At 71.4% G+C, this 110,118-nt stretch carries 109 protein-coding genes and 1 pseudogene (1 of these 110 cut by a window edge); 42 read left to right on the plus strand and 68 right to left on the minus strand.

What is annotated here, in order from left to right; all coding sequences use genetic code 11:
- The 4 genes from B0675_RS38435 to B0675_RS38450 all read right to left on the minus strand — a co-directional run.
- Positions 1-1,452, minus strand: the 5' portion of a protein-coding gene (locus B0675_RS38435; protein WP_107482979.1) for a discoidin domain-containing protein. The gene continues 1,674 nt to the left of window position 1, outside the view; 1,452 of the gene's 3,126 nt are visible here — the first part of the coding sequence; it begins with the start codon at positions 1,450-1,452; the stop codon falls past the left edge of the window.
- Between the two features lie 231 nt (positions 1,453-1,683).
- The gene (locus tag B0675_RS38440; RefSeq protein WP_241540176.1) at positions 1,684-2,814 is read right to left on the minus strand and encodes a hypothetical protein; all 1,131 of its coding nucleotides are present in this window, start codon (positions 2,812-2,814) and stop codon (positions 1,684-1,686) included.
- Between the two features lie 217 nt (positions 2,815-3,031).
- Positions 3,032-3,751: a cysteine hydrolase family protein gene (locus B0675_RS38445; RefSeq protein WP_081224404.1), complete on the minus strand. Its 720-nt coding sequence runs from the start codon at positions 3,749-3,751 to the stop codon at positions 3,032-3,034.
- Positions 3,751-4,335 (minus strand): isochorismatase family protein, encoded by a 585-nt coding sequence (locus tag B0675_RS38450; protein ID WP_081224405.1) that lies wholly within the window; start codon positions 4,333-4,335, stop codon positions 3,751-3,753. Before B0675_RS38450 ends, B0675_RS38445 begins: the two co-directional genes overlap by 1 nt.
- A 159-nt stretch (positions 4,336-4,494) precedes the next feature.
- On the opposite strand from B0675_RS38450, the gene B0675_RS38455 reads away from it, so the two are divergent.
- Positions 4,495-5,496, plus strand: a complete 1,002-nt coding sequence (locus B0675_RS38455; RefSeq protein WP_241540177.1) for a helix-turn-helix domain-containing protein — start codon at positions 4,495-4,497, stop codon at positions 5,494-5,496.
- Positions 5,497-5,549: 53 nt separating this feature from the next.
- On the opposite strand, the gene B0675_RS38460 is transcribed toward B0675_RS38455, so the two are convergent.
- The 5 genes from B0675_RS38460 to B0675_RS38480 all read right to left on the minus strand — a co-directional run bounded on the left by B0675_RS38460 (position 5,550) and on the right by B0675_RS38480 (position 13,413).
- Positions 5,550-6,968, minus strand: coding sequence for a nitrate/nitrite transporter (locus B0675_RS38460; protein WP_081224407.1), 1,419 nt, complete (start codon positions 6,966-6,968; stop codon positions 5,550-5,552).
- Between the two features lie 97 nt (positions 6,969-7,065).
- Complete coding sequence (gene nirD / locus B0675_RS38465) at positions 7,066-7,458, minus strand: nitrite reductase small subunit NirD (protein ID WP_081224408.1); 393 nt, start codon at positions 7,456-7,458, stop codon at positions 7,066-7,068.
- Positions 7,455-10,061 (minus strand): nitrite reductase large subunit NirB, encoded by a 2,607-nt coding sequence (gene nirB, locus B0675_RS38470; RefSeq protein ID WP_081224409.1) that lies wholly within the window; start codon positions 10,059-10,061, stop codon positions 7,455-7,457. The genes nirD and nirB overlap by 4 nt, the downstream gene beginning before the upstream one ends.
- A complete protein-coding gene (locus B0675_RS38475; RefSeq protein WP_081224410.1) occupies positions 10,058-11,299 on the minus strand; it encodes an FAD-dependent oxidoreductase in 1,242 nt (413 codons plus the stop codon). The genes nirB and B0675_RS38475 overlap by 4 nt, the downstream gene beginning before the upstream one ends.
- Entirely contained in the window at positions 11,296-13,413 is a 2,118-nt protein-coding gene (locus B0675_RS38480) for a molybdopterin oxidoreductase family protein (RefSeq protein WP_081224600.1), read from the minus strand. Before B0675_RS38480 ends, B0675_RS38475 begins: the two co-directional genes overlap by 4 nt.
- Positions 13,414-13,604: 191 nt before the next feature.
- On the opposite strand from B0675_RS38480, the gene B0675_RS38485 reads away from it, so the two are divergent.
- From B0675_RS38485 to B0675_RS38495, 3 genes are all read left to right on the plus strand, one after another.
- Positions 13,605-14,744: a uroporphyrinogen-III synthase gene (locus B0675_RS38485; protein WP_081224411.1), complete on the plus strand. Its 1,140-nt coding sequence runs from the start codon at positions 13,605-13,607 to the stop codon at positions 14,742-14,744.
- 2 nt (positions 14,745-14,746) lie between these two features.
- Entirely contained in the window at positions 14,747-15,505 is a 759-nt protein-coding gene (locus B0675_RS38490; protein ID WP_081224412.1) for a sirohydrochlorin chelatase, read from the plus strand.
- Positions 15,506-15,569: 64 nt separating this feature from the next.
- On the plus strand, positions 15,570-16,199 hold the full coding sequence (locus tag B0675_RS38495) for a hypothetical protein (protein WP_081224413.1): 630 nt from the start codon (positions 15,570-15,572) through the stop codon (positions 16,197-16,199).
- A 49-nt stretch (positions 16,200-16,248) separates the two neighbouring features.
- Here B0675_RS38495 and B0675_RS38500 read toward each other — a convergent pair whose 3' ends face one another.
- Together B0675_RS38500 and B0675_RS38505 are read right to left on the minus strand one after the other, a co-directional pair.
- Entirely contained in the window at positions 16,249-16,872 is a 624-nt protein-coding gene (locus B0675_RS38500; RefSeq protein WP_081224414.1) for a histidine phosphatase family protein, read from the minus strand.
- Positions 16,873-16,964: 92 nt separating this feature from the next.
- The gene (locus B0675_RS38505) at positions 16,965-17,651 is read right to left on the minus strand and encodes a maleylpyruvate isomerase N-terminal domain-containing protein (protein WP_081224415.1); all 687 of its coding nucleotides are present in this window, start codon (positions 17,649-17,651) and stop codon (positions 16,965-16,967) included.
- A 203-nt stretch (positions 17,652-17,854) separates the two neighbouring features.
- Between B0675_RS38505 and B0675_RS38510 the strand changes: the two genes are divergently transcribed.
- On the plus strand, positions 17,855-18,598 hold the full coding sequence (locus B0675_RS38510) for a methyltransferase domain-containing protein (protein WP_081224416.1): 744 nt from the start codon (positions 17,855-17,857) through the stop codon (positions 18,596-18,598).
- Positions 18,599-18,750: 152 nt separating this feature from the next.
- Entirely contained in the window at positions 18,751-19,695 is a 945-nt protein-coding gene (locus tag B0675_RS38515) for a hypothetical protein (RefSeq protein ID WP_081224417.1), read from the plus strand.
- Between the two features lie 46 nt (positions 19,696-19,741).
- Here B0675_RS38515 and B0675_RS38520 read toward each other — a convergent pair whose 3' ends face one another.
- On the minus strand, positions 19,742-20,035 hold the full coding sequence (locus B0675_RS38520) for a hypothetical protein (protein ID WP_081224418.1): 294 nt from the start codon (positions 20,033-20,035) through the stop codon (positions 19,742-19,744).
- A 203-nt stretch (positions 20,036-20,238) separates the two neighbouring features.
- Here B0675_RS38520 and B0675_RS38525 point away from each other — a divergent pair, with 203 nt between their 5' ends.
- Positions 20,239-21,219 carry a DUF1731 domain-containing protein gene (locus B0675_RS38525; RefSeq protein WP_081224419.1) on the plus strand — a complete coding sequence of 327 codons (981 nt, stop codon included), beginning with the start codon at positions 20,239-20,241 and terminating at the stop codon, positions 21,217-21,219.
- Positions 21,220-21,255: 36 nt separating this feature from the next.
- Here the strand turns inward: B0675_RS38525 and B0675_RS38530 are convergent, their stop codons facing one another.
- Together B0675_RS38530 and B0675_RS38535 are read right to left on the minus strand one after the other, a co-directional pair.
- On the minus strand, positions 21,256-22,827 hold the full coding sequence (locus B0675_RS38530) for an oleate hydratase (protein ID WP_081224420.1): 1,572 nt from the start codon (positions 22,825-22,827) through the stop codon (positions 21,256-21,258).
- Positions 22,828-23,276: 449 nt separating this feature from the next.
- Positions 23,277-23,855, minus strand: a complete 579-nt coding sequence (locus B0675_RS38535; protein ID WP_081224421.1) for a fasciclin domain-containing protein — start codon at positions 23,853-23,855, stop codon at positions 23,277-23,279.
- Between the two features lie 265 nt (positions 23,856-24,120).
- On the opposite strand from B0675_RS38535, the gene B0675_RS38540 reads away from it, so the two are divergent.
- Entirely contained in the window at positions 24,121-24,435 is a 315-nt protein-coding gene (locus B0675_RS38540) for a hypothetical protein (RefSeq protein ID WP_081224422.1), read from the plus strand.
- 103 nt (positions 24,436-24,538) lie between these two features.
- On the opposite strand, the gene B0675_RS38545 is transcribed toward B0675_RS38540, so the two are convergent.
- A complete protein-coding gene (locus tag B0675_RS38545; RefSeq protein WP_081224423.1) occupies positions 24,539-25,738 on the minus strand; it encodes an amidohydrolase in 1,200 nt (399 codons plus the stop codon).
- Between the two features lie 21 nt (positions 25,739-25,759).
- On the minus strand, positions 25,760-27,202 hold the full coding sequence (locus B0675_RS38550) for an MFS transporter (protein ID WP_081224424.1): 1,443 nt from the start codon (positions 27,200-27,202) through the stop codon (positions 25,760-25,762).
- Between the two features lie 156 nt (positions 27,203-27,358).
- On the opposite strand from B0675_RS38550, the gene B0675_RS38555 reads away from it, so the two are divergent.
- Positions 27,359-28,399 (plus strand): Lrp/AsnC family transcriptional regulator, encoded by a 1,041-nt coding sequence (locus B0675_RS38555; RefSeq protein ID WP_081224425.1) that lies wholly within the window; start codon positions 27,359-27,361, stop codon positions 28,397-28,399.
- Between the two features lie 7 nt (positions 28,400-28,406).
- Here the strand turns inward: B0675_RS38555 and B0675_RS38560 are convergent, their stop codons facing one another.
- Together B0675_RS38560 and B0675_RS38565 are read right to left on the minus strand one after the other, a co-directional pair.
- Positions 28,407-28,907 (minus strand): GNAT family N-acetyltransferase, encoded by a 501-nt coding sequence (locus tag B0675_RS38560; RefSeq protein WP_241540178.1) that lies wholly within the window; start codon positions 28,905-28,907, stop codon positions 28,407-28,409.
- A gap of 171 nt (positions 28,908-29,078) precedes the next feature.
- Positions 29,079-29,663: a DUF1062 domain-containing protein gene (locus tag B0675_RS38565; protein ID WP_081224427.1), complete on the minus strand. Its 585-nt coding sequence runs from the start codon at positions 29,661-29,663 to the stop codon at positions 29,079-29,081.
- Positions 29,664-30,069: 406 nt separating this feature from the next.
- Here B0675_RS38565 and B0675_RS38570 point away from each other — a divergent pair, with 406 nt between their 5' ends.
- Complete coding sequence (locus B0675_RS38570; RefSeq protein WP_143661157.1) at positions 30,070-30,447, plus strand: PASTA domain-containing protein; 378 nt, start codon at positions 30,070-30,072, stop codon at positions 30,445-30,447.
- A gap of 840 nt (positions 30,448-31,287) precedes the next feature.
- Here B0675_RS38570 and B0675_RS38580 read toward each other — a convergent pair.
- A complete protein-coding gene (locus B0675_RS38580; protein ID WP_081224429.1) occupies positions 31,288-33,699 on the minus strand; it encodes an RICIN domain-containing protein in 2,412 nt (803 codons plus the stop codon).
- Positions 33,700-33,969: 270 nt separating this feature from the next.
- Entirely contained in the window at positions 33,970-34,977 is a 1,008-nt protein-coding gene (gene denD, locus B0675_RS38585; protein ID WP_081224430.1) for a D-erythronate dehydrogenase, read from the minus strand.
- A gap of 228 nt (positions 34,978-35,205) precedes the next feature.
- On the opposite strand from denD, the gene B0675_RS38590 reads away from it, so the two are divergent.
- The 3 genes from B0675_RS38590 (at position 35,206) to B0675_RS38600 (ending at position 37,006) form a co-directional block, all read left to right on the plus strand.
- Positions 35,206-35,559: a VOC family protein gene (locus tag B0675_RS38590; RefSeq protein ID WP_081224431.1), complete on the plus strand. Its 354-nt coding sequence runs from the start codon at positions 35,206-35,208 to the stop codon at positions 35,557-35,559.
- A 155-nt stretch (positions 35,560-35,714) separates the two neighbouring features.
- Positions 35,715-36,497: a maleylpyruvate isomerase family mycothiol-dependent enzyme gene (locus B0675_RS38595; RefSeq protein ID WP_107482982.1), complete on the plus strand. Its 783-nt coding sequence runs from the start codon at positions 35,715-35,717 to the stop codon at positions 36,495-36,497.
- Between the two features lie 125 nt (positions 36,498-36,622).
- Positions 36,623-37,006, plus strand: a complete 384-nt coding sequence (locus B0675_RS38600) for a VOC family protein (protein WP_081224433.1) — start codon at positions 36,623-36,625, stop codon at positions 37,004-37,006.
- Positions 37,007-37,073: 67 nt separating this feature from the next.
- Here the strand turns inward: B0675_RS38600 and B0675_RS38605 are convergent, their stop codons facing one another.
- Together B0675_RS38605 and B0675_RS38610 are read right to left on the minus strand one after the other, a co-directional pair.
- The gene (locus tag B0675_RS38605; protein ID WP_081224434.1) at positions 37,074-38,774 is read right to left on the minus strand and encodes an alpha-amylase family protein; all 1,701 of its coding nucleotides are present in this window, start codon (positions 38,772-38,774) and stop codon (positions 37,074-37,076) included.
- Positions 38,765-39,769 (minus strand): TIGR03885 family FMN-dependent LLM class oxidoreductase, encoded by a 1,005-nt coding sequence (locus B0675_RS38610; RefSeq protein ID WP_081224435.1) that lies wholly within the window; start codon positions 39,767-39,769, stop codon positions 38,765-38,767. The genes B0675_RS38605 and B0675_RS38610 overlap by 10 nt, the downstream gene beginning before the upstream one ends.
- A 477-nt stretch (positions 39,770-40,246) precedes the next feature.
- Between B0675_RS38610 and B0675_RS38615 the strand changes: the two genes are divergently transcribed.
- Positions 40,247-40,651: an STAS domain-containing protein gene (locus B0675_RS38615; RefSeq protein WP_081224436.1), complete on the plus strand. Its 405-nt coding sequence runs from the start codon at positions 40,247-40,249 to the stop codon at positions 40,649-40,651.
- Positions 40,652-40,918: 267 nt separating this feature from the next.
- Here the strand turns inward: B0675_RS38615 and B0675_RS38620 are convergent, their stop codons facing one another.
- Positions 40,919-42,526 carry a sensor histidine kinase gene (locus B0675_RS38620; RefSeq protein ID WP_081224437.1) on the minus strand — a complete coding sequence of 536 codons (1,608 nt, stop codon included), beginning with the start codon at positions 42,524-42,526 and terminating at the stop codon, positions 40,919-40,921.
- Between the two features lie 113 nt (positions 42,527-42,639).
- On the opposite strand from B0675_RS38620, the gene B0675_RS38625 reads away from it, so the two are divergent.
- From B0675_RS38625 to B0675_RS41665, 7 genes are all read left to right on the plus strand, one after another.
- Positions 42,640-43,422, plus strand: a complete 783-nt coding sequence (locus tag B0675_RS38625) for a response regulator (RefSeq protein ID WP_081224438.1) — start codon at positions 42,640-42,642, stop codon at positions 43,420-43,422.
- Between the two features lie 165 nt (positions 43,423-43,587).
- Positions 43,588-44,427: an RNA polymerase sigma factor SigF gene (locus B0675_RS38630; protein WP_081224439.1), complete on the plus strand. Its 840-nt coding sequence runs from the start codon at positions 43,588-43,590 to the stop codon at positions 44,425-44,427.
- 222 nt (positions 44,428-44,649) lie between these two features.
- Positions 44,650-45,117, plus strand: a complete 468-nt coding sequence (locus B0675_RS38635) for an ATP-binding protein (protein ID WP_081224440.1) — start codon at positions 44,650-44,652, stop codon at positions 45,115-45,117.
- 64 nt (positions 45,118-45,181) lie between these two features.
- On the plus strand, positions 45,182-46,009 hold the full coding sequence (locus tag B0675_RS38640; RefSeq protein ID WP_081224441.1) for an alpha/beta hydrolase: 828 nt from the start codon (positions 45,182-45,184) through the stop codon (positions 46,007-46,009).
- On the plus strand, positions 45,993-47,249 hold the full coding sequence (locus tag B0675_RS38645) for a SpoIIE family protein phosphatase (protein ID WP_081224442.1): 1,257 nt from the start codon (positions 45,993-45,995) through the stop codon (positions 47,247-47,249). The genes B0675_RS38640 and B0675_RS38645 overlap by 17 nt, the downstream gene beginning before the upstream one ends.
- A complete protein-coding gene (locus B0675_RS38650) occupies positions 47,246-47,602 on the plus strand; it encodes an STAS domain-containing protein (protein WP_081224443.1) in 357 nt (118 codons plus the stop codon). Before B0675_RS38645 ends, B0675_RS38650 begins: the two co-directional genes overlap by 4 nt.
- 132 nt (positions 47,603-47,734) lie before the next feature.
- Positions 47,735-47,890, plus strand: coding sequence for a DUF6131 family protein (locus B0675_RS41665; RefSeq protein ID WP_179165558.1), 156 nt, complete (start codon positions 47,735-47,737; stop codon positions 47,888-47,890).
- On the opposite strand, the gene B0675_RS38655 is transcribed toward B0675_RS41665, so the two are convergent.
- From B0675_RS38655 to B0675_RS38665, 3 genes are all read right to left on the minus strand, one after another.
- Positions 47,881-49,098 (minus strand): DUF6596 domain-containing protein, encoded by a 1,218-nt coding sequence (locus B0675_RS38655; protein WP_081224444.1) that lies wholly within the window; start codon positions 49,096-49,098, stop codon positions 47,881-47,883. The two genes, B0675_RS41665 and B0675_RS38655, sit on opposite strands and share 10 nt — an antisense overlap.
- A gap of 8 nt (positions 49,099-49,106) precedes the next feature.
- The gene (locus B0675_RS38660; protein ID WP_107482984.1) at positions 49,107-49,514 is read right to left on the minus strand and encodes a YciI family protein; all 408 of its coding nucleotides are present in this window, start codon (positions 49,512-49,514) and stop codon (positions 49,107-49,109) included.
- 176 nt (positions 49,515-49,690) lie between these two features.
- Positions 49,691-49,876, minus strand: coding sequence for a CsbD family protein (locus B0675_RS38665; protein ID WP_081224446.1), 186 nt, complete (start codon positions 49,874-49,876; stop codon positions 49,691-49,693).
- A 315-nt stretch (positions 49,877-50,191) separates the two neighbouring features.
- Between B0675_RS38665 and B0675_RS38670 the strand changes: the two genes are divergently transcribed.
- Positions 50,192-50,956, plus strand: a complete 765-nt coding sequence (locus B0675_RS38670) for an SDR family oxidoreductase (RefSeq protein ID WP_081224601.1) — start codon at positions 50,192-50,194, stop codon at positions 50,954-50,956.
- Positions 50,957-51,020: 64 nt separating this feature from the next.
- Here the strand turns inward: B0675_RS38670 and B0675_RS38675 are convergent, their stop codons facing one another.
- Both B0675_RS38675 and B0675_RS38680 read right to left on the minus strand, forming a co-directional pair.
- Positions 51,021-51,629 carry a TetR/AcrR family transcriptional regulator gene (locus tag B0675_RS38675; RefSeq protein WP_081224447.1) on the minus strand — a complete coding sequence of 203 codons (609 nt, stop codon included), beginning with the start codon at positions 51,627-51,629 and terminating at the stop codon, positions 51,021-51,023.
- Positions 51,630-51,760: 131 nt separating this feature from the next.
- Positions 51,761-52,192 (minus strand): ATP-binding protein, encoded by a 432-nt coding sequence (locus tag B0675_RS38680; RefSeq protein ID WP_081224448.1) that lies wholly within the window; start codon positions 52,190-52,192, stop codon positions 51,761-51,763.
- A gap of 213 nt (positions 52,193-52,405) precedes the next feature.
- On the opposite strand from B0675_RS38680, the gene B0675_RS42335 reads away from it, so the two are divergent.
- Complete coding sequence (locus B0675_RS42335) at positions 52,406-52,798, plus strand: STAS domain-containing protein (protein ID WP_241540179.1); 393 nt, start codon at positions 52,406-52,408, stop codon at positions 52,796-52,798.
- A 33-nt stretch (positions 52,799-52,831) separates the two neighbouring features.
- On the opposite strand, the gene B0675_RS38690 is transcribed toward B0675_RS42335, so the two are convergent.
- The 6 genes from B0675_RS38690 to B0675_RS38715 form a co-directional block, all read right to left on the minus strand.
- Positions 52,832-53,449 (minus strand): TOPRIM nucleotidyl transferase/hydrolase domain-containing protein, encoded by a 618-nt coding sequence (locus tag B0675_RS38690; RefSeq protein WP_081224450.1) that lies wholly within the window; start codon positions 53,447-53,449, stop codon positions 52,832-52,834.
- 133 nt (positions 53,450-53,582) lie between these two features.
- The gene (locus B0675_RS38695; protein ID WP_241540180.1) at positions 53,583-54,545 is read right to left on the minus strand and encodes a hypothetical protein; all 963 of its coding nucleotides are present in this window, start codon (positions 54,543-54,545) and stop codon (positions 53,583-53,585) included.
- A 237-nt stretch (positions 54,546-54,782) separates the two neighbouring features.
- On the minus strand, positions 54,783-56,294 hold the full coding sequence (locus B0675_RS38700; protein WP_081224451.1) for an MFS transporter: 1,512 nt from the start codon (positions 56,292-56,294) through the stop codon (positions 54,783-54,785).
- A 444-nt stretch (positions 56,295-56,738) separates the two neighbouring features.
- Complete coding sequence (locus B0675_RS38705; protein WP_081224603.1) at positions 56,739-57,059, minus strand: NIPSNAP family protein; 321 nt, start codon at positions 57,057-57,059, stop codon at positions 56,739-56,741.
- Between the two features lie 176 nt (positions 57,060-57,235).
- The gene (locus B0675_RS38710) at positions 57,236-58,156 is read right to left on the minus strand and encodes an SGNH/GDSL hydrolase family protein (RefSeq protein WP_107482991.1); all 921 of its coding nucleotides are present in this window, start codon (positions 58,154-58,156) and stop codon (positions 57,236-57,238) included.
- Between the two features lie 255 nt (positions 58,157-58,411).
- The gene (locus B0675_RS38715) at positions 58,412-58,627 is read right to left on the minus strand and encodes a hypothetical protein (protein WP_081224452.1); all 216 of its coding nucleotides are present in this window, start codon (positions 58,625-58,627) and stop codon (positions 58,412-58,414) included.
- Between the two features lie 158 nt (positions 58,628-58,785).
- On the opposite strand from B0675_RS38715, the gene B0675_RS38720 reads away from it, so the two are divergent.
- Positions 58,786-59,343 (plus strand): pyridoxamine 5'-phosphate oxidase family protein, encoded by a 558-nt coding sequence (locus B0675_RS38720; RefSeq protein WP_081224453.1) that lies wholly within the window; start codon positions 58,786-58,788, stop codon positions 59,341-59,343.
- A gap of 141 nt (positions 59,344-59,484) precedes the next feature.
- Here B0675_RS38720 and B0675_RS38725 read toward each other — a convergent pair whose 3' ends face one another.
- The 10 genes from B0675_RS38725 to mgrA all read right to left on the minus strand — a co-directional run bounded on the left by B0675_RS38725 (position 59,485) and on the right by mgrA (position 68,879).
- A complete protein-coding gene (locus B0675_RS38725; RefSeq protein ID WP_081224454.1) occupies positions 59,485-59,760 on the minus strand; it encodes a hypothetical protein in 276 nt (91 codons plus the stop codon).
- 3 nt (positions 59,761-59,763) lie between these two features.
- Entirely contained in the window at positions 59,764-59,979 is a 216-nt protein-coding gene (locus B0675_RS38730; RefSeq protein ID WP_081224455.1) for a hypothetical protein, read from the minus strand.
- Positions 59,980-60,279: 300 nt separating this feature from the next.
- The gene (locus B0675_RS38735; RefSeq protein ID WP_081224456.1) at positions 60,280-60,888 is read right to left on the minus strand and encodes a sigma-70 family RNA polymerase sigma factor; all 609 of its coding nucleotides are present in this window, start codon (positions 60,886-60,888) and stop codon (positions 60,280-60,282) included.
- A gap of 221 nt (positions 60,889-61,109) precedes the next feature.
- Entirely contained in the window at positions 61,110-61,787 is a 678-nt protein-coding gene (locus B0675_RS38740; RefSeq protein ID WP_081224457.1) for a hypothetical protein, read from the minus strand.
- A gap of 132 nt (positions 61,788-61,919) precedes the next feature.
- A complete protein-coding gene (locus B0675_RS38745) occupies positions 61,920-62,450 on the minus strand; it encodes a copper chaperone PCu(A)C (RefSeq protein WP_241540181.1) in 531 nt (176 codons plus the stop codon).
- Between the two features lie 8 nt (positions 62,451-62,458).
- On the minus strand, positions 62,459-64,777 hold the full coding sequence (locus B0675_RS38750; RefSeq protein WP_081224605.1) for a heavy metal translocating P-type ATPase: 2,319 nt from the start codon (positions 64,775-64,777) through the stop codon (positions 62,459-62,461).
- The gene (locus B0675_RS38755) at positions 64,777-65,043 is read right to left on the minus strand and encodes a hypothetical protein (RefSeq protein ID WP_081224459.1); all 267 of its coding nucleotides are present in this window, start codon (positions 65,041-65,043) and stop codon (positions 64,777-64,779) included. The genes B0675_RS38750 and B0675_RS38755 overlap by 1 nt, the downstream gene beginning before the upstream one ends.
- Before the next feature lie 301 nt (positions 65,044-65,344).
- The gene (locus B0675_RS38760; protein ID WP_081224460.1) at positions 65,345-66,004 is read right to left on the minus strand and encodes a DUF5134 domain-containing protein; all 660 of its coding nucleotides are present in this window, start codon (positions 66,002-66,004) and stop codon (positions 65,345-65,347) included.
- A 58-nt stretch (positions 66,005-66,062) separates the two neighbouring features.
- On the minus strand, positions 66,063-67,532 hold the full coding sequence (locus B0675_RS38765; RefSeq protein WP_081224461.1) for a PepSY domain-containing protein: 1,470 nt from the start codon (positions 67,530-67,532) through the stop codon (positions 66,063-66,065).
- 297 nt (positions 67,533-67,829) lie between these two features.
- Positions 67,830-68,879 (minus strand): L-glyceraldehyde 3-phosphate reductase, encoded by a 1,050-nt coding sequence (gene mgrA, locus B0675_RS38770; protein WP_081224462.1) that lies wholly within the window; start codon positions 68,877-68,879, stop codon positions 67,830-67,832.
- Positions 68,880-69,120: 241 nt separating this feature from the next.
- Between mgrA and B0675_RS38775 the strand changes: the two genes are divergently transcribed.
- From B0675_RS38775 to B0675_RS38790, 4 genes are all read left to right on the plus strand, one after another.
- Entirely contained in the window at positions 69,121-69,840 is a 720-nt protein-coding gene (locus B0675_RS38775; protein ID WP_081224463.1) for a DinB family protein, read from the plus strand.
- Between the two features lie 208 nt (positions 69,841-70,048).
- Positions 70,049-70,507 carry a hypothetical protein gene (locus B0675_RS38780; RefSeq protein ID WP_241540183.1) on the plus strand — a complete coding sequence of 153 codons (459 nt, stop codon included), beginning with the start codon at positions 70,049-70,051 and terminating at the stop codon, positions 70,505-70,507.
- Positions 70,508-70,719: 212 nt separating this feature from the next.
- On the plus strand, positions 70,720-71,721 hold the full coding sequence (locus tag B0675_RS38785) for a helix-turn-helix domain-containing protein (protein WP_179165559.1): 1,002 nt from the start codon (positions 70,720-70,722) through the stop codon (positions 71,719-71,721).
- A gap of 198 nt (positions 71,722-71,919) precedes the next feature.
- Positions 71,920-72,339, plus strand: coding sequence for a CBS domain-containing protein (locus tag B0675_RS38790; RefSeq protein ID WP_081224466.1), 420 nt, complete (start codon positions 71,920-71,922; stop codon positions 72,337-72,339).
- Between the two features lie 46 nt (positions 72,340-72,385).
- Here B0675_RS38790 and B0675_RS38795 read toward each other — a convergent pair whose 3' ends face one another.
- Positions 72,386-73,012, minus strand: a complete 627-nt coding sequence (locus tag B0675_RS38795; protein WP_081224606.1) for a sugar O-acetyltransferase — start codon at positions 73,010-73,012, stop codon at positions 72,386-72,388.
- A gap of 224 nt (positions 73,013-73,236) precedes the next feature.
- Here B0675_RS38795 and B0675_RS38800 point away from each other — a divergent pair, with 224 nt between their 5' ends.
- Positions 73,237-73,452: a hypothetical protein gene (locus B0675_RS38800; protein WP_081224467.1), complete on the plus strand. Its 216-nt coding sequence runs from the start codon at positions 73,237-73,239 to the stop codon at positions 73,450-73,452.
- Positions 73,453-73,512: 60 nt separating this feature from the next.
- On the opposite strand, the gene B0675_RS38805 is transcribed toward B0675_RS38800, so the two are convergent.
- On the minus strand, positions 73,513-74,790 hold the full coding sequence (locus B0675_RS38805; protein WP_081224468.1) for an MFS transporter: 1,278 nt from the start codon (positions 74,788-74,790) through the stop codon (positions 73,513-73,515).
- A 78-nt stretch (positions 74,791-74,868) separates the two neighbouring features.
- Here B0675_RS38805 and B0675_RS38810 point away from each other — a divergent pair, with 78 nt between their 5' ends.
- The 3 genes from B0675_RS38810 to B0675_RS38820 all read left to right on the plus strand — a co-directional run bounded on the left by B0675_RS38810 (position 74,869) and on the right by B0675_RS38820 (position 76,903).
- Positions 74,869-75,426 carry a TetR/AcrR family transcriptional regulator gene (locus B0675_RS38810; RefSeq protein WP_081224469.1) on the plus strand — a complete coding sequence of 186 codons (558 nt, stop codon included), beginning with the start codon at positions 74,869-74,871 and terminating at the stop codon, positions 75,424-75,426.
- Between the two features lie 173 nt (positions 75,427-75,599).
- Positions 75,600-75,971: a BlaI/MecI/CopY family transcriptional regulator gene (locus tag B0675_RS38815; RefSeq protein WP_081224470.1), complete on the plus strand. Its 372-nt coding sequence runs from the start codon at positions 75,600-75,602 to the stop codon at positions 75,969-75,971.
- Complete coding sequence (locus tag B0675_RS38820) at positions 75,968-76,903, plus strand: M48 family metalloprotease (RefSeq protein WP_081224471.1); 936 nt, start codon at positions 75,968-75,970, stop codon at positions 76,901-76,903. The genes B0675_RS38815 and B0675_RS38820 overlap by 4 nt, the downstream gene beginning before the upstream one ends.
- A gap of 57 nt (positions 76,904-76,960) precedes the next feature.
- On the opposite strand, the gene B0675_RS38825 is transcribed toward B0675_RS38820, so the two are convergent.
- From B0675_RS38825 to B0675_RS38850, 6 genes are all read right to left on the minus strand, one after another.
- Positions 76,961-77,869, minus strand: coding sequence for a TauD/TfdA family dioxygenase (locus B0675_RS38825; RefSeq protein WP_081224472.1), 909 nt, complete (start codon positions 77,867-77,869; stop codon positions 76,961-76,963).
- Positions 77,870-78,316: 447 nt separating this feature from the next.
- A complete protein-coding gene (locus B0675_RS38830) occupies positions 78,317-78,688 on the minus strand; it encodes a DUF2255 family protein (protein WP_081224473.1) in 372 nt (123 codons plus the stop codon).
- Between the two features lie 211 nt (positions 78,689-78,899).
- Positions 78,900-80,435: a CYTH and CHAD domain-containing protein gene (locus B0675_RS38835; RefSeq protein WP_081224474.1), complete on the minus strand. Its 1,536-nt coding sequence runs from the start codon at positions 80,433-80,435 to the stop codon at positions 78,900-78,902.
- 113 nt (positions 80,436-80,548) lie between these two features.
- Complete coding sequence (locus tag B0675_RS38840) at positions 80,549-81,346, minus strand: SDR family oxidoreductase (protein ID WP_081224607.1); 798 nt, start codon at positions 81,344-81,346, stop codon at positions 80,549-80,551.
- A 101-nt stretch (positions 81,347-81,447) separates the two neighbouring features.
- Positions 81,448-81,984 carry a VOC family protein gene (locus B0675_RS38845; protein ID WP_081224475.1) on the minus strand — a complete coding sequence of 179 codons (537 nt, stop codon included), beginning with the start codon at positions 81,982-81,984 and terminating at the stop codon, positions 81,448-81,450.
- A gap of 56 nt (positions 81,985-82,040) precedes the next feature.
- Positions 82,041-83,057 carry a phosphotransferase gene (locus B0675_RS38850; RefSeq protein ID WP_179165560.1) on the minus strand — a complete coding sequence of 339 codons (1,017 nt, stop codon included), beginning with the start codon at positions 83,055-83,057 and terminating at the stop codon, positions 82,041-82,043.
- Between the two features lie 501 nt (positions 83,058-83,558).
- On the opposite strand from B0675_RS38850, the gene B0675_RS38855 reads away from it, so the two are divergent.
- Positions 83,559-84,164, plus strand: a complete 606-nt coding sequence (locus B0675_RS38855; protein ID WP_081224476.1) for a hypothetical protein — start codon at positions 83,559-83,561, stop codon at positions 84,162-84,164.
- 111 nt (positions 84,165-84,275) lie between these two features.
- On the opposite strand, the gene B0675_RS38860 is transcribed toward B0675_RS38855, so the two are convergent.
- The 3 genes from B0675_RS38860 to B0675_RS38870 all read right to left on the minus strand — a co-directional run bounded on the left by B0675_RS38860 (position 84,276) and on the right by B0675_RS38870 (position 87,312).
- Entirely contained in the window at positions 84,276-85,127 is an 852-nt protein-coding gene (locus tag B0675_RS38860; protein WP_081224477.1) for an aldo/keto reductase, read from the minus strand.
- A gap of 95 nt (positions 85,128-85,222) precedes the next feature.
- Entirely contained in the window at positions 85,223-86,257 is a 1,035-nt protein-coding gene (locus B0675_RS38865; RefSeq protein ID WP_179165561.1) for an alcohol dehydrogenase catalytic domain-containing protein, read from the minus strand.
- A 77-nt stretch (positions 86,258-86,334) separates the two neighbouring features.
- The gene (locus B0675_RS38870) at positions 86,335-87,312 is read right to left on the minus strand and encodes an aldo/keto reductase (RefSeq protein ID WP_081224479.1); all 978 of its coding nucleotides are present in this window, start codon (positions 87,310-87,312) and stop codon (positions 86,335-86,337) included.
- A 205-nt stretch (positions 87,313-87,517) separates the two neighbouring features.
- On the opposite strand from B0675_RS38870, the gene B0675_RS38875 reads away from it, so the two are divergent.
- The gene (locus tag B0675_RS38875) at positions 87,518-88,450 is read left to right on the plus strand and encodes a helix-turn-helix transcriptional regulator (protein WP_081224480.1); all 933 of its coding nucleotides are present in this window, start codon (positions 87,518-87,520) and stop codon (positions 88,448-88,450) included.
- A gap of 85 nt (positions 88,451-88,535) precedes the next feature.
- Here B0675_RS38875 and B0675_RS38880 read toward each other — a convergent pair whose 3' ends face one another.
- Entirely contained in the window at positions 88,536-89,405 is an 870-nt protein-coding gene (locus tag B0675_RS38880) for a DUF427 domain-containing protein (protein WP_081224481.1), read from the minus strand.
- 178 nt (positions 89,406-89,583) lie between these two features.
- Here B0675_RS38880 and B0675_RS38885 point away from each other — a divergent pair.
- A pseudogene (locus tag B0675_RS38885) lies at positions 89,584-90,380 on the plus strand (class I SAM-dependent methyltransferase).
- Between the two features lie 57 nt (positions 90,381-90,437).
- Here the strand turns inward: B0675_RS38885 and B0675_RS38890 are convergent.
- The 4 genes from B0675_RS38890 to B0675_RS38905 all read right to left on the minus strand — a co-directional run bounded on the left by B0675_RS38890 (position 90,438) and on the right by B0675_RS38905 (position 94,919).
- Positions 90,438-91,370: a hypothetical protein gene (locus B0675_RS38890; protein ID WP_081224482.1), complete on the minus strand. Its 933-nt coding sequence runs from the start codon at positions 91,368-91,370 to the stop codon at positions 90,438-90,440.
- A 218-nt stretch (positions 91,371-91,588) separates the two neighbouring features.
- Positions 91,589-92,038: a response regulator gene (locus tag B0675_RS38895; protein ID WP_081224483.1), complete on the minus strand. Its 450-nt coding sequence runs from the start codon at positions 92,036-92,038 to the stop codon at positions 91,589-91,591.
- Entirely contained in the window at positions 92,035-93,654 is a 1,620-nt protein-coding gene (locus B0675_RS38900) for a sensor histidine kinase (protein WP_241540184.1), read from the minus strand. Before B0675_RS38900 ends, B0675_RS38895 begins: the two co-directional genes overlap by 4 nt.
- A gap of 44 nt (positions 93,655-93,698) precedes the next feature.
- Positions 93,699-94,919: a fused response regulator/phosphatase gene (locus tag B0675_RS38905; RefSeq protein WP_081224484.1), complete on the minus strand. Its 1,221-nt coding sequence runs from the start codon at positions 94,917-94,919 to the stop codon at positions 93,699-93,701.
- Positions 94,920-95,151: 232 nt separating this feature from the next.
- Here B0675_RS38905 and B0675_RS38910 point away from each other — a divergent pair, with 232 nt between their 5' ends.
- On the plus strand, positions 95,152-95,826 hold the full coding sequence (locus B0675_RS38910) for an alpha/beta fold hydrolase (protein WP_107482986.1): 675 nt from the start codon (positions 95,152-95,154) through the stop codon (positions 95,824-95,826).
- Positions 95,827-96,266: 440 nt separating this feature from the next.
- Complete coding sequence (locus tag B0675_RS38915) at positions 96,267-97,157, plus strand: glycoside hydrolase family 19 protein (RefSeq protein ID WP_081224486.1); 891 nt, start codon at positions 96,267-96,269, stop codon at positions 97,155-97,157.
- Between the two features lie 121 nt (positions 97,158-97,278).
- Here the strand turns inward: B0675_RS38915 and B0675_RS38920 are convergent, their stop codons facing one another.
- Complete coding sequence (locus tag B0675_RS38920; RefSeq protein ID WP_081224487.1) at positions 97,279-97,827, minus strand: HAD domain-containing protein; 549 nt, start codon at positions 97,825-97,827, stop codon at positions 97,279-97,281.
- Between the two features lie 177 nt (positions 97,828-98,004).
- Positions 98,005-98,574 (minus strand): hypothetical protein, encoded by a 570-nt coding sequence (locus tag B0675_RS38925; RefSeq protein ID WP_081224488.1) that lies wholly within the window; start codon positions 98,572-98,574, stop codon positions 98,005-98,007.
- 361 nt (positions 98,575-98,935) lie between these two features.
- Between B0675_RS38925 and B0675_RS38930 the strand changes: the two genes are divergently transcribed.
- Positions 98,936-99,355, plus strand: a complete 420-nt coding sequence (locus tag B0675_RS38930; RefSeq protein ID WP_081224489.1) for a VOC family protein — start codon at positions 98,936-98,938, stop codon at positions 99,353-99,355.
- Positions 99,356-99,446: 91 nt separating this feature from the next.
- Here the strand turns inward: B0675_RS38930 and B0675_RS38935 are convergent, their stop codons facing one another.
- The 5 genes from B0675_RS38935 to B0675_RS38955 form a co-directional block, all read right to left on the minus strand.
- Positions 99,447-101,366 carry a cellulase family glycosylhydrolase gene (locus B0675_RS38935; protein ID WP_081224490.1) on the minus strand — a complete coding sequence of 640 codons (1,920 nt, stop codon included), beginning with the start codon at positions 101,364-101,366 and terminating at the stop codon, positions 99,447-99,449.
- A 132-nt stretch (positions 101,367-101,498) separates the two neighbouring features.
- The gene (locus tag B0675_RS38940) at positions 101,499-102,080 is read right to left on the minus strand and encodes a sugar O-acetyltransferase (protein WP_081224491.1); all 582 of its coding nucleotides are present in this window, start codon (positions 102,078-102,080) and stop codon (positions 101,499-101,501) included.
- A 261-nt stretch (positions 102,081-102,341) separates the two neighbouring features.
- Positions 102,342-102,776 carry a hypothetical protein gene (locus B0675_RS38945; RefSeq protein ID WP_081224492.1) on the minus strand — a complete coding sequence of 145 codons (435 nt, stop codon included), beginning with the start codon at positions 102,774-102,776 and terminating at the stop codon, positions 102,342-102,344.
- Positions 102,777-102,892: 116 nt separating this feature from the next.
- Positions 102,893-103,186, minus strand: coding sequence for a DUF5133 domain-containing protein (locus B0675_RS38950; protein WP_081224493.1), 294 nt, complete (start codon positions 103,184-103,186; stop codon positions 102,893-102,895).
- A 31-nt stretch (positions 103,187-103,217) separates the two neighbouring features.
- Entirely contained in the window at positions 103,218-104,060 is an 843-nt protein-coding gene (locus B0675_RS38955; protein WP_081224494.1) for a SigB/SigF/SigG family RNA polymerase sigma factor, read from the minus strand.
- A 395-nt stretch (positions 104,061-104,455) separates the two neighbouring features.
- Between B0675_RS38955 and B0675_RS38960 the strand changes: the two genes are divergently transcribed.
- From B0675_RS38960 to B0675_RS38975, 4 genes are all read left to right on the plus strand, one after another.
- Complete coding sequence (locus tag B0675_RS38960; protein ID WP_081224495.1) at positions 104,456-105,073, plus strand: DNA polymerase ligase N-terminal domain-containing protein; 618 nt, start codon at positions 104,456-104,458, stop codon at positions 105,071-105,073.
- A gap of 191 nt (positions 105,074-105,264) precedes the next feature.
- Complete coding sequence (locus B0675_RS38965) at positions 105,265-105,825, plus strand: 2Fe-2S iron-sulfur cluster-binding protein (protein ID WP_081224496.1); 561 nt, start codon at positions 105,265-105,267, stop codon at positions 105,823-105,825.
- A complete protein-coding gene (locus B0675_RS38970) occupies positions 105,822-106,814 on the plus strand; it encodes a xanthine dehydrogenase family protein subunit M (RefSeq protein ID WP_081224497.1) in 993 nt (330 codons plus the stop codon). The genes B0675_RS38965 and B0675_RS38970 overlap by 4 nt, the downstream gene beginning before the upstream one ends.
- Positions 106,815-106,861: 47 nt before the next feature.
- Positions 106,862-108,958, plus strand: coding sequence for a xanthine dehydrogenase family protein molybdopterin-binding subunit (locus tag B0675_RS38975; protein ID WP_081224498.1), 2,097 nt, complete (start codon positions 106,862-106,864; stop codon positions 108,956-108,958).
- A gap of 269 nt (positions 108,959-109,227) precedes the next feature.
- On the opposite strand, the gene B0675_RS38980 is transcribed toward B0675_RS38975, so the two are convergent.
- Positions 109,228-110,022, minus strand: coding sequence for an RNA polymerase sigma factor SigF (locus tag B0675_RS38980; RefSeq protein ID WP_081224499.1), 795 nt, complete (start codon positions 110,020-110,022; stop codon positions 109,228-109,230).
- Positions 110,023-110,118: the final 96 nt, after the last annotated feature.

Genomic DNA, 110,118 nt, shown 5'->3' on the forward strand with positions numbered 1-110,118 from the left:
CGGGTTCGCGCCGCTGAGCTTGAACAGCCAGTCGTCGTGGGCCGGTTGCCAGGCGAACTTGACGAAGCCCGGCTTGGTCACCGCACCCGCCCAGGCCCCGGTCGACTGGTGGGACACGAGGCCGGGAACGGTGCCGAAGTCGGTCACTCCCGAGGCGTGTTGGAACAGCTCCTCCGAGGTCAGCGGGCGCACCGTGCGGCCCTGAGCCGCGGCCCACAGGTGCAGGAGGTAGCTGATGGCCACTTCCGCGCGGGCCTCGGGCTCGTACTTCGGCTCGCCGGAGAACTTCGCGAGACGGTACTCCGGCGGGTACTTCTGGTACGCCTCCAGCCGTTCGGCGAGCGCCGCTTCCGCCCGGGCCGCCGCGCGGTCGCCGACGACCTGGGCGAGGAAGGCGAGCGGGATGACGTCACGGCCGTAGAGGTGCTCGCGGTCGTTGACCATCGGCATCAGGGGCTCGCCGGCGTCACTCATCACTCCGAGCAGGGTGCCCCACAGCTGGTCCGCGTTCGGCTGGTTGGTGAGGACCTGGGGCAACGGGCGGCCGGCGGTGATGAAGTGGGCGGCGTTGCGGCCCGATGTGCGGAACAGTTCTTCCTGATAGTGCGGGCCGAAGGAGCCGTGGTTCTCGACGATGAAGGTGTCGTAGAGGTTGCGGGCCTTGTTGTCGGAGACGGGGACGCCGTCGACACGGGCCGGGTTGACGAGGTCCGCCTGGGGCAGACCCGTCTCGTTGCGGGACCAGGTGCCGAAGGCCTTGTCCCAGTCGGCGTGCCGCGCGTCGTCCGGCGCCCAGGCCAGCCCGGGGGCGAGGGACTGTGCGTAGACGCCCATCTCCTCCAGCTTGGTGTCACCCTCGTGACCGCCGAGGAGACCGAGCGGGGTCCAGCTGCCGGAGTTCGGGTCGTCGCCGGTCCCCAAGCCCGTGGTGTAGGCGGCCTGTTCACGGGCGATCGTGTCGACGTCGGTCCGGGTGGCCTCGTCGAGGTCGTCCCACAGGAGGCGTGCCGCCAGCACGAAGTAGAGCTGGAAGGTGGTGTCGAAGAACAGCGTCCGGCCCCACTGGGTGCCGCCGGTGAGCCGGTTGGACGCGGCGAAGTGCTGGATCGTCGCGATCGTCCGGGCCTTCAGCGTCTTCTCGTCGATGCCGGCGCGCTCGCCGTCGTAGGTGCCGTGCGTGAGGAGAACCGCGTTGCCGAGCACCACGGCGAACCCGAAGTCCTTGTCCGTGTAGTAGCCGCGGGTCGCGTCCCACTGCGTCTCGGACCAGTGGGTGTGGTTCAGCAGGACGCGGTAGTAGGTATCCGCGATGGTGTCGGGCGCCGTGCCCGGGCGTCCGTGGGCGCTCGCCGTGCCGCTGCCGAGAGTGACGGGGACGGTCGCCGCGAGGGCGGCGGCGCCGAGGAGCTGGACGAAACGGCGGCGATCGACATTCAGGGATGCATCGGGCACGCTGGGCGCCTTTCGATAAGACAACGTTGTCAAACGGATGACCGAAATTGTTCGTCCGGAATCGTCCGTTCGTCAAGGGGTGGGGCGGGAGTGATCGTTGTCGTCCCTGGGAAACGGCGACGGACCGCGACGACGTCCGGGCAGGTCGGCACCCGAGCGGGTGCCCCCGTCGGGAGACCGACGGGGGCACGGGCAACGGACCTGGGGCCCGGTCCTGTTGTGCGCCTTCGGCTACTTCCTGACGGGGCACATCCCCTCGGCGAGCGTGTTGTAGGTGGCGGCCTTCGCCGGCGCCGGGGCGGTGCCGCCCAGTTGGATCAGGATCTCGTCGGAGAGCAGGTCCTGCTTGCCCTTCAGCGCGTCGGCGACCACGGTGCTCTTCGGGAACACCATCTCCGCGGCGATGTTGTCCTGCACGATCCGCGCGAGGTTGTCGAGCGCGGTGAAGACCGGGTCCTTCGGTGTCTCCAGACCGGGCAGGTCGATCAGGTGGGTGCCGACCTTCGCGGCGTTCATGCAGTCCTTGATGATGATGGTGTTCTGGTTGAGCACGCTGGTGGTCCACTGCGACAGCACGACGCAGTAGAGATCCGCCCAGGCCGCCTCACCGACCTTCGCACGCCACGTCTTCATGATGTCCTGCACGCCCTTGATCTGGGCCTTCGCCGCGTACTCCATGTTGGTGCGGATGTCGGCGTAGACACTCCCGGAGAAGTCCTCGAACGACTTCATGTCGAACACCTTGGCCGTCACCGAGGAGTTGATGAACTTCAGCGCGGCGTCGAGGATGTTGCCGCAGGACGTGACGAGCGCGGCCGGCAGACCGGCGGCGGCGAGGTTCTGGCGGGCTGTGGTGAGGGTGACGGCGTAGGCCTGAAGCGGCTTGATCCACGCGGTGGACCTGTCGTCGCCGAACGCCACCATCAGGAGGTCGTGCGGGTCGATGCGTGCGGCGTTCGGCAGGTTGGGGATCTTGTCCGCGAGGTAGGAGGCGATCACCGAGAAGATGCCGAGCGGAACGTGAGCGATGGACTTCGCCAGCTCGAACGTCTCCGCCACGGGGTTGACGGACTCCTGGCCCGTCGGGGTCACGAGGGTGAACCTGCCGCCCTTCGCGTCGTTCTGCACCACGATCACCGGGGCGAGGTGTTTGATCAACTCCGCTTTGAGGGTGGCGTAGTTGGAGCGCATTCCGGCGTTGACGGCGAAGATCGAGTCCTTCGCCTGCTGCGGGGTCACCACCACCGGGGCGGGCGGGGTCGTCCCCGACGTGTCGGCGGCACTCGGGGAGGCCGAGTAGCCCAGGAGCGCAGCCGTGCCGATTCCGGAGGCGCCGCCTATGAAGCCTCTGCGTGTAGCCATCTTCGTCTTCTCCGTAATGTTTCCGCGTGTGGATGTCGCGTGGGCGGGGGGAGGATCTGCATGGGGGGAATTCCAATGGCCGGGGATGTCATGTGCGTGGGGCCTGACGTGTACGGGACCGAAGGGGGGATTCGGCTGGTGAGCTGCGGGGGGAACCGGAGGGGCTCAGGAGGGGCGGGAGAGGTGTGGGTTCTCCCGCCCCGGCCGGGGCGTACGGCTACGTGAGGGAGCGCTGGTCGGGGACCACGACTCCGTAGAGGTCCTGGACCGTGGCGAGCGCGGATGCGTGGACCTGACGGGCGGGGATCCCGTTCGGGCTGCCGTTCAGGGGCAGCGCACGGGTCGCGGAGGCGTTCGCCACCACCGTGGGGTGGTTGCCGTTGAGGAAGGCGCCCTGGGTGGTGAACAGGGTGCACATGTTCGTCATGAATCCCGCGATGATGACGTTCTCGCGCCCGGCCTTCTTCACCTCGGCGGCGAGGTTCGTGCGGTAGAAGCCGTTCGGCACGGTCTTCTCGACGACGGGCTCGTCCTTCACCGGCTTCAATGCCGGGATGATCCGGCCGGCCCTCGACTTCAGGTCGTACCCCTTGTCGACGATGTGGATGACCGGGGTACCCGCCCGACGCGCGCGCTGCAGCAGCGCCTCGGCGTTGTCCACGGCCGCTTTCCACCCGTCGAGTTCCATGACGCCCTGGGTGTACGTGTTCTGGTAGTCCACCAGGATCAACGTGGCGTCGGACAGCGTCGCCGGAGTCTCGTCCAGTTTGTTGAGCTGCCGCAGTGTCGTCGTGTCCTTCGCGACGTTCCGGTCCGCGACGGGTGAGGGCTTGTCGCCGGGGCGCGAGGCGGCCTCGGAGCTGCCTCCGCATGCCGTGGCGGTGACCGCGAGGACGGTGCCGGCCGTCAGGGCGACGGCTGTCCGCAGCACCTTCATCAGATGAGCTCCTTGTGGGAGGGGACGACGACGCCGTACAGGTCGGCGATGGTGGCGAGGGCGCTGTAGTGCACCTGGCAGGCGTCGAGGTCGGCGCCGGTCACCGGCAGGGAGCGGGTGGCGGTCGCGTCGGCCACGACCGTGGGACGGTTGCCGCGCAGGAAGGCGCCCTGCGCGGTGAACGCCACGCACATGTGCGTCATCCAGCCCGCGATGACGACGTCCTGCCCCTCCGGAACGTGTTCCCCGAGGTCCGTGTCGACGAAGGCGTTCGGCACCTGCTTCACGACCACGGCCTCACCCTCGTCCGGTGCGAGGCGCGGGTGGATCCGACCGATCTCGGCACGGATGTCGTACGGAGTCCCCTCGCCGCCGTCGTTGACGACGTGCACGACCTTGGTGCCCTCCTGGCGCGCTCGTGCCAGGAGGTGAGCGGCGGCGTCGAGCGATGCCTCCCATCCGTCGAGCTCCATCACACCCTGGGTGTAGGTGTTCTGGAAGTCGATGAGGATCAGGGTCGAGTCGGCCAGCTTCGCGGGGGTGTCGTCGAAGCCGTTGAGCTCGCGCAGCGTCGTTCTGGACATGGGGGTACCGCCTTCGGTGTTCCGGTGGATGAGGCAGCCTCAGCGATGCGTCGGGCTGCATCAGGAACGCTATGGCTCCCAAGGCGTGTCGACAATGACGTCTAACATGCAGATACGGACATGCCGCGAGGCATGCGGAGCAGCTGTTCAGGGGGACGTGTGCCGGACATCGCCAGACGCCTTGTCGTCATCGTGCTTTTCGAGGGCGTCGACCTGCTCGACGTGACCGGACCACCGGAGGTCTTCTCGCTGGCCCGGCGCGAGACCGAGGACGCGAGCGGGTATCACGTCGTTCTGGCCGCCGAGACCATGGATCCCGTGACCACGTCCGCCGGGGTCCGCATCCTGCCGGACCTCACCTTCGACGAGGCCGCCGCGAAGAGCATCGACACCCTGATCGTGCCCGGATCGGTGGAGGTCGACGGTGAGCGCCGCGTCCGTGCGATCGTCGACCCGGAGCTGGTCGGCAGGGTGAAGACCCTGGCGGGCCGGACCCACCGGGTGACCTCCGTCTGCGTCGGCGCCCATCTTCTCGCCGCGGCGGGGCTCCTCGACGGCAAACGGGCCACCACGCACTGGTCGACCGCGTCCCAACTGGCCGCGGACCACCCGGCCGTGGAGGTCGACGCCGATCCCATCTTCATCCGCCAGGGCGACGTCTGGACGGGGGCCGGGATCAGCGCCTGTCTCGATCTGTCGCTGGCCCTGATCGCCGACGACCTCGGCGAGGCCGTCGCGCTGCGGGTCGCCCGGCAGCTGGTGATGTATCTGAAGCGGCCCTCGGGGCAGAGTCAGTTCAGTGTTCCCCTGGAGCAGGTCTCCACGACTCGACGGATCGAGGACCTCCGCCATCACATCCTGCGCACCATCGCCGAGCCGCTGACCGTCGAGGATCTCGCGGCCTACGCGCATGTCAGCGACCGGCACCTCACGCGGCTCTTCAAGACGGAGCTGGGTATGACCCCGCACGCGTACATCGAGTCCGTGCGGGTGGAGAAGGCGCGCCACGAACTCGAGTCCTCCGACGCGACGCTCGAACGTATCGCGTCCGTCTGCGGGTTCGGCACGACCGACACCTTGGTGCGGGCGTTCCGGCGCCGGCTGAACACGACGCCCACCGAATACCGTCGCAGGTTCCGCGTGCCGCAGACCACCCGATAGGACGGCGAGGCGGTCACCCGGGGCGGCCGCCCCGGGTGACCGCCCCCCGTCCGTCAGATCGTGGCCATCCGGCCCTCCCGCGGCCGGAGATAGACCACCCAGGTCAGGGTGAAACAGACCGCGTAGGCGGCCAGGAAGGCCCAGTAGGCCGCGTCGCCGCTCGCTCCGGCGAGGAAGGCCTGCCGGAAGGCGATGTTCACGAGGACCCCGCCGAACGCGCCGACGGCACCGGCCAGTCCGATCAGCGCGGACGACCGCCGCCGCGCGTCCCGTTCGGCGGTCTCCGGATTGGTCCCGGCGGCGACGGCGATCCGTGCCTTGGCCTGGAAGATCGCGGGGATCATCTTGTAGGTCGAACCGTTGCCGATGCCGCTCAGCACGAAGAGCGCCACGAAACCGGTCAGGAACAGGGGCAGCGATTTCTGGTGGGAGGCCACCAGCACGACACCCGTGCCCACCGCCATCGCGGCGAAGGTCCACAGCGTCACACGGGCGCCGGACCAGCGATCCGCCATCCTCCCGCCGAACGGGCGCACCAGCGAGCCCAGGAGGGGGCCCAGGAACGTCAGGTAGGCGGCTTTGACGGGGGTGTCGAACTGGTCGTGGAACTGCACCTGCAGGACCTGCCCAAAGGCGAAACCGAAACCGATGAAGGAGCCGAAGGTACCGACGTACAGGGTCGACATCACCCAGCTGTGCGGTTCCGTGGCCACTTCGCGCAGGGCTCGCCGGTCGTTCCTCAGCGACGTCAGGTTGTCCATCCTCAGGGCCGCGCCCAGGGCCGCCAGCACGATCAGCGGCAGGTAGACCAGCGGTACGAGCCGGGGGTGGGCCGCGCCTGCCGTGGCCAGCACCAGGAGTCCGACGAGTTGCACGACCGGAACGCCGAGGTTGCCGCCGCCGGCGTTGACGCCGAGGGCCCAGCCTTTGAGGCGCTGCGGGTAGAAGGCGTTGATGTTCGCCATCGAGGAGGCGAAGTTGCCGCCGCCGACGCCGGCCACACAGGCGACGGCCAGCAAGGTGCCGTAGGAGACTCCGGGTTGGAGCACGACACCGGCCAGGACGGTCGGCACGAGCAGCAACAGGGCGCTGAACACGGTCCAGTTGCGGCCTCCGAACCTCGCCACGGCGAAGGTGTACGGCAGCCGCAGCGCGGCGCCCAGCGCCGTCGGCACGGCGGTGAGCGTGAACTTGCCGGCCGGGTCGATGTGGTACTCCGGCCCGAGGAACAGCACCAGGACCGACCACAGGCTCCACACCGAGAAGCCGATGTGTTCGGACAGGACGGAGAAGACGAGGTTGCGGCGTGCGACCCGGGCGCCGGTCCGCTCCCAGAACGCCTCGTCCTCCGGCCGCCAGTCCGTGATGGCACCCGGCCGGTCCGCGCTCGCGGAGGCGCTCGGGCTGTCCGGGGTGCCGGTGCGCCCGGCGACCTCTTCGGCCGTGCCCTCTGTGTCGACCACACTGGTCATCAGCTGTCACCCGCTGTCTCGTGAAGTGGGGTTGGTTCGTCGTGACGACGCTAGGAGGGGCGGGTTACGTGGTCGGACTCCCCGCAGTTCGGCCGTGCTACGGCCCGTGCACGCCCGCTCCGGTCAGCTGTGAGGTCGCGTCCGCGCTGTCGCGCACGGGCCAGACCCGCAGCACGGCCGGGGTGCCGTCCGGGGCGGTGGGCTCGTCGAGGCAGCGTCCGTCACGGAGGTCGAAGACCTGCTTGTACATCGGCGACGCGACCGTGGGGACGTCGCCTCGGCTGCCGAGGATCCCGCGGGACATCACGTGGGCACCGCTGAACGGGTCGCGGTTGTCGACCGCGTACAGCGCCCCGGCCCGGTCGCGGAAGACCGCCACCTGCTCGCCGCGGGCGCCGAGTACCGCGACCCCCCGGCCGGGGATCAGGTCGTCGTAGGGGCAGGCCCGCGCCCAGCGCGTGCCGTCGTGGATCTCCACATACCTGCTCACGCGGTACGCACCTCCAGTCGGGGCCCGGCCACCAGGGCCGGGGAAAGGATGGTTCCGTTCTCGTCCGGCCGGGCGGGGCGTATCTGGCCGCGCTCCGGCACGAAGGTGACGGCGGGGTCGGGTGTGCCGGGGGCGTTGACGAAGGAGACGAAGCGGCGGAGCCGTTCGGGGTCGGCGAGGACCGCCGCCCACTCGTCCTGGTACTGGTCGACGTGTCGCTCCATCAGGGCGTCCAGTTCGGAGCACAGGCCCAGTGAGTCGTCCATGACGACGGCCCGCACGTGGTCCAGTCCGCCGTCGATCCGGTCCAGCCAGACGGAGGTCCGTTCCAGCCGGTCGGCGGTGCGGATGTAGAACATCAGGAACCGGTCGATGCTGCGGATCAGCGTGTCGCGGTCCAGGTCGGCGGCGAGCAGATCGGCGTGTCGCGGCGTCATGCCGCCGTTCCCGCCGATGTACAGGTTCCAGCCGGTGGAGGTGGCGATGATGCCGAAGTCCTTGCCCTGCGCCTCCGCGCACTCGCGCGCGCATCCGGAGACGGCGGACTTGAGCTTGTGGGGTGAGCGCAGGCCGCGGTAGCGGAGTTCCAGCTCGATGGCGAGGCCCACCGAGTCCTGCACGCCGTACCGGCACCAGGTCTCCCCGACGCAGGACTTCACGGTGCGCAGGGACTTGCCGTAGGCGTGGCCGGACTCGAACCCCGCGTCCACGAGCCGGCGCCAGATGGCGGGCAGTTGGTCGACGCCGGCGCCGAACAGGTCGATGCGCTGGCCGCCGGTGATCTTCGTGTAGAGGCCGAAGTCGCGGGCGATCTCACCGATCGTGATCAGGCCCTGCGGGGTGATCTCACCGCCGGGGATGCGCGGGACGACGGAGTAGGAGCCGTTGCGCTGCAGGTTGGCGAGGAAGTGGTCGTTGGTGTCCTGGAGCGCGGCCTGCTCGCCGTCGAGGATGTGGCCGTTGTCGAGGGTGGCCAGGATGGAGGCGACGACCGGCTTGCAGATGTCGCACCCTTCGCCGGTGCCGTGCCGGTCGACCAGGTCGGTGAAGGAGGTGATGCCGGCGACCCGGACGATCTCGTAGAGCTCGGTCCGGGTGTGGGCGAAGTGTTCGCACAGCCCCTTGTCGACGGTGACTCCGCTCGCCTGCAGTTCCTCCGTGACGATGGTGCCGAGGAGTTTGACGCAGCTGCCGCAGCCGGTGCCCGCCTTCGTGCACTTCTTGACCTCGGGGACGGTGCCGCATCCCCCGTCGTGGACGGCGGCGCGGATCTGTCCCTTGCTCACGTTGTGGCAGGAGCAGACGACGGCCTCGTCCGGCAGCGTGACCTGGCCGGCGGGGCCCGGCCCGGCGGGCAGAACCAGCTGTTCGGGGGCGGTGCGCAGCGGTTCGCCGCCGATCGCCAGGGGACGCAGCAGTCCGTAGGACTCGGTGTCCCCGACCAGGACACCTCCGAGGAGCTGACCCTCGCGGCCGATGACGAGCTTCTTGTAGACGCCGTTGCGGCTGTCGCTGTAGAGCACGTCGAGTGCTCCCTCGGTCGCGCCGTGCGCGTCGCCGAAGCTGGCGACGTCGACCCCGAGGAGCTTCAACTTGGTCGAGGTGTCGGCTCCGGTGAACGCGTCCTGGTCACGGTGTTCGCCGGCCAGGGAGCGGGCAGCGGTCTCGGCCATCGCGTATCCGGGGGCGACCAGGCCGTAGACCCGGCCGTCGGCGGCCAGCGCGCACTCCCCGACGGCGTAGACGTGCGGGTCCGTCGTGCGGCAGCGTTCGTCGACGACGATGCCGCCCCGCTCGCCGACGGGCAGGCCGCTCTCGCGGGCCAGTTGGTCCCTCGGTCGCACACCGGCCGAGAAGACGACCAGATCGGCGGGGAGTTCCCGGCCGTCGGAGAGTCCCATGCCCCGTACACGGCCGTCCTCGCCGACGACGATGGCCTGGGTGCCCGCTCCCGTGTGGACGGTGACGCCCAGTTCCTCGATCTTGCGGCGCAGCAGCTGCCCGCCGCCTTCGTCGACCTGGAGGGCCATGAGGCGGGGTGCGAACTCGACGACGTGGGTCTCCAGGCCGAGCGCGGTGAGGGCGCCGGCGGCTTCGAGGCCGAGGAGTCCGCCGCCCACGACCACGCCTGTGCCGGCCTGCTCCGCGTCGTCGCGGATGGCCTCCAGGTCCTCGATGGTGCGGTAGACGTGGCAGCCGGCCGCGTCGTGGCCCGGTACGGGCGGGACGAACGGGTAGGACCCGGTGGCCAGCACCAGCGCGTCGTAGTGCAGTACCTGGCCGGACGCGGTGGTGACGGTCTGCGCGGCGCGGTCGACGGCGGCCGCCGGTTCGGCCAGGCGCAGGTCGATGCCGTGGTCGGTCACGAAGCCCGGTGGTGTGAGCGACAGCGCGTCGGCGTCCGTTCCGGAGAACCACGAGGTCAGGTGTACCCGGTCGTAGGCGGGGCGTGGTTCCTCCGCGAGGACGGTGATCCGCCAGTCGGCCCCTCCGGGCTGCTCGGTCAGCGCCTCCAGGAAGCGTTGACCGACCATGCCGTGGCCGACGAGGACGAGATCCTTGAGCGGACGGGACGACGGGCCGGACGTCGGGCGGTGTGTCATGGCGTGGCTCCGTATGAGGTGAGCAGGTGCAGGGGTCGGTCGGGAAGCGACGCGTCCCGCTCGTACGCGCGGGCGAGGTCACCCACGGTGGCCAGGTCGCCGAGCAGGATGGCGCCGACGAGTCGCTCGCCGCGCAGCACGAGCTTCTTGTAGCTGCCGCGTGTCGCGTCGGACAGGCGGAGCACGTTCAGGTCGGGGTCCGCGGCCTGATCCTCGGCGTCGAGGTGTGCTTCGCCGAAGGCCGCGTACTCCAGAGGTCCCGCGCTGAGCCGGGCGAGGGGGCGCGAGCCCTGATAGAGCGCGCCGGGGTCCGCTCCGGAGAGACGTGCCGCAAGGACGTCGGCCTGTTCCCAGGCCGGGCCGGACAGTCCGTGCACGACGCCGCGGTGCTGGGTGCAGTCGCCGATGGCGTGGACGTGGGGCGCGGAGGTGGCCAGTGTGTCGTCGACGACGACTCCGGTGTCGACGGTGAGGCCGGCGGCATGGGCGAGCGCGGTGCGGGGGCGGACACCGCAGGCGAGGACGACCAGGTCGGTGCCGAGGCGGTAGCCGTTGGCCAGCTCCACGGCACTGTCCCCGGTGCCGTGCCGGCCGACCACGGCGCGGGCCCGGTTGTTCGGGTAGACCTCGACGCCCATGCGCCGCAGCCCCTCGCGCAGCGCGGCAGCCGCCTCGGCGTCGAGTTGCCGCTCGATCAGGTGGGGCCCCTGGTGCACGATCTCGACGGTCAGGCCGAGCGCGCCCAGCGCCCGCGCGACACTCACGCCGAGAACACCGCCGCCGATGACGACGGCGCGCCGGGCCCGGCCGACGTCCTCGCCGAGCCGCGCGCAGTCGGCGAGGGTGCGCAGGCTGTGCACACCGTCGCGCAGCGCCGAGCCGTCCGGTCGGCGCAGTCCCCGGATCGGTGGGAGGACGGGATTGGCGCCGGTCGCGAGGACCAGTTCGTCCCAGGTCTCGGTGCGGCCGTCGGCGGACGTCAGGGTGCGGGCGGCGAGGTCCACGGCCACGGCCTCGCTGCCGACGCGCAGTTCGGCGACGCCGACCGGCAGGGCCACGGCTTCCGCCGCGTAGCGTCCGGTCAGCACGTCGGCGAGGAGGACGCGGTTGTACGGCGGGCGGGGTTCGGCCCCGTGGAGGGTGATCCGGGCGGTTCCGCCGAGTGCGTGGTGGCGTTCGGCGAAGCGAGCGGCCGCCATGCCGGCTCCGACGACCGCGATGTGGCGGGCGGCGCTCATGCGGGCCGCTCCTCGTCCGGCCCCGCCATCGCGGCGGGGCCCGCCGCTTCGACCCGCACCGCGCAGAGCTTGAACTCGGGCATCTTCGAGGTCGGGTCCAGCGCCGGGTTGGTGAGGGTGTTGGCCCGTCCCGCGCCCGGCCAGTGGAACGGCATGAACACGGTGTCGGGGCGGATCGTGTCGGTGATCCGGGCCGGTGCGACGGCCCGGCCGCGCCGGGAGGTCACGGCGAGCGCATCGCCGTCCTCGATCGCCAGTTGGCGTGCCAGCAGGGGATGCAGTTCCACGAACGGTCCCGGCGCGGAGGCGTTCAGCGCGTCGACCCGGCGGGTCTGGGCTCCGCTCTGGTACTGCGACAGCACCCGACCTGTCGTGAGGAAGAGCGGGTACGCTGCGTCGGGTTCCTCGGCTGCCGGGCGATGGGTGACCGGTGCGAACCGGGCGCGGCCGTCGGGCGTGGCGAAGGTGTCCAGGAAGAGCCGGGGCGTGCCGGGGTGGTCCTCGGCCGGGCACGGCCAGAAGACCCCGTCCTCGGCGCGGATCCGGTCGTAGCTGATTCCCGCGTAGTCCGCCTGCCCGCCGGCGGAGGCGCGCCGCAGTTCCTCGAAGACCGTCTCAGGGTCGTCGTCGAACCCCCGCTTGATCCCGAGGCGTTCGGCGAGTTCGCGCATCAGCCACAGGTCCCCGCGTACGTGCTCGGGTGCGTCGACCGCCCGTTGCCGCAGGATCACCCGGCCTTCCAGGTTGGTCATCGTGCCGGTCTCCTCGGCCCACTGGGCACTGGGCAGGACGACGTCGGCGAGCTGCGCGGTGTCGGAGAGCACGAGGTCGCTGACGACCAGCAGGTCCAACGACCGCAGCCGGTCGGTCACATGGGCCGCGTTCGGGGCGGAGACGACCGGGTTGGAGCCCATGAGGAGCAGTCCCCGCACACCGTCCGGTCCCGGATCGCCGAGGCTGTCGAGGAGTTCGTAGGCGGAGCGGCCCGTGTGCGGGAGAGTCTCCGGGTCCACGCCCCAGACGCGGGCGACGTGTTCGCGAGCGGCCGGGTCCTCGATCGAGCGGTAGCCGGGGAGCTGGTCCGCCTTCTGGCCGTGCTCCCGCCCGCCCTGGCCGTTGCCCTGCCCGGTCAGGCAGCCGTAACCGGAGTACGGCCGGCCCGCCTTGCCGGACGCGAGGCAGAGGTTGATCCACGCGCCGACGGTGTCGGTGCCCTTGCTCTGCTGCTCGGGGCCCCGCGCGGTCAGCACCATGCCGGTCGCCGCTCCACCGAAATGGTGGGCCACCAGACGGAGTTGGCTTGCCGCGATGCCGGTGAGCCGTTCGACGCGCTCGGGCCAGTGGGCCATCGCGGCAGCACGCGCGGCCCCGAATCCGGTGGTGCGGGTGTCGACGAACTCGTGGTCGACCAGCCCGTCGGCGATCAGCAGGTGCAGCAGGCCGAGGGCGAGCGCCAAGTCGCTGCCGGGCAGGGGTTGCAGATGGAGGTCGGCGAGGCCCGCGGTCCTGGTGCGGCGCGGATCGATCACGATCAACGTGCCGCCGTTCTCGCGCAGTTCGCGGAGGTAGCGGACGGCGGGTGGCATCGTGTCCGCCGGGTTGCCGCCGACGAGGATCAGGCAGTCGGTGCGCGGGATGTCCTCCAGCGGGAAGGGCAGTCCGCGGTCCAGGCCGAATGCGATACGGTTCGCCGCCGCTGCCGACGACATGCAGAAGCGCCCGTTGTAGTCGATGTTGGCGGTGCCGAGCGCGACCCGGGCGAACTTGCCCAGTTGGTAGGCCTTCTCGTTGGTCAGCCCGCCACCCCCGAAGACTCCGACGGCGTCGGCGCCGTGCTCGGAGCGGATCGCCGAGAAGCCTCCCGCGACCCGGTCCAGGGCCTCGTCCCAGCCGGCCGCCCTCAGGGTGCCTCGTTCGCGTACCAGCGGTGTGGTCAAGCGGCGTGCCGTGTCGAGCAGGGCTGCCGCGGACTGTCCCTTGCCGCACAACGCACCGCGGTTGACCGGGAACTCGGGTCGTTCGACGACCGTCGTCCCGACACCGCCGGCGGTCGCGAGACGCATTCCGCACTGCAGTGAGCAGTACGGACAGTGGGTGTCGGTCGTGGTCTCCATGCCGAAGACAGTGACCACGGCGCGTTACGCCGCCTGGTCCTCCGTGTTGCGCCCGCGGTACACGTCGCTCACGCCGCAGGCCGGACGGGGTGCGGCGGAGGACATGTGCCGTAACACCGCGAAGCATTTGCCTAACCCGGGCGTGATGGCCAGGCAACCTGACGGTAACCGCGTGCCCGGAGTCTGCGTCCATGGGCACCAACGACACATCCACCCCGGCCGAGCCGGCCGGTCCGCTGACCGGGTTCACCGTCGGCGTGACCGCCGCGCGCCGTCGTGACGAGCTCGTGGCGCTGCTGACCCGGCGCGGAGCGCGCGTGGTGGAGGCTCCGGCCCTGCGCATCCTTCCGCTGGAGGACGACATCGCTCTGCGCCGGGCCACCGAGCGGTGCATCACCGCGCCGCTGGACTACGTCGTCGCGACCACCGGCGTCGGCTGGCGCGGCTGGATGAGCGCGGCGGACGGCTGGGGGCGGGGAGCCGAGTTGTCGGCCGTCTGCAGGGACGCCGTCGTCCTGACGCGGGGGCCCAAGGCGACCGGCGCCGTCCGCGCCAGCGGGCTCGGCGAGTCCTACTCCCCCGCGAGCGAGGCGACGGACGAACTCCTCACCTGGCTGCTGGCCCAGCCGCTGGCCGGCCGCCGGATCGCGGTCCAGGAGCACGGCCTGCCGCTGACCAGCTTCAGCGCGGCGCTGCGGGAGCGGGGTGCCGAGGTCGTCACGGTTCCCGTGTACCGCTGGGCACCCCCGGAGGATCCAGCCCCCGTCCGGCGTCTCATCGAGTCGACCGTGCGCCGTGAGGTGCACGCCCTGGCCTTCACCAGCGCGCCGGCGATCACCGCCTTCCTCCAGACGGCGTCGGCCGACGGCCTGCACGAACGCGTCCTGGAGGCCATGTCCCACGACGTGCTGCCGGTCTGCGTGGGCCCGGTCTGCGCACGCCCGCTGCTCGACGCCGGGCTGCCGGTGATCTGGCCGGAGCGCGGGCGCCTCGGCGCGCTCGTCCGCACGCTCACCGACACCCTGCCCACCCGCGGCCGCCGGGAACTGGAGGTCTTGGGAAGGGCGTTGGTCCTGCAGGGCAGCGCGCTTCTGGTCGACGAGGAGAGCTACTGGCTCTCCCCCAAGGGCGCGACGCTGCTCCGCGCGCTGGCCGAGCGGCCCGGCTGGGTCCTCAGCCGCGCCGAGCTGCTGCGCCGCGCCTGGGCCGACTCGGACGCGGACGAGCACGCCGTGGAAGCGGCCATCGCGCGGCTCCGTGCCTCACTGGGCCCGCACAGCGACCTGGTCAGGACCGTGCCCAAACGCGGCTACCGGCTGGCGGCGGGCTGACCATGGCCAGGCCTCCGAAGGACCTCGACCGGCCCGACCGGCCGACCCTCCTCGCCGTGGCCCACGGGACCCGGGACGCCGAGGGCGTCGCGGTCACCGAGGCACTCGTGGACCAGGTGCGCGCCCTACGGCCCGATCTGCGGGTCGAACGCTGCTTCCTCGACCTGGTCGCCCCCTCCCTGCCGGAAGCGCTCGCCCGCCTTCAAGGCGATGTCGTCCTCGTGCCGCTGCTGCTCGGCGCCGGCTACCACGTCCGGGTCGACATCCCCGAGGCCCTCGCCTCGGCGCCCCACCTGCGCGCCCGCGTGGCCGCCGCGCTCGGTCCCCACCCGCTGCTCGCCGACGCCCTCACCGACCGGCTCGCCGACGCCGGATGGAGCGCCGGAGACGGGCCCGTCGTCCTCGCGGCCGCCGGGTCCACCGACCCCGACGCCAACGCCGACGCGGCAGCCATGGCCACGCTGCTGCGCCTGCGGCATCCGCCGCTCCAGGACGTCGTCCCGTCTTACCTCTGCGCCGCGGGCCCCACCCCCGCCGAAGCCGTCGCGGCCCTCCGCTCCGAGGGCCACTCCCGTATCGCCGTCGCCCCCTACCTGATGACCCCCGGCTTCTTCGCCCGCCGCTCCACCCAAGCCGGCGCCACCCTCACCTCGGCCCCCCTGGGCACCCACACATCACTCGCCCGCCTGGTCGCACTGCGGTACGACGAGGCGCTGGCAGGCACGTCATCAGCTCTGCCGCCTTCACGTTCACCCCGGTAGACCGTCTGTCCCGGTCCTCCATGACGAGATCCCGAGCAGACCCGGGCGGAAGTAGTGTGGGCCCATGCCCGCATCCCTTCCGCCCGGTGGCGTTGTCCTCGACGGAGACGACGTCGACGCACGCTGGACGGACGCGTGGCGACCGGAACAGGTCGCCGAGCGGTTGGGCGGCGTCGCCGCTCCCTGGTACGTCGCGGCGGGATGGGCGCTGGACCTCTTCCGTGGGGAGCAGTCCCGTCCTCACGACGACTTGGAGATCGCCGTGCCGTCCGCCGGCTTCCCCGAGATCCGCGCCCGCTTTCCCGAGTTCGTCTTCGACGCGGTGGGCGCCGGGCAGGTCTGGCCGGGCGCTGCACCCGAGGCGCTGACCGCCACACACCAGACCTGGCTGCGCGATCCGTCCGACGGGCGGTTCCTGCTCGACGTCTTCCGCGAGCCACACGCGGGCGACACGTGGATCTGCCGCCGGGACGAGAGGATTCGACTGCCGTACGCCGAGATCATCGAGCACACGGCAGCCGGAATCCCTTACCTGATACCGGAATTGGCCCTTCTCTTCAAGGCCAAGGCGACCCGGCCCAAGGATCAGGCGGACTTCGAGACGGTTCTGCCCCTCCTCAGCGGGACACGGCGCGATCGCCTCCGCGACTGGCTGCGGAGCGTTCACCCGGGCCATCCATGGCTCGGGTCCTAGGTGTACACAGACGACCGCTGGGCCCGATGTCCGGGCCCGACAGCCCCCGTCACACATGCACCTCGGGCGGAAACCCCGTCCAGCGCAGTTCCTCCGGGAGGTGGCGCATGTCGTTGGTGATGAGGAGGTAGGGGGCCCGGCCCGGGACGTAGCGGATGACCGTGAGGGCGGTGTTGCAGTAGTTGAGGCCGAGCCAGCGCCAGTCGGGGGCCCGCATGGCGTCCCGGACGAGCCAGGCGACCAGGAAGTTGTGGGTGACGACCAGCTCGTGCCGGTCCTCCTCCGCGTCCACCGGCCCGGTGAACAGATCCAGCGCCCGGCGAGCCAGCACGGGCCCGTGCTCCCGCTCCTCGTCAGTGGTGTCGGCGAGGAAGCGGAGGTAGAAGTCCGCCGACTCCGCCGGGAGTTCGTCTTTCGTCGGCATGTGGGGGATGTAGTCCCCGGCGACTTCCGAGACGTGGAGCGGGGCGTGGTTCAGCTGGTCGCCGATCAGCCGTGCCGTCTGTTCGGCCCGAGGCAGCGGACCGTGGTGCACAGCCGCGAAGGGGACGTCCTGGAGGCGTCGGCCGAGCAGCGTGGCCTGCCGCCGGCCGGCTTCCGTCAGCCCGGTCTCGTCCGACGTCGCCTCGCCGTGCCGGACGAGATAGAGGTATCGGGTGGCTGTGCCGGTCATCGCAAACTCCTCCGCGTCCACTGTCGATCTTGTACATCGACGGACGCTGCCGCGGTCCGTGCCGGTTGCGTCCAGCGGCCGGAGAACGTGCCCTAGCCGAAGAGGGGAAGGCGCGCCGCGTCGGCTCCGAGTGCCTGCCGCTCCGCGTCCGTGAGGGGTACGCGGCCGGTGGCGGCCAGTGCGTAGTGCTCATCGTCCCAGGCCACCGGCACGGCGCTGCCCAGAAGACCGTCGAGGGTGGAACGAACGGAGGAGAGCGCGGACGGCGAGGGTGCGGGAGCCGTCGGAAGGCCGGTGGTGAGGTCGAGGTGGTGGACGGTCGCTTCGACGGCGAGGGTGGTCATCAGGTCCCCGGCGGTCAGGACGTGGCCCTGCGTGGCGACGACGCGTTCCGGATCGGCCCGCTCGGCGGCCGTCACGGCGGCCGCGGCGGTCTCCAGGTACAGGTCGCGCAGTTGGTCGAAGTCCAGGAACATGCCGGCGCTCACCCGGGCCCACCGTCGGCCGTTCGCCGCACCCACCGAGTCGGGCCGCCAGTCCTGCCAGTACGTCACCGCGTCCCGGTCCGCCGGACCGGTCGACGGCGTGTGCAGCGCCACCAGTCCGCGCTGGGCGTCTCCGAGACAGTGGAAGATCAGGTCCCGGACCGCCCAGCCCACGCAGCGCGTGGGCAACCAGGACTCCTCGTCGTCGAGGCGGACGACGACAGCGGAGAACGCCTCGTAGGCGTGACGCAGGACCTGGCTCGGCTGCTCGTGGTCGACGGAACGATCGGTCATGGCGCCAGCCTAAGGTCTCCGTCCGTGCCGCTGCCCGTGCAGGACGGTGAGCTGCCCGCCTGGTCCGGCAGCGCGTCGCGGCTCCGTCCCGAGTCCCGCAGGCCGGCCCCTTCATCACCGAACGCCGGACGCGGCAGCCGAGTTGGAGACGACTCCGCATGCACCCGGGTCACGGCACGCTGCCATGCCGAATACTGAAGGGCATGGCCATCTATGACACGCTCGGCGCGACGTACGGCCGGACCCGGCAGCCGGATCCACGGATCGCCGCACAGATTCACGTCGCGCTCGGGAACGCCCCGGACGTGGTCAACGTGGGGGCCGGCACCGGTTCCTACGAGCCGGCCCAGACGGTTCTCGCCGTCGAGCCGAGTCAGATCATGCTCGCCCAGCGGCCGCTCGGGGCGGCGCCCGCCGTGTGCGCGGTCGCCGAGGCCCTCCCCCTGCCCGACAACGCCGCCGACACGGTCATGGCCCTGCTCACCGTCCACCACTGGAGCGACGTGGCCGCCGGGATCGCCGAACTCCGCCGGATCGCGCGCCGCCGCATCGTGATCCTGACCTGGGACCAGCAGGTCTTCCGCGAGCAGTTCTGGCTCGTACGCGACTATCTCCCGCAGGCGGCCGCCTTCGACGACACCCGGGCCGTTCCGACCGACCGGCTGGCCGCATTGCTCGGCGGGGCTCGTGAGGAGGCCGTCCCCGTCCCGCACGACTGCACGGACGGTTTCGGCGCGGCCTACTGGCGTCGCCCGCACGCCTATCTCGACCCTCAGGTGCGCGCCGGAATCTCCATGTTCGCCCAGGCCGGGGAAGGAGTCCTCGCCCCCGGCCTCGCGGCGCTCACCGCCGACCTGGCGACCGGCCGTTGGCGTGAGCGGTACGCCGACCTGCTCACGCTCGACACCGTCGATGTCGGCTACCGCCTGCTGGTGACGGACTGCTGATCCGCTCCAAGGAGCCCATCCCCAAAGGCACTTGGCCGCCACCGGCATGGACGTGCGCCCCGGCACGCGCACCGGCACGGATGCGGGCCGTGAAACCGCTTCGCCAGGCGCCAGGTACGTCGCGGACGCACGCGCGCGTTAGCCTCCGCAGCATGCCTCGCCCCGCGGACCACCTCAGGCTCGTCACCCGGCTCGTCGACGGGGACATCTGCGCCTATGACCTGGACGCCGAAGTCCTCGGCGTGCTCACCCCCACCGTGGTCTGCCGGCCCTCCCCCGGCGACGACGTCGTCGAGTACGCCGTCTCCCCCGACCTCCAACGCGCCTTCTACACCACCCTCGACGCAGCCGTCTGTGTGACGGCGGACGGCGTGGAGATCTGGCGATCGGGGTTCGAGCCGCGTTCCGAGCACCGGATGGGGCACCGTCCCGGTTGCGTGCTGTCGCTGGACGGATCGACGGTCTGGGTCTACCGCCCCGACGTCATGGCGGGCCGCGGCCGGCCGGACCAGTGGGTCGCCCTGGACTCCGGCACGGGGGCTCTCGTCGCGCAGGCCAATCTGCGGACGGTCGGACACGGCGGTGAGCAGTTCCTGCACCCGGAGGACGGTCACGTCCTGCTGGACGTGGGTGAGGGCCAGGACGGCTCGGTGATCTACCGGGCGTCACTGGTCGAGGGGCGGATGGACCTCGCCCCCTACCCCTGGGACGACCGGTGCCTCATCGGTCTGTCACCCGACGGGAGCCACTTCATGACGGTGGCCCACGACCAGACCGATGTGGCCCTCCACACCTACCCGGACGGCATGGTGACGTTCGCCCTGTCGGTAGACGCCTTCGGGCACGACCCGGACGAGATCTACGTGGAATGGAGCGGCGGCCACCTCGGCCCGGACACCCTCGTCGTCTCCCTCATGGGCGAGACGGAGGACGAGCAGGAGTGGTTCCGGCACTACACCGTCGACGCCCACTCCGGCCGCGTCCACGGGGAGTTCGACGCTCGCACCGAGAATCCGTACGACCTCCGGCCTCTCGGAGACGGATCGTGGCTCACCACGGACCCGTCCGGTCACCCGATCCGCCGGACCCGCTCATGACCGCCGCGTCCGCTCGTGGCCGGCATATCCACTGATCCGACGAGGCTCAGGCGTGCGCCTTGCGCGGCCCGGTCGCCTTGCGTGTCGCCGCGTGATGGACGGGCTCGCCCGTCCTCGGAGGCTCCAAGCGGCGCAGCGAGAGCGTGGCCGTCAGCAGAAGTCCGCCGAAGACGGCCAGGAGCAGGGCGGAGACCCACATCTGCCGGGTCCCGGGCGACTGCCAGGCCGTCCAGACGGTCGATGCGCTCCACATCAGGATGCCCATCACGTAGAAAGCGCGGACGCGGTGCAGCTGTCGCACGGCCCGCAGGAACAGGACGCGTTCGGTCTTCGGTGCCATGGCGAGGCGTGTACCCCGAATCGCGGATCATCACCACGGAGTTGGGACGAAGGAGTGGACGCCCGGAGCGGACGCCCCTCCGGACCCGCCGACGACGGGGAACGGGCAGCCGGCATCGCGGACGGGACCACCACTCCCCAGTCTGTTGAACATGTTCAAAAAGAAGGGTTACGCTGAACACGCCACGATGCCGAGGGGGTTCGATGAAGGTAGTGCTGCCCGGGGGAACCGGACAGGTGGGAGCGATACTCGACCGCGCGCTGACGGCGGCCGGACACGAGGTCACGGTGCTGACCCGGCACCCTAAGCGGGCTCACGACGTCGAGTGGGACGGGATCACGCTCGGCCCCTGGGCCACGGCGATCGACGGCTGCGACGCCGTCGTCAACCTGGCCGGGCGCAGCGTCTCCTGTCGATACACCCCCGAGAACCTGCGAGCGATGATGGACTCCCGGGTGGACTCGGCCCGGGCCGTCGGCGAGGCGATCGCCGCCTCCGCACGACCACCGCGCGTCTGGCTGCAGATGAGTACGGCGACGGTCTACGCCCACCGTTTCGACGCTCCGCACGACGAGGCGACCGGGGTGATCGGGGGCACGGAGCCCGGTGTGCCCGACTACTGGGCGTACAGCGTCGAGATCGCGCGGAACTGGGAGCGGGCGCAAGCCGAGGCGCCGACGCCCACGACCCGCAAGGTGGCCCTGCGTTCGGCGATGGTCATGAGCCCGGACCGGGGTGGCGTGTTCGACGTGCTGTCGCGGCTGACCCGGCTCGGGCTGGGCGGTCCGGTGGCCGGCGGCGCCCAGTACGTCTCCTGGATTCACGAGGAGGACTTCGTGCGAGCGGTGGAGTTTTTGATCGCCCGGGACGACCTCGACGGACCGGTGAACCTCTCCTCCCCCGGTCCGCTTCCCCACCGTGACTTCATGCGGGCGCTGCGCGCGGCCTGGGGCGTGCCCGTGGGGCTGCCCGCGACGCGCCGGATGGCCGAGGCGGGGGCGTTCGCGTTGCGCTCGGACACCGAACTGCTCCTCAAGAGCCGCCGGGTGGTGCCGGGGCGGCTGCGCGCGGCCGGATTCGCCTTCTCCCACCCCGAGTGGCCCTCGGCCGCCACCACCCTCGTACGGCGCGCCCGGGCGTCGAAGGCCGGTGGTCCGCACCGCGGCCGGGGCCCGCACGCGTGAACTCCACGCCGTGCGGCCCCCGGAGGGCGCTGACTGTCAGCGTCGGTGCAGCGTCTGGAGCGCCTCGACGAGAACCTTGGGATCGTGTGCCCCCTTGAAGACGGCGGGGGGTTGCCGGTCGAGTCCGAGGAGTTCGGCGACGGCGGTCCATGCGGTGCGGACCGAGTACTCGACGGTGAAGACGACGTCGTCCGGTACTTCCGCGTACTGGCCGATGAAGGCGAGGTTCGTGGAGTTCTCCGGAACGACCGGCGGCCGGTCGCCGGTCTTGCGGACGAGGAACTGGCTGGTGATGTACGGCATCAGGGCGGGGATCACGATCGAGGCGTCGCGGATGCCGGCGCGCTGCTCCTGCTCGAAGGGCAGGTGCTGCAGGACCTCGTCGAGAATCTCGCGGCCGGTGCAGTCACGCATCTTCTTCCTGACGAAGTCGCCTTCCTTGTCCGGGAAGAGGGCGTAGCCCCACCAGACGAAGGTGTCCTCCGGCTGCTCGCGGAAGTGCGGCTGGTGGTTGAGGACGATGGTGAGGAGCCAGCTGGAGTCCTTGAAGGTGATCAGACCCCCCTTGCCGGCCTCGCTGCCGCTGAACTTCTCCATCAGCTGGAAGAAGGAGGGATCCTTGGTGGTGACGGTGAACGACTCCCAGGTCGAGTCGTCCGGCGTGGAGTCGAAGACCCGCGGGTCGCCGAGCCCGGCCCTCTTGGCCGCCAGGGTCTCCCACAACTGCCATGCCCCACTGCGCGTGTCGGCGTCGAGGGCGGGGACGGTGTCGGTCGAGCCCAGGGTGGAGTTCGCGGTCATCGACCCGTTGGTGACCATGACGAGGTCGCCGTCCTCCAGGATGATCCGATCGCTCCTCCCGGCCCGCTCCACGGTGATCGACTCGGCGGTCAGCCGGTCGCCCGGCGCGAGTCCCAGGTCGGTGACCCGGGTTCCGAGTCGGAACGTGACGCCCTGCTCCGTGAGCCATGCGTGAAGCGGCCGGACGATCGAGTCGAACTGGTTGAACCTCGTGCGGTAGATCCCCGACATGGAGTCGAAGGTCTTGAAGAGGTGCACGAACCGGTTGAGGTAGCGGCGGAACTCGATCGCGCTGTGCCACGGCTCGAAGGCGAAGGTGGTGCACCACATCGCCCAGAAGTTGGTGGAGAAGAAGTCCGGGTGGAACAGGTCCGCGATGCGCTTGCCGTCCAGCTTGTGCTCGGGGGTGGCCACGCACGTGACGAGTTCGAGGCGGTCCCGTTCGGAGAACGTCATCGCGTGTGCGTCGATGACCTTGCCCGCGGCGTCGACGAGCCGGGCGTGGTCGTTCCACGCGAAGTCGTCGTGGAAGGCGAAGGTGTCCTCCGTGACCGACTTCGACGGATCGTCCAGTGAGGGAATGGAGGAGAGCAGGTCGTAGGTGCACTCGAAGTGCACCTCGAACATCCGGCCGCCCCGCATGGTGTACCCGGTCTCGGGTGAACCGGCCGCGTCCAGGCTGCCGCCCTCGCGGTCCTGCTCCTCCAGAATGACGATGTCCTCGCCGGAGAATCCCGCCTCGCGGATCAGGAACGCGGCGGCCGACAGCGACGCGATGCCGCTGCCCACCAGGTATGCCTTCGCCACAGCCATCACTCATTTCCGGTGGCCCGCCATCGCGGGCGGGAGAGCACTGCCGGGGGCGACGGAAGGGAGTCGTCGCCGTGTCCTGGGGCCGATGCTGGCACGGGCTCGGGGGAGACAGCATCGGGAGGCGCGCGAACGGGTGGTGTTCCTGGCGAACGCCGGCTTCCTCGGTGCGGGCGACGCCGCGCCCTGGCCCGGCTGCACGATCTGGGACCGGTCGGGCGGCTGTCCGGTGCGCGCCGGCGGTACTCGGCGATCGATCCCGAGCACGCCGTCGACGCGCTCGTCCGTGTCCGCGCCGCCGAGCTGGACCGATGGCCCGGACAGGCCGAACACCCCGAACGGGCCGAGGACTTCAGGGACTTCGGAGCTCGGCGTGAGGTCCGGACCGAGGCCGCATGTCCCCAAGAGCCCCGGTCCGGACGTATCCCCGTCGGATGCCGCCGGCCCTACGTGGGCGGCATGAGCACGCTGTCGATCAGGTACACGGTCGCGTTCGCCGTCTTGATGTTGCCGCAGACGATGTTCGCCGTGCCGTTGACCTTGTACTTGCCGTCCGATCCGTCGGTGGTGAGGTTGGCGCCCTCGAGGGTCTTGAAGGAGCCCTTCGACAGCTGGTTCGGCGCGATCTTCTCGCCGACCACGTGGTAGGTGAGGATCTTGGTGAGCTGGTCCTTGTTGGCGAGCACCTTGGCCAGGTCGGCCTTCGGGATCTTCTTGAAGGCGTCGTTGGTCGGGGCGAAGACGGTGATGTTCTTGGCGTTGTTGAGGGTGTCGACCAGGCCCGCCTTCTTCACCGCCGCCACGAGTGTCGACAGCGCCGGGTTGTGCGACGCGGCGGTGGCTACCGGGTCCTGGGCCATGCCTGCCAGGCTGCCGGACCCCTCTTTGGGAACCGACGAACACGCGGGCCCGAACGTCCCGCCGTCGTCCGCGTGCGCGGCCGGGGCGAGAAGCCCGATGCACACGGGCAGTGCGAGCGCCGCGGCGGCCACGGCGGCCGTGTTGATCATGCTTCGGGTGGCCATGATCGGTACCTCCTCGGGATGAGGACTCATCGGGAGCCCTTTCATGGGTGCCGACCGAGGCCGGCCGTGAACACGCCCCGCATGAGTCCGCATTCCGGCTCGGCTCGATCACACCCCTTATCCGAAGCGGATCCGAAACCGGATGGGTGGATTGGGAGGATTTATTAGTATTCGTCGCATTCTTACGACGTGTGACGATGCCCTACTGTGGGTCGACCGGCGGCGGGCGCCGCCGGATCGCCGACCTCGGGAGTCTCAGCAGCCCATGAACGTGTCCTCCCGGGAAGTCCGCCTGCCGCTCGACGACGTCCTCACCGTTCTGCGGGACTTGAACGAGTTCGTCGTCTCGCTCGACCGCATCGGCGCGCGCCAGGCGTCCGGAACGGCCGACGACAGCACCGTCGGCGCCTTCGTCACCGAGTGGGACGTCGCGCGGCGACTGGCACACGCTCGCCGGGTCATCGGTGTCGCGCTGGACGCGCAGCTGAGCACGGAGGAGAACGCCGAGATCGACGCCCTCTGCGAGGAGGGCCGCTTCTTCGGCGCGGACGGCGCCGCTCGATCGGCGGCGGACTGCTGACGGCTGACAGCTGACGACGGCCCTCTGCGGGCGGGGAGTCGGTTGCCGGCCGGGGCTGATTCCGGCCGGGGACGCGCGCAGGGTGCTCGCGGGGTGGGGTCGGCTAGGCGGCCGACGTCGTGCGGGGTGGGGTCGGACGGTCGGTGAGGCGGGTCAGCAGGTCCGATCGGTGGTTCTCGTCGGTGGCCAGGGCGATGGTGGTCCAGGCCATGGCCAGGCCGCCGTCGAGGACGGCGCGGTCGGCGCCCGCGCTGACGCCGTAGCGGGTGAAGTCGGGGTTGTGCATGATCGTGTCGCCGCAGTCGTATCCGATGGACGGGTGGATGGTGGGGACGATGTGCGAGACGTTCCCCATGTCGGTCGATCCGGCGCGCAGGGCGTCCGCGGTGTCGGGGATGCGGCGCCCGAGGTCGGTGACCGCGTTCCGGTAGAGGGCCGTGATGGCGAGGTCCTGGCGCAGGTCGGCGTAGTCGTTGCCGACGGCCTCCAGGGCGAGTTCCGCACCGGTGGCGTGGGCGCCCGCCTCGAAGCAGGCGCGGATCCGGGACTGGAGTTCCGCCAGGTCCTCGGCGGTGGCGGCCCGGCAGTCGTAGTCCGCCGTCGCGTGGGCCGGGATGACGTTCGGCGCCTCTCCGCCTCCGGTGACGACACCGTGGACGACACCGCCGGGGATCATCTGCTGCCGGTACGCGCTGATCGCCACCTGGGCGACGAGCATGGCGTCCGCCGCGTTCACGCCCCGGTGCGGCATGGCGGCGGCGTGCGCCGCACGGCCTGTGTAGGCCACCTTCCAGCTGCCGATCGCTAGGGACGTCATGCCGACGCCGTCGACGGGAGCCGCGTGGACCATCATGGCGGCGGCCACGTCGTCGAATGCCCCCGCGTCGAGGAGGTCGACCTTGCCGCCGCCGTACTCCTCGGCGGGGGTGCCGAGGAGCTTGACGGTGAGGCCGAGGTCGTCGGCGACCGGTGCGAGGGCCAGGGCGGCGGTCACCGCGGCGGCTCCGTTGACGTTGTGCCCGCACGCGTGGCCGATGCCGGGGAGCGCGTCGTACTCGGCGGTGACGGCGACGACCAGGTCTCCGCTGCCGGCGACAGCCTCGAAGGCCGTGTCGAGGCCGTAGGCTCCCCGCCGCACGGCGAAGCCGGACCCCTCCATCAGATCGGCGATCTTGCGGGCCGACTTGTGCTCCTCGTAGGCGAGTTCGGGCTCCGCGTGCAGGCTGTGGCTGAGGGCGATGACGTCGTCCTGGCGTCGCGCGACGACGGCTCGGGCGAGTTCACGAGGGTCGTGGTGGCTCACTTGGGTTCCTTCTTCGAGGTGTCAGACGGTGCGGGCGCCGGAGCGGTAGAACAGGGCGACCGCCGCTCCGGCGAGGGCGGTCGCGGCGCACACGCTCCAGCAGGTCGCGTAGGCGGCGTACTGCGGGAGGACCGAGCCGGCCGGTGTACTGGCGGCGGTGACGGCGAGCACGCAGGCCGCGCCCAGCGAACCGCCGACGTTGATGAGGAGTTCGTTGATGCCGGAGCCGACGGCGGTCTGCTCCCGCGGGACCGACTCGACGGCGAGCGTGCGGGTGGACTGCTGGAGCACGCCGGCTCCGAGCCCGGCCACGGCCTGGCAGATCAGGTACGGGGCGACGGAGCTGTGGAGGGCGAGCGTGAGCAGGTATCCCGTCGCCATCAGCAGGGAGCCGGTGACGAGCGTCGCGCGGTCGCCGATCCGCCGGGCCAGGGTGGGGGCGGCCAGGGCGGCGACGCCGGTCGCGGCCATCGACGGGATCATCGCGAAGGCGATCTCCAGCGGCGCCAGTCCGAGTCCGTAGCCCACGGCCTCCTTCGGTGTGCCCATGAAGATGGCGCTGGCGACCTGCAGGCCGATCATGCAGAACGAGAACGTCGTGGTGACCACCGCGACGACGGAGACGTTGCGCCGCCGGAACAGTCGTACGTCGATCATCGGGTCCGGCGAGCGCAGCTCCACCCACGCCCAGACCGCCGTCACCAGGGTTCCCCCGACCAGGCAGGCGAGGGTACGCGGCGATGTCCACGCCCAGCCCGGCATCCCGCCCTGCCCGAGCCCGAGCATGATCGCGACAAGGCCGACGCACAGCAGCACGCCTCCCCGCACGTCGAGACGGCCACCGGGGCGCTCCGTCGTCTCGGGCAGCAGGGGCCAGGTCACGAGGAACGCCATGCCGACGGCGGCCGTCGGCACCCACAGGGCGGCCGTCGGTGTGTCGACGTAGTGGGCGACCAGCCCGCTGGCGACACCGCCGACGCAGATGCCGCCGACGAGCGCGGCCACCATCGTGCCGATGGCGTTCCTGCTCTCGGCGGCGTCGCTGCGGTTGCGCAGGATGCCGACCAGCAGGGGGAAGAAGCCCGCGAAGGCTCCCTGGAGCACCTGGCCCACCAGGAGGGTCGGGAAGGAGCCGGCGAGGCCGACGACGACGGATCCGGCGAGGACGACCGCGATGTTCCACCGCAGGACGCGGCGATGACCGTGGAGGTCGCCGAGCCGTGAGAGCAGGGGTGTGAAGGCGACGCTCGCCATCAGATTGGCGATGCTGATCCAGTTGAGGTCGGCGGCGGTGACGTGCAGGACGTCGGTCAGGCTGCGCAGGACCGGCGACAGGAATCCCTGGGTGATGCCGCTGGACAGCTCGACGAGCACGATCGAGACCACGAGGGCCATGGCGGACACGGGCACGGGACGGTTCCGCGGGGTGGAGCTGGGCGACGGTCTGGTGACTGCCTCAGGCATGGGCGGTACCTCTGCTGACGGCCGAAGGTCGGCTGGCGGATGCTGTCCGGTAATCTGCGGGTCATCTCCGGATTCAGGCAAGATGCACCCGGCAGAAAGCCTGGACCAGGCACAGGGACGTGCTGGATGGCGCTTTCGGGCATGAGAGGAGCGGAGATGGCGGAAACCGATCCCCTGGAGCAGTCGTCCTTCGACGGTCCGGACCTGGCGATTCTCCAGTTCCTCGCGCAGCGGCCCCGCGCGTCGTTCGCCGAGGCCGGCGAGCAGGTCGGGCTGCACGAGCGGACGGTGGCCCGGCGCCTCGAACGGATGCTCAGGACCGGGCGGGTACGGTTCATCGCCGCGTTGCTGGGCGAGTACCTGGGCGAGGGGCTGGTCGTCGAGCTGGCCGTGCGGTGCGCTCCGGGCCGTCTGGAGGAGGTGGCCCGCGCCATCGCCGCCCGGCCCGACACCCGGTCGGTCGAGGTGGCCACGGGCGACCTGGTGGTCCTCGCGGAGATGGTCGTCGCCGACGAGGCCGAGCTGCTCGACCTCATCGACCGGACGATCGGCGGGATGCCGGGCGTGCTCGACATCCACTCCGCGCTCGTGCTGCGCCTGCTCCTCACCGCGGTCGACTGGACGCCGTACGGGACGGAGCCGACGCGTATGCGCAGGCTGGCGATGGACGGGCTGCCGCCGCCGCCACCGATCCCGGTGGACGACATCGACCGGGAGCTGGCGGACCTGCTCGCGGAGGACGCCCGCATGCCGATGACCAGCCTCGCGGTCCGGCTGAACCTCGGCGAGTCGACCGTGCGACGGCGGCTCAACCGGCTCATGGCCTCACACGTGTTCCACCTGCGGCTGTTCGCCGAGCCGAGCGTGCTGGGCCACCCGGTGGAGGCGCGCTTCCGGCTCCGTGTGGAGCACGCCCACCTCGACACCGCGCTCCGGCGGCTCGCTCACGAGCCCTCGATCCGGCATCTGGTAGTCACCACCGGGAACGACAACGTCCTCGGCTACAGCAGCCACCCCACGGCGGCGGACATGCACACGTTCCACGCCCGGGCGTTCTCCGGACTCGACGGCGTCCGCGAGGTACAGACCGCCCTCCTCATGCGCACCTACAAACGCGCAGGCCGACCCGTCCGCACCCGCACCGCGGACCACCACACACCGCCGCTCCCCCGGGTCGTCCCCGGGGAGCCGAGGTGAGCCGGGGTCAGGCCAGCCGCTTGTGCATCACGACGCAGGGCCGCTCGAACCGGACGTCGGCACGCCGGTCGATCTCCTGCCAGCCGAGCGAGCTCCAGAAGGCCGACCCCGAGGGGTTGTTCTCCAGGACCGCGAGGCGCAGGCCGTCCCGCCCCTGCCCGAGGTAGCGCTCTTCCACAGCACGCACGAGCAGACGGCCGAGCCCCTGCCGCCGCTGATCCCCCCGCACCATCAGCAGCCCGATCCAGGGATACCCGTCCTTGGGATGCCGGTCGAGCAGACAGACCAGCCCGACGGCGCGGCCACGGCCGTCCCGGGCGAGCAGAACATGACCCCCCTCGCCACAGGCCTCCTCCCGCAGATCGGCTTCGACCCGGTCGGGGTCGATGTGCTCGGGGTCGTACTCACCGGCGGCGCGACAGTACCCGGGGTTGCTCCCGTAGATCCCGACGACGTCGGCGATCTCGTCCGCGGTGAACGTCATCGGGGAGAGGGTTGGTGTGACCACGGGGGCAAGGGTAACGAGGGCCGCGCGCGGCCGGTGGCTCACTCGCGCGCCAGGATGACCCCGCATAAACCTGTGCCGTATCCCTCAGCAGACCTTCGTCGTAGCGCAGGCGACCACGGGCCTGTCCGGCGGCAGGCGCAGGACAAGCCCGTGGGTCCCCAGGAGGACGGCTCAGCGCTTCAGGGTGAACGTGAAGTCGGCGGACAGCGTGCCGCTCAGCCGGACCGCCGAGACGAGGTTGCCCTGCCGGACCGCCGAGACGAGGTTGCCCTCCTTGACCAGTCTTTCGACCTCGGACCGCGACAGAGCGCAGCCTTCGGCGATCAGCCGCGCGGGTCTGACAGGGATCCGCGCCGCGAAGCGGACCGAGACATCGAGCACCTCGTGGTCCAGGGAATCCGGGTCATCCGGTCCCCCGGTGTCGAGACGCCAGGCGCCGGCCCAGTCCAGGGCGATGCGATTACGGCGCCGTACGACCGGATCCTGGAGCAACTCGGCCGCCAGACGTGGGTCGTTGTCGTGCAGCCTCTCCAGCAGTTCGGGCCGGACGCAGCGCACGTTCACCCGCTCGAAGACAGTGAGCTTCTCGGTCTCCCCGCAGCCCGTGCAGAGCACCAGGAGCCAAGCGTCGAGGAGCTTGTGGTGCGCGTTGACCCGAAACCTGCGGCTGGGCCGGAAGCGTTCGGACGCACAGGCGTGGCAACGGCGGCGAACGAGGGGCAGGCAGGTGGGAACGACCACCCAGCTTTTGAGCACAGAAGTACACCGGTTTCAGTGAGAAGTCCGCAGCAAAAAGGAGCGCGGCGCAGCTGTGCGACGCGCGACAGATCAGCTCTCGGGGGGTCTCACACGGTGTACAACGGCACGTCCTCACCCAGACGACTCGGCTCGGCAGCACGGTAGCGGCGCCGAGCGGCGCTGCTCCACCGGTTTTCGAACATCTCGCTGCCGAGCGTTCGTCCAACGCCCGCCTCGTCGGCCCGCTTTGGGAGGCGCCGGGATGGACGGAGCATCGGCCGGGCCCACTCCGCGGTACAGAGGAAGTGGCAAGTCCGCGCCCCGCCTACGTCTCGATGCGTATGGCGCCGCGCGCGAGCGGTCGGTCACCCTGATGTCCTGCACGCCCCGAATGTCCCGGGGCCTCACCAACGGGGAGTCCGCCATGCACCACCTCGCCGCTCGCCCACTCCGTCGCGTCGCCCTCCCCCTCGCCGGCCTGCTGCTGGCGGTCGGCCCTCTCAGCGCCTGCCACAGCACCGATGGCGACAGCCCGACGTCGCCGACGCAGGCCACGGCCAGTCCCTCCCCGACCTCCGACAAGCAGCCCGGTCCGACGTCGACGCAGGGCACCGTTCCCGACCTGACCGGTCACACGGTCGCCGACGCCCGGAAGCAACTCGCGGACCTGGACTACGGCATGGCCTTCACGGACGACTCCTCCATCGGCGACGACTCGCTCACGGTGACCGCCCAGTCTCCGGCGCCCGGAACCCCGGCCAAGACGAGTACGACCGTCACCATCACCGTGCCCGACCACTGAGCCGTTCGGACGCCGAGCCAGGCGGTCGGTCAACCCGCTCCGGCGCGCGAGCCACGAACCGCTCTCACGGGGGGTCACGCCCTCCTGGACGGATGGGCTCCGGTAAAACAACGGATCCCGCCCCCTGTGTTCATGGGGGCGGGATCCGCATCATGGAGCGCCGGGCAGGCCTTGCACCTGCATCTCCCCGCAGGAAGCGGGACGTCTTTCCTTGGACCACCAACGCAACGCAGGCCGCCGGCAGTTGCCGGGACGAGCACTACGTGAAGTATACCGGCCCTTCCGACTACCGGGCGCACGGGTGTTCCCACTGGATGAACGCGCGACACCCTCATCCCCGGCACCTGGCCCGACGCGGCTTCGACGGGACCACCGACCTTCTCGGCGACGACCGGCCCGAGCGCACCGCGGCCTTCTACGCGTAGGCGCCGGCATGGCCCGGAAGCTGCGTCGCCGCACCCGGGGCATCGCACGGCCGGGGCGGATTCATCACGAGGACGCAACAGAAGAATCGGGGCGGCCTGAAAGTTCTGGACGGGGGCACCCGGCTTTCTGCGACACCGATGGGTGCCGCTCTTCCGAAGGAAAGAGAAAGCCGTGTACATAGGACTGGGTACCGTCGTCCTCATCATCGTCATCGTCGCCGTCGTCATGATGCTGCGCCGCGGCTGACCTTCCGCACCCGCACCACCGCACGGTCAGCCATGATCCGTAAGCGGCAGAAGGGGCGTGAGGGGCAGGTCCGGCGTGTACGCGTCGGCCCCGGGTGACCCCGGAGACGCTCGTAGAGAAGAGAGGCCGCCCAGCAGGGCGGCCTCTCTCTTCATGTCACGGCTTCCCTCACAGGAAGCGCCACAGATGGTCCGACGTCCCGTTGTCGTCGAACTGGACCACCTGGGCACTGTTGGCCGTGGACATGCGGTCCACCCCCAGGACCTTGCCGCTGTTCTTGTTGCGGATGCGGTACCAGCCGTCGGTGTCGGCGACGAGGGACCACAGGTGGTCCGCGGTGCCGTTGTCGTCGAACTGGACGACGATCGCGCTGTCGGCCGTGGACATCTGGTCGACGCCCAGGACCTTCCCGCTGTGACCGTTTCGGATCAGGTACCAGCCGGAACCCCTGTCGACGAGCTGCCAGGCGTGGTCACCCGTCCCGGTGTTGTCGAACTGGACGACGCGTGCGCTGTTGTCGGTCGACATCCCGTCGACGCCGAGGACCTTGCCGCTGTTCTTGTTCGCGATGCGCCGGAACGGGGGTTCCGGTGTCCAGGCGTGGCCGTCGGGTGTCGCGGTCGGGAAGGACGTGATGCGCAGGCGCGCCGCGCCCATGGGAATGAGGGTGACCGTCTCCACCGGGGCGGCGCTGCGCGCGGGGCTCTGCTGGAGCGGGGCGATGACATGTTCGTCGTCCGCGATCCACTCCGGGATCTTCCGGGCCTGTGCCGTCAGGTGGAGGGGACTGGCGCCGGGGGTGAAGGGCTGGTCCGGGACGGAGGAGCTGGTCCGTGCGAGGGTCAGCGGGGTGTCCGGGAGGAGGCCGTAGTTCCAGGCGGTGGTGGCGTGGACCTCGTAGGCGGGGAACGTCGCGTCCCCTGCGTAGCGGTCGTAGCGTTCACCGATCTTCAACGAGTAGGTGAGCGGGCCTCGTTCGGCGCTGACCGCGTCGTGCTGTCCGGGCCAGTGACGCAGGCGGGCCTGCTGGGGAAGTTGTAGACGGACGGTGTCCCCGTCGTGCCAGGTACGTTCCACCCGCGCCCAGGACGGTCCGTCGGGCGCGGCCAGCGGGGTGCCGTTGACCTTGAGCTGGGGGCCGCGGCACCAGCCGGGGATGCGCAGCTGGAGCGGGAAGCTGACTGGTCGGGGCGTGGAGAGGGTGAGGGTGACCGTGTCGTCGAAGGGGTAGCCGGTCTCCTCCGTGATGGTGACGGACGTTCCGCCGGCGACCGTGGCCCTGAGGCTGTTCGGGGCGTAGAGGGCCGCGGCCAGGCCTCCGTCGGCGCTCGCGAGCCAGAGTTCCTCGGTGAAGTACGGCCAGCCCATGCCGTAGTTGTGGGGGCAGCACCTGTACTGGTCCACTCCGGCCTGGAGGGACTGCATGGCGAAGTCGTTCTGGAACTGCCCTTGTGTCTTGGGGTGGTTGTCGAGGTCGATGCTGTTGCCGCTGGTGATGTAGTGGAGGGACTTGCCGTCCGGGTCGAGGGAGGCCGGCAGCATGTTGAAGGCCAGGTCCTCGCAGCGGTCCGCCCAGACCGGGTCTCCGGTGATCCGGGTCAGCAGTTCGTGGCTGGCCATGAACTCGACGATGCCGCAGGTCTCGAAGCCCTGCCGGGGGTCGGTGAACCCGGGTCGGTAGTTCTCGTCCCCGGCCATGCCCCCGCCGGGGAACTGCCCGTAGGCGTTCATCACGGTGTCGTAGGCCCGGTAGGTGGCGCTCGTGAGGTCGGCGGAGCCGGTGAGCTGGGCGTACTGGGCGGGCTCGCGGAAGCCCTGGGCGATGTTCACGTTGTGCCTGCTGGGCGTCGCGCCGGTCCAGTCGGCGCCCTGGGTGTGCATCTTGGCGGCGAGGTCGAGGAGGAACGCGTCGCCGGTCCGGCGGTAGAGCCACACGGTGATGTCGAGGCCGTCGCCCCAACGGTAGGAGACCCAACTGGTGTTGAAGGCGCCGGGTCCCTGGGCGTTCATGAAGCGGAGGAACCGGGTGAGGAAGGGGACGATCCGCTGGTCGCCGCTGTACTCCTCGTGGGTGCGCAGCGCCTGCAGCAGGGGCAGGAAGGGCCAGAAGTCGGGGCCGCCGTTGAGCGAGGTGCGCAGAGCGCGCGGTCCGAAGAAGCCGTCGCTCTGCTGGGTGGCCAGGATGGCGTCCACCCACTCCCGCGACCTGGTCAGCGCGTGCGCGTCGCCCGTGGCGATCGCCAGCGGGATGTATCCGCGGAGCCAGTAGGGAAGTTCCTCCCAGGAGTCGTGCTCCGGGTGCACCCAGCCGGTGGCCGAGAAGTCGAGGAAGTGGGAGAAGCTCTCGTATCTGCCGCACAAGCCGTCGAGCTGCAAACGGAGTTGACCCGCGAGCCAGCCACGGGCGGTCACACTGCCGGGCTGCAGCTTCCGGAACGCGTCCGGCTTCCGCGTCTCGGCGCGGGGCCGGGGGGACATGGCGGGGGCCGCGGCCGCCGTTCCCGCGAACGGGACACCGAGTGCTGAGGCTCCTAGGGTGAGGGAGCCCATCGCGAGGAGGTGGCGTCTGCTCAGTGACATGCGGGTGATCTGCCTTTCGCGAGGGGTCGACTGGCAGTGCGACAACGTTGTCCCCGGCGTGGGACAACGTCGGATCATCCAGGAGCGGTTGCGCGACGACCACGTGACGGGATCGCGGTGTGGGACCTGTCGGAACCTTGTACAACGTTGGAAATCTGGTCGCCGACATGCATGACAGCACGGCCGGGACAACCTGTCCAGGGTTCACGCACGCCCCGGGGCGTACCGCTCAAGTCCCCTGTTCCTTCGTGCCGTTGCCCGTGGGACGGCTCACCTCATGACGGCGTCGGGGTGGTCGGAGACGTAGTCCCGCACCACGGCGAGGAAGCTCGGGTCCGGCCTCAGGCCCAGCGCGGCGGCGCGCCGGCTGTCGAGAACGGACGGCCACGAACCCACGATGGCCTCGATTGCCGGGTCGGGCGCTACGGTCACCAGGTCGACGGCGGATGCGCCGCCCACCTTCCTCAAGGTGTCGAGCATGTCGGCGACGGAGACGGTGAGCGCGGGAAGGTTGACCGGCAATCGGCCCGTCACCTTGCCTGCCTCGGTGCCGCGTTCGGCCTCCGCGACACGGAGGATGCCCTCGATGGTGCGCCGTGGCGACGCCAGAGCGACGCGCGTCCCGGGATCCACGGGGCAGATGGCGGGCAGCTTCGCGAGAGGTTCGCGGATGATGCTGGACAGGAACCCGGATGCTGCCGCGTTCGGGTGTCCCGGCCGTACCACCACGGTCATCAGCCGGGCGACGCGACCGTCGACGAAACCGCGGCGGGTGAAGTCGCCGAGCAGCTGTTCACAGACGAGCTTCTGCGTGCCGTAACTCGACTGCGGCAGCGGCACCGTCGACTCGCTCACCGCGGGTGGCAGGGGCAGCGCGGCGTCCGGGCCGTAGACGGCGAGGCTGCCGGCGAACAGCACCCGTGGAACGGGACCGCCGGTGGCCGACTGCGCGCGGGCCGCCTCCAACAGCGCGCGAGTGGTGTCCACGTTCGCGCTCATGCCGAGGTCGAAGTCGGCCTCGCACTCGGCCGAGACGGCGGCGGCCAAATGGAAGACCACGTCGACCGGCGCCGTGAACACCTCCCCCAGGGTCTCGGCCAACTCCCCCTGCACGACGTCCACGAGGGGGTCGTGCGCCGTCGCGAAACCGGAATCCACGACGCGGTCGACCAGCACCAGCCGGGTGATCGGCGCACCGCCGAAGGCCCGCGTCCGCAGCAGGCTCCCGACGAGCAGCCGGCCGAGGAATCCGTACGCCCCCGTGACAACGATCCTCATACGACGCCCTCTCATCCCTCGCGCCCGACCGCCCGGAACGGCGGACGCGCCGACGTCACGTCCGCGCCCTCCGCTATCGGGCAGCATCCTCGTGCCGGGGCGAATCCACCACACCGCCCCGACGCCGCACCCCGGAAAGACGCCGGTCACCGGTTCGGTCATGACGTAGGTCGTTTGCCCGCTGGATCATGCCCGCCTCTGGAACCCTGGCAGGTCTAGGCTCGGCGCATGACCTTGGAATGGGAGCAGCTCGTTGTCGACTCGGTGGATCCTGCGGCGTTGGGGCAGTGGTGGGCTGACGCTCTCGGTTGGGTTGTGGTCGACTCGTCCCCTGAAGAGTTCGAGATCCGCCCGACGCCAGATCGCCTGCCGGGACTGCTCTTCGGCCGCGACCCCGGGAACAAGACGGTGAAGAACAGGCTGCACCTCGACTTCAGGCCGGACGACCAGGCCGCCGAGGTGGCCCGCCTCCTGGCGCACGGCGCACGTCACGTCGACATCGGCCAGGGCGAACAGCCGTGGGTCGTGCTGGCGGACCCGGAAGGAAACGAGTTCTGCGTCCTCGGCCCACGACGGCAGTAGGTGGGGGCGTGCTGTCCGTGTGCGTGGCGGGAACCCGTCCTCCTCGGCAGCACGCGACGAACGCCGGACCACGATTCGCCGCCGTCGGGATCGACGGCGGCTGCAGCGCGGAAAATCGTTGTCCGCCTGCCGGAGCGCGGTGATAGACAGTCCGCGTGGCCACGACTCCTGAGTTCCCTGTCCTGCTGCGGATGATCGACGAACGGGCGTCCGCGTTCCGGGCCGTTGTCGCTTCCGCGCCCAGCCTCGCTGTACCGGTGCCGACGTGTCCCGAGTGGACGCTGCGGGATCTGGTGCGGCACCTGGGTGAGGTGCACCGGCGTTGGGCCGCCACGGTCGCCGCGGGCCCTGCCGACACCCGGCCGACGCCGGCCGCTCCGGAGGCGGCCCCGATCGTGCCGCAGGACCGCGAGGCGTTGCTGGCCTGGTCGGCGGAGTCCACGGAGCAACTCCTCGGTGCTCTGCGGGATTCCGGCCCGGACCGGGGCTGTTGGACTTGGTGGGGTGGGTCGCAGTCGCCGCAGACCTGCGGTGCGGTCGCCCGGCACCAGGTCCAGGAGGCCGCCGTGCACACCTACGACGCGCAGATCACCGTGGGCAGCCCGGAGCCCCTGCCCCCGCAGGCGGCACTCGACGGTGTCGACGAGTTCCTGTCCACCTGCTGCTCGGGGCCCGACGCGTGGCCGCACGAGCCGTGCGTCGTCGACTACGAGGCCACCGAGGGCCGGTCCTGGCGCCTCACCCTCACCGCCGACGGCACGTCGGCCTCACCTCTCCCCACACCCGGCGAGGCCCCGACCGCGGCCGACGCGACCATGAAGGGCACCGCCGGCGACCTGGTCCTGGCCCTGTACGCCCGCATCCCGGTGACCTCCCTGAAGATCGAGGGCGACGGCCGCATCTTCGACAGGCTTCTGGCGTGGGACCCGGATGCGTAGGTCTCGACAGGGAGCCTCAGCGGCGTCCTCCCGCGCGCAGACCCGACCGCGAAGCAACCCGTGTCCATGACGCCCGAGACGCAACTCGATGGCGGATGGTGTCGAGGTCGGGAAAGCTCGGGGTCATGGTCTCAGTGATTCAGAACGTCGCCATCGACTGTGCCGATGCCTACGCGCTCGCTCGGTTCTGGAGCCGGGTGACCGGGCGGCCGGTGGAACCGGAGGACAGGCCCGGTGTGCGTGAGGCTCAGGTGATGTTGGAGCAGGGCCCGGTGCTGTATTTCAACCAGGTCCCCGAGCCGAAGACGGTCAAGAACCGGGTCCATCTGTGTCTGCGCCCCGAGGGTTCGCGCGATGGGGAGGTGGAGAGGCTGCTGGGGCTCGGTGCCACCTTCGTCGGCGATCACCGGAATCCCGATGGCTCGGGATGGGCGATCCTCGCCGATCCCGAGGGCAACGAGTTCTGCGTCCTGCGCAGCCAGTCCGAGCGGGCCGGCGTCAGCTCCTGACAGGACCGCTGGACGCGGCCGGCCCTCCTGCCGCGGAGGGGAGAGCCCTGCCAGGGGCCGACGTGGCTCACCCGCCCGCCACCCGCTCCGCGTCGTCCGCCGAAGTGCCCCTGCGCAGCCAGCGGTAGCCGTAGGGCGGGAGTTCCACGGGGAGTACGCCGTCGTCGGGGATCGTGAGGGCTGCGTGGTGGTCGTCCAGGAGGTCGGTGAACCTCGTGCCGGGGGTGGAGTCGGGCAGGCGGAGGCGGGCGGTGACGGTGTGACCCGCGAAGTTGTGGAGCGCCAGGACGCTGCCGTCGGTCGTGTTGCTGAGGTGGGCCAGGACCGCTCGCTCACCCGTGTCGAGGACGCGGTACTCGCCCCAGGCCAGTTCGGGAGCCTCCCTGTAGCGCTCCACGAACAGCCGGATGCGGCTCAGCAGCGAGCCGGGGTCACGGCTCTGGTCGTAGACGTTGACCTTCCTCGGGGTGAAGGCGCCGTCCGCGAGCGGGTTGGGGAACTTCTCGGGGTCGGCGGTCGAGAACCCCGCGCCCGTCTCGGGGGTCCACTGCATGGGGGTGCGGACGGCCTGACGTCCCTCGGCGGAGAGGTTCTCCCCCATGCCGATCTCCTCGCCGTAGAAGAGGACCGGGGTGCCCGGGAGGGTGAACAGCAGGCTGTAGGCGAGTTCGATGCGGCGCCGGTCGCCGTCGACCATCGGCGGCAGCCTGCGTCGCAGGCCCCGGTCGTAGAGCTGCATGTCCTTGTCCGGGCCGAAGGTCTCGAAGACCTCGGCGCGTTCGGCTTCGGTCAGCTTGTCCAGGGTGAGTTCGTCGTGGTTGCGGACGAACGTGGCCCAGTGGGCGTCGCGCGGGGCGGCGGGGCGTTCCCGCAGTGAACCGGCCAGCGGCCCCGCGTCCTCGCGCGCCAGGGACAGATACATCTGCTGCATGCCGACGAAGTCGAAACACATGGTGAGTTCGTCACCGCGGTCCGAGTCCGGGTCGCCGAAGAAGCGGGCGAGGTCGCCGTACGGGAGGTTCACCTCGCCCAGCAGGACCGACTCGCCGTTGCGGCGGCCGAGGAAGGCGCGCAGATCGGCGAGGTAGGCGTGCGGGGCCGGCAGCGCGCCGGCGTCGTCCTGCCCGTCCGTCTCCAGCAGGAAGGGCACGGCGTCGACCCGGAACCCCGACAGGCCGAGCTGTGTCCAGAAGCCCATGACGCGGGCTATCTCGTCCCGCACGGCGGGGTTGGCAACGTTCAGGTCGGGCTGCTGCTTGTAGAAGCGGTGGAGGTAGTACTGGCCGCTGCCCTCGTCGTACTCCCAGAGGCTGTCCTCGGCGTCGGGGAAGACCACGCCCTGGGGTCCGTCCTCCGGAGGCTCGTCCTGCCAGACGTACCAGTCGCGGTGGTCCGAGTCCCGGCTGGACCGCGCGTCCTTGAACCACGGGTGGTCCTCGGAGGTGTGGTTGACGACGAGGTCGGCGATCACGCGGATGCCGCGGTCCTTGGCGGTACGGACGAACTCGGTGAAGTCACCGAGCGTGCCGAGGCGGGGGTCGACGCCGTAGAAGTCCGTGATGTCGTACCCGTCGTCGCGTTCGCGCGTCGGATAGAAGGGCATCAGCCACAGGCAGGTCACACCGAGCCGTACGAGATGGTCGATGCGCTGGGTGAGGCCGGCGAAGTCGCCGATCCCGTCGCCGTTGCCGTCCTGGTAGGTCTCGACGTCCAGGCAGTACACCACCGCGTTCTTCCACCACAGGTCGGACGTGCGGGTCAGACGCATCGGTACTCCTTCGCCGTGGCGGGGACCGGACGGGTGACGTCGAGCTGAGGCAGCACCTCTGCCCCGAACGCGTCGATGAACGGGCCCTGTTCGCGGCCCACATGGTGCAGCATCACGCTGTCGAAGCCGAGGTCGGCGTACTCCTGGAGCCAGGCGGCGTGCTGCCCGAGGTCGGAGGAGACGTTGACCGTGCGCGCGACCTGTTCGGGCGTGACGTGCTCGCTGACGATGTCGAAGAGTTCGGCGGAGTCGAGGTCCCAACTGGCCGGGGGCGAGTGGACGTTGGTACGCCACTGGTCGTGCGCCAGTGCCAGCGCCTCGTCCTCGTCGGGTGCCCAGCTCAGGTGTACCTGAAGGTGCAGGGGACCACGGCCACCGGCGTCCCGGTAGGCGTCGGCGATCTCGCGCAGCCGTTCGCGCGGTGCGTTGACCGTGATGAGGCCGTCCGCCCAGTCGGCGCACCAGGCTGCCGTGGCCGTGCTGCACGCGGCCCCGATGAGCGGCGGTACCGCGGGCGGCAGGGTCCACAGCCGTGCCCGGTCCACGGTCACCAGGCCGTTGTGGCTGACCTCCTCACCTTCGAGGAGTGCGCGGATGATGTCGACACACTCCCGCAGGCGTGCGTTGCGCAGGTCCTTGCGGGGCCAACGGGCACCGGTGATGTGTTCGTTGGATGCCTCTCCGCTCCCGAGGGCCGCCCAGAACCTGCCCGGGAACATGGACGCGAGACTCGCGACGGCCTGGGCGACGATCGCGGGGTGGTAGCGCTGGCCGGGTGCGTTGACGACGCCGAACGGTGTCTGGTCGGTGGCCTGGAGCGCGGCGCCGAGCCACGACCAGGCGAATCCGGACTCGCCCTGGCGCACGCTCCACGGGGAGAAGTGGTCCGAGCACATGGCGGCGGTGAACCCGGCCTGCTCCGCCCGCACCACGGCGTCGAGGAGATCCGCGGGCGGGATCTGTTCGTGCGAGGCGTGCAATCCGTAGACAGTCATGGCGCGGCGAGTACCCACGCGCGGGCACCTCAGTGGCGCCCGGGCCGGGGGAAGTTCACGGAATCGCAGCGGTGACGGCCCCGGCACGGCGCGCGTGCCGCGTTCGCCGTGGTGGGCGGCCTGCGGGTCGGCGGCGCGAGCTGTCCGGCCGCGCGAGGAAGAGGTCCGCGCGATCGCGGTCGTACCGACACAGCCCCGCCTCCGGCGTCCCGCCGACCTCCACGCAGCGCTGCCACCCCTTCCGCCCTGCGGTCCCCTTCCGTCCTCCCCTCCCCCTCCCCCTCCCTCCTGACCGCCTCCTCCGTCGTGCCCGTGATGGACGGTCACCACGTTCGCGGTGGTGGACGTGTCCGGCGCGACGTCACCGCGCCGGACACCACCCGCGCGAGGGACGGCCCTTCCCCCGGTGGAGCGGATCTTCCGTACAGCCGGGTGATCACCCGCACCCCGGAGGGGGAGACGGCTGTTGATCATGGCGTGAGTACCGCGAGCATTCTTCCGATACTGACCGATCCGAACTCCGCCGTCGGGGACACCGACCGTGCGAAGGAGCCGGGCGCCGGCGCGCCCGGCGACATAATCATCCGTTCCTGCACCACCATCGACCAGGCTCTGCGCATCGAGCTGCAGGGCGAGATCGACCACTACAGCACCGGGCCGCTCCGGGCGCTGCTCGCCTCGGCCGCCGCCCTGGGCTATGTCCATCTGAGCGTCGACACGCGGCACGTCGTCTTCGCCGACTCGGCGCTCCTGAACGCGCTCGACTGCTGGAGCCGCCGCAGGCGGCGCCTTCGGTTCGGTCCCCGCTCCCCCGTCGTCCAGCGTCTCCTGGACGCCGCGCGTCCGGTCCGCCGGACGGCACCCACGGGGGTGCGGGTATGACGTCCGCCCGCTCGGGCGTGGTCGCACACGCGCCGGGTTCCCTCTGCTGGTTCGGGCCGCCCGGCCTCGACGGGTCCGTCGGGCGGCGCGTTCGGCACCGGGTGCGTCACCGCCGTCGTCGCTGAACCGACCACAGCACCACCGCACCACCGGCAGGGCGGGCTGATGCCCGTCCTGCCGTTCGTCCCGCCGTCCCACGGATGCGGGGGCAATGCCTGGTGTCAGGCATTGCCCCCGTGTCCTTCGCGTGCCGGCTGTCGGCCGATGTCAGGACGTCGGCACCGTGTCGGTGCGGGTCTCCGCCGACTCGGTCGACGGGAGGCCCGTCGCCGGCGGCTCGCTCGCCAGGGTGAACGTGATGCGGGTGCCGTCGGTGTACTCGGGGTCGACGAAGATGGTCCCCCCGTGGAACTCGACGATCTTCTTGCACATCGCGAGCCCGATGCCGCTTCCCTTGTACGTGTCCTTGGTGTGCAGGCGCTGGAAGATCACGAAGACCTGCTCGGCGTACTCGGGATCGATGCCGATGCCGTTGTCCGTGACGGCGAACTTCCACAGGCTGCCGTCCTGCTCGGCGGAGACGTGGATCGCCGGCGCCTCGCCGGGACGCCGGAACTTGACCGCGTTGCCGATCAGGTTCTGCCAGAGCATGCTCATCTGCGTGGGGTCGGCGACCAGGGTCGGCAGCTCGTCCCGGGTGATCACCGCGTCCGACTCCTCGATGCCGACACTGAGGGCGGAGAGGGTCCGTTTCATCACACCGTCGAGGTCGACGCTCTGGTGGGCGCGGTGCACGCGGCCGACGCGGGAGAAGTCGAGCAGGTCGTTGATGAGGGTCTGCATGCGGTTCGCGCCGTCGACCGCGAAATCGATGTACTGGTCGGCCCGGTCGTCGAGCCGGCCTCCGTAACGCCGCTGGAGCAGCTGGGTGAAGCTGGAGACCTTGCGCAAGGGTTCCTGGAGGTCGTGGGAGGCGACGTAGGCGAACTGCTCCAGCTCGGCGTTGGAGCGCTTGAGGTCGGCGGACTGCGCGTCGAGCCGCAGGCGGGACTCCTCGCTGAAGTCCAGTTCCCGCACGAGCCGTCGGCGCATGAACTCGATCTCGCCGCCCAGCCTGCGCAGGTCGGCGGGGCCGGTCGGGGTGATGGGGTGGCCGAAGTCGCCGTCGGCGATGGTGCGGGCGTCGGATCCGAGCTGTTCGAGCGGTGCGGTGATGCCGCGGCGCAGCGCCTCGAAGACGATGCCGGCGAGCGCGATGATGAGGAGCGCGATGGTGGCGAACACCCAGTTCCGCAGGCGCATCGTGGAGGCCAGGTCGTCCCTCGTACGGGTCCGGTCGTCGCGGAGTCTGTCCTGTTGGGCGGTCATGGCCGCCCTCAGCCGGTCGAAGTCCTTCTTGCCCGCGGCGGCTCGCTCGCCGGCTTCCGGTGACGGCGACCCGGGGGGCGAGGCGGCGACCGGCCGGGCGATCTTCTCCTGCCAGGTCCTGATCTCGTCCTGCACGGTCCTGAGGTCGCGCAGGCCCGCGGCGTCGCCCCGGAGCAGTTCCGCGAGCCGTGCGGTGTTGGTCCTCTGGTCGGCGAGTCCCTGACGGTAGGGGTCGAGGAAGTCCGGTGTGCCCGTGATGCCGTAGCCGCGGATGCCCGTCTCCTGGTTGAGGAGAGCCGATTCCAGTCGGATCGAGCTCGTCAGGGCGGGCGACTTCACGTCCACGAGGTCGTCGCTGATCGTGGCGGTCCGCCCGAGGACCCAGGCTCCCATCGCCCCGAGAAGGCCGAGGACGGTCAACGACACGGCCACTCCGACACGGAGCCAGCGCCGGGTCGTCCACTTGGACAGCCCCCGCGCATGCGGCAGCCTCTCGTCGCCGGTCATCCTCTGACTCCTCCGTCGTGACGGCCGCCCTGGAGGCGGCGCAGCGCACACTCTAGAGGGCGAGTGACAACGGTTGTTGTCGCGGGGGCGGTCCGGGGCCTAATGTGCCGGGTATGCCTGGCAAGAACTTCGTTGTGCCGACCACCCCGCAGGAGACTGCCGCAGTCGCGGACGCCGCGGTCGACGAACTTGCGCGGCGCATCGCCCACCAGCTCATGGAAGACCCACCGCCTCCGCCGACGGCCGCCGACCCCACGCACGCGCTCACCCGGCTGCACGTTCTGACGCATCTCCAGCGGGCCGCCGAACGACTCCAGCGTGAAGCGGCCGTGGACGCCGCCCGCGCGGGCGCCGGCTATCCGCAGATCGGCGAGGCGTCGGACATGACACGCCAAGGCGCCCGCCGTCGCTGGCCCGGAATCTTCCACCACTCCAATGAAGCACCCACGGAGCTACCGATGATGACCTCCCCCACCCGCCCCTTCGACGTCCTGCTCGTCGAAGACGACGTCGCCGACGCCATGCTCATCGAGGAGGCCCTCTCCGAGCGTGGCGCCCGCAATCTGGTCCAGGTCACCGACGGTGTCGCCGCGCTGGAGCACCTGCGCGACCCGGACAGCGTGCGCCCCGACCTCATCGTGCTCGACCTCAATATGCCCCGCATGAACGGCCGCGAGCTGCTCCAGGTCCTCAAGACGGACGATGATCTGCAGACGATCCCGGTGGTGGTCCTGACCACGTCCTCCGCGCCGGACGACGTCACCGGCGCCTACAACAGCCACGCCAACGCGTACGTGACGAAGCCCGTCAACCTGGTGGAGTTCGAACAGGCTGTGCAGAGCATCGACGCCTTCTACCTGGAGACGGCGACCCGACTGCCGCGGGGCGAGAGCTGACGGGTGAGACGAGGGGAGCCCCGGTCCGCGACGTCGGACGGTACCGGGGTCACCCTTCGTTCGAATATTCTGGTGTGGAACGCTCAGTCCGGGGTACGCGCCTTCTTGCGTCGGACTCGAGCAGCCGGCGGCACGGGGGCTTGCACTGTAGGGAGGGGATCTGACATGACGGTGACCGCAGCGACGGAAGCACGAACGGCAACGCTTCCGGAGGTGATCGACCCGTCTCGGGTCACTCCGAAGGACGCCCGTGAGCTGTCGAGGCTGTTCTTCGACCAGCTCGCCGTCCTGGAAGAGGGCACGCCCGAGTACCAGTACGCCCGTAACACCCTGATCGAGATGAACATCACCCTCGTCCGTTTCGCGGCGGCGCGGTTCCGCAGCCGCAGTCACGACGAGATGGAGGACATCGTCCAGGTCGGCACGATTGGCCTCATCAAGGCCATCGACCGCTTCGAGCTGACCCGCGAGGTGGAGTTCACCTCCTTCGCCGTTCCGTACATCGTCGGCGAGATCAAGCGCTTCTTCCGCGACACCAGCTGGGCCGTGCACGTCCCGCGGCGTCTGCAGGAGGCCCGGATCCAGCTCGCGAAGGCCACCGAGGAGCTCCGCACCCGCCTCGGCCGTACCCCCACGGTCAAGGAGCTCTCGCAGCTGATGTGCCTCAGTGAGGAGGAGGTCAACGAGGCGCGTCTCGCGTCCAACGGCTACACGTCCTCCTCGCTCGACGCCACCATCAGCTCCAGCAACGACGGTGAGGCCGCTCTCGCGGACTTCATCGGCGCGGACGACAACGCCCTGGAACTGGTCGAGGACTTCAACGCGCTGGCCCCCATGATCGCCGGGCTGGACGACCGTGAGCGCCGCATCATCCACATGCGGTTCGTCGACGAACTGACCCAGGCCCAGATCGGCGAGCACCTCGGCGTCTCCCAGATGCACGTGTCCCGCCTCCTCAACCGCACCCTGGCCAAGCTCCGCGAAGGCATGCTCAGCACCACGTGATCAGGCGCGCGTCCTGTGCGCCTACGGAAGTCGAGGCGTCCACCCCGCGGGGTGGGCGCCTCCGCCGTTTCCGGAACGCGGGACGGCGGGACGGAAGGGCCCGTGAACGGCGATACCCGGCACATCACTGGGCGTCGGGCCGGTGGTGGGCCAGGTAACGTGCCGTGGCGAGCGTACGCGGCGCCTGCGGGGGTAGTCGGCGGGAGACGGAAGCGGGCACAAATGGACGAATCATCCGGCACGGCCGGCGGTGAAAGGGCAGGTGCGGGCCCTCCTCTGGAAACCTCACTCGAACTGGACGGCGACGGCTCCCGTATCGCACAGGCGCGCCATCTCGCGGCCGCCTTCCTGTCGAAGGTGAAGGACCCTCAGGGCATTCCGGTCGTCACGGCCGTGGTGGAGGTCGTCCAGCTGATCGTCAGCGAACTGGTCACCAACGCCCGCAAGCACGCGCCGGGACCGGCACGGCTGCGGCTGCGGGTGATGGGCGCGGTGCTGCGGGTCGAGCTCTGGGACAGCAGTCCCGTCCTGCCGTGCGCCAAGGCGGCGGACCCCGCCCGCATCGGCCAGCACGGCCTCGAGATCGTCACCGCCCTCGCGCAGACCCTCACCATCGAACAGACGCCCGTCGGCAAGCGCATCACCGCGGACATCCCGCTGGGCGCGGCTCCCGCGCCGAGTGCCGTCTGACCGGGCTCCCTCCCGGGACCTCCCGGCGCCGCGACGATCAGAACGAGACAGCGAGGATGTGCCCGTGGACGTACGGCGCAGGAACCATGTGACCGTGACCGGACGAGCCGGCGCCCCGGTGGTGGTGCTGGCGCACGGTTTCGGATGCGACCAGAACCTGTGGCGGCTGGTGACACCGGCCCTGGAGCGCGACTTCACCGTCGTCCGCTTCGACCACGTCGGCGCGGGGAACTCCGACCTGGCGGCGTGGAGCGCGGAGCGGTACGCGACGCTCGACGGATACGTCGAGGACGTACTGGAACTCTGCCGCGAGCTGGCCCTCGGCCCGGTGACGTTCGTCGGGCATTCGGTGAGCGCCATGATGGGCGTACTCGCCGCGGCCCGGGAACCCAAGGCGTTCGCGGGACTGGTGCTCCTCGCACCGTCACCGTGTTTCGTCGACGACCCGGAGACCGGGTACCGGGGCGGGTTCAGCGCCGGGGACGTCGAGGAGCTGCTGGCATCGCTGGATGCTAACTATCTGGGCTGGTCGGGTGCGATGGCACCGGTCATCATGGGCAATCCCGAGCGGCCGGAGCTGGGTGAGGAACTCACCAACAGCTTCTGCCGTACGGACCCGGCGATCGCCCGGGTCTTCGCCCGGGTGACGTTCCTGTCCGACCACCGGGCCGATCTCGCGTCGGTGGCGGTGCCGACGCTGGTGGCGCAGTGCTCGAGCGACGCGATCGCCCCGCCGGAGGTGGGCGCCTTCGTCCACGCTCGGATCCCCGGCAGCCGCCTCGTCACGCTGAACGCCACCGGCCACTGCCCGCAGCTCGCCGCCCCCGAGGAGACCGCCGCGGCGATCACCGCGTTCGTGAGGGGGCTGCCGGACGATGGACCAGGCCAGTAATGATCACGAGTGCGGCACGGACGGCGAACCGGTGGACGAACAGGCCCAGTTCTCGGCCCTCCTGGAGGACAGCGCCGAGGACCTGTACGAGCACGCGCCCTGCGGCTACCTGTCCACCCTGTTGGACGGCCGGATCGCGAAGGTCAACACGACGCTTCTGAACTGGCTCGGCTACCGGCGCGACGACCTGCTGGGCCGCAAGCACTTCTCCGACCTGCTCACGGTCGGGGGCCGGCTCTACCACGAGACCCACTTCGCGCCCCTGCTGCGCATGCAGGGTGAGGTGAGCGGCATCGCGCTGGAGCTCAAGGCGGCCGACGGTTCGCGGCTGCCGGTCCTGGTCACCTCCACCGTGAAGACGGGCAGCGACGGACAGCCCCTCCTGATCCGTACGACACTCTTCGACGCCCGCGACCGCCGCGCCTACGAGACCGAACTCCTGCGCGCCCGCACGGAGGCCGAGCAGGAACGCGAACGCCTTCAGAAGCTGGCCACCACACTGCAACAGACCCTGCTCCCGCCCGCGCTCGCGAACGTGCCCGGGCTGGAGGTCTCCGCGTACTACCACATCGCGTCCGTCGACCAGGTCGGCGGCGACTTCTACGATCTCTTCCCGCTGGCCGCGGGAACCTGGGGCCTCTTCATGGGCGATGTGTGCGGCAAGGGCGCCGCCGCCGCGGCCGTCACCTCCCTTGCCCGCTACACCCTGCGCGCCGCCGCGGTGTACGACCCCGACCCCGCCGCCGTCCTGGACAACCTCAACACCGTCCTCAACCACGAGTACAACGGCACCGACCCGCGCTTCTGCACCGTCGTCTTCGGCCTGCTCACCCCGGACCACGAGCGCGGCGGGTTCCGCATCACCCTGGCCGGCGGCGGCCATCCCCCCGCACTGCTCATGCGCGCCGACGGCACGGCCGACATCCTGCCCACCCCCGGCGGCCAGCTCATCGGCGCGTTGCCGGACGCCCATATCGCCACCACCGCCGTGCACCTGGCCCCCGGCGACACGCTCCTGCTGCACACCGACGGCCTCACCGAGGCCCACACCGACGCCGTCGGTGGCCGCTACGGCGACGACGCCCTGCTCGGCTTCGCCCGCGCACTCGCCCCCACCACCGCGGCGGACAGCATCGACGCGGTCCGCGACCTGCTCGACACCTTCGGCACGGGCGTGGACGACGACGCCGCGGTCCTCGCCATCCATGTGCCCCGACCCCCCAGTGAAGAGCAGCAGTGACCCAGCATCTGACCCTCCACGCCCGTACCACCCCCGAGGGCGCGGTCATCGAACTCGCCGGCGAACTCGACTTCCACACCGCCGACCAGGTGCGCGCCCAGCTGATCGGCCTCGACCTGTCCCCGGGCGGCCAACTCGTCCTCGACCTCGGCGGCATCACCTTCTGCGACTCCACCGGCATCACGGTGATCATCGCGGCCCGCAACCACGCCCTGGCCACCGGGGCGGGCATCGCGCTGGCGGCCGTCCCCGACCTCGTCGGCCGCATCTTCCGCATGGTCGGCCTGGACGAGGTGTTCCCCTCCCACCCCACCGTCCAGGCCGCCGAGGCCGCCTGGCGCCCCACCGGCTGAGCGCGCGGACGGACACCGCGTCGACTCGGCGGTGTCCCGGGGTGAACCCGGTGTGTTTGCCTCGCCACGGTGCGGGCACTCGGGGCTCAGATTGGGGCGCCTCCAGACGACGCCCCGTCATCGGAGGACGCCATGATCATCCTTGGAGTCATTCTGCTCGTCGTCGGTCTCGTGGCCGGAATCGGGATCCTGTGGACCATCGGCGTCATCCTGGTGGCCGTCGGTGCCCTGCTCTGGATCCTGGGAGCGGTGGGCCGTGAGGTCGGCGGGCGTCGCCACTACTGGTGACGGGGGCCGCCTGTTCGATCGTGACCGTGGTCGTCCGCGTCGCCCGCCGGGTCCGCTGAGCGACCGCGAGCCCCCACCCCGTTGAGGCGGGCGGCCTGACGGGTCAGATGGTCACGCTCGGCGAGGTTCGTCGCCTGGCGGGCCGCCTCGGTGTACAACCGTGCCGCCGTCTCCGGAGCGCCGTCGCGTTCATGGAGATAGGCGGCCACGGCGGTGTGGCGCGGAAGCGTGTCGTCGAGGCGTGCGAGTGCCGCCAGACCCGCTCGGGGGCCGTCGGCCTCTCCGACGGCGACCGCGCGGTTGAGGCGGACGACGGGGCTGTCGGTCAGCCGGGCGAGTTCGTCGTACCACTCGACGATCTGCACCCAGTCCGTCTCGTCCGCCGTCCGCGCGTCCGCGTGGAGAGCCGCGATGGCGGCCTGCGCCTGATACTCACCCAGCCGGTCACGGGCGAGGGCGAACTGGAGGATCCCGATCCCCTCGGCGATCATCGTGGTGTCCCAGCGGGCGCGGTCCTGTTCGGCGAGGGTCACGATGCCGCCGTCGGCCGTGGTGCGGGCGGCGCGTCGGGCGTGGTGGAGCAGCATGAGGGCGAGCAGGCCCGCCACCTCGGGATGGTCGATGGCCGCTGCGAGCTGCCGGGTGAGACGGATGGCCTCGGCGACGAGGTCCACGTCTCCCGAGTAGCCCTCGTTGAAGACCAGATAGAGGACGCGCAGCACGGTGGCGACGTCGCCGGGCTGGTCGAACCGGACGCCCGAGACGGTGCGCTTGGCCCGGCTGATGCGCTGGGCCATGGTCGCCTCGGGGACGAGGTAGGCCCGGGCGATCTGGCGGGTGGTCAGGCCGCCGACGGCCCGCAGGGTCAGCGCGACCGCGGACGACGGCGTCAGCGAGGGGTGCGCGCACAGGAAGTAGAGCTGGAGCGTGTCGTCCACGGCGGGCACGGTGCCGGGCGCCGGTTCCTCGTCGACGGTCTCCTCGCGCCGACGACGGGCGGTGTCCGCCCGGGTCGCGTCGAGGAACTTGCGCCAGGCCACGGTGACCAGCCAGCCCTTGGGGTCCCTCGGCGGATCGGCCGGCCAGACGCGGACCGCCTCGATCAGGGCGTCCTGCACGGCGTCCTCGGCCGCCGCGAAGTCGGCTCCGCGGCGGACGAGGATGCCGAGCACCCCGGGGGTGAGGCTCCGGATCTGGAGCTCGTCCATCTCTCCGGTCACTCCGTGACGGTGGGGTGCACACCCAGGAAGGGGCGCAGCTCCAGCCACTCGTGGATGGGCTTTCCGCCTGCTCCCGGTGCCGCCGACAGTTCGCCGGCCAGTTCGACGGCGCGGTCGTAGGAGTCGACGTCGATGATCATCCAGCCGGCGATGACGTCCTTGGTCTCGGCGAACGGGCCGTCGGTGACCGGCGGTCGGCCCTCTCCGTCGTACCGCACGAACGTCCCCTCGGGGGCGAGTGCCTGCGAGTCGACGAACTCCCCGGTCGTCTCCAGCCGTGCGGCGAAGTCGTTCATGTACTGCACGTGCGCCGAGATCTCCTCGGGAGTCCATTCGGACATCGGTACGTCGTTGGCCGGGGCCGGGGCGCCGCGGTAGTGCTTGAGCAACAGGTACTTGGCCATCGCGCTCTCCTCCGTTCTGGTGCGACCCATTCTGGCCGCAGTCACGGCTGGGACGGAGCAGACCACGGGTTCTCGACATCGCCGGGCCGGAACTTCCCCCTCGGCCGGCAGAGCCGACAAAAGAGCGCCCCTCGATCCTGGTCGAGGGGCGCCCTTCGGTCCGCGGGTGGTGCCGACTATCGCTCGTCGCGGAGTGAGTCGCGGGCGCCGGCGGCCTTGTCCTGGGCCTTCTCGGCGACGTCACGGACGTTGCCCTTGGCCTGGTCGGTCTTGCCCTCGGCCTGCATGCGGTCGTTGCCGGTGGCCTTGCCGACCATTTCCTTGGCCTTGCCCTTGGCCTTGTCCATGGAACTCTTGCCCATGATCACTCCTTGGTTGGGGGTGGTACGCGAGCCACGCTAGGGAGGGTCCGGGGACCTCGCATCCGGAGCGGGCCGCCCGGCCCGCCGCCCCGGACGCCGCCGTCTCCGCGCCGGCGGCGCCGCATCCGGCGCCCCGTCCCCGACGCGGGCCGGCATTCGGCCTGGCCACGGCCTTTCCAGTCTGGACTTGCCGGTCCATTTTCCGAGTCGTACGTTGACGCGAGTGCCCTGGATGTCGGGGCCTCGTTCGGACGAAGGCGCTGAGCCGTTCGGCCGTCCGGGTTCATGGTGAGAACGAACGCGATGGAGTGGATCATGTCGATGCGGCTTGAGGGCAGGACCGCCCTGGTGACCGGAGCGACCAGCAACATCGGGCGGGCGATCGCGGAGGCCTTCGCCGCCCAGGGGGCGCACGTAGCCGTCTCCGGCCGGAGCGCCGAGCGGGGCGAGGAGGTCGTCGAGGGGATCCGCGCACGCGGCGGGCGGGCGGACTTCGTGCGCGCGGAGCTGGACGGGAGTGCCGCGGCCTCGCGCGCCCTGGCCGAGGAGGCGACGCGGATCCTGGGCGGCCGGATCGACATCCTGGTCAACAACGCCGGCATCTACCCCGCCGACTCCACGACGGCGACCGACGAGAAGACCTTCGACCAGGTCTACGCGGTGAACGTGAAGGCGCCGTTCTTCCTGACGGCGGCCGTCGCTCCCGCCATGGTGGAGGCCGGTGGCGGTTCGATCATCAACCTGGGTTCCTGGATCGCCCGCCTCGGCATTCCGATCGGCGCCCTCTACAGCTCCACCAAGGGAGCCGTGGAGACGCTGACCCGGGCCTGGGCGGCGGAGTTCGGGCCGCAGGGTGTCCGCGTGAACGCCATCTCGCCCGGCGTGGTGCTGGAGTCGGTCCCGGGTGAGGAGCATCCCGCCGAGGTCATGATGAAGGGCACTCCCGCGAACCGGATGGGAACCCCCGAGGACATCGCGAATGCGGCCGTGTACCTGGCGGCCGACGAGTCCGCCTTCGTGCACGGCATCGTGCTCGACGTGGACGGCGGCCGCACGACTGCCGCCGTCATCGCCGCCTGACCTTCCGCGCGCACGACTCGACGCCGCCGACGCGGAGCGGTCCCGTCGGCCGACGGCAGGCAGGTCACTCCGCGGCGCGGCCCGCGTGCCTCAGGTCGTCGATGCCCTGGTCGAGAGCGGCGCGCAGATGGGTGGACTCTCCCGTGGACAGCAGGATGGACACGCCTCCCTGGATCGCGGCCAGCAGCGACGCGGCCCGCCGGTCGACATCGACGTCGGCGGGCAGGCTGCCGGCCGCCTGGAGCGCCCTGACGCCGGCCGCGAGGCTCTCCTGCCAGCGCCGCATCAGCTCGATCACGATCGCGCGCGTCCCCGGAGTCGAACGTCCGATCTGGAGGAAGAGCGACCCGAGCGGGCACTGGTCCCCCTGCTCCTCGTACCGCCTGACCACCACGTCCCGCCACCGGTTCCAGGCGTCCCACGAGTCGAGGCAGCTGAGATAGGGCTCCTGGTCCTCCAGGACCTGCTCCGCCTCGAACCGGGCAACCGCGACGAGGAGCTCGTCCTTGCCCGTCGGGAAGTAGTGGAAGAGCTGGCTCTTACTGGAGCGGGTCCGCGCCATCACGTCGTCCAGGGTGGCCGAGGCGACCCCCTTCTCCCGCAGCACCTCGGCGGCGCCTTCGACGATCCGGCTCCGGGTCGCCTTTCCCTTGGCCGTCAGCTCACCGCGCATGCGTCTACCTCCGACGAATGGACCACCTGGTCCATTGTACGGGCCGACGCGTACCCGCAGCCGCCGTCGCCGACGGGCCGGTCACGGTCCGCGGCACGCCGCCCGCCGCGCACCCACCGTGACCCCACCCGCTAAGCGAGGGGGCGGTCCACCAGGTCTCCGCCGGGCACGTCCCGCAGCGCGATGCGTGCCGTGATCCGCTTGCCCACCGACTCGCGCTGCACCTCGAAGCTGTCGGCCACGGCCTTCACGATCTCCAGGCCGTGCTGCCCGACACGGTCCGGATCGGCCGCCCGCGCCACCGGCAGCACCGGGTCGCTGTCCCACACCACGACGTCCACCATCGACTCGGCGATGCGCAGTTCCATGAGAACAGGGCCGGGAGCGTACTTGCGGGCGTTGGTGACCAGCTCGCTCACCACCAATTGCGCCATGCCGAGAGCGCGCGCCGAGACCGGCAGGCCGAGATCCGCCTGCGCTCGGGCAAGAAAAGCCGCCGTCAGATGGCGGGCTTCGGCAATACTGCCTCCCTCACCGTCCAACGCGACGGTCTGCCGCAACACCGGTGCACCTGGCACCTCATCGTCTTCATTTCCGGGAACCGGCCCCAATGCATTCAACTTTCGACCCCGTGTACAGCGCCTGGTGCGTGTACCCGCCCACTTGCATTACACACCCTTGGCCCCGGGCATGAACCAGGAGGATGCTCAGCTCCGTACCATCGGGGTGGCCATCAACGTACGTCCCGGCCCAAAGCGAGCGCAGTCGAGGAAACGGTGACAGAGACCGATAAAACAGCACAGGACAGTCGCCTGTCCGTGGACTTCTCCACGGCGGACGGCGTCCGGATCGTCGCCCTGCACGGCGAGATCGACCACAACAGCCGCGGTCTCCTCGGCGAAGCCCTGCTCCCGGCTGCGGACGGGGAGACACCCCGGACCGTCGCCGACCTCAGCGACGTCACGTTCATGGACTCCAGCGGGATCAACATCCTCATCGTCGCCCACCGGGCGTCCGAGGAGGCGCGGGGCTGGCTGCGCCTCGCCGCCCCGCAGCAGACGGTGCTGCGCGTTCTGCAGCTCGTCGGCGTCGACACCGTCATCTCCTGCTACGCCACGGTCCAGGAGGCCCTGCACGACACGGACGACGCGACCGACACGGCCGACTGACCGGATCCCGGGGAGCCGAGGGGCCCGGAGCGGTCAGAGGCTGGTGAACAGGTCGTCGAGAGGGGCGGGGACGCGGTCGGGATCGAGGGCCTCGACGAGGACGCGGCCGTACTGGATCTTGCGTCCCGACTTCGTGCCGAAGAAGCGGCGCAGCCGCTGGTGGGCGGCGCGGTCCCGCTGCGCGGGCTGCCGCAGGAAGGTGACCAGGGGACGCCGGTCGCCTTCCGCCCGGACGAGCTCCTCCACCCGCGGCACGCCGAGCGCGCGGATCAGCTCGTCCTCCAGATCCGCCGCGCAGACGAAGATGCCCTGTCGCCCCGCGCCCGCCGCCTCGAAGGCGCGGGCGAAGTAGCCGCGCTCCGCCTCGTCGCACAGCCCTGTGAGGCGCAGGCCCAGGCCGGGCGGGCCGAGGAGGCGGGCGAAACGACCGACGCTCATGGCCCCGCCCATGGACAGGACACAGACTCCCTCGGCTGCCAGATCCCGCCCCCGGATCGCCGCCAGCGCGTCGACGGCCGCGACATCGCTCAGCCCCTCGAGCAGGACGACGGTCCTGACGGACAGCCGCTCCGCCCACTCGCGCGCCTCGTCACAGGGGCCCCCGGCCGCCCACGCGGTGACGGCTTCCCGGAACGCCCCCATGTCGGTCACGGGACGAGTGTGCGCCCTTCGCGTCGCCGGCGGTACGCAATTTCCGCGGGGCCGCCGCCCGGACGGGCCGATCGAGGACCATGCCCGAGCCTCGATTCCCCGCCCGGACCGTGGTCGGCCGCCATGACACCGTTCAGGGTCGGCCCGGATGCGTTCCCGCCGGCGGGAACGCGAGACCGGTCGGCGTGTTGAGGCCCGTCGAGGGGACGGTGACCTGCCCGCCGCCCGTCTCCCGGACACGGACCACGCGGTTGTTGAACCCGTCGGCGACGTAGAGGCCGCCGCGGCCGTCGAGGGCGAGGCCCAGCGGGTCACTCAGGCCGTCGGTCCGCACCGTGGTCTGCGCGCCACCGCGCGCGGACACCTTCACGACGCGGTTGTTCCCGCTGTCCGCGATGAAGACGTCACCGGCCGCGTTCAGGGCCAGTCCGGTGGGCTGGGACAGGCCGTCGGTGGGAACCGTGGTCTGGCCGCCGCCGTTCGCGGCCACCTTGACCACCCGGTCGTTGACGAAGTCGGAGACGTACAGGTCGCCGCCCTTCGCCAGTGCCAGGCCCCAGGGGTGCAGGAGACCGGTGGTGGGGACGGTCGTCTGGCCGCTGCCGTCCGCGGGCACCTTCACGACGCGGTCGTTGAAGCTGTCGGCGATGAAGAGGTTGCCGGGAGCGTCGACGGCGAGGCCGAGAGGGCGTGACAGGTCGGCGGTCGGGACGGTGGACTGCTCCCCGCCGTTCACGGCGAGCTTCAGCACTCTGTTGTTGCCCGTGTCGGAGACGTAGAGGGTGCGGTGGGTGCCGAAGGCCAGACCGGTGGGGCGGACCAGGCCGTCGAGCGGGACGGTGGTCTGGTCTCCCCCGCCGGCCGGGAGCCGGACCACCCGGTTGTTGCCGTAGTCGGACACGTACAGCGCCGGCCTGTCGGGCGGGCGGGGGCTCTCCTTCTCCGTGCCCGCCGCTGTCGCGCCGGCCGGTCCGACCGGCAGGGCACACAGGGCGAGGACCCCTGTGGCGGCCGCCAGCCGGCGGGCCCAGCGCCGGGTGCGACCGTCGGTGGGCGAGGCCTCGCGTGTCCCTTGTTCCGCTGTCGTGCGCTTCACGGTGCACCCATCTGTTCTCGACGGCCGGCGCGTCGCCGGGCCCGTCTGCGGAGACGCTTGCCGTCGCCAGGACGTACGTCGGCAGGGCCGGTACGACGAGGGGGCACCCGGGAAGTGCCGGGAGCCCGCGCGGCAACTGCGGCCGCACGGTGGGCCGCATGATCGATGCCTTCCCCTCCGCCGCCCCGCATCCCGGGCCTGTCGCCCGCTCGGCCGACCGGCGCACGGCCGAGGGGGTCACGCCAGAGGGGTCGCCGGACTGTCGTCGCCGTCGGCCTGCCCGGCCGAGACCTGGTACAGCTCCTTCGACGTGGTGATCAGCTCCTGCCGTTCCTCGCGGGAGCCGACCATGGGCTGCGATCCGTCGAGGGGCACCTGGGCGCTCTCCGGCATGAACTTCACGGTCACCAGCCCGATCACGCCGGCGACCATCAGGTAGTAGGCGGGCACGAGGTCGTTGCCGGTGACGTTCACGAGTGCCTCGGTGACGAGCGGGGTGGTGCCGCCGAAGGCCGCCACGGCGAAGTTGAAGCCGATGCCCATCGCCGCGTACCGGATGGCCGTCGGGAACAACGCGGGCAGGGTCGCGGCACTGGGCGCCGCGAAGAACGCCAGCAGCGTGGCCAGGATCAACACCCCGCAGAGCGGCGGCCAGAAGCCGTCCATCTTGATCAGCTCGAAGGCCGGGACGGCGAGCAGGATCATGGCGACGGCGGAGAACCCGTAGATCGGGCGCCTGCCGACGCGGTCGCTGAGACGCCCGATGAACGTGATGAGGACGACGATCCAGACCATGCCGATCAGCACCAGGAGGTCGGCGCGGCTGCTGGAACGGTTCAGCGTCTCCGTCTGATAGGTGGGCAGGAAGCCGGTCACCATGTAGTTGGTGACGTTGTACAGCAGCACCAGGCCCATGCAGATCAGCAGCGGACGCCAGTGGTCCTTGATGATGGACTTGAACTCGGTGCCCGCGGACTCCTGGGCGAGGCTCTTGTCGTGTTCGTCGAGCTGCTGCTGGAACGCCGGAGACTCCTCCAGCTTGAGTCGCATGTACAGGCCGATCACGCCGAGCGGGCCGGCGATCAGGAACGGCAGCCGCCATCCCCACGCGATCATCTGGTCGTCGGTGAGCGCGAGGTTCAGGACGGTGACGAGGGCGGAGCCGAGCGCGTAGCCGACGAAGGTGCCGAAGTCGAGCCAGCTGGAGAGGAACCCGCGGCGCCGGTCGGGCGAGTACTCGGCGACGAACGTGGTGGCGCCGCCGTACTCGCCGCCGGTGGAGAAGCCCTGCACCATCCGGGCGAGGAGCAGCAGGATGGGCGCGGCGATGCCGATCGTCGCGTAGCTCGGGATGAGGCCGATGACGAAGGTGCCCAGCGCCATCATGATCATGGTGGTGGCGAGCACCTTCTGCCGGCCGAGGCGGTCGCCCAGCGGGCCGAAGACGAGACCGCCCAGGGGACGGACGACGAAGGCCGCCGCGAACGTGGCGAACGACGAGACGACCTGTGCGCCCGGCGACGCACCGGGAAAGAAGACCTTGCCGATCGTGGCGGCCAGATAGCTGTAGACGCCGAAGTCGAACCACTCCATGCAGTTGCCCAGCGCGGAGGCCCCGACCGCCCGGCGCAGCAGCGGCCCTTCGACGACCTGTACGTCGTCCTTCCGGAAGGCCCGCTTGTTGCGGCGCAGCCGGCGGGTGAGGTCCTCACGCACCTGCCGTGGCAGCCGGCCCACCGCTTTCGACATCCGAACCGGGCTGGGACGACCGGACCTGCCTCCGGACGCTGACTCGCCCACACCGCCACCCTCTTCCGTGCTTTTCACTCCTGCGAATACTGCGGCAGACACTTCCCCACCGCACGGCAACCCGCCGCGAAGATCGCACCTACCCCGGGAGCGGCACGTAAACAGGCAGGGAGCACTTCGGTTCTCGCGCAGGACAGCGACGGCGTGAACAGGTCCCGTGCCGTTCTCCGCGCACGGGACCCCTCTCACCCGCGGGTCACAGGAGGTGTGCCACCGCCCGGACCGCCGCGTCGAAGGCGGCATGGGTGTAGCCGAACGCCTCGGCGTCCGAGTTCGCGATCGCGATCCGGCCGACGGGGCGGCGGGCCTGGGTGGACGCCGCTGCGACTCCGCCCGGCGGAGGACGACCCCACCGGAATCCGCCAACCGCCCGGCCGGGTCGCGCTAGTCCGCGGTGGGCTCGGGGTCCAGAGGACGCAGGAAGCGGCGTTCGTAGCGCTTGATGCACCGCGTCCGGCGGGCCAGTTCGAAGGCTTCCTGGCATTCGGGGTCGGTCGCGCTGTCCGTCCGGTAGCGCTCGTAGCGGGCCAGGTCCGGGAAGGAGAACAGGGCGTAGGCGATGTCGCTGTCGCCCTCGCTGGGCAGGAAGTAGCCGTGGTGCGTGCCGCCGAACCGGTTGACGAGGGTGATCCAGCGGCGGCCGTACTCCTCGAAGTCGTCGAGGCGGTCGGGGTCGATCTCGTACTTCAGGTGAACAGTGATCATGCCGCTCATACTGCCTGGCCGCCGACGAGCCCTTCCGCCCGAGGGCCTCACTCGTCCCGGCTGTACGTGCGCTGTGGGCACCGTCCGGCGTCCGCCCCGGGTCGGGACGGACGCCGGATTTCGCACCCTGTGCCGTACACACCCCTTCGACCTGCCGGTCGCGGAGAATGAGCGGATCAGCGGTGTCCGGCGCCCCGGGCGAGCGTCTTCATCAGGGCCTGGGCCATGGCCTCCTCGCCCTTGGCGTTGGGGTGGGCCGGAGCGGCCGGCTCGGTCGGACGCAGCGGCTCGATCCAGCGGTCGGCCGGCGCCTTGCACATGTCGTGGCCCACCGTCGGGCCGTACGTGTCCACGTAGTCGGCCCGGTTCAGCAGTGCCACCGCGCGCAGCATGATGTTGAGGTGCTTCTCGGTGTCGCGCAGGTACGGGAAGTCCTTCGCGGCGAACGGGACGGTCGGGTAGCAGCCGGTGCCGTCGTCGGGAAGCAGGTCCGGGTAACCGACGACGACCACGCGCGCGTGCGGTGCCTTGTCGTGCACCGCCCTCAGCACACGCGCGACCTTGGGTGCCGTCTGGAGGATCTTCAGCGTCAACTGGTCGTAGCCCGCCGCCCCGTAGTACTGCTGACAGGGATTGCCCGCCAGGTCCTTCGCGCTGAGACCGGCGCAGGTGCCGATGATCGAGCCGAAGCCGACGTCGTTGCCGCCGATCTGCACGGTCACGAGGTCGGTGTCCCGCTTCACCGCGTCGAGTTGGGGTCCGTTGGTTCCCTGCGCCTGCCACATCTCGGCGGTCGTCGCACCGCCGCAGCTGACATCCGTGAACGACGTGACCTTGCGCTGGTTCGCCGTGATCGAGGGGTAGTTGTGGTCGGACCGGGCGCAGTTGGCGTCCACCTGTGTGGGGATCAGCGGTCCCGAGGTGTAGGAGTCGCCCAGCGCCACATAGTTGGAGCGGGGTGTTCCGTGGTGCTCCCCCGCCGTGGCGGAGGCCGTTCCCGTGGCGCCGACGGTGAGCGCGCAACTGCTCAGTACCGCAAGCGCCATGGCGGTGCGGCGCTTCGATATGGCCTCGCCCGGACGCGTCCGTTGCAACATCATGCCCCTCCCCTGAAGCCCTGACAGTCCACGGATCGGGCAACGGCGGCCACGGCGCATGGATCGTTCGACGGCACCGGGCCGCTCGGCGGCTCGTGCCCGGCGGACTCAACCCCGCCTGTATACCGGCCAGTAGGCCGTTAGACCAGCGGTCGGGCGAACTCGGCTCGCGCAAGGGTACGCAGGAGTCCGGCGGGGTGACGTCCTGGCACACGTGCGCGTCGGGCCACGGTCACCTGTCGTGACCGGTCCGCGTCAGTGGTCCCAGACCCCGGGCCCGCCGCCCCGCCACTCGATCCAGTCGGCGGTCCTGACGTCGGAGGCCTCGATGTCCTCCATGCCGGCCCGGCGCAGGAACTCGGCGATGTCGAGGAACGTGTAGGCCATCCCGACGAAGCCCTGGTGGAGGCGCACTCTTCGGCCGCCGTCCGCGGTGGGCGGGTAGACGACGACGGGCTGATCGCTGGACATGCACCCAGGGTGCGGGCGCCGGGGACGGCGCGCATCCGGAGTGGCGGCGCCCGGCGGTCGCCCGGCGTCCGATCGGGTGCACCGCGGCCCAGGGACGGGCGCGGCGATGAGTTCGGTCGGGGAGATCGGTCGTTATGGGAGAGAGGAAAGGAGTTCCCATGCCGACGCAGGAACCCGCACAGCAGCCCGTCACCGAGCTCGACGCCCGGTACAGCTCCGCGCTCAACCCGCGCCCGGGTGCCGAGGAGGTCGTCGCCACCGACTGGGCCGAGGCACGGCGCGAGCTGGGTGCCGCCGAGATCTTCTGGTTGTCGACGGTGCGGCCCGACGGCCGGCTGCACGTCACCCCCGTGATAGCCGCCTGGCACGAAGGGGTGCTGTACTTCTCCACCGGCCCGGCCGAGCAGAAGGCCAAGAACCTCGCCCACCACGGGCACTGCGCGCTGACCACCGGGACGAACTCGCTCGCCGAAGGGCTCGACCTCGTGATCGAGGGCACGGCGGAACGGGTCGCCGATCCGGCGGTTCTCGAAGAGGTGATCATCGCGTACGAGGGCAAGTACGGAGCGCACATCACCTCGCCGGAGGGCACCTTCCACGGCATGAGCGACGCGTTCCGCAAGGGGGACGTGGCGGTGTTCGCGGTGGCACCGTCGACGGCGTACGGCTTCGGCCGGGACGACGGGGTGTTCACCCACACCCGATGGTCGTTCTGAGCGGCCCTTGTGACGGCTCCGATCCCCTGTCGTCCCGGAATCCCGAAGCGGGCCGGGTCAGTCGCGTGAGGAGGATGACCATCGGTCGGCACGGAGCAGGACGCCCGGACCTCGGGACGCGGGACGCCGGTGCGCGGGACCTCATGGCGCGGGTCGTCCGGGGACTGACGTCACGCGGTCCACGAGGAGCAGGAGCGCTCCGCTGACCAGCAGCCCGAGCAAGCCACCGGTCACGGCTCCCGCGGTGCCCGCGATCACCGCGCCCGGCCGGCCGTAGCCGCCGGCCAGCACCGCCACGGTGGCGGCCGGCACCGGCCAGGCGATGCCGGTGCCGCTCCTGTTTCGCGCGGTCCGCCGTGCGGGCTGCTCGCCCCAGGGCCACCCCGGCGTCTCGGTCCCCCGCCCCGTGAACGCCATCGGTCAGGCGGTGGCGATGCCGTCCAGTTTTCCGGCCTTCGCCTCCTCCACCAGGGAGGCGAACTGGTCGACGCTCATCTGGACCCGCTGACCGAAGTCGTCGGTGAGCAGCACCCGGCGCTCCGCCGGGGCACCCGGGTCGACGAACAGCTGCGGGCAGCCGCAGTCGCAGTTCCCGCAGAACGTCGCCAGGGGCTCCAGGCCGGTGAGGTCACTCATCGTCAACTCCCTTTCGCAGGGCTCGCGGCCGCGGGTGCGTCGATCACCTGGGGCCTGTGGCTGCCCTGGGCATACCCGGAGCCCACGGCGGCACGCGCCGCCGTGCGGGGCGCCGGGAGCACGGTCGGCCGCGCCCATGCGCCCGTTCACCCCCGGTGCTTCCGCTCCCCCGTGCCGTACGGGAACCGGACCGGTCGGCCGGGCGACCACCTGGGGAGGGTGTGCGGCCTCGGGCACCCCACGCGGAGCCAGGGTCCGACCGACGGCCGGCGCCCCCGCGAGGAGGCGCCGGCTCTCACGTCATGCGGCCGTGACGGCGGGGCAGTCCGCCTCGGCGAGAAGGCGTTCGAGGGTGGCCCGGGCCCGTCCCACCCGGGAGCGCACCGTGCCGATGGGGCAGCCGATGAAACGGGCCGCGTCGTCGTAGGAGAGGCCCACGATCCGCGTCAGCACGAACGCCTCACGGCGTTCGTCGGGCAGCGCCTCCAGCAGGTCGAGCAGCGCGACACCGTCGTCGAAGCCGGGGAGACCGCAGGGCTGTGCGCGTTCCATGACCGCCTGCCAGTCGTGGGTGTCGGCCTGCCGGGGCCGCGCGGCAGCACGGCGGAAACTGTCGGCGACCGTGCGGCGCGCGATGGACAGCAGCCAGGTGCGCGCCGAGGCCCGCCCCTCGAAGCGAGGCAGGCCGGCGAAGGCCCGGACGAAGGTCTCCTGCGCCAGGTCCTGTGCGATCTGGGGGTCGCCGCTGAGATGGGCGACGTAGCGCAGTACGTCGCCGTGCAGCGCGCGGACGAAGTGGTCGGCGGCGTGGGGGTCTCCGTCGCGCGCGGCCAGTGCCCAGGCGGTGGCGGAGGCGTCCGCCGCGGCACGCGACGTGACGCGGGGAGCGGGCAGGACAGAAGTGATCACGTGATGTCCTTCTCGAGGTCATCCGGGGCCGACGTCCCGTGATGAGACGTGGCGCCCCGGCCCATGGGGTGCGCCGTACGCGACGGGTACGGCGATGCCCGGAGCTCGTGGCCCGCGTTCGACGAACGTGACGGACGCGGTGCGCGGGCCGTCAGGGAACTCCGCCACAGGGGAGGGCGGAGGACGTCGAGCAGGGGTGAGCCCCGGTGGATCCGGCTGTCTCAGGCGACAGCGGTGCCCACGGGCGGTCCCCGGGAGGTGACGGCGTAGCAGAGAAGGAAGCGGGCGAGGGAGGCCCGCGGCGCGGGGGTGCGGCGCGCGCGGACCGGTGGCCGGCCGCCCGGCACAGGCAGCGCCAGCAGCATCCGCAAGGGGGCGGCCAGTCGGGCGGCCGCGGCCCGCAGGAGACGGAAGACGGCGCGCTCGCCGTACGCGAGCCACAGTCCGCACAGGGCCGCGGCGAGGAGGTGGGCGGCCGGCATGCCGAGGGCGCTCCCGCCCATGCCGACCATGGTGTGCGCGTGCGGCGCACCGCCCGTGCCGTGTGCCATGCCGCCCATGGACCCCATGTCCATGCGGCTCATGTCCATCGGCCCCATGTCCGTGCCCAACCCGTCGGCCCGCGCGGACGACGCTGCGGAGGTCGGCCGGCCGGCCAGTGCGAACATCTCGTGCAGCGCGGCCTGGGTGGTGACCACGACCGTGACGATCAGCGCGCGGCCGCGTTCACGGCCGGCCAGGAACCAGCCGGCCCCCGCGGTCGCGACGGCGCCGGCCGCCATGGTCCAGCCGGGGACGGCGGCACCGGACATCATCACGTGGCCGAGGGCGGCCAACACCACGCAGGCGGCGGCGAACACACCCGCCCGCAGCGTGCGGCACCACCCTCCGACAGTCATGACGCGCCCATCTTCGCACCCGGGATCGGTCGACATCAGGTGGTACGCGGGCGGGTGCGGGACCGTCTCACGGGGCTGACGGTGGCTCATGTCACAAGGGGCCGGAGGGAACTCGCGGTATGTCCGGGACGCCTACGAGAACGAGGCCGTTCCGGGGCGGACCACGACGGCGAACACCTCGATCCTGCCGCCGCGCCGGAAGTCGAGGGTGAAGGGCACGAGATCGCCGGGACGCCATCGGGCGGTCCCCGCGGTGACGGTGAGATCCACTCCATCGGGCGACATCGCGAGGGCCGTGCCCTCCGGTACCGCGACGGACTCGATCGTCTCCCGGTAGGCCGCGCCGGCGCCCGTCATCCGGTGCCGGGAGAGCGTGACACCGCCCGGGACGTCGGGCGAGGTGACGCTCACCAGCCGGTCGGCCGAGCCGCCGTCGTTGCCGATGCGGAAGAACACCGCGGTCTCCGGCACACCGGCCGACGGCATCAGCAACCGTCCCTCGGTGACGGTGACGTGCGCGGGCCGGCCCGCCTCGCCGGTTCGTACCCAGGTCGTCAGGAACGCCAGGGTCACGCTGCAGGCGGCGACGGGAACGAGCACCGCGAGGGCGGCGTCCCTCAGGCGTCGACGGTCGTCTCCGAGGGCGGTCGTCGGACGGGGCATCAGGCTTCTCATCGCACACCGGCCCCGACGGGCCGGGGTCCTCGGCCGCGGCGGGCGGAGGCGTGTCCACGGCGGGCCGTGGCGGGCTGCCAGGCGCGCAGGCGCAGGCTGTTGCCCACCACCAGGACCGAGCTGGCGGACATCGCGGCGGCGGCGACCATGGGATCGAGCAGCCCGACCATGGCGAGCGGCACGGTGACGACGTTGTAGCCGAAGGCCCACACCAGGTTGGCCCGGATCGTCCGCAGCGTGCGCCGGGCGAGCAGCACCGCGTCGCCGAGGGCCTCGATGTCCCCGCGGACGAGGGTCAGGTCGGCGGCGCCGATCGCCACGTCCGTCCCGCCGCCCATCGCGATGCCGAGGTCGGCGCAGGCGAGCGCGGCGGCGTCGTTCACACCGTCGCCGACGACCGCGACCCGTCCGCCCTCCTCTCTCAACCGGCGGACCAGAGCGGCCTTGTCCTCCGGGGAACAGCGGGCGTGCACCTCGTCGATGCCCAGCGCCTCGGCCACCGCTCGCGCGGGCCCCTCGCGGTCGCCGGTGGCGAGGACCGGGCGGATTCCGAGCCGCCGCAGCCGGTCGACGGCCCGGTAGCTGCCGGGCCGTACGACGTCTCCGACCGCGATGAGCGCCTCGGCCCGGCCGTCCACGAGGACCAGGACGGGCGTGTGCGCCGCGGCCTCCGCGACCGCGAGGGCGTCCGCCAGACCCGGCGGCAACTCGCCCTCCGGCACCCGCACCTGGACCGTACGGCCCTCCACCCGACCCCGCACCCCCTGTCCCGGAGTCGCGGTGAAATCCGCGACGGGCGGAAGGGTCGCGCCGTCGGCGGCACGACGGGCGTACGCGGCGACGGCCCGGCCCAGGGGGTGTTCCGAGCCCTGTTCCACCGCCCCCGCCAGCCGGAGCGCGGCCTCCTGTCCGATGCCGTCGGATGTCGCGGTCACCCGGGCGAGGGTCATGTGACCGGACGTCAGGGTGCCGGTCTTGTCCAGGACGACGGTGTCCACGTGCTGGAGGGCTTCCAGCGTCCGCGGGCCGCTCACCAGCACGCCCAGTTGGGCTCCTCGGCCGGTCGCCGCCATCAGGGCCGTGGGGGTGGCCAGGCCCAGCGCGCAGGGGCAGGCGACGACGAGCACCGCGACACACGCGGTGATGGCGGCCTGCGGGTCGGCCCCGGCACCGAGCCAGAAGCCGAGGACGCTCACCGCGACGGTCAGGACGATCGGCACGAAGACGCCGGCCACCGCGTCGGCGAGCCGCTGCGCACGGGCCTTGCCGGCCTGCGCGTCCGTCACCAGCCGGGTGATACGGGCGAGCCGGGTGTCCGCGCCGACGGCGGTGGCCCGTACGAGGAGCAGACCGCCGGCGTTGACGGCCCCGCCCACCAGGGCCGAGCCGGGACTCACCTCGACGGGCTCGCTCTCCCCCGTCACCAGGGACAGGTCCACGGCGGAACTGCCCTCCGTCACCCGGCCGTCCGTGGCGACCCGCTCACCGGGGCGCACGACGAACACCTGGTCCACCCGCAGCGCCTCGACGGGGATCGAGCGCTCGCCGTTCGCGTCGCGCACCGACACCTCCTTGGCGGCCAGTTCCGCCAGGGACCGCAGGGCCGCTCCGGTGCCTCGTCGAGCGCGTGCCTCCAGGAACCGGCCGGTGAGCACGAACAGCGGGACGCTCACCGCCGCTTCCAGGTAGACGTGCGCCGTCCCGTCCGACGCGGAGGGCAGCAGGCTGAACGGCATCCGCATGCCGGGGGCACCCGCTCCCCCGAGGAACAGGGCGTAGGCCGACCAGGAGAAGGAGGCGACGACGCCCAGCGAGACAAGGGTGTCCATGGTGGCCGCGGCGTGCCGCAGCCCTCGTACCGCCCGTTCGTGGAACGGCCAGGCGCTCCACACGGCGACCGGGGCGGTCAGCGCGAAACACAGCCACTGCCAGTTACGGAACTGCAGGTCCGGAGCCATGGAGAGGACGAGAACGGGCAGGGCCAGCAGGGCGGTGACCAGCAGTCGTTCGCGCTCGCGCCGGGATGCGGCCTCCTTCGGGCCGGAGCCGGCAGGCTCCGCCGGTTCGTCCTCGCGGACGGGTGGCGCGGGCAGGGCGGCCTCGTAGCCGGCCTGTTCGACGGCCGTGACGAGATCGTGCGGTGCCACGCCGTCGGGGTGGCTGACACGGGCGCGGCCGGTGGCCAGGTTGACGGTCGCGGTGACGCCGTCGAGCTTGGCGAGCTTCTTCTCCACGCGACGGACGCAGGCCGCGCAGGTCATCCCGCCGATGGTGAGGTCGGTGAGCGTCAGGGCGGTGGTCGGTTCGGCCGTCATCACCCACCGTGCCCGTGGGTCGTCCCCGGCATGTTCTCCATGCCGCCGTCCCCGTCGTCTCCGCCACCGCCGGTCCCGTCACCGGTACCCGCCCCGGTCCGCGTGCCGTGCAGACCGGGCGCGACCGGACCCGCGGCGGAGCCGACGGCGTACGACGCCCAGAACGCCAGCGCGAGCAGCAGCAGGAAGGCGGCCGGCGCGGGCGGAATCACGCCGGTGCGCGGAATCGCTCGCGCGGCGCGGGGCGGTTGTCGGGCCTCGGCCATGGTCGGCCTTCCTGGTTGTCTCGAACCCTTGGGCGGCATGCGGCGGTTGATCGGCCGCGCCGGTTGAGAAGTCGGACGGAAGGGGCACCGAGTTCCGACGACGCATTATGACGTGCGTCACACACGCCACGGGTGTCTCGCGCCCGGCGCCGACCGGTGCGACCAGGCCATCGCGCGTGGGCCCGTGTGTGCCGGACGCGTCCGGCGCACACGGGCTCACCAACCGGAGTGAGCTCCGCCTTATCCGGTTCCCTCACGGATCTCCGCCGCCCGCGTCAACGACGCGTGACCGCGGGCCGGTTCAGAGGAGCAGGACGAACATCGTCGCCATGCCGAGGGCCATGGCAGCGTGACACGCGGGCCCCAGTGCCGCTTCGCCGCCGCCCGCCACCGGGCCCGCCGCGGTCGCGGTCGCGGGAACGGCCCGGGCCCGGTCGAAGGCCTGCGTCAGCCACCACAGCGCGAGCCCCACCGACGCGAGGGCAAGAACTCCCGCCGCCGCCTTCGGACCCGTGTCGGTGAGTGTCATGGTGGTCGCCCCGGCGCTCCCCGACATGTCCATTCCCGGCATGCCCTGCATGGCACCGCCTTCCCGGGCCCCGTCGCCCATGCCTCCCGAGTCCATCAGCGTCACCATCCAGGCCATGGCCCCCATCAGCACGGCGTGGGCCAGCGCGCCGGGCAGCCCCGCGCGTCGGGCCCCTTCGCCGCCACGGAACGGCGCCGCGCACACGAACCACAGCGCACCGGCCACGAACACCACGACCTGCGGTCCCGCCGCGAGGTCCATGCCCCACGGCCAGACCATCGCGATCATGGCGAGCCCCATGGCGGTGTGCAGGGCGTGGTCCACGCGATCGGCCCTGGTGGCACCGGGTATGACGGCGCGCCGGAACCCGTGGGCCGTCGTCAGGGCGAACACCAGGGTGAGGGTCCAGCGCAGTCCGCTCGCCGCGATCATGCGTCGACTCCCGTCTGCCGTACGGCGTCGGTGTCGTGTCCGGGTGCACGCTCGTTCGTCACGGTCGGCCGCCCGAAGGCTGCGCGACCCGGCGACGCCGGACGACTCCGGTGACGAGGTCGACGACCAGGAACACGGCCAGCGGAACACCGAACAGGGGCAGGGCCCAGCCGAGCGCCACGACGGCGACGACACCGACGGCCAGGCCCGCCGACGGGACGCCGCGCCAGGCACCACGGGCCGGAGGCGCACCGAGGGCGGCACGGCGGTCGGCGCGGGTGGGCCGACGCTGCCACCACATGCGGTAGCCCCAGATGATCACGCAGATCAGGCCGACGGCCAGGACGGCCAGCAGCACCTGGTTGGCGACACCGAACAGGGTGCCCATATGGACGTTGATGCCCCAGCGCGTCAGCTTGGACAGCAGCGGCCAGTCGGCGAAGTCCACCCGGTCGACGACCTGGCCGGTGGAGGCGTCGACCGCGAGGCTGTCACGACCGACCGGCCACAGGTCGCGGGTCTGCGAGACGGTCCATGCCGTGGCGTCGTCCTGGGGTACGGCGATCTCCACCGGGCCGTCCAGGCCGTCGTCCCGGGCCGCGTCCAGGACTCCGTCCACGGACGCGGGATCGACACTCCCCGTCTTGCGGGCGTCCGTCCCGCCCTCGTCGTGGTCATGGCCGCCCGCCGTACCGGCCGGGGAACCCGACAGGGTGGTGGACACCCCCGGGGTGCCGGACCGCAGGGAGTCCAGCGCCTGCGAGAAGTGCTCGCCCGCGAAGCGCGACCAGGTCAGACCGGTCGCGGAGAGGGCCAGCATACCGACCGCGAGCCACACGCCCGTCACGGCGTGCAGGCTTCTGGTGCGCCGTACCCCCCGCTTGGCCGTCCGGTCCGGCAGCAGCAGTCGCCGTGCCGTCCGGCCTCCACGCTGTCGGCGCCACCAGAGGACCAGCCCGCCGAGGACCAGGACCCACAGCCAGCTGGCGGCGAACTCCGAGTAGTACCGGCCGGCCGTGCCCAGGTGCAGGTTCCGGTGGAGGTCGTCCAGCCACGTCGTCAGCGGAGTGCTGCCGTACCAGGTGGTCAGCTGCCCCGTCACCTCGTCCGTGTACGGGTCGACGTAGACGGTGTGCGCCTTCTCGCCAAGTTCGGGCAGCGCGAAGTCCACCTGCGTGGTCGCGTCGCCCGTTCCCGGACGCACGGCGATCAGCGTGCCGGTGGGGTGCCGGGCGCGCGCGGCGGCCACCTGTCCGGCGAGCGGCCTGGTGCTGTCGCCGGTGTGGGCGACGCTCAGCTCCCTGTCGTAGACGAACGCGTCCAGCTGCGGCGTGAAGGTGTAGAGGAGGCCGGTCACCGCGGCGACGAGCAGGAACGGCGCCACCAGGACACCGGCGTAGAAGTGGAGCCGCACCAGGAGCGCGCCGAGGCCCGTCCGACGCCCCGCCGGTGCGGGCGGTCGTACCCCGGACTCCGGTCTTTCGGTGCCCGCGCCGGGCAGGTCGGGTATCTCGGAGCTGACGGACATGGTCGGACCTCGCTCTGTCGGCGGCGCACAAGGCGCCGTCAGCGTGCAGGGCAGGGCGGCGTCCGCCGAAGACCCGCCGCGACGACGCCCTACACCGGCCGCACTTCGGCCGCTGCCCTCAGACAGTCGCGCGGAGGCACGCTCGAGTTCCCGGACCGGTCCACGTTCCTTTCCGATGCCCCGCACCGACGCGTGGTGCCCCCGTACGCGTACGTACGGGGGCACCAGAGGCAAAGGAGCGTCGGAGCCGTTCGACCCCGCCGTCGGCTCGTTCGAAAGCGGGGGCGGACCGGGGGGTCAGCCGTCGAGGGTGCCCTGGCGGGCGTCGCTCCACAGGTCGACGCTGAAGCTACCGGTGGTCAGCTCGTCGATCTCGCGCAGTTCCTCGTCGGAGAAGTCGAGGTTGTCGAGCGCCGCGACGTTCTGCTCCAGCTGTTCGGTACGGGAGGCGCCGATCACCAGGGAGGTGACCCGCTCGTCGCGCAGGGCCCAGGCGAGTGCCATCTGGGCGAGGCTCTGATCGCGCCGCCCGGCGATCTCGTCGAGGGCCCGCAGGCGGCGCAGCGTCTCCTCGGAGAGCCACCCCGTGTCGAAGGACTTGTCCTGTGCGGCCCGCGAGTCCTTCGGGACACCGTCGAGGTAACGGCCGGTGAGCAGCCCCTGCGCGAGCGCGGTGAAGCCGATGACACCGAACCCCTCGTCGTCGGCGGCGTCGAGGAGCCCGTCGGTCTCGACCCACCGGTTGAGCATGTTGTAGGAGGGCTGGTGGATCAGCAGGGGCGTGCCCAGTTCCCGCAGGATGGCGGCCGCCTGGCGGCTGCGCTCGGTGTCGTAGGAGGAGATGCCGACGTAGAGCGCCTTGCCCTGGCGGACGGCGGTGTCCAGGGCGGTCATCGTCTCCTCCAGCGGCGTGGTGGGGTCCAGCCGGTGCGAGTAGAAGATGTCGACGTAGTCCAGGCCCATTCGGCTGAGGGACTGGTCCAGTGAGGCGAGCACGTACTTCCGCGAGCCGCCGCCCTGGCCGTACGGGCCGGGCCACATGTCCCAGCCGGCCTTCGTGGAGACGACCAGCTCGTCGCGGTACGGCTTCAGGTCCTGCCGCATCAGCCGGCCGAAGTTGATCTCCGCCGAGCCGTAGGGCGGCCCGTAGTTGTTCGCCAGGTCGTGGTGCGTGATCCCGAGGTCGAACGCCCGCAGGGCGATCTCCCGCTGCGTCTCGAACGGCTTGTCGTCACCGAAGTTGTGCCAGTACCCGAGGGACAGGAGCGGCAGGTCGAGTCCGGAGCGGCCGGTGCGCCGGTAGCGCATGGTGCCGTCGTAGCGCTTGGGATCAGGGACATGGCTCATGGTGTGTTCTCCGCCGGCGACAGGTATGGGGCCCTTTTCGCTGATCGAAAGGGGGTACGGGTCAACTCTGCGCCGCCTTTGTGGCGAAGTCCAACCGCTCGGTCCGCTGCGATTCAGCGGTACGGGTCATGAATCGCGGGGTTCCCTCCGCGGAGGGAAATGGGTCGCGCCCCGTGCCGTGAGCCGTTAGGTTCCGCCCTGCCCTGTGTGGGGCACGACGCGACCGCGGAAGGGGCCGGACATGGGGACCGAGGGCACGCGCATGGATCGCCTGGGCCTGTTGCTGGAACAGTTCGACAAGGCGCGGGAGGCGGCCCAGGTCCGGCTCACGGGACTCGGCGACGAGGAGTACCTGTGGGAACCGGCGCCCGGAAGCTGGTCGCTCCGCCCCCGGGCCGAGGCGACGACGCCCAGGGCGTTCGGACCGGGCGCGTGGGTGATGGATCTGGGGGCGGCGGACATCCCGGCGAGCGAGTACGCCGAGGTCGCTCGGCAGGCCGCGGACGGGATGACGGTCGACAAGATCGCCGAGGACTGGAGCGTGAGCGTCGAGCGGGTGCGCGAGGTCCTCGCCCGCACCGGTGAGCCGGAGCCCGACGAGACACCGGTCACGACCATCGCGTGGCGCATCGCCCACCTGCACTTCCACTTCCAGGGCGGCTGGGAGTGGACCTTCGGCGATCGGCGCCGGGAACCGAAGGAGCTGGTCGACTTCACCCCCTCCGCGGCCCTCGCGCTCGAACGGTTCTGGGCCCTGATCGACCGCTGGCGCGACAGCGTCGGCACCCTCACGGAGGAACAGCTCGACACCGTCGGCTTCTCGCAGTACCCGTACGGCTCCGATCCCGACGACCCCTACGTCTCCGTCCTGGCCGGGTCCAACCTCGAGTTCATCCACCACATGGCCGAGATCGCCCTGCTCCGGGACCTGTGGAGGGCCCGCTCGACGACCGGCGGGTAATCCGGCCCGAGTTGCGCGCCGGACCGCGCCGTGCCCTGCGTCACCCGTCCGGCGGTGCTGGGCGCGGGCGTCCGGCTGGAATCCATCCAGCATGCAACTCTCCACGCGCACGACACCTGCCCCGGTCCCGACAGATCCGCCCAGCGGCGCCCCGCCGCCCTCCGGGGCAGGCCCTGAACAGGGCCGCCTCCAAGGGCTGGAGGCGCGGATGGAGGCCGTCAAGCGACACATGGACACCCGGCTCGCGGTAGCGGCGGTGGCCTACGAGGTGAACACCGCTCACCTCGACACGGTGCCGGTCGACTGGTCCCGGATCACGACCGCGCCCGTTCCCGCCGCGCCGGCCCGAACCCCCGGCCCGTACGCGACTCCGGTCGCGGCGCTCCTGCACCGGGCCTCCCTGCGGCTGCGGGAGGCCGGCTGGTGCGCGGGAGCGCTGATCGACGAGGACGGGGCCCTGTGCTCACAGGGTGCGATCCGCCGGGAATCGGGCGGCGACCGCCGGCTTGAGGCGCAGGCCATGGAGGTGCTGCTGGAGGCCATCCGCCGGAGGTTCGGCCCGTCGGTGGAGTCGGTTCCCACCTTCAACGACGCGTGGGCCGACGGCAGCGAGCCGACCCGCATGATGGAGCGGGCGAGTGTCCTGGCCGACGCGCGAGGAATCTGAACCGGCCCGCTGGGCGCGGGCGTTCACCGCGTCCGGACCTTCACCATGACCAACAGCGGTACGGGCACGGGCACCGGCTGGGCCGACCACGTCTGTTCGCCGGTCCCGGCGTCACGCCGGTCCCGACAACTCTGGCCTGATCGACCGTTGCGCGGAACGCCGCCCCGAACCGAGACTGCTGTGCGTACAACGGCACAGCGAACGGGGCCTCGGTGAAGCGGATCCATTTCACTGCCGAGGACCTCATGCGGACCCGCGTGGCGCCCACCATCGGTGTGGCGGCGGAGACGTTCGACAGCGTGCGGATGCTGATGGACCGCGGCGGCGGTCCCGCCTTCCGGCGCTGGCAGGTGGCCGTCCGGGGCCGACTGCGCGAACAGGCCTTCCCGCTGGCCGCGTTGATGCCGTCCCGAGGGCCGCTTGTCGACGTGGTGAGCCTGGCCGGCCGTTCGGCGTCCATCGACGAGGCGGTGGAGCATCTGCTCGGAGCCCCGCGCGATCTGGTGCGCGTCGAACTCGAGAACATCGACTTCCGCCCGGCGCACCGGTCCTTCGCGCGGAACCTGGTGGACGGCGACCGTGAGGCCCGGCTCCAGGTCGCGTCCGCCCTGCGCGCCTGTCACGGCCTGACCGTCGCACCGTACTGGGCCGGTCTGCGCACCCATCTCGCACAGGCCCGTGCCGCCTACGTGGGTTCGCTCGCCGAGGGCGGCGTCGACCGTCTCCTCGCGTCGCTCTGCGGGCCCCTTGTCCGCTGGCGGCCTCCGGTGCTCGAGATACGGCATCCACGGGACGAGGACGTGCATTTGGGAGGTCGGGGTCTCGTCGTCGCACCGACCCTGTTCTCCTCTCAGGAGATAGAACTCCTCCAGGCGCCGCTGGACCCGGACCAGCCACCCGTCCTGGCCGTCCCGAGCGTGCGTGACGCGCTCGACGGCACGACCCTGTGGGAAGGGATCGTCGAGCCCGGCGCCGACGCGCTCGACGACCTGCTCGGACGCACCCGGGCTGCGGTGCTGCGCGCCACCGTCGCGGGCTGCGGAACGACGGACCTGGCCCGGCGTCTGAAGATCTCGCCGGCGACCGCGAGCCACCACACCTCCGTCCTGCGCAAGGCGGATCTGATCGTCAGCCGGCGCGACGGCAAGACGGTCGTCCACACGGCCACCCCGTTGGGCCTGGCCCTGCTGGACCCGGGTTCGCGGCTGCTCTGAGGGAGTTCAGGGCGCCTCCGGCCGCGTACGGCCGGGACTCCTCGCCGCCGGTCCCGACTGCCGACGCCGTCCGGGGGCACTTGTGCTCTTCGAGGCACAGGCCGACCGGGCCCGGGCGGGACAGCGAGCGACGAAGTCGAGGGGGTCGGAAGGCTGTTGGAAGAGAAGAGACCTGTCTTCATGGCGAAAGGCGATGCGATGACCGAGGCAGTGCGCGACGTGATGACCGGTCCCCCGCGGTCGGTCTCGCCCCGGACTCCCGTCACCGAGGTCGCCCGGTACATGCGCGACGAGGACATCGGCGCCGTGCTGGTCACCGAACGCGGGCGGCTCCGCGGTGTCGTCACCGACCGGGATCTGGTGATCCGCGTGATGTGTCACGGAGGGAACATCGACCAGGTGACGGCGGAGCAGGCGTGCAGCGACGTACTGGTCACCGTCTCCCCCGACGACGACCTCGACCGGGCGATCGGCCTCATGCGCCAACGCGCCGTCCGGCGCATCCCCGTCGTCGACGACGGCCTCCCGGTCGGCATCGTCACTCTCGGGGACATCGCCGTCGAGAACGAGCCCGGCTCCGTCCTCTCCGCCATCACCAACGCCCCGCCCGACGCGTGACGTTCGAGAGCCGCCGGTGACGCGTGTGCGGGTCCCGTAGGCCGTCTCAGCCGTCGAGGGTGCCGGCGGCGCGCGTCCTCAGGTCCTGGTCCGTGACCCGGCGGAGCACACGGCAGGGAGTTCCGACGGCGACGCTCATGGGCGGGACGTCGCGGCTGACGACACTGCCGGCGCCCACGACCGATCCGTATCCGATGCGGACGCCGGGCAGGACGACCGCGTTGCCGCCGATCCAGACCTTGTCCTCGATCACGATCGGTTCCGAGAACCGGGCGAAGTCCACACGTCGCGCGGGGTGCACGGGGTGCCCGGTCGTGGTCAGGGTGACGCTGGGCGCGATCATGACGCCGTCGCCGATACGGATGTCCACGTCGTCGACGAACGTCAGGTTCACATTGCCGAAGAAGTCGTCGCCGATGTGGACGTTGCTTCCGAACCCCGCGTGGAACGGCGGCAGCAGGACCGTGCGCTCCCCCACGGACCCCAGGATGGCGAGGAGCAGGGCCCGCCGCTTGTCGGTCTCACTCGGGGGTGTGTGGTTGTACGCGAAGATCTCGTCGGTGCGACGGCGAGCGTTCTGGAAGGCCGCCTCGGACTCCGTATAGACATGACCCTCGGCGATGCGGGCCAGGACCGCTTCCTCGTCCTTCCGCGATCCAGCGGAACTCTCCATCGGTCCGACCTCCCGGTGCACGATACGACGCTCTCCTCGCCAACTCCCTTCGCGAGCCTACGCGTTGGAGGGAGCCAGGCGCATCGGCGTCACGGACGGCCGCCGGACGCCTTCGCCGTACCGTCCGCCGCGCCTCGTCCATCGGTCACCGAACCTCCACGGAATGGGCCCCATGGTCACGGCCACCACGGGGCACCCGCCGGTCGACGTCGACCGAAGGGGGGATGGTGGTGATAGTGGTCGCTCTCCTGTTGCTGCCGGCCCAGGGAGCTCTGCTCTACGCGATGGACCGCCTCGAAGACCGCGTACTCAACGCCGCTCCGACGCACACGGCGCGCCATGGGCGCGCCCGACATCTCCGCCTGGTCAAGGGCGCGAAGGCGGGCGCCGCCGCACCTGAAGGCGAGAGGCGGAGCGACCGACGGCGCGACGCGGCCTGACATCCGCCGCGCAGGCGGACATCAGGCCGTGCGTCCCGCTTCACGCCCCGCCGGGCTTCGTCACGCCTGCGGGCAGGTTCCCCGGGCCGGCGTGCGCTGCGAGCGGAGCCACTGGGCGATCAGGGCGAGGGCGGCGAGGAAGGCGACCGTCGCGGCATAGACGACCGAGGTCTCGTGCAGCCCGGTGTGGGTGACGGCGATGCCGGCGACCACGGCGGGCACGCTGAAGGAGACGTAGGAGATCACGAAGGCGACGGAGAGCAGTTCGCCCCGTTCGGCGGGGGCGGCTATCCGGGCCAGGGTGCCGAAGCTGGCGAGGGCCGAGGCGCCGAAGCCGACGCCCGCGATGACGGTGCCGAGCGCGGCCAGGGTCAGGGAGTGGTCCTCGACCCCGGACAGGGCGACGGCGGTCCCGGCGAGCAGCAGGCTCGCGCCGAGTGCCAGGGTGCGCCCGACGGGCCAGCCGCGCAGCGCCAGTGCGGTCAGCGACGCCGGCACGGTCAGGAGTGTGACGACCAGCCCGCCGACGACGTGGTTGGAGAGTCCGAACAGTCCGGCGGCCACGGACGGCCCCAGCGAGAGGTACAGGCCACCGAGGGCCCAGCTCGCGACGAGGATCGGCACCAGTCCCAGCAGGTCGGCCCGCAGGTGTGCGGCGACCTTGAGGCGGGGCTGCAGGGAGCGGGCGGCACCGGGGCGGCGCAGCGAGGTCTCGGGAAGCGCCAGGAGCAGCGCCCCGGCGACGACCAGGCCGGCCAGCAGCAGCGCGTACACGAGGCGGGTGGGGTGCGGCCCGTACTGGACGAGGAATCCGCAGCCCAGGGCGCCGAGTCCGAGCCCGAACGTGGGGGCGGCGCCGGTGACGACGCCGGCCCGGTGTGGCGCGTGGGCCGGGTTGAGGTCGGCCAGTGCGGCTCCGAGGGCGGTCATGGCGGCGCCGGTCGCGATGCCCTGGACCAGGCGCGCGACCATCAGCAGGCTGATGTCGTCCGCGGTGAGGAACAGGACCATCGACACCGCTTCGAGGGCGATGGCGGACAGCAGGACCGGGCGGCGGCCGAGGTGGTCGGAGAGTGCGCCGAGGACGAGGAGGGCCGCGATCATTCCCAGGACGTAGACCGCGAAGACGGTGGTGAGGGTGGTCGCCGAGAAGTGCCATTCCTGCTGGTAGACGACGTAGAGCGGGGACGGCGCACTGGAGGCGGCCATGAAGAGGACGAAAACGACGGCCAGCGCGACGAAGGCGGCCGGCCGGCCGAGCTCGCGTCGGCCGCGGGCGGGCGGGGTGTCGACGGCGAGCGAGGAGCTCTTGCTCTGGGGCGGGGCGGAACCGGGCATGACGACTCTCTCCAAACGCAGCGATCAATGCGTTAACGACGCTAGCACTAACGCAGCGATCAGTGCGATAATTCCGCCATGGTTGACGTTTCAGCTCAGGTACGCCCCGGTGGCCGCTCCGCGAAGGTGCGGGCCGCCGTCCATCGCGCCGTCGGGGAACTCCTCGCGGAGGAGCCCTCGGAGACCCTGACGATCCCGGCCGTCGCCGCCCGCGCCGGCGTGCACGCCACGACCGTCTACCGACGCTGGGGCTCGGCGGCGCAGTTGCTGAACGACGTCGCCACCAGCAGGTTCAGCGGTGATGTGGTCGTGCCGGACTCCGGTTCGCTCGGCGGTGACCTGGAGCGCTGGATGGAGGACGTGGCGACCGACCTCACGGACCCGGACACGCTCGCGCTGATGCGCGCCACGATCGGCTCGGGGCCTGAGGGCGGCTGCGCCTGCACGGCGGACCGCCACGAACAGCTCAGCGCCATCATCGAGCGCGAGCGTTCCCGGGGCGGCGAGGCGCCGGACGTCGAGAGCGCGGTGGACTCCCTGCTGGGTCCGCTCTACTACCGGGCGATCTTCAGCGCACGACCCGCTTCGCCCGACTGGGCACGGCGGCTCGTGGACTCGTTCCTCGCGGCGTCCTGACCGGTCACAGGCCCCGGCCGCGCCCGCGCGACTGGTCTGCGTGATGCACCCCCGCAGGCCGGCGGCCGGGCGAAGCGGGGCGATCCGTCCTCGGCGGTCCGCCCGGCGAGCCGAGCGTCTACCATTTTGTAGTCGGCGCATGGTGCCGCAGGCGAGTGGGGAAGGACGAAGCGATGACGGACTCGGACGGTGAGCGCAGGCCGGCGGGCGAGCTGGAGGCCAGCGTGCTCGCGGCCCTGTGGGCCGCGGGGAAGCCGCTCTCGGCCGCTCAGGTCAGAGCCGCCATTCCGCAGCCCCTGGCCCGCACGACCGTGGCCACCCTGCTCGTTCGTCTGCACGAGAAGGGCGCGGTGGGACGCAGCCCCGCCGCCCGCGGGTACGCGTACTTCCCCGTCGCGGACTCACACGGCCTGACCGCCCGCAGGATGCACCGCGAGCTCGACCAGGACGACGACCGGAGCATGGTGCTGGCGCGCTTCGTCGAGCGCCTCAGCCCCCACGACGAGGCGGAGCTGCGGCGCCTTCTGGAGGGGGGCGGCCGGTGATCGCTCTCCTGCTCGTTCCACTCGTCCTGCCCTTCGCGCTGCCCCTGCTGGCCCGGCGCGTCGTCGAGCGGGTCCGTCCCGAGACCGCCCTGTGGACCCTCACGTCCGCGTCCGCGGCCCTGGCCGTGGGGGTGCTGGCCTGCCTGGGCGTGCTGCTGCTCCCCCTGGCCCTCTCCGTCCCCGCCGTCGCCGGCCTCGCGCATCTGGTCCACCCGCTCGACGCCGGGCCTACGGCCCTGGTCATGGCCGTCTCGGTCCTCGCGGGCGGCGCTCTGGCCGTCCTGTGCGTCACCGCCGTCCGCAGGGCGCTGTGGGAGGTACGCCGCCTGCGCGCGGCCCATCTCGACGTCGCCGGGGTCCCGGAGGCCGGCGGCGTCTGTGTCGTCGACGACACCCGGCCCGACGCCTACGCCCTGCCCGGTGGCCGTCGCGGCGCGGACCGGATCGTGGTGACCACCGGCATGCTGCGCGCGCTGACGCCCGGCGAGCGGAGCATCCTGCTCGCCCACGAGCGCGCCCATCTCGCCGGACGGCATCATCTCTTCCTCGCCACCGCCCAGCTGGCCGGCTGGTGCCACCCCGCGCTGGCTGCCGTCACCCGTCAGGTGTCCTTCGCCGCCGAGCGCGCGGCGGACGAGGCCGCGGCGCGCTCGGCGGGCGACAGGACCCTGACCGCGCACGCCGTGGGACACGCCGCGCTGGCCACCACCCGCGCACACACGCCGCTGTCCAGCGTCACCCCGGGTGCGGTCGGCGGACCGGTCCCCGCGCGCGTGAAGGCCCTTCTGACCCACGCGCCCGTCCGCCGTCTGGCGCCCGCGATGCTGATCGTCGCGACCGTGATCGGTCTGGCCGGCAGCTCGGCCCTGGCTGGGGCCGTCTCGGTGCACCGAGGCGTAGAGATCGCCCAGGGCGAGCATCCGTCGGACTGACTCGGGTGGTCCTGCCGGGAACGGGGAGCTGCGGGCTCCGTGCCCCGAGGGCCGGGGCTACGGCGCGGCAGGACCGACGGGTACGTCGCCGCGCAGGGTGATGCGGTGCATGACGCGGTGCTGGTCGCCGTAGTCGCGGTTGGCGTAGTGGGAGGTGGCGCGGTTGTCCCAGATCGCCACGTCGCCGGGCTGCCAGCGGTGGCGGACCGTGTGCTCGGGCTTGGTGAGGTGGGCGTACAGGATGTCGAGGATGCCGCGGCTCTCGTGCTCGGAGACCCCGGCGATGTGCGAGGTGAAGCCCGGATTCACGAACAGCCCCCTGCGGCCGCTCTCCGGGTGGACCCGCACGACGGGGTGCTCCACCGGGACCAGGTCGGTGAACACCTCCCCCTCCCAGAGGTTTCCGCGGCCCTTCCGCTGCTGGGCGAGGTAGTAGCCGAACTCGCGGCTCCCGTCGTGCACCGCGGTGAGCGGGTCGATCAGCGCGCGCAGTCCGGGCGTCAGCGACTCGTAGGCCAGCTGGCTGTCCGCCCACGAGGTGTCGCCGCCGCGGGGCGGGAGGACCACGGCACGCAGGACGGAGACGGCCGGGGGACGCCGTACGAACGTCACGTCGGTGTGCCAGACGTCGGCGAAGCCGTTGTCCTGGCTGTCGAGGGAGTACACCTCGTCGGGCACGTCGCCCGAGTCGTGGACCGGGTGGCCGACGGTCAGCTCGCCGAGTCGTCGTCCGAAGTCGATCTGCGCGCGGTCGTCGATGTCCTGGCCGGGGAGGAAGAGCACCTTGTGCGTGACCAGGGCGGTCCGCAGCGCCGCGACCTGGTCGTCGTCCAGTCGGCCGAGGTCTACGTCGTACACCTCGGCGCCGAAGCTCGGTCCGAGCGGGACGACGCGTGGTCCTGCGCTGTCGCGTCGGTGCGGTCGGATCGGTTCTGCCTCGTGCGTCTGCTCGCTGATGACGGTCATGCCGTCGCTCCTTCCATCGGGTCGGTCTCTCGGACGCTTGCTGAGGAGCACCGCGCGGAGTCCTGGGAGGGCGGCCTCGTTCACCAGGGGGGGACGAACGCCGCGACGCGTGGTGGCCGCGACCGCAGCCGGAGGGAGGTCGCCACGGCCGCCGCGGGACGCGCGACGGCGGCGGGATCGAGGCCCGCCTCGGCCGGGAGGTGTCCCGGGCGGGGCTGCGGCGCCTCAGACGTGGAGGATCAACAACACGAAACGGCGCGGCGGCACAGGTCGACGACCAGACGGCGCACCAACGTTTCGTGGATCACGAGGAAAGTTGTACAGCAGCCGGACGGCATCGCACCAGGAGCCGTCCACGCTGTGGAACGGCGGTGACGCCTCCGACGATCCGGACGAGGGGCCCGCGTTCGTACGGTCCGCGCGGGTGCCGGTCGGCCCCGCGGGGCCTCAGCGGGGATCCAGCCGCAGGGTGGAGGTGCGGGCCTGCTCCGTGAGAACGGTGTCGACGATCGTCGTGTAGTGCCCGTACTTGGCGCGGTAGGCGGCGTCCACATCGGCGTACTCGCCCGGCCCGGCCTCGACGAAGGTGACGTCCTTCCGGACGCCGCCCGCCTCGACGACGCCCTCGTGGCGGGACTGCGTGCCTCGGTACCAGGGACCGTCGGTGCCCTTGACCGAACGGACGTAGAGCTGGTCGCCGACGCGGACCACCCACATGGTCACCGGGGTGCGCAGGGTGCCGTCGGTGCGTTCGGACTGCAGGTCCAGCTCCTCTGCGGCGCCGATCTTCCCCACCTCGGTCTCGATCCACTTCGTCATGCGCGTTCCCTTCCCGGTCGTACGCGGTCGCACGGACGGTGCCGTCGAGGCGTCGGCCGCGACATCTGCGGCGGCCGTCCCGTCCTGCCGGTCCCACCGTCGCCCGCGGCCGAAGGGCTCGCCAGCGGAAGCGCGCCATCGCCACGCGGCGCCCGGCGCGCGATCCCCGGTCCGCGTGGGCCGAGCCGGGTCGTACAGGAGAGGCCGTGGGTCAGCCGCGCAGCTTCTCGGGCCGGGCCGCCCCGCGCACGCGGGCCCACGCCTCGGGAAGCCGGCGCTCGCGGGACCTCGCCGAGGCCCGCTCCTGGCCGTACAGGAGGCCCCATGTGAACCCCGGTTCCCCGGCCGAGTGCGCCGAGACCGCCAGGTCTCGCAGCAGGTCACAGGTCACCACGCTGTCGTGCTGGGCACCGCTGACCTGCTGTACGGTCTTGGCGCGTCCGCCCAGACGCGCGGCCGGCTTCCCCAGCGCGGGGCGGGCCGCTTCGGCGGCGTAGCGCAGCCGCTTGGCGGCCTTGCGGGCGTCGTGGATGGCGGCGTCCCGCTGCGGGCCCGGTGTCATGTCGAGGGCGGGCTCCATCCGGGCCGCGAGCCGGTCGTACTCCTTCAGGAGGGCCTTGCTCAGGACCTTCCCGGGGTCACCTGCCGCCTTGGCGCGCAGTGGCGGGGCATCGGTCAGGGTCCGCAGGTTCTCCAGGAGCTTCAGGTAGCGGGGCGAGGCGAGTGTGTCGAGGGTGCGGCGACGGGCCTCGGTGCGCTGCTCCGCGTCCCACGTCTGAAGCCGTGCCCCGACCGGGCCGAGGACGAGTTCGCCGGGCAGTTCGCTCACTCCGGTGGTCAGCCGCTCACGGAGCACTTCGTGATCGCGTTCCACGCCGAGTTCGTTGGCGAGCCATTTCAGGTCCTGCCGCAGGACGTCGGTGGCCTCGCGGTCGAGCACGGAACGGTAGGAGCGCAGGCAGCCCCGCAGACGACGGGTCGTGGTCCGCATCCGGTGCACGGAGTCGGGCAGTTCGCGTCGCACCGCGGGGTCCAGGTCCGTGAGGTCCGCGGCCAGCCGGTCCACGTAGGCGAGTACGTGGTCACCGGCCGATCCCGGGGCGACGTCGGCGCGCGGGTTCGTCCCGCCGTCGAGGAGGGACGTGGTCTCGCGCAGTCCGCGGCCCACCTTGGAGGGGCTCTGCGCGCGCTCGACGCCGTGCTCGCGCAACGCTTCCTCGACGGTGTCCAGAAGGGCGGGGTCCCCGTCCTCGGCCAGTTCGACCTCCATCTCCCGCCACGTCGCGCGGCCGCCGTCGTCGAGCAGGGCCTCGGCGGACACCTCGTCCACGCTGAGTTCGGCGAGGACGGCGCCCTCGGCGTCGAGCAGGTGGTGGAGGGAGCGGGCCGAGCGGATCCGGATCACCGGGCGGAGCGGCGCGCCGCGGGTGCGGGAGAACGCGAGGTCGCGCAGTTCCTCCGGGACGTCCTCGGAGGACAGGGGCGCCTGGATCTCCTCGCGGCTGTCGCCCGGCAGGGGCAGCTTCAGATGCCAGCCGGCGTCGGTGCCGCCCGTCCTGCGCCGCAGGGACGCGCGGCTGCGGGAGAGGCGCAGGTCCTCGGTGTCGTAGTACACGGCGTCCAGGTCCTGCACCCCCTGGTCCACGAGCTCGGCGACGGGGCCCACACCCGTCAGCTCGGGCAGCCAGGAGATGCCTTCAGCGGGCGGCGCGTACTTGCGTTCGGTCTCGCGGGTCGAATGGGCCATACAGATCGCGTAGACCTATTCGCGGGGATCAAACCCGTACATACGTCCATTTCTGGCTGTGGGCTGTGCGCTGCCGCCTCGTCCGGGGCCTGCGGCGCGTTCGCCCCCGCCGTCTACGCGATGCCGCCGTTGCTCTGAACGAGTTGGCCGTTGATCCATCCTCCGTCGGGCGAGCAGAGGAAGGTCACCAGGTGCGCGCAGTCCTGCGGCAGTCCGAGGCGGGCAAGGGGGGTCGCGGCGATCAGGTCCGTCTTCTGGCCCTCGGTCATCCAGCCGGTGTCCGTCGGCCCCGGGTTGATCGCGTTGCAGGTGACGCCCAGGGCGGCGAGTTCGCGGGCGGCGGCCAGGGTGATCCGGTCCATGGCGCCCTTACTCGCTCCGTACGGCAGGTTGCCGGCGGTGTGGTCGCTGGTCAGGCTGATGATCCGGCCGCTCCCGTGCTGTCCCCGGAAGCGAAGCCCGTACTCACGGATGAGCAGCCACGTGGCTCGCGCGTTGACGGCGAAGTGCCGGTCGAAGCTCTCCACGGTGGTGTCGAGGAGCCCGGAGTCGACGGACTCGCAGTGGCAGAGGATCAGCGCGGTCACGCTCCCCCGCTCGCGTTCGACGGTGTCGAAGAGGTGAGCGGGGACGGCCGGGTCGGACAGGTCCGCCTCGACCGCGAGGGTTCGCGCCCCGAGCGCCGCCGCCTTCTTCTCCAGTTCCGCGGGCGCCTCGGCCTCCACGCCCCACTCCATCCGGGCGTCGTACGGAGTCCAGTACGTGAAGGCGACGTCCCAGCCGGCCCGCGCGAGGTCGAGCACCACGGAGGCGGCGATGCCCGCGGAGCGGCTCGCCCCGGTCACCAGGGCCAGGGGGCGCCCCGGCTCTCCCCTGCCCTGCCGGCCCTGCTCGGGCGTCGCGTCGGTCATGATCTCCATGGTGGCAGGCACGGCTGCGCGGTTCACCCGGATTCCTCACGGGACCCGGTCCGATCGAGACACCGGGCGGCGACGGGCCCGGTGCGACGACGTCAGCCCCTCGGCCTGACCGGTGCGCTTCCCTGTCCCCGGGCCCGGCCGCCGAGTTCCGCGTCGAGGGTCTCCTGGGCCACCCGCATCGCCCGGGCGTAGACCGGTTCCTGAAGTCGCTTCCACATCACGTCCTCGGGGACGTCCTCGATGTGGCTGATCACCCACCAGATGGTGCCGAAGGGGTCCTTGACGCGTCCGCCGCGCTGTCCGAAGGCGTCGTCGGACAGCGGCGTCACGACCTCGCCGCCGGCTGCGACGGCCAGGGCCATCGCCGCGTCGGCGTCGGGGACGAAGACCCGCAACAGGCTCGGCAGCCTCGGCCAGTCGGGGTGCCGGTCGAAGGCGAGGACGACGGTGTCCCCGATCCGGATCTCACCGTGGCCGATCAGACCGTCCTCGGTCGTCACGCGGCCGAGCTCCTCGCCGCCGAACACCTGGGTGACGAAGTCGAGGAAGGCACCCGTGTCGTCGGTGACGACCCAGGGTGCGACGGTGGTGTAGCCCGCCGGAGCGGCGCTGCTGTACTCGGACGTCACGGTGCGTCTCCCAGCTGTCGGTAACGGCTTCTGCGTGACGATAGGCGCGCATGAGGTCAGGTCCTGTCCGCCTTGGTCGCGGGCAGGAACGCCAGCGCCTCGCGGAGGTTGTGCTCGGCGATTCCCCGCATGACGTCCCGCTCGGGAAAGTCTCCGTCCAGGAGGCGCAACGGCCCGGCGACGAGGGACAGGTGCATCGCCAGGGTGTAGAAGGTCATGCGATGTTCGTCCAGGTCACCGCCGCTCAGCCCGGCGTAGTGCTCGCCGAAGCGCAGCCGGAGGAAGGCGTGTTCCCACTCGACGTCGAAGAACATCAGGCCTTCGACGTCGATGAGAACGGGTTGCCCGTCCCGGTCCACCAGCACGTGATCCGGGCCGAGTTCGCCGTGGACGAGTCCGTAGCGCGAGCGCGCGGGCACCCTCGCCGCCAGGTCGCCCACGACGCGGCGCAGTCGATCGTGGGACGCCGCGATGCGCGGATCCCGGGCGGCCGCCTCGGTCAGATCGTCGAAGGCTCGGTCCAGAACGACCTGTTCGCAGGAGGCACCGTCGGAGGATCCACCCCCGTCGACGAGAGCGACCTTCCCGAAGCGAGGCCCGGCATGCCCCCGCATCACGCCCAGTACCTCCGCCAGTCGGGCCATCACGGGGGCTGCCCGGACCGGGTCCCGACGGAGCAGGGACTCCAGATTGTCCCCGGGCACGTCCTCGACCACCGCGAGGTCCGCCGGACAGAGGCTCCCGCTCCGGTCGGCGAGCAACAACTGGGCTGTACGGATGCCGAGTTGGCGGAGATTCCGGTGGGCGGCCTCGAAGAGGTCGAGGCCGGAGGCGGGCGAGAACGGGTCCTCGAGCCGGTCGGCGCCGGCGCCTGTGGCGGGCCAGTAGTTCTCGGAGTCGTCCCAGATGTAGACGACGGCGGTGGAGTCGTCGTCGAGGTCGAGACGGTACACGCCCTTCTTGCTGCCTCCGCGCAGACGTGAAACACCCCTGAGGCGCCGCCCGTTGCCGAAGACCGCCCGTGCGACGGCGTCCAGGTCGTCCCGGGTCACCACCCTGCGTACGGCGTCCATGTCCCGCCCCCCACCGTCGTCGGCACTCGGGGCAGCGTACCGACGCCGACGGACATGCCGCCCGACCGTCGGCGACCGACGTGCCGGCCGATCCGCGGGATGATCGCGGCCGACGCGAAGGACCGGGACGGGTACCCGTGACGCGAGGGGGCACACTCTCCCCGACAGGCGCACGGGACCGGGCGGGAGCGGCGGGACATCACGGTGAGAACAGCTCGGTCCACCGGGCGCTGCACCGGCCCCACGGGGTCCGGCGGCCTGCTCGGGCGCGGGCAACGGGGCTTTCTCCGCGTACGGCGCTCGGCCGACGGACGCCTGTGTCCCCCGGCCGCCGGAGGACGCGACCGGTCCTGGGCGCGCGGAGACCGATATCGTCCGCGCGTCCCACGTACCGTCAAGCAGCCCGCTGTCCCTCGCCGTCACCTACCGCACGCACGACCGCCGAGCCACCCGGCCGGCGTCGGCCTTCATCGATGTCACCGTCGGAACAGGAGCACGTCCATGCGTCTCTACGCCCAGACCCCAGCGCGCCGGGGTCGTCAGCTGATCGCGGATCTGATCGCTCTGCTCCTGATCGCGATCACGGTGAAGTTCGCCCTGGTCGTCCGTGACGCGATCCTGACGCTGGCCGAGCCCGGGCGGAAGGCCGAGAGCGCGGGCGACAGTCTTGCCTCCGGTCTCGACGACGCCGGCGACGCGGCCTCGAAGGTGCCGTTCGTCGGCGACTCGCTGAAGAAGCCGCTCAAGTCCGCGGCCGACGCCGGCACCAGCCTCTCCGATGCCGGGCAGTCGTTGCAGGACACCGTGGGTCATGTCGCCACGCTCACGACGATCGCCCTCATCGTCCTCCCGACCGCCGTGATCCTGGTGCTGTGGCTCGTTCCGCGGATGCGCTGGATCAGGCGTACCGCCACCACCCGTCGCCTCCTCGACGCCCCCGGCGGCGCCGACCTCCTCGCCCTGCGCGCGCTCACCGGCCCGCAGCGGCCGCTGTCCGCGATCCCCACACCGCCCGGCGGCCTGGCCGACGCCTGGCGTCGCGGCGATCCGGACGTCATCGCCGACCTGTCGACGCTGACGCTCCGGAAGGCGGGCCTTCGGCCCTGACGAGCGTGCGCCGTGCGGGCGGCGGAGCCGGCGCCCGCACGCCCGGGCCGGTCAACCACGGCGGGCCCGGGCGGCCCGAGCCGGTCAGACGTACGGCTCAGGCGTTCCGGATCAGCCGTCCAGGCGTCGCTTGGCGAGCCAGCCCACGGCTTCGGCGTCGCGGTGGTCGAAGAACAGCGACGTGCCCTTGTCCAGCGTCGCGATCGCGGCCATCTGGTCGTCGGTGAGTTCGAAGTCGAAGATGTCGAAGTTCTCCGCCATACGCTCGGCACGGACCGACTTGGGGATGGCGACGACACCGCGCTGGACGAGCCAGCGCAGGACGACCTGCGCCACGGACTTGTCGTGGTCGGCGCCGATCCCGCTCAACAGGGCGTTGGTGAAGAGGTCGTTCCTGCCCTCGGCAAAGCCTCCCCACGACTGGATCTGGACGCCGTGCTCCCGCATCAGGTCCTGGTCGGCCACGCGCTGGAAGAAGGGGTGGGTCTCGATCTGGTTGACGGCGGGGGTCACCTCGTTGTTGACGACGAGGTCGAGAAGCCGGTCGGGATAGAAGTTCGCGACGCCGATCGCCTTCGCCAGGCCTTCACGGTGCACGGCCTCCATACCGCGCCACTGTCCATAGACGTCACCGAAGGGCTGGTGCATCAGGTACAGGTCGACGTGGTCCAGGCCGAGCTTGGCCAGGGACGTCTCGACGGCGCGCCGTGTGTTCTCCTCGGCGGGGGCGTCCTGGATCCAGAGTTTGGTGGTGACGAACAGGTCCTGCCGAGGGACGCCGCTGCTCTTGATGGCGCGGCCCACGGCTTCCTCGTTGCCGTAGGCCGCCGCGGTGTCGAGCAGCCGGTATCCGGCGACGAGGGCCTCGGAGACGGCCCGCTCGGTCTCCTCAGGCGGGATCTGGTAGACGCCGAAGCCGAGGATCGGCATCTCGACGCCGTTGTTCAGGGTGACGTGCTGCATGGCGGTACCTCTCGTCGTGCGGGTCCCCAGCGGGAGGCGCGGGGGTCGGGTCGAGTCGCCGACCGGCCTCTCGGGGACGGTCGTTCGACCCGGGGTCACAAGGTGATGAGCGCCTTGAGAACCTCACGGTCATTCATGGCTCGGTAGGCATCGGGGACCTGGTCGATCGAGAAACTCGGGCCGAAGACGCGGCCGGGGGTGATGGTCCCGTCGAGGATGTCGGGCATGAGCTCCTCGATGTAGGCGCGCGCGGGGCTGGCGCCGCCGGTGAGGGTGATGTTCCGCATGATCATCGCCGCGCCGACCGGGCCCTCCTCGTACTGCGGGACGCCCAGGCGGCTGATGGTGCCCCCGTCGACGGCGGTGCCGAAGGCGGTGTCCAGGGTCTCGCGGGTGCCGACGGCCTCGATGACCTTGTCGACGCCGTCGCCACAGGTGAGTTCGCGGACCCGGGCGACTCCCTCCTCGCCCCGCTCGGCGACGACGGCGGTGGCGCCGAACTCGCGCCCCAGGTCGGTGCGTGCGGTGTGGCGGCCCATGAGGGTGACGCTCTCGGCGCCGAGCCTCCGTGCGGCGATGACCGCGCACAGGCCGACCGCGCCGTCCCCGATGACGAGGACGGAGTCACCGGGGCCGACGCCTGCCGTGACGGCGCCGTGGTGGCCCGTGCCCATCACGTCGGACAGGGTCAGCAGCGAGGGCAGGAGTGCCGAGTCCGCCGCGACGGGCAGTGTGACGAGGGTGCCGTCGGCCTGGGGGACGCGCACGGCCTCGCCCTGTCCGCCGTCCACCCCGTCGAAGCCGTAGCGGCCGCCGTGCCGGCAGGAGATCTGCAGGCCCCTGGCACAGCGGTCACAGGTGTTGTCGCAGTACGTGAAGGGCGCGACCACCAGGTCGCCGGCCTTGACGCCGGAGACGTCGGCGCCGGTCTCCTCGACGACACCGAGGAACTCGTGGCCCATGGGGCGGCCGGTGTCGGTGGCGGCCATGGACCTGTAGGGCCACAGGTCGCTGCCGCACACACAGGCCAGGAGGGTGCGGACGACGGCGTCGGTGGGCCGCTGGATCTTCGGATCGGGACGGTCCTCGACGCGCACGTCTCCGGCTCCGTACATCACTGCTGCGCGCATGAAAGGCTGCTCCTGCTTCTGGTGGTCGCCGCCGGTGGCGGCGGCCGTGCGGACTCGGGTCTCCCCTGTGAGTGGCGTCAGCGTTCGAGCATCCGCGCCTGCTCCTCGGTGTGGGTGTCGCCGGCGGCGGGAGGCAGGCTGCTGAGCTTGGCGACCTGCTCGGGGGTCAGCGTGACGCCGTCGGCCGCGGTGTTCTCCTCGACGCGATGGACCCGCTTGGTACCGGGGATCGGCGCGATGTCGTCGCCCTGGGCGAGCAGCCAGGCCAGTGCGACCTGCGCCGGGGTCGTCCCCGCCTCGGTGGCGATCGCCTTGACCTCGTCGGCCAGACGCAGGTTCCGTTCGAAGTTCTCGCCCGTGAAGCGGGGGTTGCCGCGCCGGAAGTCGGTCGCGTCGAACTCGTCCGCCGACCGGATCGTGCCCGTGAGGAACCCGCGTCCGAGCGGGGAGAATGGCACCAGACCGATGTTCAGTTCCCGCAGCACAGGCAGCACCCGGTCCTCCACGCCGCGTGTCCACAGGGAGTACTCGGACTGGACGGCGGTGACGGGGTGGACGGCGTGGGCACGGCGGATGGTGTCGGGTCCCGCCTCGGAGAGGCCGAACGCACGGACCTTCCCCTCGGCGACCAGCTCTCCCACCGCGCCCGCGGTCTCCTCGATGGGCGTGTTCGGGTCGACTCGGTGCTGGTAGTACAGGTCGATGTGGTCGGTGCCCAGCCGTCGCAGCGAGCCTTCGACTGCCGCACGGACGTTGGCCGGGCTGCTGTCGAGGTTCCAGGGACCGTCGCCGGCGTGCGAGACCAGGCCGAACTTCGTCGCCAGGACCACGTCGTCGCGGCGGCCCTTCAGCGCCCTGCCGAGCAGGTCCTCGTTCGTGTAGGGGCCGTAGATCTCGGCGGTGTCGATCAGCGTGACGCCCAGCTCCAGGGCCCGGTGCACGGTGCGGACCGACTCTGCGTCGTCGGTGCCGGAGCCCGTGTAGCCGTGGGACATCCCCATCGCACCGAGCCCGATCCGGGAGACCTCCAGGTCACGCAGCTTGATGTAACGCATCGGCTCTCTTCCCTCCGGGTTCATCACCGCTCGGCGTTCTCCACTGTGGCCCGGTCCTCCCCGGACCGCTCGCGGGACGCCGCGTGGTGTCGTGCCTCCACCCTCGCGCTCTTTCGCCGGCGGCGGCAGGGCGGGTTCTTCGGGGGTCATGGCAGGGCCCTCCACCGCGCTCCCGGCCAGGTCACGACGGTGTGACACTGAAGCCATGGCATCTGAGCGCACGCACGGCAGCGGCGGAAGCGAGGGGCTGGAGCTGGGCCTGTTCCTGCGGGCCCGGCGCACCCAGACCACCCCGGAGCAGGTCGGTCTCACGGTCGGCGGCGGTCTGCGTCGCACTCCCGGACTGCGCAGGGAGGAGCTGGCCACCCTCTCGGGGATCAGCATCGACTACTACGTACGTCTGGAGCGCGGCAAGGAGACCCGCCCCAGCCCTTCCGTCGTGGACGCGCTGGCCCGTGCCCTCCAGCTCGACGACCAGGAACACCACCACCTGCGCGAGCTGGCCGCCCGTGCCGCGCGGTACGCGCCCGAACCGCCGCCGGCGCCGAGCAGGACCGTCCGACCGCACGTGCACCAGCTGCTGGAGACCCTGCGCCCCCATCCGGCGTACGTCCTGAGCCGCAGCATGGAGTTCCTCGCGTCGAACCGGAGCGGTCTCGCACTGTACGCCGGGCTCGGCGACTGGCCCGCGAAGCAACGCAACCTCGCCCGGTACCTCTTCCTGCACCCCACCGCCCGCGAGTTGTTCCCCGACTGGGACAACCAGGTCCGCGGCTGCGTCGCCCGCCTGCGGGCCATCGCCGGAACCGCGCCCGACGCACCCGACCTCACCCACCTCGTCGGCGAACTCGTCCTGAAGAGCCCGGACTTCGCCAGGCTGTGGGAGCGCTACGACGTCACCGGCCGCAAGCCCGCGCACAAGACGTTCCACCACCCGCACGTCGGGACGATCACCCTCACCGCCCAAGCCATGCACCTGGAGGGCACCCCCGGTCAGCGCCTTGGTGTCTACCTCGCCGAACCGGGCAGCCCCGACCACGACGCGCTGCTCCTGCTCGACATGACCGCCCCCCAGTCCGCGCAGGGGTCGGTCGCGCAGGATGCGCGCGATGCCCGGCGATCGGGCCAGGAACGCTGAACGGGGCCATGCCCCGGAAGACGCGACGAGGCGGGAGGGAGGGAGGGAGGGAGGGAGGGAGGGAGGGAGGCCGTGAGCAGCGCGGTCACTCCGAGCGAGGTGAAGGCGCCCCAGAGCAGGGGGCCGGTCCGGATTCCGCTCTCCGGGAGTCCTGGCCGGGGCGCTTCGACGTGAACGGGGTGACGGGCCGGCCCAGGCGTTCGCCGTCCACGGTGATGTCGACCGCCTCGTTGTAGAAGGCGAGGAGGTCCTTGACCGCGGCCACGGCGGGCAGCGGCTCCGGGTAGCTCCACACGAGGTTCGCGGGCTCGTCGCCCTCGCCCGGCCAGGCCCAGTAGGTGGCGGTGCCCTTGTACGGGCATCCCGTGCTCAGGTCGCTCGGCCGGAGCAGGTCGAGTCGGACGTCCTCGCGGGGCATGTAGTAGCGGGTCGGGAGGCCGGTCTCGAAGAGCAGGACGGGGCGGTGCGTGTCGGCGACGAGGGTGCCGTCGATCTCGACCTGGACATGACGGCTGCTGGGGACGGCGTCCACACGCTTGTACGGGTCACGGGGGTGGATGAAGATCTCTTCCTCCTCCTCGTACCAGTGCTCCAGGCCCCTTCCGGAGCGCCGGAACCATTCGAAGGCGATGTGCCCGGCAAGGTCGTCGGCCGGGAACGTCCAGGCGGCGTTCTCCAGCCGCTCGCCGTCCAGCTCGACGTCGTAGAAGATCCGCGAACCGGTGTGGGTGCCCGTGCGGGGATTCTTCGCCGGGTGGAGGAGGTCCTCCCGGACGTCCGCGCGCGGGAAGGCGTAGAGCGGGACCGGCACTCCCGGCTCCCAGACGAGGACGGGATGTCTGCTGTCCACGACGGTGATCCCGCCGGTGCGTCCGCGCACCCAGCGTTCGCTGGGCGCCCACAGAAGGCCTTCCGGGGTGGTCCTGACGTCACGCGCGGCGGGGATCGCGGTCATGAGCGGTTCTCCTTCGGACGGGGCTCACCGGCTCACTCCCACCCTGCCACGGGTCGGGGACCGGAGCAGAGCGTCGGCGCAGGGGCCGTACCGGGAGGCGCTCCGGTTGCCGTCGAGCGTCGCCTCAGGTGTCAACTGAGGCCTGCCGTACGGATCATGCGACCACTGGGCTGCGCCGATGGAACACGCGGCCGACGTGCCCGAGAGGCTCCCCCGGTCCCTGGATCGGGGCCCGGTGAACGACTACGACCGTTTCGCCGAGGCGTACGCGGCGGAGAACGAGAACAGCCTGGTCAACGCCTACTACGAGCGTCCGGCGATGTTGGCCCTGGCCGGAGACGTGACAGGACGTCGGGTGCTGGACGCCGGTTGCGGGTCGGGCCCGCTGTCCGCCGCACTGCGCGACCGCGGTGCCGTGGTCACCGGTATCGACGTCGGCGCCGGGATGCCGGCGCCGGCCAGACGGCGGCTCGGTGACGACGTGGCCCTGCATGTGGCCGACGTGAGCGAGCGTCTGCCGTTCACCGACGGCTCGTTCGACGACGTGGTCGCCTCGCTCCTGCTGCACCACCTGGCGGACGGGGGGCCGGCGCTGGGCGAGCTGCGGCGCGTGCTCAGGCCTGGTGGCCGGCTGATCGCGTCGGTGGAGCACCCCTTCGTGGCCTCCACGTTCCAGGAACCCGGCCCGACTCCTTCGCGACGACCAGCTACCCCTTCACCTGGACGTTCGGCGGACAGTCGGCACCGATGACGTTCTGGCGCAAACCGCTGCACGCGATGACCGAGGCCCTCACCGCCGCCGGCTTCCGTCTGACCGCCCTCGACGAACCGCAGCCCGACCCGGCCGCGCGCGAGCTGTTCCCCGACGCCTTCCACGACCTCGCGACCAGGGCCACCTTCCTGATCTTCGTCCTGGAGGTCCCCCTGCCGACGGACGGCTCGGACGGCGGACCGGCGGCGGACTCCCGTCCCTGAAACAGCCGACGCCCCTGAGGCAGCTGACTCGCCGGCGAACCCCTCCCGCCGCGCCGCTCAGGCACCCGCCAGCGTCACCGTCCCCGAGGCCACGACGCGCCCCTCGGACGTGACGGCGAAACGCGCCCCGTTCTCCTCCGGCGCCACGTCGATCACCGCGCCCCGGCAGGGCACCGGGCCCCGCAGCTGGGCGGCAAGGCCGACCACAGCGGAGGCGGGCCGTCCCTGCTGGAGCAGAGCCGCCTGCCGGCCGGCTTCGAGCACGGCGTGCAGGGGCAGCTCGCGCGGCCGACCGGGGAGCAGGACCGGATGGGCGGGGTCACGGGGAAGGATCACCAGGCGGCCCTGCGGCGCTCGCGCCAGCAGCACGTCGGGGTCGGCCGCCGCCCCCACGGCCGGAGCGGCGGGATGCAGCAGGCTCGTGAGCGTCCCCTCCCCCGGTTCCGGGGCCGTGGGCGAGGCGGGTGCGAAGACCATGGCGCACACACCGAATCGCCTGCCTTCGTGGAAGTACTCGGCCGTGATCCGGTAGCCGGTCAGTCGGCCGGAGCGCACGGCGACATCGCTCGTCGTGACGCGCACGGTGACGTCGGTGGCGCCACTCGTCTCGACCGGCCGCGTCTCCGGATCCGTCCCCAGGGCCACCGACGTGGGCCGCAGTGCGGCGGTGCCGGTGGCCGGGAGGAACCTGCCCTCCGCGAGGGCGGCCAGCTGGCGGGTCGACTCGACGAGGATCAGCGGGTGATGCGTCACCGCGAGGACGTGTTCGTTGAGGGGGTGCCAGCGGGGCCACTGGCAGACGGCCTGGAAGGAACGGCTCCCCGCGCGGCTGAGGGAGACGACGAGCAGCGCGGACATGGACGAGAGCCCGAGATCACGCCATTGCGGCAGGGCCTCCGGCACCCGCACCGGCTCTCGGGCAGCCTCGGTGCGGGGCATGGCGTACGACTCCTGCGCCGAGCCCGCCTCGATCGTCGCGGTGGCCCGCATCAGTGCCTCCTCGATGAGAACGAGGCAGGACGCGTGACCGCCGCCTCTGCCCGTCGCGTGGTGGATCCACTGACCAGCTTTTCGGCAGCGGGCGGCCGGGCGGATGCGGGGCACGCCCGACGGGTCGTGATCGCGGGCGCGGCCCGGCCGTCCGACACGCGCACGAAGGCCTGCGGGCCCGAGCGGGCTTTCCCGGCCTCAGCCGATCGACGGCGTGCTCAGCCGTTGTGGCGCGGCAGGCGGACCACCTGGACGAAGAAGTCGTCGATCTGGCGTACGGCTGCGATGAACTGGTCCAGGTCGACCGGCTTGGTGACATAGGCGTTGGCGTGGAGCTTGTAGCTGCGCAGGATGTCCTCCTCCGCCGCCGAGGTGGTGAGGACCACGACCGGGATGTGCGAGAGCGCCGGGTCCGACTTGATCTCCTCCAGGACCTGCCGGCCGTCGTACTTGGGCAGGTTGAGGTCGAGCAGGATCAGGTCGGGCTGCGGGGCGCCGGTGTGGGCGCCGCGCTTGTAGAGGAAGTCGAGCGCCTCCTCGCCGTCCCGGACGACGTGCAGGGTGTTGCCGATCTTGTTGTCCTCGAACGCCTCCCGGGTCATCAGCTCGTCGCCCGGGTCGTCCTCGACGAGGAGGACGTCGATGGGAGTGCCTGAGGGAGTCGTCATATAAGGGCCTTGTCCTCGGAGTGCGTGGGAGTGCCGTCCGCCTGCTCGGCGGCGGGCAGGGTGAAGCAGAAGCGTGTGCCATCGGTGTGGCTGGTGTCGAGCCAGATGCGGCCGCCGTGGTACTCGACGATCTTCTTGCACAGCGCGAGGCCGATGCCGGTGCCACCGTACGAGTCGCGGCTGTGCAGCCGCTGGAAGATGACGAAGACCTTCTCCTCGAACTCGCCGGGGATACCGATCCCATTGTCCGTGACGCTCAGCCGCCAGGCGCCGGTGTCGTCCGGGTCGCGCTCGCACGTGATCCGGACATGCGGTGCGCGGTCGGGGCGACGGAACTTGACGGCGTTGCCGATGAGGTTCTGCCAGAGCATCGCGAGGAGGGTCGGGTCCCCGACGATCTCGGGCAGTTCGTCCGGCCGGTCGACGCGCGCGCCGCTCTCGGTGATCGCGCTGTCCAGGTTGGCCAGCGCCTTGGTGAGGCCGAGGCCCAGGTCGACCGGGAGGCGGGCGTCGTTGACCCGGCCCACCCGGGAGAACGTGAGCAGGTCGTTGATGAGTACCTGCATGCGTTTGGCACCGTCGACGGCGAAGTCGATGTACTGCTTGGCGCGGTCGTCCAGCTGGTCGCCGTAGCGCCGCTCCAGCAGCTGGCAGAAGGAGGCCACCTTGCGGAGGGGTTCCTGGAGGTCGTGCGAGGCGACGTAGGCGAACTGTTCGAGTTCCGCGTTGGAGCGCCGCAGTTCGACGGCCTGGGCGTCCAGATCAGCGGTCTGCCGGGCCAGGATGTCGCGCTGCTCGCGCGAGGAGTCCAGTTCGTCGACGATCCGCCGGCGCATGCCCTCGACGTCCGCCGCCACCGCCCTCAGGTCCACCGGACCACCGCCGGTGATGGCGTGGTCGAACTCGCCGCGCGCCACCTTGCGGGTGGCGTTCTGCAGGGCCTCCAGCGGTCGCGCGACCAGGAGCCGGACGAGGAACGTCAGAGCCACCCCGGCCAGCAGGAAGGCCACGACCATGCCGATGAGCACGGCGTCGCGGACCTTCCGGGAGTGCTCGAGTCGCCGCTGACCGTCGTCGACCGCCGCCGTGAGTCCGGCGTTCTGCTCGGCCGCGGCCTTGCGGATCTCGTCGAAGGCCTTCTTGCCGCGTTCGGCGGACGCCCGGTCGATGGTGCGCGGTTCACCCGGCGTGACGCGGGCCACAAGGGGCTCGGCGTAGGTGCGCCGCCAGGCGTCGGCCCGCTTCTCGACCGCGGCGAGGTCGGCGAGGAGTGCGGGGCGGTCGCCGATCAGGCCTCGGACACGGTCGGCGGACCGCGCCTCGTCCTTCTTGCCCTGCTCGTAGGGGTCGAGGAACTGGCGGTCGGCCGCGATGGCGTAGCCGCGGACACCGGTCTCCTGGTTCACGAGGGAAGCCTGCAACCGGTAGGCCTCGGTCTGCGCGGGCTTGATGTCCCGCAGCATCTGGTCGGTGACCGTGGCCGTCTGCTGGAGCATCACCGCGCCGATCACGGCGCCCACGAGCACCAGCAGGGCCATCAGGCCGAGCACGAGCCGGAACCAGCCCTGCACCGTCAGCCGGTGTCCGGCCCACCGCTCGCCGGTCATCTTCGCCATCCCATCCTCGGAGTCACTCTCTTCTCGCACGCTTTCCACGCCGGTCACCGCCAGCGCAGGTAGAGCACGGCGACGTCGTCTGCCAGGCCGCCCTGTTGCTCGGCGAGCCGTTCGGCGCGCTCGATCAGGCCGTCGACGAAGGGGGCGGGGGCCAGAGCGGCCAGCTCACGCGCGACATCCAGCAGCCCCTCCTCGCCCAGGCGCTCGATGCCGCGTCCGACGCGCCCTTCGAACAGCCCGTCGGTGAACAGGACGATCGCGGCGCCCTCGGGGACGGTCAGCTCCTCCACGGGCCAGCAGGCCCCTCCGGGAACGATCCCGAGGGCGGGCCCTCCCCGGACTTCTACCCACTCGACGCCTCCGTCGCCGACCAGCAGCGCTCCGGGATGACCTGCCCGCACCATGCGGACGCGGCGCTCCCCGGGACCGATCGAGAGGATGACCAGGGTGGCGAAGACTCCCGCCTTGGCCCGCTCGGCCAGGAGGATCTCCTCCAGGCGGCCGACCTGGTCGGCGCCGGTGACGCCGCTGAGCACGAGGGTGCGCCACGCTATTCGCAGCGCCACGCCGAGTGCGGCCTCGTCCGGACCGTGTCCGGAGACGTCGCCGATCATCGCGTGCACGGTGCCGTCGGCGCTCTGCACGATGTCGTAGAAATCACCGCCGAGCAGGGCGTGCGCGCGGCCGGGACGGTAGCGGGTCACGACTTCGACGTCGTCGCCGCGGAGCAGCGGGCGCGGCAGCAGCCCGCGCTCCAGGCGCGCGTTCTCCCGCGCCTGCATCTGGCTCGCCTGCAACGCCACGGCGTTCTGCTCGGCCTGCTTGCGCTGGATCGCGTAGCGGACCGCACGTCCGAAGAGTTCCGGCTCGACGCGCCCCTTGACCAGGTAGTCCTGCGCGCCCGCGGTGACAGCGGCGAGCCCGGTCCCCTCCTCGGCGAGGCCGGTGAGGACCACGATGGCGACGTTCTCGGCCCGCTCCCGGATCCGGGACACGGCTTCGAGGCCCTGGGCGTCCGGCAGGTGCAGGTCGAGCAGCACGCAGTCCGGTACCTCGGAGGCGAGCACGTCGCAGGCCTCGGCCATCGTCCGCACCCAGCGCAGCCGCATCCCGAGCGCGCTGTCGGCGACCAGTTCCTCCACGAGCAGGGCGTCACCGGCGTCGTCCTCGACGAGGAGGACCGACGGCTGTTCCACCCCCCAGGCCGCTGCACGGTCCAGCGCGGGAGAAACCACGCCGGCAGCCCCTGGCTGCGACGTCATCATTGAGAGAACCCCCCACCAACCACCATTCCGCCGCTGCCTGACGGATAACTCCGCGAGCATACTCAGGCTCGCGGCGAAGCACCTCATGGGGAGAGTCACTCACGGCGGGCGAGCTGCGCCGTCGTCCGGCACCAGGTGTGATGTGCCTCTCGGACAAGGGTGCCGGACACCGATGAGTCACGTCGCCCGCGACGGTCCGAAGAGTGCGAGAGTGAAGCGGACGGAAGCGAGGGTGACCGTGTTTGTCCTGATTCCCGGTGCCGGTGGTGCGGCCTGGTACTGGCACCGCGTGGTGTCCGAGCTGCGCGCCCGGGGGCACGAGGCTCTCGCCGTCGATCTGGACGGCGCGGACGAATCCTCGGGGTTGCCCGAGTACACCGACGCGGTGGTGGCGGCGATCGGTGGTCGTGACGGGGTCGTCCTGGTGGCCCAGTCCATGGGCGGCTTCACGGCGCCGATGGTGTGCGCCCGTGTCCCGGTGGGCCGGCTGGTGTTCGTCAACGCGATGATCCCGCTGCCGGGCGAGACACCCGGGCAGTGGTGGGGTGCCACGGGATCGGAGGCGGCCCGGGTCGCGGCGGCAGAGGCGGGTGGGTACTCGACCGAGATCGACCTCGACACCTATTTCCTGCACGACGTCCCGGCGGAGGTAGCCGCGGGCGGGGCCGAGCACGAGCGGCCCGAGGCCGAGATCGCGTTCGGCCAGCCCTGTGCCGTCGAGCGGTGGCCCGATGTGCCGACCCGGGTGCTCGCGGGCGCCGGGGACCGGTTCTTCCCGGCGGAGTTCCAGCGCCGGGTGGCCCGCGAGCGTCTCGGTGTCGACGCCGAGACCGTCCCGGGCGGCCATCTGGCGGCGCTGTCGCACCCGGGGCCTCTCGTCGACCGTCTGCTCGACCGGGCACCCTGACGGGCGGACCGCCACTCCGCGGCTCTCCCCCCGACGGGCACCACGAACCCGCCGCGGGGCGGTCCGACAGGCCGGCCGCGGCGATTCGTATCCATCGCGCGGGAACCTCGTTGAAATGGTCGTCGCGCTGCCACCCCCGAGGACGCGCGACAGGTGAGGGCCCGAAATCCCCGCCCGGTCTCGGGCCCTCACTCCTCTCCTCCGTGTCCCTTCGCAGGTCGCGGCGGTCTCCTCGCGGCGCCTTCACCCACCGCTTGCCAACGTTGTCGCGGATGACTGGTCTACACCCTTGACTGGTACAGACCAAAGCGGTTGAGTGTGGCAGCACACCCCCCACCGCGGCCGCTCCGGAAGCCGTGGCACCGGCCAACATCGGCGCGTGCACGCGAGGTTGACCCTTGCCTTCCGGTGCGGCCCTGCCGTGCAAAGGAAATGATCCTGTGTCAAAACGACGCGTGTCTTCCCTCTTGGCCGCCCTCCTGATCGGAACCGCGGCACCCGTGCTGCTGCCGGCCACCGACGCCTCCGCCGCGTCCTGTTCGAGCTACCCGAGCTGGGTGGCCGGCAAGTCGTACGTCACCGGCAACATCGTCCGGTACACCGACGGCAAGGCCTACATAGCGGAACACGACAACCCGGGCTACGACCCCGTCATCAGCACCTGGTTCTGGGAGCCCTACGCCTGCGACAACGGTCCGACCAACCCGTCCGAGGGCTTCGTCGTGAGCGAGTCCCAGTTCAACCAGATGTTCCCGAACCGGAATTCGTTCTACACCTACAGCGGGCTCAAGGCCGCGCTGAGCGCCTACCCCGGCTTCACCAACACCGGCAGCGACACGGTCAAGAAGCAGGAGGCCGCGGCCTTCCTCGCCAACGTGAACCACGAGACCGGCGGGCTGGTCTACGTGGTGGAGCAGAACACCGCCAACTACCCCACGTACTGCGACTGGAGTCAGTCGTACGGGTGCCCGGCGGGCCAGTCCGCGTACTACGGGCGCGGCCCGATCCAGCTCAGCTGGAACTTCAACTACAAGGCGGCGGGCGATGCCCTCGGCATCGACCTGCTGGGCAACCCCTGGCTGGTCCAGAACGACTCGGCCGTGGCCTGGAAGACCGGTCTCTGGTACTGGAACACGCAGTCGGGCCCCGGCAGCATGACCCCGCACAACGCGATGGTCAACGGAGCGGGCTTCGGCCAGACCATCCGCAGCATCAACGGATCGCTGGAGTGCGACGGCAGGAACCCCGCGCAGGTGCAGAGCCGCGTGGACGCCTACCAGCGCTTCTCGTCGATCCTCGGCGTGACGCCGGGCGGCAACCTCTACTGCTGATGGGGCAGGCCGGATCGCTCCGGCGTCACACCTGACCCATCTCTTCGGCGCCCGCCGACCTCGACGAAGGCCGGCGGGCGCCGTCGCGCGAACACGACCGGCCGCCGACAACGTCAGGGGCCTACCGCTCGCCCCTTTCGCTCGCTTCCCGTCGCAGCCAGTCCTCAAGGGTGACGAAATCCCTGTCGGTGAGGCCATGTCGCGGATCGACACGGTGGAGCAGGGCCGCCCCGCGATGATGTTCGTCGACCCAGGCCCGGTCGACGCCGGTGATCTCGTCGTCGACCCAGACGAAGGCCCGTCCGGCCGCCCGGTCCACAAGGGTGCGCGTCTTCCAGTGCAGCCCCTTCCGCTCGTCCTGTTCGTCGACGGCGGACGGCTCCGGCCAGACGACCACCGGCAGCTCCGGCAGACCGAGCAAGGGCGCCACGCAGGCGTTCGCGTCATCCATCCAGGTCGTCGCCCAGATCAGTTCGCACGGAAGGGCGGCCAGCCGACGCCCGTGCTCGGGATCGATCCGGGCGAGCAGGGGGTTGGTGTGTCCCCCCGCGTGCGTGCGGCCGTGCTCGTGGGTCCGGTACGACGAGGACGCGGCGCCGAAGGGGATGAGGGGGCCGTCGACGTCGAGGAAGAGGAGTGGGTGCGGCGGCTGGGGCGGGGAACCGGGCATGGCCGCAGGGTAGTGGCGTGGCCGGGGCGCAGCGGCGTGGCCCGTCGTTCGGGGGATGTCGACGGGCCACGCCTTCTTTCACGGTCCCACGGACAGGACGAATATGCGCGCATTGCGGGCAAACCGGCTATCCAGTCCGGCGCGGAACGCCATGGCAACCGGACCGCGGTCGCGAGGTCAGGAGACGGCCACCACCACGTCGAACCACGGCGTGCTGAGCGACCGCAGTGGGGAGTCGAGCTTCTGGAGGTCGAGTCGGTAGGTGCCGGCGGCCAGGACGCCACCGGCGGGCAGGGGCCCGAGCGGCAGGTAGCGGCCGTTGGCGACGCCTGAGCGGTTGTACGTCCACAGGCCGGCGCCGGTGTGCAGGACCGTGTACGGCCCCCTGCTGAGAGACGGGTTGACGGCGGACCGCCGGCTGGTGTCGAGGGCGAAGGACGCGCCCGCGTAGGAGGGGACGCGGGCGGGACGGGTGAGGGTGAAGCTGAAGTACCGGTGGGCGTAACCAGCACCGGACGTCAGTGGCGGGCAGTTGACGGCGACCACGGTCCTGCCGGTCACGTTCCCCAGGGCGAGGGGGTGACTGTAGGAACCGTTGCCGGAGAGACGGCGGCAGTCGTAACGGTAGGTCGCCGCCGAGGCCGGTGCGGCAAGCACCAGCGTCGAGACGACGGCGGTGGCGACGGCGGCCGCCACCAGACCCGCCCGGCGCATCCGTCGGGCGAGGGACGCCCTGGTCAGTGGCATGTGTGCGCTCCCCCTTCGCAGGCCCGGACGACCCCCGGACCCCTCGTGGACGCGGGCGTGCGAGGACACGCCCGCCCACCCGACGCGGTTCGCGGGGCAAGCCGTCACCGGCGGGTTCGTGGCCGACACTAGGCCGGTGGCCCGCGGCCCGTACGGCGGTGATCGATGCTCGGACGGAAGAGATCACTCTTGGCGTTGCGTGAGGAGGTCCAGCACGACACAGGGCCGGGATTCGCCCCCTCCTGACACCGGGGCCCGGCCTCCCGGATGCGGGAGGGAACGGCTCGGCGCGGATCCCCGTCGGGAGGGAGCTCCGGGGCTACTGTGCGGTTCTGACGAACCGTCACGAAAGGATCTTGCTGTGGGCTCTCGTCTCAACCCCTACATCAGCTTCTCCGGTGATGCCAGGCAGGCCATGACCTTCTACCAGGACGTCTTCGGCGGTGAACTGACCGTGCACGAGTTCGGCGCCTTCGGCTCCGACGCGCCTCCCGGGTACGCCGACAAGGTCATGCACGGCATGCTGGAGGCCCCGAACGGCTTCGTTCTCATGGGCGCCGACGTCCCGCCCGGCATGGAACGGCGCGCGGGCAACAACTTCGCGGTGAGCCTGAGCGGCGACGACGCCGGTGAGCTGAGCGGCTACTGGGAGAAGCTGTCCGCGGGCGGCACGGTGGCGGTCCCGCTGGAGAAGCAGATGTGGGGCGACACGTTCGGCATGTGCACGGACCGCTTCGGCGTCGACTGGATGGTCAACATCGCCGGATCGCCGGGGGCCTGACGCCTTCCCGTGGAGCCGGCTCGGGGTGTGCGGTGCGGCCGGCGAAGTCCCACCGCACACCCCGTCGTTCCTCACGGCGACAGGTCGGGGATCAGCTCAGCTTCCGGCACAGCAGAGCGGCGGGGCCCGGGCGCGATCCCAGGCGCGTGGTGAAGGCGATTCCGGCCGCGTACTCGTCGTCGGCGCACTGGCCCTTGTAGTCGCCGGAGGCGAAGTCACCGCCCAAGGCACCGGCGGGCCGGTTGTCGGATCGGTCGAACCACACCGTCCGCCCGGCTCCCGCGAGCGCGTGGGCCGCCGGTACGCAGAGCCCGGCGGACGTCCGGCCACCGCGGCGGCTGTATCCGACGAGGAAGTCACCGGCCGGACACTGGAGTTTGGTGTAGCCGGACGCCCAGTCGCCGCCCTGGGGAACATGGCGCTCGTCGGTGACGACGGTCTGGGTGTTCCCCGCCGCGCGGAGATCGCCGGCGTTCACGTCGGTGCACAGCGCGCGCACCCCGCTGTGGCCGAGCCCGATCAGCCGTTCACCGTCGGGACAGGCGGCCTTGGACGCACCGGAGTCCCAGTCGCCGCCCGCTCGTACGCGGAGGGACTGCACCTGGTCGCCGTGATCGGTGGCGAGCATGTCCCAGCCGGGCACCGGAGCGACGGGGCCGGTGCGCGACGGTGCGTTCATGAGTCTGTTCCACGCGGACGCGCGCCAGTCGTCCTGGTCGAGGACACCGTGGCGGTCGCCCGCCGTGCCGTACCGCAGGAGCGACCAGTCGTCGTGCCCGTCCCAGCCGACGAGGGGCCAGTAGGCGAAGTCGGCGTCGTGGTCGGCGAAGTAGTCGGTGATGTTGCCGAACCATGCCCGGGCGGCGGTTCCGGTCTCGCCCGCGCCGATTCCGAACTCGCTGATCCACACCGGCGCGGTGAAGTGCTGGTTCGCTTCGTCGGAGACGAAGAACGCCTGGTCATGCAGGACGTGGGCGAGTTGGTCGCGCGTGAGGTCCTGGTAGCGCGCGTCGTGGGTCTCGCCGATCCCGGTTGCGCCGCTGTGCTGAGGGCCGGTGTAGCCGTAGAAGTGGGCCGAGTACACCAGTTTGTGCGTGGCGACGAGGGTGTGGGACAGGGTACGGGCGGGGGTGAGGGTGGGACGGCCGTGCGGGAGTCCGTCGACCGGCAGGCCGGTCCAGTTGATCCCTTCGATGACGACGAGGAGATCGGGGTCGGCCTCGGTGAGGATGCGGTCGGCGGCGAGTTGTGCCGCCGCGTACCAGTCGTGGGCGTCGCCCAGACCCCAGTTGGGGTCGTCCAGGACGTCACGGCGGACCTCGTTGTAGAGGTCGGCGCCGACGACCCGCGGGTCGTCGGCGTACCGTCGGGCCATGAAGACCCAGTCGTCGGCCCACTGCTGGGTCGACTGACCGCTGTTCCACCGCTCGTTGCCGTCGATGCCGCAGCACCAACGTGACGTGTTGGTGTGGTTGTTGAGGACGACCGCGAACCCGCTCCGGGTGAGGGCGGTGACGACGGCGTCGTAGACCTGCAGAGGTGTCTTTCCGCGGAGGTCCGGGTTGGCCGTGACGGCGACGTCGGGGACGGGCGCGGTCGCGTGGATCATCTCGTTGGAGAACGGCAACCGGACGCTGTTGATGCCGAGTTGGTGGAAGTCGCCGAGCAGGCGGGGCAGGGGTACGCGGTCCAGCCCGAGGGGGATGCCGTGGGAGTCCTGGCCCGCGTGGTGATCGGCCGGGTCGTCGGTGCTGCCGCTTCCCGTCCAGGAGCCTTGCGCGCCGTCCCAGTTGGCCGACTTCATGCGGAAGCGGTTCCCGTCGGCGTCGACGACGTAGCGCCCCCGTGTGGACAGCGGTGGCTGCCAGGTGTCGGCCGTCGCCTCGGCGGCGGGAGCCGCCGAGGCGGCCGAGGAGACAGCGGGGGCGGCGACCGCGCCGGGAGCGGAGGCGAGCAGCAGAAGTACCGCGCTCGCTAATGTCAGGTACTTGCCAAGCCGAAGGGTGGACATCGGACCTCGGGTGCCTGGAGGGGGTGGGCGCCCGAGCCTAGCGGGACGACCCGCCCCGGGCGACGGTGCGGCCCGGACGCGGGAGACCGTGCCGCGCTACGGCTACGGGCCCACCCGTACGCGCATCCCGCGCTAGAGCTCGCGCACCGGACGTGCCGGGTTGCCGACGGCCACGACACCGGCGGGGACGTCCCTGGTCACCACCGCTCCGGCGCCGATGACGCTGTTGTCGCCGATGGTCACACCCGGGCACACGATGACTCCTCCGCCGAGCCAGACGTTGTTCCCGATGGTGATGGGGCGGGCGGCTTCGAGCTTGTCCCGCCGCGGCTGCGGCTCCAAGGGGTGCGTGGGGGTGAGGAGTTGGACGTTCGGGCCGAGCTGGCAGTCATCCCCGATCATGATCGGCGCCACGTCCAGCGCGGTGAGGTTGTAGTTGACGAAGGTGCGTGCCCCGATGGTGATGTTGCTTCCGTAGTCGACGTACAGCGGCGGTCGCAGGTCGACCTCCTCGCCGACGGAGCCGAGCAGTTCGGCCAGGACCGGCCGGGAACCGGCGGCGTCCTCCAGGTAAGCGGCCTGGTAGCGGGCGGCCAGGCGCATGGCGCGCTGCTGTCGTTTCGCGATCTCCGGGTCGTCGGCGATGTAGAGGTCGCCCGCGAGCATGCGTTCCAGGTTCGAGCGCGGATCGTCGGCGAAGTAGTCAGGCGGCATGCGGACGAACGTACACGCCGGGGACCCTGCCGAAGGAGAGCGCCTCGGGTGCTCCCGGCGCCCGCCGTGCAGACTCGGTCAGGATGCCTGCGATGGCTCCCGGTGTCGTTCTTCATGCTTGTCCCCTGATCCGGCACGGCTTTGTCGCCTGATCCGGCACCGCACACCTCCCTCGGGAAATGGGGTGGCGTCGCTGACGCGGTGCACCGAGGTCGCGTAGCCCCCACCGGTCGCGCCGAGCGGCCCCGGCCCGACTGCTGCTCAGGTGGCGGTGTGATCCGGATGCCCGCCCGTCCGGCGCTTCTCCTTGAGCTCGGCCTCGAACAGGTGGTCCACTCCGTCGGCGAGTGCCCCGCGGATCGTGGCCTCGGCGTCCTTGAACGGCTCGTAGTACGTGGCGTTGTACGCCTCGACGATCTGGAACGTCCAGTGGCCGGGGATGACGTTGCGTCCCACGATGTTCCGCTCGACGCGGTCGGCCCACGCGGCGTGGCCCGCTTCGCGGAGCAGCCGCACCGCACGGTCCAGTTCGAAGTCGGCGCCGCCCGTCAGCTGATGGAACTCGTACAGGTGCCCGCGGGCCCGTTCGGTCGTCTCCAGCGCCTTCGACAGCGCCCCGAGCGCCTCCACCGTGGCGTCCGAGACACCGCTGGGGCGCCGGCGCGCGGGGGTGTAGCCCGTGTCGTGTTCGTTCATGGATCCATGGTGTCCCGATCGGCGCGGTCCTCACCTGCCGACACCCGATCGGGCCCATGTCCCCTGTTACTACGGCCCGACGGCCCACCGGCCGTCCCGGTGACCGTCGAACGCGCTCACCGCGGGCTGCGTTCGGCCTCCCGGGGAGGGGCCGCCGCCGCCCGAGCGGCGGGGCCCGCCGTCACGGTGCGGCGGACGTGGACCGGCGGGGCGGCCGCCGTCGCCAGGTAGGCGTGCGCCCTCGTGAGCGCGTCGGCGATCTCGCGGGTTCCCGTGGACACGCACAGCGTGTACGCGAGATCCCGCAGCCGCTGGCCGGGGGCCGTGGCCCCGGCCAGCGTCTCCTCGGCCAGGAGTGTCTCGTACTCCTCGACGAGCCGGTGCAGGGTGGTGGGGAGGGGCATCAGCATCGGTGCGGCTCCTTGCGTGCGGACGACGGTGTCATGAGGCGGACCGGCTGCGGGAGAACTGCCCGAGGGCTTCGTCGCGCACCTGGGCGCAGCTGCGGGTGATGAGGCGCGACACGTGCATCTGAGAGATGCCGAGGCGGTCGGCTATCCCACTCTGCGTCATGTCCTCGAAGAAGCGCATGTAGAGGATGGCCCGCTCCCGCTCCGGCAGCCTGCGCAGTTCGTTCTTGGCGGCCTCGCGGTCCACGACGACGTCGAACGAGGAGTCGGACTCGCCCAGGGTGTCGCCGAGGCTGTATCCGTCGTCGCCGGTGGCGAGTTCCGCGTCCAGGGAGAGCGTGCTGAAGCTCTCCAGTGCTTCGAGGCCGGCGGCGACCTCCTCCTCGGTGAGTCCCGTGTGGGCGGCGAGCTCCGCCGGAGTGGGTTCCTTGGTGCCGGGGCGCTCGAGGAGGTCGCGGCGTGCCACACGCACCCGGTTGCGCAGTTCCTGCACCCGGCGCGGTACGCGCAGGGCCCACATCCGGTCCCGGAAGTGGCGCTTCACCTCGCCGGTGATGGTGGGCACCGCGTAGCTCTCGAAGGCACCGCGGGCCGGGTCGAACCGGTCGACCGCCTTGATCAGCCCGAGCGCCGCGACCTGGCGCAGGTCCTCCAAGGCCTCGCCGCGGTCGCGGAAGCGGCCGGCGATGCGATGGGCCATGGGCAGCCAGAGGGCCACCAGCTCGTCGCGTGCGGCGTCGCGCTCGGGGCCGTCGTCCAGTGCCACCAGCCGCTCGAAGAGCGCGGTGGCCTCGGGGGAATCATCATGGTGACGGCGCGCCGCCGCGGAGGGCGGGGCGGAGGCGTCGTGGGGCTGCGGAGGGGCGGTGGTCATGTGTGTGGGCACGCGGATTCGCTCCTGAACGGGAGTCTCAGGACACGTCCGGGACGTACTCCGGGCGCGACCCGATCGGAAGTCTGGGTCACCGCGCGAGAGGTTGTCCGGCCCACGACGAGGTCGCAGCCGGCCGGGGAGATCCCCGCGCGGCTTGCGCCTCCAGTCCGAAGCACGAACGTCCGGGTTCCCCGGCGTCCCACCCGCAAACGCCGCGTTCGCGTCCGAGGAGGGGCCGCGCTGCGTGGCGCGCGTTCCGCGAACGGGTCGCCGCGACTCCCCCACCCGGCCCGGCACCCTTTGTCACCTGCGGCGGGACGGGCCGCGGGGAACTCCGTACGGGACGGCGTGGACACCGGAGAGCCGGGGGCCGTCCGCCAGAAAAGGAGCAAAGGATGGCTGACCACGACGACTTGGGGCGCTATCGCGGCAAACGCGACTTCACTCGGACCGGGGAACCCCGGGGTGGCGGAGAGGGCGGGGCCGAGGAGCCGCACTTCGTCGTGCAGATCCACGACGCCCGCCGCCTGCATTTCGACTTCCGCCTCCAGGTCGGGGATGTGCTGAAGTCCTGGGCCGTGCCGAAGGGGCCTTCGACGGATCCGAGGGACAAGCGGCTCGCCGTGCCCACGGAGGACCATCCGCTGGAGTACGAGGACTTCGAGGGGGTGATCGCCCGGGGCGAGTACGGCGGCGGAACGGTCATCGTCTGGGACCACGGCACCTACCGGCCGCGAAGCCACGACCGGGGCGGCAGGCCCGTACCGTTCGACGAATCCCTCGACCACGGACACGCCACCTTCTGGCTCAACGGTTCGAAGCTGCGCGGTGAGTACGCCCTGACCCGGTTCCGCGGCGGCGAGGACGGCGGGGACGAGGAGGCCTGGCTGCTGGTGAAGGCGAAGGACGACCACGCCGAGACCGGTCACGGGACGCCCGACCCGCACCGCGCCCGCTCGGCACGCAGCGGACGCACCCTGCGCCAGGTCGCGGACGAGGCCGAGGAGTCATGAGAGACCTCTGCGCCACGCCGACCGGGAAGCAGGGGCTTCCGCCGTCCGGTGCCCGGTCCTGAGCGGCGCAGCCTGTTCGGCCGTACCTCAATGGCCCGGAAAGCGTGGTTTGTGCCAGCCTGGACACAGCACCGACCGGGTGAACGGCACGGGCCGTCGTCCGAACGTCCCCCACAGAGGCGAGGCCTGACATGAATTCCGGCTCGGCACGCCGCACAGCCCCTCCGCCCGACCGTCACACATCGGAGATCACCCTGCGGGTGAACGGCGCACCGCACACGCTCACCGTCGACCACCGTTCGGTCCTCCTGGACGTGCTGCGGGAGCGTCTCGGTCTCGTCGGCGCGAAGAAGGGGTGCGATCACGGCCAGTGCGGTGCCTGTACGGTCCTGGTCGACGACCGGCGGGCCAACAGCTGTCTGCTGCCCGCCGTGGCCCAGGACGGGTGCCGGATCACCACGATCGAGGGGCTGTCCGGGGACTCGGAGGATCTGCATCCGCTGCAGCGCGCCTTCGTCGACCGCGACGCCCTGCAGTGCGGTTACTGCACCCCGGGCCAGATCTGCAGTGCCGTGGGTGCGCTCGGCGAGGCGGAGGCGGGGCATCCCTCGCACGTCACGGACCCGGCCTCGCCCTCCGGCCGTTCGGTCCCGATGAGCCGGGACGAGATCCGGGAGCGGATGAGCGGAAACCTCTGCCGGTGCGGCGCCTATCCGCACATCGTCGAAGCCATCGAGGACGTGACCCGGTGAAGCCTCTCGGATACGTACGTGCGGACAGTGTCGAGGAGGCCGTCGCGGAGTTCGCCGCCCGTCCTGGGGCGCGCTACCTCGGAGGCGGCACCAACCTCGTGGACCTGATGAAGCTGGGTGTGGAACGCCCCACCGTCCTCGTCGACATCAGCAGACTGCGTCTCGACACGGTGGAGGAGACGGCCGACGGCGCGCTCCGCGTCGGGGCCACCGTCCGCAACAGCGATCTCGCGGCTCATCCGCTGGTCCGCGACCGCTATCCGGTGCTCTCGCAGGCGGTCCTGGCAGGCGCTTCCGGGCAGCTGCGCAACATCGCCACCACCGGGGGCAACCTCCTCCAGCGCACCCGCTGTTCGTACTTCCAGGACACCGGCAAGCCGTGCAACAAGCGGGAGCCCGGCAGCGGTTGCGGGGCCAGGGAGGGCGTTCACCGGGAGCACGCGGTGCTCGGTCACTCCCCCGAATGCATCGCCACCCACCCCTCGGACATGGCCGTCGCGCTGGCCGCCGTCGACGCGCACGTCGAGCTGTTCGGAGCCGACGGCGCCCGCACGCTCCCGGTCACCGAATTCCACCGGCTGCCCGGCGCCCACCCGGAGCGGGACACCGAGATCCGGCCCGGCGAACTCATCACCGGTGTGGTGCTCCCCGCCGGCACGGCCGGGGTGCCGTCCCTGTACCGCAAGGCCCGCGACCGGGCGTCGTACGCGTTCGCTCTCGCGTCCGTCGCGGCCGTGCTCCGGGTGGAGGACGGCATCGTCCAGCACGCCGGAATCGCCTTCGGTGCCCTGGCCCACCGCCCCTGGCGTGCCCGACGCGCCGAGGAGGCGCTGCTCGGCGCGGCCGCCACGGAGGACGCCTTCGGGCGGGCCGTGGACCTCGAACTCGAAGCGGCCCAGCCCCTGCGCGACAACGCCCACAAGGTGCGTCTGGCCCGTAACCTCGCCGTGGACGTCCTGACCCGGCTCGCCGCGCCCGCCATCGCCTGAACCGGCTCCGGAGCGCTCCCGGCCCCGGCATCACAAGGAGGACCGTCATGGCCCACACCGACACCGTGCTCGGTACGGAAGCCGAACGCCGGGAGGGCCCCGACAAGGTGAGGGGCCGGGCGCGTTACGCGGCCGAGCACAGCGCCGCCGGCCGCGCGTACGGCCGCCCGGTGCCCGCCACCGTCGCGAGCGGTTCGGTCCGTGCGATCGACACGGCGCCGGCGCTGGCCGTTCCCGGTGTGCTCGCGGTGCTCACTCCCGAGGACGCCCCCCGGCTCGCCGAGGCGGACGACCCCACCCTCTCCGTCCTGCAGAACTCGGACGTACCGCACCGCGGCTGGCCGGTCGCCCTGGTCGTCGCGGAGACGATCGAGGCCGCCCGGGCCGGCGCCGCGGCGGTGCGGGTCGAGTACACGACGCGGGACCACGACGTCACGCTCACGGACGGCCACCCTGCGGGGTACTTCCCCGAGGAGGCCAACGGCGGCCATCCGGGACAGCGGGAACAGGGAGACCCAGAAGGCGCGTTCGCGTCCGCTGCCGTCCGCGTCGACGTGGCCTACCGGGTGTCACCGCTGCACAACCACCCCATGGAACCGCACGCGGCCACCGCGCGCTGGGACGACAGCCGCCTCGTCGTGCACGACTCCAGCCAGGGCTCCACGGCCGTACGTGCCACGCTGGCCGGACTGTTCGGGCTCCGCGAGGAGCAGATCACGGTGACGGCCGAGCACGTCGGCGGCGGCTTCGGCTCCAAGGGCACGGCACGCCCGCACGTCGTGCTCGCCGCCATGGCCGCACAGCGGACCGGACGCCCTGTCACCGTCGCCCTGTCCCGGCGCATGATGCCCGCGCTGGTCGGCCACCGGGCCCCCACCCTGCACCGCCTGCGGCTCGGTGCCACCGAGGACGGCACGCTCACCTCACTCACGCACGAGGTCACCACCCACACCTCTCGCATCAAGGAGTTCGTGGAGCAGGCGGCCGTACCGGCGCGCATCATGTACGCATCGCCCAACACCAGCAGCACGCACCGCGTCGTGCCGCTGGATGTACCGAGCCCGTCCTGGATGCGCGCCCCCGGAGAGGCACCGGGCATGTTCGCCCTGGAGTCGGCCGTGGACGAACTCGCCGTGGCCCTCGGCATGGACCCTGTCGAGCTCCGGATCGTGAACGAGCCGGACACCGAACCCGACAGCGGCCGCCCCTTCAGCAGCCGGCATCTCGTCGAGTGCCTGCGGGACGGCGCCGAGCGCTTCGGCTGGTCGCGGCGCGACCACCGGCCGGGTTCCCGCTCCGAAGGTGCCCTGCTGCTGGGATCGGGCGTGGCGGCGGCTACCTACCCGGTCCTCGTGTCGCCCTCCACGGCCGTCGCGCGAGCACGCCCCGACGGGACCTTCTCGGTCGGTCTCAACGCGACCGACATCGGCACCGGTGCCCGGACGGTGCTCGCGCAGATCGCGGCCGACGCACTCGGCGTCCCACTGGCCCGGGTCGACACCGAGATCGGGAGCAGCGACCTGCCGTCGGCCCCGCTGGCCGGCGGTTCCTCGGGCACCGCGTCCTGGGGGTGGGCCGTCCACGAGGCCTGCACCCGGCTGCGCGCGTCCCTCGCGGAACGTTCGGGACAGGTGCCCGCCGAGGGTCTCGCGACGAGGGCCGACACGACGGGAACCGCCGACGCGGACAGCGCCTACGCGCGCCATGCCTTCGGCGCCCACTTCGCGGATGTCGCGGTGGACACGGTCACCGGCGAGGTCCGGGTGCGCCGGCTGCTCGGCGTGTACGCGGCCGGACGCATCCTGAACGCCCGGACCGCCCGGTCCCAGTTCATCGGTGGCATGACCATGGGGCTGGGTATGGCCCTCACGGAAGGCAGCACCATGGACCCGGTGTTCGGCGACTTCGTCGAATCGGACCTGGCGGCCTACCACGTGCCCGCCCACGCGGACGTGCCGGCGATCGAGGCGCACTGGATCGACGAGGAGGACCCGCACCTCAATCCGATGGGCAGCAAGGGCATCGGGGAGATCGGGATCGTCGGGACCGCGGCGGCCATCGGCAACGCCGTCCACCACGCCACCGGAACGCGGTACCGCGAACTGCCGCTCACCCCGGATCGGGTGCTGGCCGGTCTGGGATGAGCGAAAGCCCGCGGTGCCCACCGCGTGCGGGCCCGGTGTCCACACCGTGCAGGACCGGACGGGCCGGGCACTCCGGCACATCCTGATCGTCCGGACTGGTTTGGACAGGGCTCAGCCCGGTAGACCGCAGTGAGGTGGGTTGCTGGCCAATCGCTCCCGGGAGGGTTCGGCAGTGAGCCCACCACCGGCCGCCCGATCGGCATCACTGGCGGGCGGCCGGCCACCTTCTTCCCATTCTCGGCAGCCGCTTCGGGGCGCGTGGAACGGGCTCAGGCCCCGTCCGACATGACCTGGTCGCGCAGTGAGGCACAGCAGCTGCTGATCAGGCGCGACACGTGCATCTGCGAGACGCCGAGCTCCTCGGCTATGCCGCTCTGCGTCATGCCGCGGAAGAACCGCAGGTAGAGGATGGTCTGCTCACGTTCGGGGAGCCGCCGCAGGGCCGGTTTCACGGCTTCGCGGTCGACGACGAGGTCGTATCCGGCGTCGGTCTCCCCCAGCGCGTCCGCCAGCGAGTAGCCGTCGTCGCCGTGGGTGAGTTCGGCATCCAGCGACAGGGCCGCGTAGCTGTCGAGCGCCTCCAGGCCGCTGCCGACCTCTTCCTCGGTCAGCCGTGTGTACGCCGCGATCTCGGCGACGGTCGGCTGCCTGCCGGTGTTCGCCGCCGCCAGGTCCTTGATGGCCGCACGTACCCTGTTCCGCGCCTCCTGGACGCGGCGCGGCACATGCATGACCCACATGTGGTCACGGAAGTGACGCTTGATCTCGCCCGCGATGGTCGGCACCGCATAGCTCTCGAAGGCGTTGCCCCGATCCGGGTCGTACCGGTCCACGGCCTTCACCAGCCCGAGGGCGGCCACCTGGGTCAGATCCTCCAGCGCCTCGCCCCGCCCTCGGTAGCGGCCGGCGATGCGCTCCGCCATGGGCATCCAGGCCTGGACCACCTGGTCCCGCAGGGCATGCCGCTCGATGCCGTCCGGAAGCCGGGCGAGCCGCTCGAACGCGGCGTCGGTGTCGGGGGAGTCGTCGTGCGGCCTGTGCTTCACAGTGCTTGTGGTGATCATGTGCAGACAGCTTCCTGAGAGGTTGCTGACGGACAGAACACCGTGGGTGGGGCCACAGCACAGCACCGTCGGGACACACCCGCGCTGTGGAGCTCA

Origin of the sequence: Streptomyces sp. M41(2017) (assembly GCF_002078175.1) — a bacterium.
In the GTDB taxonomy this organism is placed as follows: domain Bacteria; phylum Actinomycetota; class Actinomycetes; order Streptomycetales; family Streptomycetaceae; genus Streptomyces.

Excerpts from the sequence above, each read along its gene's own strand:
- B0675_RS38445 (WP_081224404.1), bottom strand. The coding sequence starts at position 3,751 with ATGAAGGTGCTGCGGACAGCCGTCGCCCTGACGGCCGGCACCGTCCTC.
- B0675_RS38805 (WP_081224468.1), bottom strand. The coding sequence starts at position 74,790 with ATGCCCGGTTCCGCCCCGCCCCAGAGCAAGAGCTCCTCGCTCGCCGTC.
- B0675_RS38520 (WP_081224418.1), bottom strand. The coding sequence starts at position 20,035 with ATGGCACCGAAGACCGAACGCGTCCTGTTCCTGCGGGCCGTGCGACAG.
- B0675_RS38725 (WP_081224454.1), bottom strand. The coding sequence starts at position 59,760 with ATGGCGTTCACGGGGCGGGGGACCGAGACGCCGGGGTGGCCCTGGGGC.
- B0675_RS38750 (WP_081224605.1), bottom strand. The coding sequence starts at position 64,777 with ATGACGGCCGAACCGACCACCGCCCTGACGCTCACCGACCTCACCATC.
- B0675_RS38830 (WP_081224473.1), bottom strand. The coding sequence starts at position 78,688 with ATGACGAAGTGGATCGAGACCGAGGTGGGGAAGATCGGCGCCGCAGAG.
- B0675_RS38645 (WP_081224442.1), top strand. The coding sequence starts at position 45,993 with ATGGACCAGGCCAGTAATGATCACGAGTGCGGCACGGACGGCGAACCG.
- B0675_RS38570 (WP_143661157.1), top strand. The coding sequence starts at position 30,070 with ATGCACCACCTCGCCGCTCGCCCACTCCGTCGCGTCGCCCTCCCCCTC.
- B0675_RS38810 (WP_081224469.1), top strand. The coding sequence starts at position 74,869 with ATGGTTGACGTTTCAGCTCAGGTACGCCCCGGTGGCCGCTCCGCGAAG.
- B0675_RS38790 (WP_081224466.1), top strand. The coding sequence starts at position 71,920 with ATGACCGAGGCAGTGCGCGACGTGATGACCGGTCCCCCGCGGTCGGTC.
- B0675_RS38815 (WP_081224470.1), top strand. The coding sequence starts at position 75,600 with ATGACGGACTCGGACGGTGAGCGCAGGCCGGCGGGCGAGCTGGAGGCC.
- B0675_RS38450 (WP_081224405.1), bottom strand. The coding sequence starts at position 4,335 with ATGTCCAGAACGACGCTGCGCGAGCTCAACGGCTTCGACGACACCCCC.
- B0675_RS38955 (WP_081224494.1), bottom strand. The coding sequence starts at position 104,060 with ATGACCACCGCCCCTCCGCAGCCCCACGACGCCTCCGCCCCGCCCTCC.
- B0675_RS38600 (WP_081224433.1), top strand. The coding sequence starts at position 36,623 with ATGGTCTCAGTGATTCAGAACGTCGCCATCGACTGTGCCGATGCCTAC.
- B0675_RS38675 (WP_081224447.1), bottom strand. The coding sequence starts at position 51,629 with ATGCGCGGTGAGCTGACGGCCAAGGGAAAGGCGACCCGGAGCCGGATC.
- B0675_RS38555 (WP_081224425.1), top strand. The coding sequence starts at position 27,359 with ATGGCGGAAACCGATCCCCTGGAGCAGTCGTCCTTCGACGGTCCGGAC.
- B0675_RS38780 (WP_241540183.1), top strand. The coding sequence starts at position 70,049 with ATGGAGGCCGTCAAGCGACACATGGACACCCGGCTCGCGGTAGCGGCG.
- nirB (WP_081224409.1), bottom strand. The coding sequence starts at position 10,061 with ATGACACACCGCCCGACGTCCGGCCCGTCGTCCCGTCCGCTCAAGGAT.
- B0675_RS38720 (WP_081224453.1), top strand. The coding sequence starts at position 58,786 with ATGCCGACGCAGGAACCCGCACAGCAGCCCGTCACCGAGCTCGACGCC.
- B0675_RS38800 (WP_081224467.1), top strand. The coding sequence starts at position 73,237 with ATGGTGGTGATAGTGGTCGCTCTCCTGTTGCTGCCGGCCCAGGGAGCT.
- B0675_RS38460 (WP_081224407.1), bottom strand. The coding sequence starts at position 6,968 with ATGACCAGTGTGGTCGACACAGAGGGCACGGCCGAAGAGGTCGCCGGG.
- B0675_RS38835 (WP_081224474.1), bottom strand. The coding sequence starts at position 80,435 with ATGGCCCATTCGACCCGCGAGACCGAACGCAAGTACGCGCCGCCCGCT.
- B0675_RS38535 (WP_081224421.1), bottom strand. The coding sequence starts at position 23,855 with ATGGCCACCCGAAGCATGATCAACACGGCCGCCGTGGCCGCCGCGGCG.
- B0675_RS38900 (WP_241540184.1), bottom strand. The coding sequence starts at position 93,654 with ATGGCGAAGATGACCGGCGAGCGGTGGGCCGGACACCGGCTGACGGTG.
- B0675_RS38745 (WP_241540181.1), bottom strand. The coding sequence starts at position 62,450 with ATGCCCCGTCCGACGACCGCCCTCGGAGACGACCGTCGACGCCTGAGG.
- B0675_RS38655 (WP_081224444.1), bottom strand. The coding sequence starts at position 49,098 with ATGGACGAGCTCCAGATCCGGAGCCTCACCCCCGGGGTGCTCGGCATC.
- B0675_RS38960 (WP_081224495.1), top strand. The coding sequence starts at position 104,456 with ATGGCTGACCACGACGACTTGGGGCGCTATCGCGGCAAACGCGACTTC.
- B0675_RS38740 (WP_081224457.1), bottom strand. The coding sequence starts at position 61,787 with ATGACTGTCGGAGGGTGGTGCCGCACGCTGCGGGCGGGTGTGTTCGCC.
- B0675_RS38605 (WP_081224434.1), bottom strand. The coding sequence starts at position 38,774 with ATGCGTCTGACCCGCACGTCCGACCTGTGGTGGAAGAACGCGGTGGTG.
- B0675_RS38730 (WP_081224455.1), bottom strand. The coding sequence starts at position 59,979 with ATGAGTGACCTCACCGGCCTGGAGCCCCTGGCGACGTTCTGCGGGAAC.
- B0675_RS38625 (WP_081224438.1), top strand. The coding sequence starts at position 42,640 with ATGCCTGGCAAGAACTTCGTTGTGCCGACCACCCCGCAGGAGACTGCC.
- B0675_RS38515 (WP_081224417.1), top strand. The coding sequence starts at position 18,751 with ATGCCTCGCCCCGCGGACCACCTCAGGCTCGTCACCCGGCTCGTCGAC.
- B0675_RS38660 (WP_107482984.1), bottom strand. The coding sequence starts at position 49,514 with ATGGCCAAGTACCTGTTGCTCAAGCACTACCGCGGCGCCCCGGCCCCG.
- B0675_RS38480 (WP_081224600.1), bottom strand. The coding sequence starts at position 13,413 with ATGGAGACCACGACCGACACCCACTGTCCGTACTGCTCACTGCAGTGC.
- B0675_RS38850 (WP_179165560.1), bottom strand. The coding sequence starts at position 83,057 with ATGGACGCCGTACGCAGGGTGGTGACCCGGGACGACCTGGACGCCGTC.
- B0675_RS38705 (WP_081224603.1), bottom strand. The coding sequence starts at position 57,059 with ATGATCACTGTTCACCTGAAGTACGAGATCGACCCCGACCGCCTCGAC.
- B0675_RS38795 (WP_081224606.1), bottom strand. The coding sequence starts at position 73,012 with ATGGAGAGTTCCGCTGGATCGCGGAAGGACGAGGAAGCGGTCCTGGCC.
- B0675_RS38580 (WP_081224429.1), bottom strand. The coding sequence starts at position 33,699 with ATGTCACTGAGCAGACGCCACCTCCTCGCGATGGGCTCCCTCACCCTA.
- B0675_RS38920 (WP_081224487.1), bottom strand. The coding sequence starts at position 97,827 with ATGCCCGGTTCCCCGCCCCAGCCGCCGCACCCACTCCTCTTCCTCGAC.
- B0675_RS38440 (WP_241540176.1), bottom strand. The coding sequence starts at position 2,814 with ATGGCTACACGCAGAGGCTTCATAGGCGGCGCCTCCGGAATCGGCACG.
- B0675_RS38760 (WP_081224460.1), bottom strand. The coding sequence starts at position 66,004 with ATGATCGCGGCGAGCGGACTGCGCTGGACCCTCACCCTGGTGTTCGCC.
- B0675_RS38525 (WP_081224419.1), top strand. The coding sequence starts at position 20,239 with ATGAAGGTAGTGCTGCCCGGGGGAACCGGACAGGTGGGAGCGATACTC.
- B0675_RS38965 (WP_081224496.1), top strand. The coding sequence starts at position 105,265 with ATGAATTCCGGCTCGGCACGCCGCACAGCCCCTCCGCCCGACCGTCAC.
- B0675_RS38505 (WP_081224415.1), bottom strand. The coding sequence starts at position 17,651 with ATGACCGATCGTTCCGTCGACCACGAGCAGCCGAGCCAGGTCCTGCGT.
- B0675_RS38980 (WP_081224499.1), bottom strand. The coding sequence starts at position 110,022 with ATGATCACCACAAGCACTGTGAAGCACAGGCCGCACGACGACTCCCCC.
- B0675_RS38895 (WP_081224483.1), bottom strand. The coding sequence starts at position 92,038 with ATGACGACTCCCTCAGGCACTCCCATCGACGTCCTCCTCGTCGAGGAC.
- B0675_RS38665 (WP_081224446.1), bottom strand. The coding sequence starts at position 49,876 with ATGGGCAAGAGTTCCATGGACAAGGCCAAGGGCAAGGCCAAGGAAATG.
- B0675_RS38500 (WP_081224414.1), bottom strand. The coding sequence starts at position 16,872 with ATGACCGGCACAGCCACCCGATACCTCTATCTCGTCCGGCACGGCGAG.
- B0675_RS38865 (WP_179165561.1), bottom strand. The coding sequence starts at position 86,257 with ATGCGCGCAGCAGTGATGTACGGAGCCGGAGACGTGCGCGTCGAGGAC.
- B0675_RS38860 (WP_081224477.1), bottom strand. The coding sequence starts at position 85,127 with ATGCAGCACGTCACCCTGAACAACGGCGTCGAGATGCCGATCCTCGGC.
- B0675_RS38870 (WP_081224479.1), bottom strand. The coding sequence starts at position 87,312 with ATGCGTTACATCAAGCTGCGTGACCTGGAGGTCTCCCGGATCGGGCTC.
- B0675_RS38905 (WP_081224484.1), bottom strand. The coding sequence starts at position 94,919 with ATGATGACGTCGCAGCCAGGGGCTGCCGGCGTGGTTTCTCCCGCGCTG.
- B0675_RS38890 (WP_081224482.1), bottom strand. The coding sequence starts at position 91,370 with ATGCGGGCCACCGCGACGATCGAGGCGGGCTCGGCGCAGGAGTCGTAC.
- B0675_RS38840 (WP_081224607.1), bottom strand. The coding sequence starts at position 81,346 with ATGACCGACGCGACGCCCGAGCAGGGCCGGCAGGGCAGGGGAGAGCCG.
- B0675_RS38710 (WP_107482991.1), bottom strand. The coding sequence starts at position 58,156 with ATGTTGCAACGGACGCGTCCGGGCGAGGCCATATCGAAGCGCCGCACC.
- B0675_RS38755 (WP_081224459.1), bottom strand. The coding sequence starts at position 65,043 with ATGGCCGAGGCCCGACAACCGCCCCGCGCCGCGCGAGCGATTCCGCGC.
- B0675_RS38880 (WP_081224481.1), bottom strand. The coding sequence starts at position 89,405 with ATGACCGCGATCCCCGCCGCGCGTGACGTCAGGACCACCCCGGAAGGC.
- B0675_RS38630 (WP_081224439.1), top strand. The coding sequence starts at position 43,588 with ATGACGGTGACCGCAGCGACGGAAGCACGAACGGCAACGCTTCCGGAG.
- B0675_RS38550 (WP_081224424.1), bottom strand. The coding sequence starts at position 27,202 with ATGCCTGAGGCAGTCACCAGACCGTCGCCCAGCTCCACCCCGCGGAAC.
- B0675_RS38945 (WP_081224492.1), bottom strand. The coding sequence starts at position 102,776 with ATGAACGAACACGACACGGGCTACACCCCCGCGCGCCGGCGCCCCAGC.
- B0675_RS38670 (WP_081224601.1), top strand. The coding sequence starts at position 50,192 with ATGTCGATGCGGCTTGAGGGCAGGACCGCCCTGGTGACCGGAGCGACC.
- B0675_RS38975 (WP_081224498.1), top strand. The coding sequence starts at position 106,862 with ATGGCCCACACCGACACCGTGCTCGGTACGGAAGCCGAACGCCGGGAG.
- B0675_RS38475 (WP_081224410.1), bottom strand. The coding sequence starts at position 11,299 with ATGAGCGCCGCCCGCCACATCGCGGTCGTCGGAGCCGGCATGGCGGCC.
- B0675_RS38635 (WP_081224440.1), top strand. The coding sequence starts at position 44,650 with ATGGACGAATCATCCGGCACGGCCGGCGGTGAAAGGGCAGGTGCGGGC.
- B0675_RS38620 (WP_081224437.1), bottom strand. The coding sequence starts at position 42,526 with ATGACCGGCGACGAGAGGCTGCCGCATGCGCGGGGGCTGTCCAAGTGG.
- B0675_RS38765 (WP_081224461.1), bottom strand. The coding sequence starts at position 67,532 with ATGTCCGTCAGCTCCGAGATACCCGACCTGCCCGGCGCGGGCACCGAA.
- B0675_RS38540 (WP_081224422.1), top strand. The coding sequence starts at position 24,121 with ATGAACGTGTCCTCCCGGGAAGTCCGCCTGCCGCTCGACGACGTCCTC.
- B0675_RS38925 (WP_081224488.1), bottom strand. The coding sequence starts at position 98,574 with ATGCCACTGACCAGGGCGTCCCTCGCCCGACGGATGCGCCGGGCGGGT.
- B0675_RS38510 (WP_081224416.1), top strand. The coding sequence starts at position 17,855 with ATGGCCATCTATGACACGCTCGGCGCGACGTACGGCCGGACCCGGCAG.
- B0675_RS38875 (WP_081224480.1), top strand. The coding sequence starts at position 87,518 with ATGGCATCTGAGCGCACGCACGGCAGCGGCGGAAGCGAGGGGCTGGAG.
- B0675_RS38940 (WP_081224491.1), bottom strand. The coding sequence starts at position 102,080 with ATGCCGCCTGACTACTTCGCCGACGATCCGCGCTCGAACCTGGAACGC.
- B0675_RS38485 (WP_081224411.1), top strand. The coding sequence starts at position 13,605 with ATGGGCACCAACGACACATCCACCCCGGCCGAGCCGGCCGGTCCGCTG.
- denD (WP_081224430.1), bottom strand. The coding sequence starts at position 34,977 with ATGAGGATCGTTGTCACGGGGGCGTACGGATTCCTCGGCCGGCTGCTC.
- B0675_RS38700 (WP_081224451.1), bottom strand. The coding sequence starts at position 56,294 with ATGTCGAAAGCGGTGGGCCGGCTGCCACGGCAGGTGCGTGAGGACCTC.
- B0675_RS38935 (WP_081224490.1), bottom strand. The coding sequence starts at position 101,366 with ATGTCCACCCTTCGGCTTGGCAAGTACCTGACATTAGCGAGCGCGGTA.
- B0675_RS38775 (WP_081224463.1), top strand. The coding sequence starts at position 69,121 with ATGGGGACCGAGGGCACGCGCATGGATCGCCTGGGCCTGTTGCTGGAA.
- B0675_RS38590 (WP_081224431.1), top strand. The coding sequence starts at position 35,206 with ATGACCTTGGAATGGGAGCAGCTCGTTGTCGACTCGGTGGATCCTGCG.
- B0675_RS38495 (WP_081224413.1), top strand. The coding sequence starts at position 15,570 with ATGCCCGCATCCCTTCCGCCCGGTGGCGTTGTCCTCGACGGAGACGAC.
- B0675_RS38715 (WP_081224452.1), bottom strand. The coding sequence starts at position 58,627 with ATGTCCAGCGATCAGCCCGTCGTCGTCTACCCGCCCACCGCGGACGGC.
- B0675_RS41665 (WP_179165558.1), top strand. The coding sequence starts at position 47,735 with ATGATCATCCTTGGAGTCATTCTGCTCGTCGTCGGTCTCGTGGCCGGA.
- B0675_RS38825 (WP_081224472.1), bottom strand. The coding sequence starts at position 77,869 with ATGACCGTCATCAGCGAGCAGACGCACGAGGCAGAACCGATCCGACCG.
- B0675_RS38855 (WP_081224476.1), top strand. The coding sequence starts at position 83,559 with ATGCGTCTCTACGCCCAGACCCCAGCGCGCCGGGGTCGTCAGCTGATC.
- mgrA (WP_081224462.1), bottom strand. The coding sequence starts at position 68,879 with ATGAGCCATGTCCCTGATCCCAAGCGCTACGACGGCACCATGCGCTAC.
- B0675_RS38610 (WP_081224435.1), bottom strand. The coding sequence starts at position 39,769 with ATGACTGTCTACGGATTGCACGCCTCGCACGAACAGATCCCGCCCGCG.
- B0675_RS38490 (WP_081224412.1), top strand. The coding sequence starts at position 14,747 with ATGGCCAGGCCTCCGAAGGACCTCGACCGGCCCGACCGGCCGACCCTC.
- B0675_RS38950 (WP_081224493.1), bottom strand. The coding sequence starts at position 103,186 with ATGCTGATGCCCCTCCCCACCACCCTGCACCGGCTCGTCGAGGAGTAC.